Here is a 115,343-nt window from a genome sequence, read left to right as displayed (position 1 = left end):
TATTAACTAAACTGATAACATTAAAGTAGGCACTTACAATGGTAGTGCTCAACAACTCCCCATAAACAACAACCTGATCGTAAACAAAGTCATAATCGGGAGATTTATTTCGCTTTAGAAAGTCGGTAAGCTCATTAAAGAGCAGGTTTAGTTCTTTAAAAACAGAGTGCGAGGTGTTTTCAAAAAGATCTTTTGCGATATTGAGGTGAAAACTAATCAAAGGTTCAAGCGCATCGGTAATACGGTCTTCACGGCTAAAATAGGCATCAACCAACTCTTCAAAAGCATTGGTCATTTTACCCATCGCACTAACCACAACAACCGCATCAGTTGCACCGGTCTCCCGAATTACGTGTGCTACATTGCGCACTCCTTCGGCATCTTTAACCGAGGCACCTCCAAATTTATAGACTTTAAAACCCATAGACTAGACCAGGCCTTTTTGAGCGAGAAAGGCTTTCATCGCCGCAGCATCCATCTGTACCGTGTTCCATTCGGTCATTACATGAGCTCCCGAAGCCTCGTAAAAATCAACAGCAGATTTGTTCCAGTCAAGCACCACCCATTCCAGTCTTTTAAGACCTAACTCGTGTGTGTATTTGATCACTTCGGTATACAGAGCCATCCCAAGACCCTGACCGCGGTATTGCTGGCGTACAATAAGATCTTCCAGATGAATGGTACGCCCTTTCCAGGTAGAAAAGCGGTAATACACCAGAGCAATACCCAGGATTTCCCCGTCACGATCAGCTACAAAACAGGTAAACTGGGCGTCATCACCGGTTCCGTAAGCGATTAGATCATCTACAGTAACCTCAACCGCATCGGGCTCCTTTTCATAAACAGCCAGTTCTTTGATAAGGCGTAAAACCTGAGCCATATCATTGGCATCGGCCTTTCGTATTGTTGCATCCATAAAAACGTATTTTCAAAGCTAAATATACAGTTTTCAAAATGCATGCCCTGCATCCCAAAAACAAAAAACCCACTGCCGCAGCAATGGGTTGATTTATATTTATTTGGCTTTTTACTTCTTGTTCAAAAGATACACATAATCTTCAAAGTCAACGCCACCCTGAAAAATCTGAATGGAACGCTCTATCAACTTTTTAGACTGCTCGGCACTAAAACCAAGACCTATCGCATATTTTTCGATTAAAAAACGCTCGTGATCATCAATCTCATGATCAATGAAAATCATTTTAAAAAGATCGTGCAAACGCTCCAGACGTTTTTCTGAAGTATTTGGCGGATTGATGGGGTATTTGCGTGCATTTTCAACGATATCAACGTACTCATCCTGATCGATATCCAGTTTAACTGCAAAACGTTTTAAAAGTTTGATTTCTTCGGCATTCAATTCACCATCTACGGTGGCCATATTTGCGATAGCTGCGAAGTGCCCAAGGTTGCGTCTGTGCTCGCCGCTATCAAATAAATCTGTAAAAGACATGGTTGTAATTTTAAGTTGTCAAAGATACTATTTCCCAAATCTTAACAAAAAAGAATAACAATAATTTGGGGGATTGCCCGAGCGGCAACAAGGCCGCACGGGCACCGGGCTATCCGCGCTACATGGTAGCCTGCTCCTATCCCTATCCCGTTTATCAGTAAGCAGTGGCAGTTGTTAGTTAGCAGTAATACTAATTAGTGGGCAGTGGCAGTTTTCAGTAAAGAGTAGGTTTTTTGTTTTCCGTTTACGGTTTGCCGGGGAAGCGTGGAAGCGGGGAAGCGTGGAAGCGTGGAAGCGTGGAAGCGTGGAAGCGTGGAAGCGTTTAAGAAAAAAGAAATTCTCCCTATCACTTCCAAACTTTAAGTTTTCAACATTGAATCTCAAATTCGGAGGACTGCCCACTGAGACTACTTACTTCCAAAAGGTAGCTGAGTGATTTTTTGACTCTGCCAAAAAATTGTACCGAAGCTAATATTTTCTTAATCACCCAACCACATTCTATCACCCTTTGTAATTTTAAGCATAATCAATAGGTCATAAGCAAAAGGTCTTCTCTGAAATTTTCAATTTGGAAAAGTCCTAAATCTGTTAAATCTCGATTATCGAGGAAAACGCTACAATCATCAGAGAACCACTTTTACAATTTAACGACAAGGGTATTTATTGTGCCGCTGCAGACGTGTATCTCGATCCGTGGAGGCCGGTAGATAAAGCCATCATTTCGCACGGTCACGCAGATCACAGCCGTTGGGGACACAAGGCCTATATAACCCATCATACCAATATCCCCATCATCAGGCACCGTCTGGGCGATATCAACGTTACCGGCAAAGCATGGGGCGAGACGTTTGTAATCAATAACGTCAAATTCAGCCTGCATCCCGCCGGGCATATTATTGGCAGTTCGCAGATACGCGTGGAGCACAAAGGCGAAGTCTGGGTGTTTACAGGAGACTATAAAACCGAAGATGATGGCATCGCCGTACCCTACGAACCCGTAAAATGCCACACCTTTATTACGGAGTGTACTTTTGGACTTCCGGCTTTTAAATGGCGGCCGCAAAGCGAAGTATTTACCGATATCAACAACTGGTGGGCAGAAAATAAAGCCGAGGGAAAAACCTCGGTGATTTTTGGCTATTCTCTGGGCAAAGCCCAGCGCCTGCTGCGCTATCTCGATACCGATATTGGTAAGATTTACACCCATGGCGCCATCGAAAATATGACCGAAGTCATCAGACCACTTACCCCAATGCCCGAAACTACCCGGGTAACCCGGGAAACCAAAAAAGAAGAACTAAAAGGCAACATCGTTGTTGCGCCGCCCAGCGCCCACGGCAGCACCTGGATTCGCAAAATGGTGCCGTACGTTACCGCTTCGGCCAGCGGCTGGATGACCTTTCGCGGAGCGCGCAGAAGACGTGCCATAGACAAAGGTTTTGTACTGAGCGACCACTGCGATTGGCAGGGACTTTTAGAAAGCATCAAAGCCACCGGCGCCGAAAAAATCATCAGCACCCACGGCTACACCGATATTTTTACCCGCTTTTTACTGGAGCAAGGCTATGACGCCCGCACCGAAGCCACCCAATACGAGGGCGAACCCGGCGAAGAAAACAAAAAAGAAGAAGTAAGTGAAAACGAATAAGCCCCCTAACCCCCGAAGGGGGCATAGAAGTGGAATACGATAAAAATACGAGTATTAATGAACACCGTTGATCAAACTTCAGATAAGCAAACTAAAACCCCCTTTGGGGGTATGGGGGATTTTGCAGAACTGATACGAAAAATAGACAGTACCAACAAGACCAACATCAAGGTTGATGCGCTTACGCAATACTTTCGCGAAGCGCCACCTAAAGACAAGGTCTGGACGATTGCGATTTTGTCGCACCGCCGTCCTCCCCGGCCGGTCAATACCACCTTATTAAGAACCTGGGCTACCGAACTGGCTCAGATTCCGTTATGGCTGTTTGAAGAAAGCTATCACATTGTAGGCGACCTGGCCGAGACCATTGCGCTGATCATTCCCGCTTCCGAAGAACGTACCGATAAAAGCCTCACGCAGTTTTGTGAAGAAATCATCGCCCTCAAAAAAAAGCCCGAAGACGAAAAACGTGAATACCTGCACGAAAACTGGACGCGCCTCAATTATTACGAGCGCTTTGTGTTCAGTAAACTCATCACCGGTAGTTTTCGTATTGGCGTAAGTCAGAAATTGATGACCCGTGCCCTGGCAAAGGCTACAGATATTGATGTTGACGTACTGGCCTATAAACTGATGGGCGATTGGGATCCCAAAACGATCAGTTTCCAAAAGCTCATTTTAGAAGAAAACAAAGCTGATTTTCTAAGCAAACCCTATCCCTTTTATCTGGCCTATGCCATTGAAGACACTCCGGCAGATCTGGGCGATGTAAACGAATGGTTTGCCGAGCATAAGTGGGACGGCATCCGCTCGCAGGTCATCATTCGCGAAGACGAACTGTTTGTCTGGAGCCGCGGAGAAGAACTGGTGACTGACAAGTACCCCGAGTTTGAAGCCTTCGTAGAGGCTATCCCCAACGGGACGGTGCTCGATGGTGAAATCCTTCCGTTTAAAAAAGGAGTGATCGGCACCTTTAACGATCTACAAACCCGCATTGGGCGTAAAAATATTACCAAAGCCCAACTCAAAAAAACACCTGTGATTCTCAAAGCCTACGATATTCTGGAGTGGGAAGGCAAAGACATTCGGGATCTGGCTTTCGCCGAAAGGCGAAAACTATTAGAAAAATTATTCACTCAGGTTAAGACTGAAGCATTACCGCTCCACCTTTCTGAAACTATCGCGTTTTCAAATTGGGAAGAAGCTGCCGCAGAACGGGAACGCAGCCGCGAGGTGATGTCTGAAGGTTTGATGTTAAAGCGGAAAGACTCGCCCTATCTCGTGGGTCGTAAAAAAGGCGACTGGTGGAAATGGAAGGTTGACCCGCTCACTATTGACGCGGTGCTTACCTACGCGATGCGCGGTCACGGCCGCCGTAGCAATCTGTTTACCGATTATACTTTTGGACTTTGGGATGAAAACAAGGAAGAGCTCGTCACTTTCGCCAAAGCCTACTCCGGCCTTACCGATGCCGAGTTTCGCAGTCTGGACGCCTGGATCAAGAAGAATACATTGGAGCGCTTTGGCCCTGTGCGCAGCGTAACTCCGCATCACGTTTTTGAAATTGCCTTTGAGGGGATCGCCATCAGCAAACGCCACAAAAGCGGTGTCGCCACCCGTTTCCCGCGTATGCTGCGTTGGCGTAAAGACAAAAAGATTGAAGATGCCAACACCTTAGAAGATCTTAAGCAATTGATTCCGAAGCCTGAGAAGTTATAATGACAAAAAACCAACTCCATAAACTCGCGCAATCCTGGTTTAAAAATCAGGGATGGAAACCTTTTGCGTTTCAGGAAGAGACCTGGGGGGCTTTTTTGGAAGGTAAAAACGGTCTTCTCAACGCGCCTACAGGAAGCGGAAAAACCTATGCCCTTTGGGTAGCATTTGTTTTAGATTACATCAAAAACAATCCTGATTATAAAACCAAACACAAACCGGGACTTAAAGCGATCTGGATTACGCCTTTGCGGGCACTTTCGGTGGAAATTGCGCAGGCGGCAGCGCGTTTTGCAGATGGTTTGGAAACCCAACTAACCGTAGGCATACGCACCGGTGACACGCCTCAGGCGGAACGGGCAAAGCAAAAACGCAAAATGCCCGATCTGCTCATCACCACGCCCGAAAGTCTTCAGCTTTTGCTGACGAGCAAAGACTATAAGAAGGTCTTTAAGAATTGCACGGCTATAGTGATTGACGAATGGCACGAACTCCTGGGCAGCAAACGCGGGGTACAAACCGAACTCGGACTCTCCCGGCTTAAAGCCATTGCCCCAAAACTGCGTATCTGGGGAATTTCAGCAACCATAGGCAATCTCGATCAGGCACGCGAAGTACTACTGGGACCCGATTCTAAAGCCTTTAAAAATTCGGTTTTAGTCAAAGCAAATCTGGGAAAAACCTACAAGGTTGAAAGCATCATCCCTGAAACTATGGAGAAATTTCCATGGCGCGGACATATGGGATTGCACCTGTTGGAAGAAGTCGTACCTATTATCAACAACAGCAAAACCACGCTATTGTTTACCAATACACGGGCGCAGTGCGAACTTTGGTTTCAGAAAATGATGTACAAGCACCCGGAGTATGCCGGTGAACTCGCTATGCATCATGGCAGTATCAATAAAGAAACCCGGCTCTGGGTAGAGCAGGCCATAAGAAACGAAAGCCTGAAAGCTGTGATTTGCACCTCAAGTCTCGATCTGGGGGTTGATTTTGCGCCGGTAGAGAGCATCATCCAAATTGGTGGTCCCAAAGGCGTTGCCCGTTTTTTACAACGTGCCGGCCGCAGCGGGCACCAGCCCGGGAAAGAAAGTGTGATCTACTTTTTACCCACGCACGCTATCGAATTGATCGAAGCTTCGGCGCTGGGGAAGGCAGCGATCAATCAGGTGGTTGAAGACCGCATTCCATATTTATTGAGCTTTGACGTCTTAATTCAATATTTAACAACACTTGCAGTCGCAGACGGTTTTTACCCGGCTGAAATCTGGAAGGAAGTAAAACAAACTTTCTGCTTTCATGCGATGAGCGAAGAGCAATGGCGATGGATTCTGAATTTTATCACCAAAGGCAGTCAGTCGCTGCAAGCCTACGACGAGTATAAAAAGATTGAAATTGAAGAAGACGGCAAGTTTAAGGTAAATAGTAAAGCCGTCGCGATGCGCCATCGGTTACAGATCGGTACCATTGTAGGCGATGCCGCACTGCAGGTAAAATATTTAAAAGGCGGCTACATTGGCACCGTTGAAGAATGGTTTATCTCTAAACTTTCGCCCGGCGATGTGTTTACGTTTGCCGGCAAAAACCTCGAACTCTACCGCATCAAAGGCATGCAGGTTTTGGTGAAAAAGGCTAAAACCAAAAAGCAGGCAAAAGTGGTGAGTTGGATGGGCGGTCGGTTGACGCTTTCGGCACAAATGAGCGAGTTGCTGCGCGAAGAATTGTATTCGGCTAATTTGCCTTTTGAGCAACAAACCCGGGAGCTTCAGGCGTTAAAAGACATCTTCGACCGGCAGCGTTTGGAATCAATCGTTCCCAATAACGATCAGTTTTTGATTGAAACTTTCAAAAGTCGGGAGGGTTTTCACCATATATTTTACCCCTTTGAAGGCCGCTTTGTACACGAGGCTTTAGGAAGTTTACTAGCCTACCGAATCAGTTTACTTTCGCCCATAACCTTCAGCATCGCATTTAACGATTACGGTTTTGAGATACTTTCAGACCAAAAAATCGATATGCAACAGGTGCTCGACAACGACTTATTTACGGCTCGTTTTTTAGTAGAAGACCTTCAAAAAAGCCTGAACAGCACCGAAATGGCCCGGCGGAAATTCCGCGATATTGCCGTCATCAGCGGGATGGTATTTACTGGCTTTCCGGGGAAAATCGTCAAAAACAAGCATCTGCAAAGCAACAGTCAGTTATTGTTTGAAGTTTTCAGAGATTACGAACCCGAAAACCTGCTTTTTCAGCAGGCATACCGGGAGACTTTTGAACATCAGCTCGAAGAAGGCCGCTTGCGACTGGCTTTGGAGCGTATAGAAAAACAGGAAATTGTGATCAAAGCCTGCGAAAAAGCCACGCCCTTCTCCTTCCCTATTATTACAGACCGACTTCGGGAAAAACTGAGCAGCGAAAAGCTGGAAGACCGCATAAAAAATATGCTGCGCTATCTGGATAAGATTTAGCTTTCTGCAGATAAAACAGCTGAAGCTCCTCCCTTTAAACTGACTATTTTTTTTTGAGGAAATTGTTTTATAAGTGCTTTCACTGCCGCAGCACTACGTTTTCCGGAAGCGCAGTATATTAAAATATTATCCTGCTCCGCCAGCAAATAAGGATCTGCCATCAGTTTTTTTAGGGAAATGTGCATTCCACCTAAACTGAAAAGCTCCCGCTCTTCCCGCTCCCGCACGTCTACTAAAAAATAGATTTCTTTATTTTCTGTGTATGCGGAATATTCCATTTCAGGGGTTGAATCTACTCCGCAACTCAAATTTAGATCAATAAGTTCTGTAATTGTAATCGCCTCATTTTTTGCAAACGGAAGAAGTATTTGAGAAGCTTCAAGGCTATTGTAAATAAGTAGTTTCCCGGAAAGCACACTGCCCAAATTTAAAATGATCTTAAGCACTTCATTTGCCTGAAACATTCCTATAATGCCAGGTAAAACTCCTAATACGCCCACTTCGCTACAAGTAGGCATATCTGCTTCTGAAACCGGCTTTGGATAGAGGCAGCGATATGTAGGTCCGTTTTTATAATTAAACACAGAAACCTGCCCTTCAAACTTAAAAACAGATCCAAAAACCAGCGGTTTTCCGGCTAGTACTGCAGCATCATTTGCAAGATATTTAGTACTGAAACTATCACTCCCTTCAACAATGACATCGTATTTATCAAATAAGTCGAGTGCATTATCCGCAGATAAGCGAATGGGGTAAATCTCAATATCCAGTTGTGAATTAAGCCTATTTAAAGCCTCTTTTGCGGCTTCTACTTTCAACTTCCCGACTTGATTTTCAGCAAATAAAATCTGTCTCTGCAGATTGCTAAAATCCACACAGTCATCATCTACAATTCCCAATTTCCCTACTCCGGCAGCAGCTAAATACTGTAAAGCAGGACAGCCTAGACCGCCACATCCTATAACAAGTACTTTAGCACTTTTGAGTTTTTGCTGCCCAAATTGTCCTACCTCATCAAGCAGAATATGTCGGGAATACCGCTTTTTTTCATTTGTAGACAACATCATTCAAAAGTTTTGATCCCAATCTTTCCATACCGGTTCGCGACCACTATCACGTAACATTTGTGCAATGGCTTCGATACTGCGCTCGTCTGAAATCTCAAATTGCTCCAAAGACTGTGGTTCTACCACATAACCTCCGGGATTTGTTTTTGATTCTGCACTCATCGAAGTGATTCCTAAATGCACAATATGATCTCTAAATTTTTCCTGCTCCCGTGTAGAAATTGAAAGTTCTACATCTTCATCAAAAATACGATAGGCACAAATTAACTGCAGCAAATCGGGATCTGTCATTTCTACTTTGGGTTCGAGGCCGCCACTAAAAGGACGCAGCCTTGGGAACGAGATAGAATACTTTGTTTTCCAATACGTTTTTTGCAAATATTTAAGATGCAAAGCTGTAAAAAAACTATCTGCGCGCCAGTCTTCAAGGCCAAATAAAGCGCCTAAACCTATTTTATGAATACCTGCCTTACCTAATCTATCTGGAGTTTCTAAGCGATAATCAAAGTTTGACTTTTTGCCTTTGGGATGGTGTGTTTTATACGTTGCTTCGTGATAGGTTTCCTGATACACCAGTGTGGCATATAAACCTTCTTTAATTAAAAGCTCGTACTCATCCTGATCTAATGGCTGTATTTCTATTGAAATGTTTGCAAAATGCGGTTTTAATAAACGTATGGCATTAGCGATATATGAGACGCCTACTGCCTGATTAGCTTCCCCGGTAACCAACAAAATATGTTGAAAACCTTTATCTTTCAAAAATTGAGCTTCTTTAAGAATTTCAGCATCATTCAGCGTTTTTCTGGGTATTTTATTAGTTAGACTAAAACCACAATAGGTACAGATATTCTGACACTCATTACTCAAATACAAGGGTGCATACATTTGCATAATATTCCCAAATCGCTTCTGTGTGATCGCCTTGCTTTTTGCCGCCATGTGCTCCAAAAATGGTTTTGCCGCTGGTGAAATCAATGCTTTAAAATCCTCAAGATTGGGTTTGGGACTGGCCAGCGCCTGCCGAACATCCTGTTCTGTTTTAAACAAAATAGATTCTAAAACCGTTTCCCAGGAATAGGCTTTTAAATGCTCTTTAAAATTAGTCATATAAAAATTGAGTTAACGGGCTGCTCGCCTCTGCATGTGTAGATTGAGGTGCAAATCGAGCAGTATATGCCAGTCTACCAGCTTCTACAGCAAGTTTAAAGGCCTTTGCGATGGTCACAGGATCTGGAGAAACAGCAATTGCTGTATTTACTAAAACAGCATCGGCTCCCAGCTCCATTGCATCTGCAGCGTGAGATGGTCTTCCAATACCTGCATCTATAATAACCGGTACGTTGCTTTGCTCAATAATAATTTCTAAAAAATCCCGCGTTTTAAGTCCGTTGTTACTGCCTATTGGTGAACCCAGAGGCATCACACATTGCGCACCTACTTCTTCAAGGCGCTTGCATAATACGGGATCAGCCTGTATGTAAGGCATCACTACGAAGCCCAATTTTACGAGTTCTTCACAGGCTTTAAGTGTTTCAATAGCATCTGGCAACAAATATTTAGGATCTGGGTGAATCTCAATTTTAATCCAGTTTGTTTCTAAAGCTTCACGAGCCATTTGAGCAGCAAAAACAGCTTCTTTTGCTGTGCGCACTCCAGATGTGTTAGGAAGAAGGTGCAAAGCTTCATGAGCGAGATTACTTATCATATCATCTTCTTCATTTCCTGCCTCTATGCGCTTTAAAGCAACTGTTACAAGCTCACTTCCTGAAACTAAAATTGACTCACGCATGAGAATCGAACTACTAAATTTTCCGGTTCCTGTAAACAGTCTTGAACTGAAGGTCTTATCTGCTATTCTTAATTTTTCCATCTGTATTGTTTAAAAGTTTTGCCAAAGATTGGATGCCTGCTTAATAGGTTCTTCCGGATTATGGGACTGAGTAAGTAATCCTGAGACAGCAGTGCCGTGAAGTCCGCAATTTTTTAAAGGTTCAAAATCTGCTGAAGTGATTCCACCTATCGCAATTACCGGTACTGTGTTTTGACTTTTTAGATATTGCCGAAGCAGTTGCGAATAGCCAGTAATTCCTAATATCGGACTCAATTTTTCTTTAGTTGAAGTAAAACGCAAAGGCCCCAAACCTATATAATCAACGCCATTTTTTAAGTGAGCCAAACATTGTTCCAACGTGTTTGCAGTACCGCCAATAATTTTAGAATCGCCTAAAATCGTGCGTGCTTCTGCGGTTGACATATCGTGCTGACCCAGATGAACACCTGCGGCTTGTACTTCTTGTACCACACGCACATCATCATTTATTATAAGTTTTGCATCGAATTGATCGCATAATTCTTTTGCTCTATAAGCAGTTTCAAGGACCTCTTCATAACACGTGTTTTTCATACGTAACTGCACCCAATTACACCCCGCGTTCAAAACCCGTTCTATATGTTCTAAATGGGTTTTACCATCTGCTCCTTGAGAGATATAGTGTAAATGGGATATTTGCTTTTTTACCGACGTATCATTTAAATGTATTTTCATAATCACGTTTAATTTTAGTGAATGCATCTATGGGCTTTTCAGAAAGCCAGATCGCACCCAAAACAGCGACTCCGCTAAATCCTCGTTGATGTACTTTTGCTATTTTTTCTGAAGTGATTCCACCCAAAGCGATTATTTTTTGCGAAATATCATGTACTTCAAATAGTTTTCCTTCATATCCTGTTTTTGAAATTGATTTAAAAACAGGACTTAAAAAACAGTAATCAAAAAGTGCTGCGTGAAACTTGAGTTCGTTTATCTCATGAAAAGACGTACTCACCTGAAACCCTTTATTTTTTAGGATCTTTACTTTCGATTTGAAAGTATGAGCCTGTACATTGCGCTGTTTTTCTTTGAAATGCATTCCCTTACAGCAGAATTCTTCAACTAGCGTATGATGCTGATGCAACATCATTGCTGCTAAATATTGGGGCTCAAACTCCTGAAACCAGCTTTTTAATTCAGAATAAGAAGCCTTCGGCTTGCGTATGTGAACTGTTTTTAAACCCAAATCAATCAATTGTTTGATTTGGAATATTTCATCAGTAAAAAACACTTCAGCGGTAATAACAACCAGCATCTTTAATGATTTACAGATATACTTCGTTTCCGTGTTTTTTAAACTCTTCCGATTTTGCTTTCATACCTTGCTCAAGAGCCTCTTCAGTTTCTAAGCCATTTTCTTTAGCGTAATTGCGCACATCCTGACTAATTTTCATAGAGCAGAAATTAGGACCGCACATCGAACAAAAGTGAGCTATTTTGGCATTTTCAGAAGGTAGGGTCTCATCGTGAAATTCACGAGCCGTATCAGGATCAAGCGCCAGGTTAAACTGGTCTTCCCATCTAAATTCAAACCGCGCTTTACTCATCGCATCGTCTCTATGTTGTGCTCCCGGATGGCCTTTAGCTAGGTCTGCAGCATGCGCTGCAATTTTATAGGTAATCACACCCGTTTTCACATCTTCTTTATTAGGCAAGCCCAAGTGCTCTTTAGGTGTCACGTAACACAACATCGCACAACCATACCAGCCTATCATTGCAGCTCCTATACCGCTGGTAATATGATCATAACCCGGTGCAATATCTGTTGTAAGAGGGCCCAATGTGTAAAACGGAGCTTCCCCACACACTTCAAGTTGCTTATCCATATTTTCTTTTATCATATGCATTGGGATGTGACCCGGTCCTTCTATGATACATTGCACATCGTGTTTCCATGCGATTTTTGTGAGTTCGCCTAAAGTTTCCAACTCGGCAAACTGTGCATAATCATTTGCATCTGCGATACTCCCAGGACGCAGACCATCTCCTAAAGAGAACGACACGTCATAGGCTTTCATAATCTCACAGATATCTTCAAAATGTTCATATAAGAAACTTTCTTTGTGGTGCGACAGACACCATTTTGCCATTATAGAGCCTCCACGAGAAACAATACCAGTAAGACGTTTTGCCGTATGCGGTATATACTTAAGGCGAACACCGGCGTGAATCGTAAAATAATCAACACCCTGCTCGGCTTGCTCAATAAGTGTATCTCTAAAAATCTCCCAGGTTAAATCTTCGGCTTTGCCATTAACTTTTTCTAAGGCCTGATAAATAGGTACCGTCCCTATGGGAACCGGGGAGTTGCGTAAAATCCATTCCCGGGTTTCATGAATATTTTTACCCGTAGAAAGATCCATTATTGTATCTGCACCCCAGCGACAGGCCCATACTGCTTTTTCTACCTCTTCTTCAATTGACGAAGTCACAGCAGAGTTGCCGATATTGGCGTTTATTTTTACCAGAAAATTACGCCCTATAATCATAGGCTCTGCCTCAGGATGGTTGATGTTTGCCGGTATTATCGCCCTACCACGGGCAACCTCATCACGTACAAACTCAGGTGTGATCACTTTAGGAATACTCGCACCATAACTATTGCCGGGATGCTGTGGGGTAATGTGTTGTATTTCGGTAAGTCTTTGATTTTCACGAATTGCTATATATTCCATTTCAGGGGTAATTATTCCCCGGCGCGCGTAATGCATCTGAGTTACATTCTTGCCTGCTTCAGCTTTTAAAGGGTTTGTATTGCGTACAAAACGCAAATGATCCAGCGCCGGGTTTTCTTCCTGTTTACGACCGTATGCAGAAGAAAGTCCTGATAATTGCTCAGTGTCTTTTCGGTCTAAAATCCAATTTCTGCGTATAGGATCCAGTCCTTTTTTTACATCTATTTTGACATTAGGATCAGTATACGGGCCGCTGGTATCGTACACCAGAACCGGTGCGTTTTTTTCAATCTTACCATTAAATTTATCTACCGTATCTGCCAGGGTAATCTGACGCATAGGCACGTTAAGGTCTGGATACAGGGTCCCGCTTACAAATACCTTTTGAGAATTAGGAAAGGGTGCGCGGCTAATCGTTTGTTGCTTTGGGATTTTTTCAGTTTTCATAATGGGTAGTTTTTTAGAATTGCACGTGTCAAAAATCAAAAAATCTATCCTCCTTGCGTGGCTTTAATTACTAGAACCAGCGCATCATTTTTCAGCATAAAATCATCCCACGCGGCCCGCGTAATAATAGTATTATTAACAGCCACAGCAATACCTTTTTGCACAATGTTAAGATGGCTTAAAAGCTCTGAAATCGAAAGTTCTTTAGAGAAAGAATGTAATTGATTGTTGACGTTTACAGTGATCATTTAAAATGGTTTAACTGTAAACTGAAGGGGGCATAGGCCAAAAAGCAACAATCCTTAAGAATTGAATCTGTTTTAAGATTCAATTAATTGTAGAGAGTTTTTACTTTTCCCTTCGCTGGTACTAACCAGATCAGGTTCAAAGGGTACTATCTCAGCCGATATCACTATCAGCGCCCCTAAAGTTTACAATGTAAAGCTAAACATAAATTCGAGGAGCACTATACTTATAAATCAAAAAATTTAGAATTGCATCGGCTTACTTAACATTATTTAGCCTTTGATTAAGAACAATATAACACCTCACAGCAGAATTGATGAGGGTTGAGGCCGTATCTTTAAGAGAACTAAAAAATCAAAAATTATGACAACTGTAAAACCATATTTAACATTTAGAGGAGAATGCCAGGAAGCGCTGAATTTTTATCAGGATTGCTTTGGTGGTGATATCATTAATAAAGAGACTTATGAAGGGAAAGAAATAGATATTCCCGGAAATTATCGCAATAAACTGCAACACGCAGAACTGAAAGGGAAAGGAATTCACCTGATGGCCTACGATGCTTCCCCAGATACTCCGGTGCAACAGGGTAACACAGTACAATTGGGCGTGGATCTGGACAGCAAGGAAGAAGTAAGTGAACTGTTTAAAAAGCTTTCTGCTGAAGGGCAAAGCCTGGCAGACCCGCAAGAAACCAGCTGGAATGCCTATTACGCCCGCGTACGCGATAAGTACGGAATAAGCTGGATGCTGAATGCCGACTTAAACTAATCAGTTGCTATCGAAATAGATTAAAATGCCGAAGTTAATGCTTCGGCATTTTTTTGTTACAGCGTTGACTAGCCCGCTAAAATGACTGAAATTTGCAGTGCTATGAATCAGTCGCTTTCCATTTTAGACCAAAATTTTGTCTTGCATCCTTCGGGTGGGATTTTTTGGGTCGAAAAGTCAACCTTGCTCATTGCCGATGTGCATTTGGGGAAAGTTTCGCATTTTAGAAAACACGGAAGCGCTGTTCCGTTTAAGGCCGTGGCCGAAAATTTTAAGCAGCTGACCCGTATCGCAGATGCTTTTAAGGCCAACAGCATTTGTTTTCTGGGCGATTTGTTCCACAGCAGTTTAAATACGGAATGGCAACTCTTTGAAAATTGGGTTAAATCGCGGAAGGAAAAGGTGATTTTGGTTGCCGGTAACCACGACATCATCAATCCGTTGAAGTATGAAAAGCTGGGTATCGCAATCTATTCTGAAATCATAACCGAAAGTTTTTTACTTACCCATCATCCGGAAGAACGGGAAGGTCTTTTTAACTTTTGCGGGCATATTCATCCGGGAATTCGAATGGGCGGATTAGGCCGACAGGTATTAAAACTTTCGTGTTTCTTTAAGACTGAAAATCAGTTGATTTTACCTGCATTTGGTACATTTACGGGAAATTATTATTTGGAACCCAAATCAGGCGATCAGGTATTTGCCGTGACCAGGAATGAGGTGATCCGGGTTTGTTAAGGTATTCCCTTTCTCCATAAATCTCTTTACACGTGTGAAATAAACTGAAAAAACACGTACTTTTAAAGTAAACTTCTTTTGAATATTTGGCTATGAATACAAAACTCACTTTAACTATTGAAAAAGAGGTAATTGATCAGGCAAAAAAATATGCTCGAGAAAAAAACCGAAGCTTGTCTGACATCATTGAAAACTATCTTAAAACACTTACGGAACGAAAAGAAAAGCGACCTGAAAATGAATTCAATCCTCTTGTCAAATCGCTGAAAGGCTCATTCAAAATGCCCGAAAATTTGGATTATCGCGACGAATTACAGAAAAGGTTAGAGCAAAAATACCTGTAGATGGACAAAGTTCTAATCGACACGGATGTACTCCTGGACTTTTTCTTCGACAGAAAACCCTATTCAGATCCTGCGAGCCAACTTTTAAATCTTTGTGCCGAAAGAAAAATTGAAGGCTATACCACGCCGGTTATTATTTGTAATGTCTATTACCTTCTACGGAAAACAGCAAAACATATTCTGGTTGTCGAAAGACTGAAGCAACTTTTGACGTTTATAACAATCATTAAAATGGATCAAAGAGCTGTATTGGATGCCCTTGATTCGGAGTTTAAGGATTTTGAAGACGCTCTACAGAATTTTGCAGCCATTAGGCAGAAAGAAATCAATATCATACTCACCCGCAACATAAAAGATTTTAGGAAGACTAAACTCGCGGTGATGTCACCGGAAACCTATTTGAGAGGAAAATAAAATAAGGCAACAATCCCTGTTTATAGATTCCTCAAAAATGAAATTAAATACTATGAAAAAGAAACTTGCCATCCTCAACCTGCTTTCAGTTGTACTGGTGCTTACCGTAAACGGACTTTCACAGGCACAGCGCTGGAATGACACCACTATTGGCGAAATGAGCGCGCGTTACGACAATCTGTTTACTCCTGCCGGTTATGCTTTTTCGATCTGGGGAGTGATCTTTTTGGGACTGGTGGGTTATGCACTTTTCGGTATCAGACGGGCATTTTTCAGTAAAAAGGAAACTCCGCATTTGGAGCAAACCGGTTATTGGTTTGCCATTGCCAATGTACTCAATGCCGGTTGGGTACTTGCTTTTATTTACGACCAGATTTGGCTTTCAGTCCTGATTATGCTGGGAATACTGGTTTCGCTTCTAAAAATCGTTCTCAAAACCAATATGGAACGCTGGGATGCACCCATTGAGATCATTGCATTCGTCTGGTGGCCCATTTGCTTTTACAGTGGTTGGATTGCAGTTGCTACCATCGCCAATATTTCCGCTTTTCTAATAAGTCTCGGGGTTGAACTTTCACAACTTACGCAAATAATACTAACGATGGTACTTATAACCATCGCCGTCTACATCAACAATCTGATGATCAATTTGCGCAATATGCGGGAATTTGCAATGGTAGGTGCCTGGGCGCTTTTTGCCATTTTCACCAGACATAATGGGACAATCCCGGCAATTGCCTATTATGCACTGGCGGGAGCAATTGTACTTAGCGTCGCCGCAGGATTACACGGCTATCGCAATCGGGCGACTAATCCTGTTGAGAAGTGTAAACAGCGTTTTAGTAATTAAGCTGAAAGGGAACATCTTCTTCACTAACCAATCTGATTTTTTCTAAAAACTCCGGGTGAAAAGGATTGATCAGTAAATTATATTCTTTCGGAAATCGGCTTAACGGAAGTCGTGCAGAAGGCACAGCCAAAGCCAATGATTGTCTTTGTAGAGCCCAGCGGCTTCCAATTTCCTGAGTGCTTCGGGGATGTGGGCGAAAATCCCAATCTCCTGGCAAATCAGTAACATTAACAAAATGAGGAGTAACGTCGAGTTCAAGTGTGGCGAGTTTCCAGTTCAATTTTGATACGGAAGCCCCTCGTATAGAAAGATGCTCAAGCATAGATAAAGAAACCTGACTGCTGGCATAGATTACCGGAGTAAACGCTTTGTTCCAGCGAGCTCCTGCCGGTCCGTAACCCAGCGCAGTGTAGCCTTCCTTATCTATGTAAATTCGATAAATCTGCATTAAACTACAGCTCCCCAGGCCAGGGCATCTAAAGCTTCATCAACGTACTCCATCCCATTGGGATCCTGAATCATTTCTTTAGGGGTGACATTACCTAAAGCATGATTAGGGGTTTCTAGCCAGTCTAAAAACAGGCGCTCTTCCCCAAAAATAGAAATCCCCTTTTTAATGAGCTCGTTTACATCGTAAACCATTTTTGAACTTAACTTACTCAACTTGCCGTTAGAGGATTTCCAACGGGAAATGGTAGAAGGATTAACGTCTAAAAAATGAGCACTTTCTTCCTGATTAAAATCTAAAAAATCAAGAACAGGCTTTGCTTTTTGGTAGGGTAAACTTTCTTGCCTCCAGTAAGCAACCGCAGCTTCGTTGATCTGAGCAGCGACAAGGGTCTCCTCAATAGATTTATATGACTTCATAACAACATCCTTTAATTGCAAATGCAATATACAAAATAATTAAATGCAATTTAAAGCAAGATCTATCTTTTAAATCATTGATTTAATGTCACTTGCCCAACTGGGATAGGTAAATACCATGCCCTTCAAGGTGTTCACATCAAGCCTACCGCACATCGCCATCACAAACATGTTGATGGTTTCTGCCGCGTCCCAACTGAGAATGTGCGCTCCCAGAATATAACCCGTTTCTTTATCAACCAGCGTTTTATAGGCATAGCAGTTTTGATTCATCCGCTTGGAGTTATACCAGTCCGGTACATTTTGCTCATTTACCACAAAATCATAACCTGCTTCGCGGGCCTGCTTTTCATTCATACCAACCATAGCTAATTGAGGCTGGGTAAAGACCACGGATGGCGTAGGTGGCACGTCGAGTTTCATATAATTCTCGCCTTTCAGAATATTTTTAGCTGTAATGCGCGCCTCCTGATGAGCGATGGGTGTAAGCGGTAATTCTCCGGTATTGGCCACATCCCCGCAGGCATAAACATTGGGGTTGGTAGTGCTTTGGGTATATTCATTTACCGTAACTCCTTTAGGCGTGTAAGACACGTTGCCTTTCTCCAAATCCAGATCAGCCACAGCAGGTACCCTTCCGGCTGTATTGAATACCAACTCGGCCTTGATCTCCTGTTCTTTGCCATCAACCTGAAGGGTAACACGGTGATTTTTGCGAAGCTTTTCAACCCCCACGGCTCGTGCATTAAAAATAAATTTGATGCCCAGCTGCTCCGAATTTTCCTGAAGATACAGCGCGAGCCCTTCATCAAAATTGGATAAAATGCGTTCGTTTACATCAACTAAAGTTACGTCTACCCCACACCGGGCAGCGATGTGGGCAAACTCCATCCCAATGTAGCCGGCGCCGATAAAAATCATACTCTCCGGCAGTTCTTCAAGCTCCAGAAAATCATCGCTGATGAGCAAATGCTCTCTCCCGGGAATTTTCAGTTCAAGCGGAATGTTTCCGGTAGCGATAACGATCTTGTCTGCCGTTACCGTTTTTCCTTCTACAGACAAGGTGTTTTCGCCCAAAAACTTAGGCGATTGATGATACAGTTTGATGCCTAAATCTTCCAGTTTTCGCTCGGTGGTAAAAGGAACGGCTTCTGTAAAGGTTTTTTTAAAGGCCATAAGATCTTTCCAGTCTATCCTGGGCAAATCACAAACGCCCTTACCCTGCATATCGATGCTGCGTTCTAAGACTTCTGTGATCCCCACCAGAACTTTTTTGGGGTCACAACCGCGATTGGCGCAGGTACCGCCGTACTCGCGATTGTCTGCAATGGCAACCCGCAAACCGGCATCGACCGCATCGTAAGCCACGTGCTTTCCGGCATTTCCGGTTCCTATTATAAAAAGATCGTAATGTTCAATTCCCATAATTTCTAGATGATTTTAACACAGCCGCCGTCTACACGCAGGCTGGCGCCGTTAGTTGCGGCAGATTTAGGACTCGCCACATAAGCAACCATATTGGCCACTTCCTGAGGTTCTGCAAAACGCTGAATGAGCGAAGTAGGCCGTTCTGTGGTGAAAAATTCTTTTTCCACTTCTTCGCGGGAGGCGTCTTCCCCAATGTTTGCAAATTCGCGTACCCCTTCAGACAAAGTAGGACCGGGCAACACACTGTTTACGGTTACGCTGGTTCCTTTAGTAGTCTCAGCGATTCCCCGCGAAATAGCCAGTTGCGCGGTTTTGGTCATCCCGTAATGCACCATTTCTACCGGAATATTCAATCCGCTTTCACTCGAAATAAAAATGATACGCCCCCAGTTTTTTTCCAGCATTGCAGGAAGCAACGCCCGTGACAACCGCACGCCGCTCATCACGTTGATATCGTAAAAACGCTGCCAATCCCCATCAGGAATTTCCAGAAAGTCTTTCGGTTCAAAAACGCCTACGTTATTTACGAGAATATCTACGTTTCCCAATTGCTTTAGCAGTACATCTATCTCTTCAGGCTTGGCAAAATCGCAAGGGATTCCGCTAATTTTAGCCTGTGGCACTTCAGCCTTAATAGTTCTGATCGCTTCATCAATAGAATCCTGAGATCTGCCGTTGATGATAACCTCTGCTCCTTCTTCCGCCAGGGTTTTAGCAATCGCGCGTCCTATTCCTTTAGTGGAGCCCGAAATAAAGGCTCGTTTTAAGTTGAGTTGTAAATCCATAGTAGTTTTTAGTGGAAAATTAATGAAGGTGGCCTGTTTCGGCTTTTCTCAAAAATAGGAAAGCCTTTGCCCGTCTTGTGTTACAGAAATGATAAATCCCTTACCGCCATTGTGAAAGAAAGCCTTAAGCCCTTATCTTTGCGCTCCGAAAATGCTTCGTTCTGCAATTGCAGATTAACTGATACTAACGGGACTTAGATCCCGCATTAATCGATACGATTGAGTAGTTCTAAAATTACCAAACCCTTTTCACAGGCTCTGCAACTGCAGAATCTGCAAAACGCTATTGCCGGTTCTCAAAACCGCATCAACCTGAATGGCCTTATAGGCTCTTCGCTTTCTCTGGTTATTGCCGAAAGTTTTAAGGAAGCTACAAAACCTTTTCTGGTCATTTTAAATGACAAGGAAGAGGCGGCGTACGTGTTGAATGACCTGGAACAACTGGTTAAGGAAAGCAATGTGCTCTTTTATCCCGGAAGCTACCGCAGACCCTATCAAATCGAAGAGACAGACAATGCCAATGTATTGTTGCGCGCCGAGGTGCTTAACCGCATCAACAGCCGCAAAAAACCGGCACTCATTGTCACCTACCCTGATGCGCTTTTTGAAAAAGTGGTCACGCGTAAAGAACTCGACAAAAGCACGCTTAAGGTAAAACTGAACGATAAGCTTTCGCTCGATTTTGTAAACGAAATGCTTTTTGAATACAAGTTCAAGCGTGTGGATTTTGTGACCGAACCGGGAGAATTTTCGGTACGCGGCGGGATTATCGATGTATTCTCGTTTTCCCACGACGAGCCGTATCGCATTGAGTTTTTTGGCGATGAGGTAGACAGCATCCGCACCTTTGATGTGGAGACGCAGCTTTCGGTCAACAAAGTGAACAAAATAAGCCTGATGCCCAATGTGGAGCATAAAATGCTCCAGGAAAAACGCGAGAGTTTCTTTAAATACATTTCGGCAGACACGGTGGTTTTTGCGCAGAATCTGGAGCAACTTTCGGCACGTATAGATACCAATTTTGAAAAAGCTCAGGAAGCTTATAACAAGCTGGACAGCGAAATCAAACGCACCGATCCGGGCGAACTTTTTTGCGATTCGGCACTGATACGTAAGCAACTGCTCGATTTTCAGCTGGTGCGCGTCAACGACACCACCGCAAGCGAATCGTCAGGCGTTACGATTACCTTCAATCAGCAGCCGCAACCGGCTTTTAATAAGCAATTCAACCTGCTTATTGAAAACCTGAATGAAAATTACGAGGCCGGTTACACCAACTATATTTGCTGCGCCAGCGAGCAACAGGCCAAACGTTTTCAGGATATTTTTGACGATGCAGACCTCAACGTCAAGCAGTACGAAACCATCATTATGTCGCTGTACCGTGGCTTTATTGATGAAGATTTAAAGATTGTTTGCTATACCGATCATCAGATTTTTGAACGCTATCACAAGTTTAAGCTGAAAGACGGCTACGCCAAAAAGCAGGCGATTACACTAAAAGAGCTGACCAGTCTCCAAATAGGCGATTATGTGACGCATATTGATCACGGGATCGGGAAATTTGGCGGACTCCAGAAAATTGAAGTTGAAGGAAAGCGTCAGGAAGCCATCAAACTGATTTATGGCGAGCGCGATGTCCTGTACCTCAGCATTCACTCGCTGCACAAGGTCACTAAATACAACGGCAAAGACGGCAAACCACCGCAAATTTATAAGTTGGGCAGCGCCGCCTGGAAGAAACTGAAGCAAAAGACCAAAACCAAGGTCAAGGAGATCGCTTTTAACCTCATAAAACTGTATGCAAAACGCAGGCTTGAAAAAGGTTTTGCTTTTGGGCCCGACACCTATTTGCAAAACGAACTCGAAGCCAGTTTTATCTACGAAGACACGCCCGATCAAAGCACGGCCACCGAAGCTGTAAAAGCCGATATGGAAAGTACCCGCCCCATGGATCGCCTGGTTTGTGGCGATGTGGGCTTCGGTAAGACCGAGGTTGCCATTCGCGCAGCCTTCAAGGCTGTTGATAATGGTAAACAGGTGGCAGTGCTGGTGCCTACTACGATTTTGGCCTTTCAGCATCATAAAACCTTTAGCGAGCGGCTTAAAGATTTACCGGTGACGGTAGATTATCTGAACCGTTTTCGCACAGCGAAAGAAAAACGGGAAACCCTGGAGCGACTTGCTAACGGAAGGGTAGACATCATCATTGGCACACACCAGCTTACCAGTAAAAACGTAAAGTTTAAAGATCTGGGATTGCTCATTGTTGACGAGGAGCAAAAGTTTGGCGTAGCCGTAAAAGACAAGCTTAAGACCATCAAAGAGAACGTAGATACGCTCACGCTAACCGCTACACCTATACCGCGTACGCTGCAGTTTAGCCTGATGGCCGCGCGCGATTTGAGCACGATTACCACGCCACCGCCCAACCGTTATCCCATTGAGACGCATATCGTTCGCCTTTCTGAGGAAGTGATACGCGATGCGATTTCTTATGAAATACAACGCGGCGGACAGGTTTTTTTCATTCACAACCGCCTGCAAAACATCAAGGAAGTTGCAGGAATGATACAGCGTCTGGTTCCTGATGCCAAGGTAGGAATTGGTCATGGCCAGATGGACGGCAAAAAGCTGGAAGAGCTGATGCTGAAATTTATGGACGGGGAGTTTGACGTTTTGGTCTCTACCACGATTGTGGAAAGTGGTCTTGATGTGCCGAATGCCAATACGATTTTCATCAATAACGCCAATAATTTCGGGCTTTCAGACCTGCACCAGATGCGGGGTCGTGTGGGCCGAAGCAACAAGAAAGCCTTCTGCTATTTTATTACGCCGCCACTTTCGGCAATGACCGAAGACGCTCGGAAGCGTATGACCGCTTTAGAGCAATTCTCAAGTCTGGGCAGCGGTTTTAACATTGCGATGAAAGACCTGGAGATTCGTGGCGCCGGAGATTTATTAGGCGGAGAGCAAAGCGGCTTTATCAACGAAATAGGTTTTGATACCTATCAAAAAATCCTCAACGAGGCCATTGAAGAGCTTAAAGAAAACGAGTTCGCCGATCTGTATGCCGATCAAAATGCGGATGATGAAAACAAAGAATACGTCAAGGATACCGTGATTGATTCTGACTTCTCGTTGCTTTTTCCCGATGATTATATCAATAACATCACCGAGCGTTTAAACCTGTACACCGAACTCAACAGTCTCAAGACCGAAGAAGAACTTGCAGCTTTTGAAGCCCGCCTGATTGACCGTTTTGGTGAATTACCCTCACAAGCCGAAGACTTACTGAATTCGGTACGCATCAAGTGGGTCGCCACCCATTACGGACTCGAAAAAGTGGTGATGAAAAACAAAAAGCTTATCGGCTTTTTTATTGCAGACCAGCAATCCAAATTCTACCAGAGCGCTGCGTTCTCAAGAATGCTTCAGTTTGTGCAAACCCACGCAAACCGCGTTACGCTTAAAGAAAAGAAAACTTCAAAAGGATTACGATTACTGCTTACCGCTCCCGGTATTTCCTCAGTGAACAAAGCTGTAGAGTTGTTGAAGCCTTTGATGCCGAAGAAAGTTGAGGCTGTTGAAAAGTAATTATTTTAAAAGTTTTTCAAGAAAAAATCGGCAAGTAACCCTAATTCTGTTACAAAATATAACGAAGTCTCTTCATCTAAGATAAGACAGGTTGTGTGTTCATTCCCTTAAAAATGATAAAACGCATTCTCAAAATGCTCAAGTGATTGCTGTTTTGAATTTTTTAAAACAGCAATCACATCAAAGCGGGTTTCGATATCCAGATCGTTTGAAATGATGTATTCGTTTGCAGCTTTGACCAGGAGTTTTATTTTGGAAGGCTTTACAAATTCCTGCGGATCTCCAAAAAAGTCAGAGTTTCGGGTTTTGACCTCAACGATAACGAGCTGTTCTCCGTGCCTGGCGATGATGTCTATTTCGGCTTTATTAAAAAACCAGTTGCGCTCAAGGATTTCGTAGCCATTTCGCAACAAATAATCTGCTGCATACTGCTCTCCCCAAATGCCCAACTCGTTATGGTTCATAGTTTACCGTGTCTAGCTTTCGGCCGCCTCAAAATAGATTTTAGCGCCACGTTCATTGACTTCAAAAGAAGTGTCGCGGCCAAAAATCAGGGCCCGGTTATCGTCCAGATGACCCGCCGGAAAATCAAAACACACCGGATATTCGTATTCGGCCACTGCATCCAGTACGATTTCCTGTGCAGTCTTTCCAAAAGGAATCGAGTTGTCGTGCATTTTGGTGAGTCCGCCCACGATAAGTCCTCTAATATTGCGCAGCATCCCGTTACGCTTCAGGTTTACCATCATACGGTCAACGTGGTAGAGGTATTCGTCAAGATCTTCTAAAAAGAGGATCTTATTATCGGTATCTATAGAACTCGCGCTTCCGCAAAGGGAGTACAAAATAGATATATTTCCGCCCACCAGTTCACCCCTTCCCTGCCCCAGACGGTTAAGCGGCGATGCCGGGATGTGATAGTGCAAGGGCTTACCAAACCAGGCATTCTCAAGCGTTTGTTTCGACAAAGCGGTATTCTTTGCGATTCCTACCGGCATCACCGCGTGAATGGTCTCAAAACCCAATTTATGAATCTGAGAATGCAACACCGTTATATCGCTATACCCAATAATCCACTTCGGGTATTTAACAAATTTATAGAAGTTGATGGCATCTATGATACGTACCGTACCATAACCGCCCCGTGCACACCACACTGCGCGTATTTCTTCATCATCAAGCATATTTTGCAAGTCCTGGGCACGCAAGGCATCATCACCCCCAAACTGATCATCTTTCGCTCCAATAGTCTTACCCAAAACCGGGACCAAACCACAACTTTTAAGCATTGCAATACCATCTTCGAGTTCGTCACGATCAATTTTACGGGCGGTACACACAATACCTACTTTATCTCCGGCTTTTAAAAAGGGTGGGGTCAACATACATTTCAGTTTTAATAGAATCAAAAATAAAGATTCCCGTCAAAACACTAATATACGCACTTTGTATTTGTAGCTGTAGCGGTTAGTAGGTTTAATCGCATAATGGTATCTTTGCCGCACAAAATTTTGAACCTTATGGATCCTAAGAGATATACCATCACTGCTGCTTTGCCCTACACAAACGGCCCTATACATATAGGCCATTTGGCAGGTGTTTATGTACCCGCCGATATCTATGCACGCTATTTGCGTGGACTTGATAAAGATGTCGCCTATATCTGCGGAAGCGACGAGCACGGGGTGGCCATAAGCATCAAAGCAAAAAAAGAGGGCATTTCTCCGCAGGAAGTGGTAGATAAATACCATAAAATCATCAAAGATTCTTTTCAGGAATTTGGGATTTCGTTTGACAATTATTCCCGTACCTCAGCACAGGTACATCACGATACGGCTTCAGACTTTTTTAAGACCCTTTATGAAAAAGGAGACTTTATTGAAGAAGTGACCGAGCAACTCTACGACCCGGAAGCCAATCAATATCTGGCAGACCGGTTTGTGACCGGCACCTGCCCAAAATGTGGCCACGAGGAAGCCTACGGCGATCAGTGCGAAAATTGCGGTTCGTCGCTTAACGCGACCGATTTGATCAATCCCAAATCAACTATTTCAGGCGCTAAGCCGGTTTTAAAGGAAACCCGACACTGGTTTTTACCTTTAGAACGCTATGAAGATTTTCTGAAGCAATGGATTCTTGAAGACCATAAAAAAGACTGGAAATCGAATGTTTACGGCCAGTGTAAATCGTGGATCGACGATGGCCTTCGCCCACGTGCGGTGACCCGCGATCTGGATTGGGGAATTCCCGTACCGGTTGAAGGCGCAGAAGGCAAAGTACTTTACGTGTGGTTTGATGCACCTATTGGTTATATTTCTTCAACTAAAGAATGGGCCGCGCGCGAAGGCAAAAACTGGGAAGACTACTGGAAGGCCGATGACACCAAACTGGTACACTTTATCGGGAAAGACAACATCGTTTTTCACTGCATCATTTTCCCAAGTATGCTTAAGGCGGAAGGCAGTTACATTTTGCCCGATAACGTGCCTGCAAACGAATTTCTAAACCTGGAAGGCAATAAGCTTTCGACCTCCAAAAACTGGGCGGTATGGCTGCACGAGTACCTTCAGGATTTCCCGGGACAGCAAGACGTGTTACGCTATACACTCACCGCAAATGCACCCGAGACTAAGGATAACGACTTTACGTGGAATGACTTTCAGGCGCGTAACAACAACGAACTCGTGGCGATTTTTGGGAATTTCATCAACCGCGTGGTGGTATTGACCAATAAATATTACGAAGGGAAAATTCCACAGGCTTCAAACTTTACCGAAGAAGACGATCAGGCGCTGGCCGAAATGAAAGCTTATCCCGCGGTTATCGCGAGTTCGATAGAGCGGTACCGTTTCCGCGAAGCGCAAAACGAACTGATGAATGTTGCGCGTTTAGGAAACAAGTATCTCGCTGACGCAGAGCCCTGGAAAACTGTAAAAACCGATGCAGAACGCACCCAGACCGTGATGTACGTTGCCCTGCAAATCGCAGCGACACTGGCGGTTTTAAGCGAACCCTTCCTGCCTCATACAGCAAAAACGCTGAAAGATATGCTCAATATCGAAAGTGAAAATCCGTTGATGCGTCTGCCAAAGCCTTTAAGCTGGAAGTGTCTTGGCGAAAAAATAGACCTGCTTCCGGTAGGTCATACCATTAATGCCGCCGCCCTCTTGTTTAGCAAGATTGAAGACGAACAAATACAAAAACAACTCGATAAACTCGAAGCCACCAAAATGAGCAATCAAGCCGAAAATACAGCGGTAACACCGCAAAAAGACACCATTCAGTTTGATGATTTCACCAAGCTCGATCTGCGTGTAGGTACTATTTTGGAAGCCGAAAAAATGCCGAAAACCAAGAAATTACTGGTTCTAAAAGTTGACACCGGTATTGATGTACGGACTATAGTTTCAGGCATAGCCGAAAGCTTTAAACCGGAAGATATTATCGGGAAACAGGTAACTGTTTTGGTAAATCTTGCCCCTCGCGCTTTACGCGGTGTAGAAAGTCAGGGTATGATCCTCATGACCGAAGATGCTGAAGGTAAATTGGTATTTATGAACCCAGATACTGCCGGGGTTAAGAATGGTGGGGTGATTAGTTAGATTTAAAATGCTCCCCTCCTTAAAAAGGAGGGGAAAATTTCAGCTTTGCTGAAAGAGGGGTGGTCCTCTACGCCACAGTGAGCGCCACCAATAAATAATATCACACAACATGCCCACCATCCTCTCCTACCTAAAATCTGTAACCAACTTACCCGAAGCAGGTATTAAAAACACCCTTCAACTGCTGGAAGAAGGCGCTACCATTCCTTTTATTTCGCGCTATCGGAAGGAGCGCACGGGAAATCTGGATGAGGTACAGTTGGGCGAAATCGTCAAGTTTAAAGAACAGTTTGAAGCTTTAGAAAAGCGGAAAACTTCCATCTTAAAAGCCCTAGAAGAACAGGATGTATTAACGCCCGAACTTCAAAAACAAATCGAGAACACCACGGATGCTACGGTTTTAGAAGACTTATACCTTCCGTATAAAAAAACACGAAAAACCAAAGCCGATACCGCACGCGAAAACGGACTCGAACCGCTTGCCAAAATCATTATGGCCCAGAACGCCCGTGATCTGGAGAGCACCGCGCATAATTATCGTAGTGAAGCTGTAAATTCGGTTGAAGAAGCATTGGAGGGTGCACGCCACATCATCTCAGAATGGATTAACGAGCGCACAGATATTCGTAATTATCTACGCAATCAAATAGAACGCCACGCCCAGATTATTACCAAGGTGGTCAAGTCTAAAAAAGACGAGGAGCAGGCGCTGAAATACAAAGATTATTTCGACTGGGATGAATCATTGTCCCGCATACCCTCACACCGCTTTCTGGCACTCACCCGGGCGGCCAATGAAGGTTTTATTCGCTTAAAACTGGAGATTGATGACGAGCGTGCGTTACAAAACATAAGCAGTCGAATTGTTAAATCAAAGGGCGCCTGTGCAGAGCAAATCGAACTCGCCGCAGCTGATGCCTACAAACGTTTACTGTTTCCGGCGCTGAGTAATGAGGCTTTAGGTCTTGCTAAGGAAAAAGCAGATGCCGAGGCGATTTCCGTTTTTGCCAAAAACCTCCGCCAACTCTTGCTGGGTTCGCCTTTGGGCGAAAAACGCATCCTGGCAATAGATCCCGGTTTTAGAACCGGTTGTAAAGTGGTGTGTCTGGATGAAAATGGCGGACTTCAGCATAACGAAACCATCTACCCGCACCCACCTAAAAACGACACTAAAGGCGCGATGCGTAAAATCAGTTTTTTGGTAGATGCACACAAGATAGAAGCCATTGCTATTGGTAACGGAACCGCTAGTCGGGAAACCGAACAGTTTATTAAACGCATGCAATTTAATCGGGACCTCGAGGTTTTTGTAGTGAGCGAGGCCGGAGCCAGTATTTATTCGGCTTCAAAAATCGCCCGCGACGAGTTTCCCAATTATGATGTGACCGTGCGGGGTGCGGTATCTATTGGTCGTAGGCTTGCAGATCCACTCGCCGAATTGGTGAAAATAGACGCAAAGTCCATTGGTGTGGGGCAATACCAGCACGATATGGATCAAACCAAATTAAAAAGCGAACTCGACCGCGTGGTAGAAAGCTGTGTGAATACGGTAGGTGTTAACCTCAACACCGCCAGTGTGCCGCTGCTCAGTTACGTTTCGGGCATTGGGCCTAAACTCGCCGAAAATATTGTGAGCTATCGGGATGAAAACGGGGCTTTCGCTTCGCGAAATCAAATCCTCGATGTTCCCCGATTGGGCGCAAAAGCCTTTGAGCAGGCCGCCGGTTTTTTGCGCGTTAAACAGGCTGAAAATCCACTCGACGACTCCGCCGTACATCCCGAGCGTTACGAAGTGGTAGAAGATATGGCATCTAAACTGAAGGTTTCCGTGAGTGAACTCATTGGCAATACGGCTTTATTGAAAAAAATCAACCTCAACGATTTTGTGACCGATGAAGTGGGGCTGCCTACGCTGAAAGATATTCTTGACGAACTCGAAAAACCGGGTCTCGATCCGCGCGAACCGGCAAAAGCCTTTACCTTTAATCAAAACATTCGCAAAATTGAAGATCTCGAGATAGGACAACTGCTTCCGGGAATTGTGAATAACATTACCAATTTTGGGGCTTTTGTAGATATCGGCATCAAAGAAAGCGGGTTAATCCACATCTCCAATCTGGCTGACGGCTTTGTAAGCGATGTCAACGCCCACGTGAGTCTTCAGGAACAGGTAGTAGTTAAAGTGCTTGAGGTTGACATCAAGCGGAAACGGATTCAGCTTAAATTGCATAAATTGAATGCTTAAAATCGCCTACCATCCCATCTACCGCCATCCGTTACCCGAAGGGCACCGCTTCCCGATGGAAAAGTATGAACTGCTCCCCAGGCAGCTCCTGCACGAAGGCACCTGTACGCAGGACAACTTTTACGAGCCGGGTTTTCCCGAAGAACGCTACATCACGGCCGTTCACACACAAGAATATGTGACCAATCTAAAAGCCCTGAATCTGGACAGGCGCGCAGCGCGAAAAATTGGTTTTCCCTTGTCTCAGGAGTTGGTAGATCGTGAGCAAATTATTGCACAGGGCACCATTTTGGGTTGTGAGTTTGCCTTAGAACACGGCATCAGTTTCAATATTGCCGGCGGCACCCACCACGCCTACAGCGATCACGGTGAAGCTTTTTGTTTGCTAAACGATCAGGCGATTGGAGCGCGCTATCTGCAGTCAAACGGACTAGCCAAGCAAATCCTTATTGTAGATCTTGATGTACATCAGGGCAATGGCACGGCAGAGATTTTTCAAAACTACGCTTCAGTCTTTACCTTTAGTATGCACGGCGCGGGCAACTATCCGTTTAAAAAAGAGGTTTCAGATTTAGACATCGCTATTCCCGATAAAAAAGGCGACGACTATTATTTAGCAAAGCTGAAAGAAACCCTGCCTGGCTTGATTGAGCAGGTAAAGCCCGATTTTATTTTCTACCTCAGTGGTGTTGACATTCTGGAAACCGATAAACTCGGAAGGCTGTCTTGCACCCCCGAAGGTTGCAGGGAACGTGATCGATTTGCATTGAGTTGTTTTCGCGAAAGCGAAATCCCGGTACAGGTGAGTATGGGCGGCGGCTACTCTCCCGATATTAAAATCATCATCGAGGCCCACGCGAATACCTATCGAATGGCTAAGGAGATTTACTTTTAATTAAGATTACTTTGATTTTGGAGGTTTAGGCACTTTTTTTAAAGGAGCTATTGGTTCAATTAAAAATTCTTTTGGAAGATATTGCTCACTGAATTTATCTTGAACTTGATTAAACCACGTCACCTTGAATAAAATAGTAGGGACTATTCTTTTAGGTAGCCCATCCTTTTCATAGAAAGCGTTTTTCTCCTCCTCTTCTTTTAATCCAGTAATTACAAGTTCAGGACATCTGAAAGTTGGATACTTAAAAGAATTTTGAAAATTCTTTCTATGTTCTAGTTTAGCAGTTTTGAATTGAACAACTTTCCCAAATTTATAATCGGCAGTTTTATAATTTTCAACTTCTTTAATTAAGGTTTTATAGTCTGAAGGTTTATTATCGTCCCTCTTTTTAAAGAACAAATCAGTAAAATGCACTAAAAAATTTTGATAAAGAACAACTTCAATGAAATCGCTCTTATGCTCGTTAAAATAAACGCATTTGTATTTAACTCTTGAGGCTATTTGTGCACCTTGAACAGATGAACTAAAAATCTTTTTTTGATCGTTTTCTATAGTTACATCCTTGACCAACATTAGAGGCGGATATTGATCGCTAAAGGATTCATACTTTTGTGGCGATATTGGATTTGCCAAATTATGAGAATTTAAAGTAACAATATCCCCAACTGTAAATTTATTCAAAGTCTTAGTGTTTAGATAGTTTCTATAAATATAGAAACATTAAATTTGATGACGTAAGGAAGTTGGCTGAAATAGAACATTTGGCTGAACCGTAGATATTAATTATCACTTAATCCAACCTTCGGGGATAAATAAAATAAGGAGATTAGGAAACCTGTTATTGTTTCTAGTTCCATCCAGCTGGATGCAACAACAAACAAGACTAGATTATTGCAACAATCGCGCCATTTAAGTTTCAACCTGACAAATCTGTCAATTAATTGAATTGCGATGTTGGCTACTAATTCTAAGAGCATTTGAGAAATCATAGGGCTTAACGAGTTAATTATATACGTAAAAGTTAGCGGGAATCGAGAATTCGGTTAGTGGTTCAATCTCTTTGAGATGTTACGTTCTGTTTTTGGTGAGATCCGCCTAGAGAATCAGCTTCCTTACTTTTTTATATGACAACAAATTCAAACAAAAAAGACTGGTTTAAAGATCGAGGTTATCTTCATTTTACTAATAGAACTCCTATTAATAAAAGACCTCAGATTGAGAAGTATGTCTCCAATCCGAGAAAGGTTCAGAATCATTCATTTGCCCCGTTAATTCAGAAACACATTACTCAAAGACGTTACAAAGCTTCTTTAATTAATGGCATGAGTAGAAGATCTCATAAGGAAGTAGATGGAGGGGTCTTTATTCCTAGTAAAAAAATAAGAGACATTTTATACGCTACTCATATAGATGCTCATATTTACTCTTATTACACCCAAAAAATATTAGCGCCACTATATGAGGAAGTTTTGAATTCTAATTTCAAATTAAACGAATGCGTTACAGCTTACCGTCAAATGCTAACCGATGATGGAGGCAAGTTTAAGAACAATGTTCATTTTGCTAAAGATGCTTTTGATGAGATAAAAAGGAGGAAAGAATGTGTTGCACTAACATTTGATATAAAAAATTTCTTTCCAAGCCTAAACCACGCGCTATTAAAAAAAATATGGTGCGAATTATTAGAAACAAAATCACTCCCTAAGGATCATTATAATATATATAAGGCAGTTACTAAATTTTCTTATGTAAATCAAAAAGATCTTAGAACAGTCAAAGGTCATTTTGATGAGAAAGAAATAGCTAAAAACAAGAAAATAAAAAAATATTCCTTTTTCAGAAGCATCAAAGATTTATTAGAATCGGATATTCAAATTTATAAAAATGAAAACCGTGTCAATAACAAAATTGCAGGGATTCCGCAAGGTTTACCCATAAGTGCTATTCTAGCAAACCTTTATATGCTGCCGTTTGATAAAGGATTGGTTAACGATCTTGTCTTAAAAAGAAATGTTTTTTACAGGCGTTATTCTGATGACATAATTGTCATTTGTGATAAAGGCCAAGAGAAAGAAGTTGAAAACATAGTCTATAAAAAAATAGCAAAAATCAATCTGATTATAGCTCCCGAAAAGACTGAAAAGTTCGTATATACTCAAGAATTAGATAAACTTATGAGTTATAAATTTTCTAATGAGGGGTTGCTCAGAAATGTTCCTTTGAACTATTTGGGCTTTGAATTTTATGGTTATCAAACTTTGATTAAATCTAAAAATCTTGCCTTCTTTTACCGTGAAATGAAAGAAACAATTAGAAGAAAATCTAATCGTGTAAATTCTATCAAAGAAAAAAAACTAATAGATTACGCCCCGTTGTTTAAAAGAAAAATATATCGACTATATAGCTATCAAGGAATTAAAAAAAGAAAAATCTACAAAAAGAATGAAACCAGAATTTATAGAGGTAACTATATAAAGTATGCTTATCGGGCTTCTGAAGAACTAAACGCTCCTGAAATTAAGAAGCAACTTAATAATCATTGGAAAGTTCTCCAACGAACTCTGAAAAAATATGACTTTTCAAATGTGAAGGACCAAGATACGAGGAAATGAAATTTAGCTTACTTCTTTCGCGAAAGCGAAATCCCGGTACAGGTGAGTATGGGCGGCGGCTACTCTCCCGATATTAAAATCATCATCGAGGCCCACGCGAATACCTATCGTCTCGCGCAGGAAATCTATTTCTAAAAATGCAATAAATACCTGATTTTAAACAGACAACCTTAAAAATGCGGTGATTTTTCCCCTTTTTTAGTGTAGTGCTTGTACAATAAAATGGATGCGCTATTTTTGTTAACGAATTTAACAACCCAAATGTATTATGAAAACCTTAAAAACCTTTTTTGCCCTTAGCCTATTCGCCTTGACACTTAACTCGTGTGATGCCATTGAAGATGCTGCACCAGATATAACTGTTGAAGATGATTTTAAAACCTCTATAGCAATAGATACTCAGGGTGAAAACTCTATTGACACCAACTTTAATATTGATGCTTCCGGTAATGCAGATTTTCAGAAGTATAAGAGTAAAATCAAATCTGTAGACATTACCGGTTTTACTTACGAAATAACTGCAGTCACAAGCGGTGAAGGTTCTGTTTTAAATGGTGCTTTGACATCTGACGGTAAAACAGCTGCGATTAGCAATTTAACTATTGCTGTTGGTGAAGGGGGTACGATTACCCAGGCGCAATCTGATTTTTTCAATGCTTTGGCACAAGATCTTAAAGCAGATGGCAAGGCATCTGTAGCCGTAAGCGGATCTCTAAATAATGAAACTGGTGCAAAATTTACATTGCTTATCACACCAACAGTTAAGTTTATCTTTTCTGTTTTATAAGCATCCTCATTGTCAAAAAAATCAACCTGTTAGTTTTTCTAGCAGGTTTTTTTATGCCTTGTTTTTTCTTAAAACGGGTAAGTGCGGTTAGCACACTTATAATTAATGAATTATATTAGTAAAAAATTAACAATAATCCTATTATGGCCATTCCTGAAAATGCCCGAAAATACTGGCGTGCCAATCTCAAGTATTTAGCTGTCTTACTCGTCATTTGGTTTGCAGTTTCCTTTGGCTGCGGCATCCTTTTTAAAGATTTTCTCAATCGATATAGTTTAGGAGGTTTTAAACTGGGCTTCTGGTTTGCGCAGCAAGGCAGCATTTATGTTTTTGTCATTCTCATTTTCGTTTACGTCTGGCTGATGAACAGTCTTGATAAAAAACACGGGTACAACGAAAAATAAGCCTGTTTTTCAAACCTATCCAATATCAATTCCGCTTTGCGGATCAAAAACAACCCAATTATGAGCGTTCAACTCTGGACCTGGATTTTAGTAGGAATCACTTTTGCCCTGTATTTTGGGATCGCCATCTGGGCACGTGCCGGGTCTACCAAAGAATTTTACGTTGCCGGTGGCGGGGTTTCCCCGCTGGCTAACGGGATGGCCACCGCTGCCGACTGGATGAGCGCCGCTTCTTTCATCTCCATGGCAGGTATTATCTCCTTTGCGGGTTACGATGGTTCGGTGTATCTGATGGGATGGACGGGCGGCTACGTCTTGCTGGCGCTTTTACTGGCGCCCTACCTGCGAAAATTTGGCAAGTTCACCGTACCCGATTTTATAGGTGACCGCTATTACTCAAATACCGCGCGTACCGTTGCGGTAATTTGTGCACTCATCGTTTCGTTTACTTACGTGGCCGGGCAGATGCGCGGCGTGGGTATTGTTTTTTCGCAGTTTCTTCAGGTTGAGATAACCACCGGTGTAGTTATAGGAATGGCGGTGGTTTTGGTTTTTGCTTTTTTAGGCGGAATGAAAGGCATCACCTACACGCAGGTTGCACAATATTGCGTGCTGATTTTCGCATTCATGGTACCGGCGATTTTTATTTCCATCCAAATGACAGGTAATATTATACCTCAGATCGGGATGGGCGGTCGCGTGGAAGACGGCACCTATCTGCTCGAAAAACTAGACAGCCTACACACCCAATTAGGCTTTAAAGAATATACCGAAGGCACCAAATCTACCTGGGATGTTTTTGCCATTACACTGGCTTTAATGGCCGGGACGGCGGGTCTTCCACACGTAATCGTACGGTTTTTTACCGTGCCTAAAGTAAAAGACGCCCGTAAATCTGCCGGTCTTGCGCTTTTGCTGATCGCCATTTTATACACCACCGCTCCTGCTGTTTCGGTTTTTGCCCGTACTAATTTAATCGAAACCGTGAGCAATAAGGAATATACTGCTTTGCCGCAATGGTTTAAAAACTGGGAAGACACCGGTCTTATCGCCTGGAGCGATAAAAACGGGGACGGAAAAATTCAATATGTAAACGGGGAAGCCACCACCGGAAAACCTGAATTTACCGAGGCGCGCGGTGCCAGCGGAGAACGTCTTATCGCAAATGCTTCAGCCGAAACCAATGAACTTTATGTAGACCGGGATATTATGGTATTGGCCAATCCGGAAATTGCACAATTGCCTGCCTGGGTGATTGCTTTGGTTGCTGCCGGCGGGCTGGCCGCTGCGCTTTCTACCGCAGCCGGACTTTTATTGGTTATTTCAACTTCAGTCTCTCACGATCTGATCAAAAAACAATTGAAACCCAATATTTCTGAAAAAGGGGAATTGATGGCCGCCCGAATCAGCATTTTTGTTGCCATTATCGTTGCAGGCTTATTTGGGATTTATCCGCCGGGATTTGTGGCCGCGGTTGTGGCCCTGGCTTTTGGGCTTGCGGCCGCATCATTTTTCCCTGCAATCGTTCTGGGTATTTTTGACAAACGCATGAACAAACAAGGCGCCATTAGTGGGATGGTTGTAGGTATCATCCTGATGCTGTTTTATATGATACGATTCAAAACCGGCCTCATCGGCGTTATGGAACCGCTTCCGGCTTCAGAATGGTGGTTTGATACTTCGCCAGAAGGTTTTGGGACTGTAGCTATGACGGTTAATGTGATCATCTCAGTAATCGTTTCTAGACTCACACCGGCACCACCCGAGAGCGTTCAGGAAATTGTGGAGCACATTCGTATTCCCAGCGGTGCGGGAGAAGCGCAGAGTCATTAGTTTTCAATAAGAATCCCTAATCTAGTGTCAAAGTTTACCTTCAATCATATCGCCCTTTCCGTAAAGGATGTTGATACTGCTGTCTCCTTTTATCAGCAGGTATTTCAGTTTCCCGAAATTGAAAATACGGCTTCCAAATCAAAGACACGCTGGTTAGCCCTGGACGAAGACAGACAATTGCATCTGATACCCAGACCTGATGCAGAAATTAAAACCAACAAAGCTGTTCATTTTGCTTTGACAACTCCGCGTTTAGACAAATTCATAGCCCACTTAGAAGCGCTGGGCATTGCCTATTCAGATTGGAAAGACACTCCTCAAAAAAATTACATCCGTAACGATGGAATTCGGCAGGTGTATTTTCAGGATCCTGATGGGTATTGGATCGAGGTGAATGAGGCTGTTTAGTTTTAAAATCGCACGAATTTTTAGATATTTTTATCAAAAAATTAAGCAATTACAGGACTTCTAAGCAGAATTGTTCAAAGGGATTCGATATCGATTTAGTAATTTTAATGCTGAAAACTAAAACTACTAAGCCTTTTAAATACCAATTAAGACTACAACCATGAGTAATTACCATATCAAACATTTAGAAGAATATTTTCAAGTCTATCGCAAATCGGTGCGCAATCCTGAAAATTACTGGGAAGAAATCGCCGAAGAGCATTTTATGTGGCACAAACGCTGGGATAATGTGTTGAGCTACGACTTTGAAAAACCCGAATTTAAATGGTTTGAAGGTGCCCAACTCAACATCACCGAAAACTGCATCGACCGGCATTTACGCACGCGAGGGGATCAAACGGCTATTTTGTTTGAACCCAATAATCCGGACGAAGAAGCGCTGCACATAACCTACAACGAACTGCACGACCGGGTGTGTAAAATGGCTAATGTTTTAAAGGCTGAAGGCATTGAAAAAGGCGATCGCGTTTGTATTTACTTGCCAATGATCCCCGAACTCGCGGTTGCGGTACTGGCCTGCGCGCGTATAGGTGCTATACATTCGGTGGTGTTTGCAGGTTTTTCTTCAACCGCGCTTGCCACACGTATTAATGATTCCAATTGTAAAATGGTAATTACCAGCGACGGATCTTTTCGCGGTAGCAAAACAATCGATTTAAAAGGAATCGTTGACGAAGGATTGAAAAAATGCGATAGTGTAGAAACGGTTTTGGTTGTTAACCGAATTGATTCCGGAGTAGAGATGAAAGAAGGCCGCGACAAATGGTTGCAACCCCTTCTCGATAAAGCCGAAGCCATTTGCGAACCCGAAATAATGGATGCCGAAGACCCGCTGTTTATTCTCTACACTTCAGGCTCAACCGGAACGCCCAAAGGTATGGTGCACACCACGGCCGGCTACATGGTTTATACCGCTTTTACGTTTAAAAATGTGTTTCAATACCGCGATGGCGATGTGTACTGGTGTACGGCAGACATCGGCTGGATCACCGGTCACAGCTATATTGTCTACGGTCCGCTGGCCAATGGCGCCACCACGGTAATGTTTGAAGGCGTACCCAGTTATCCCGATTACGGGCGTTTTTGGGAAATCGTAGACAAGCATAAAGTAACGCAGTTTTATACTGCGCCTACCGCAATACGCGCTCTGGCCAAAGAAAATCTGGAACACGTGGAGAAATTCGATTTGTCTTCGCTGAAGGTTTTGGGCACCGTGGGCGAACCCATTAATGAGGAAGCCTGGCACTGGTATGATGAAAATATCGGGAAGAAAAAATGCCCCATTGTTGACACCTGGTGGCAGACGGAAACCGGCGGTATTATGATCTCGCCCATTCCCTACTCCACTCCCGCGATCCCAACCTTTGCGACCTTGCCGTTGCCGGGAATTCAGCCCACGCTTATGGATGAAGAAGGAAAAGAGATTAAGGGCAATCAGGTTGACGGTAGATTGTGTATCAAATTCCCCTGGCCGTCTATGGCGCGCACCATTTGGGGGAATCACCAGCGGTATAAAGACACCTATTTTTCGGCATTTAAAAACATGTATTTTACCGGTGACGGTGCCTTACGCGATAGCGTAGGCTATTATCGTATTACCGGTCGGGTAGATGATGTGGTGATCGTAAGCGGTCACAATCTGGGAACCGCGCCCATTGAAGATGCGATTAACGAACACCCCGCAGTGGCCGAAAGTGCCATCGTGGGCTACCCGCACGAGGTAAAAGGAAACGCGCTTTACGGGTATGTGATTCTGAAAGAAACCGGAGAAACCCGAAATCAGGACAATCTGAGAAAGGAAATCAATCAGTTGATTTCAGACCGTATTGGCCCAATTGCAAAACTGGATAAAATTCAGTTTACCAGCGGCCTCCCCAAAACCCGAAGCGGAAAAATCATGCGTCGTATTTTGCGTAAAATCGCTTCAAACGACACCTCAAACCTGGGCGACACCAGCACCCTGTTAAACCCTGAAGTGGTTCAGGAAGTAATGGATAATGTGATTAAGTAAATGCCCGTGCTTCGATACAAATGCCACAAGGGCATTCACTCAGCAACCGGCATTTATTTCTCGAAAGAAAAAAATCACTCAGTTATCCCTAATGGTAACTGAGTGATTTTAATATTGGAAATTATTGAAGAGAATTCGGGGATTCGACAAAATCACGATAAATTGGTTTATATACAAATGCCCGTTGGGCATTTACTCAGTAACCGGCATTTATTTCAGAAAAAATATCACTTAGCTCCAAGTAAAAAGGTAGCTGAGTGATTTTTAGCGATTGCAAATCGTTAAAAATTGTATCGAAGCTACAGTGGTTTACTAAAATCCTTCTTTGCAAGTAAAACAAGATCAGTTGTTTGATTAGAAATTAAAGCCTCTTTCTTTTTACGACTCCAGCCCTGTATTTGTTTTTCTCTGTAAAAAGCGACGTCAATACGACTATGGCTCTCGTGATATACGAGTTTAACCGGAAGATGTTTGGCGGTAAATCGAGCTCCTTTTCCTTCCTGATGTTGTTTCAAACGCAACTCCAGATTTTTAGTACTTCCTGTATAATAAGAGCCGTTTGCGCATTCTAAAATGTAGGTGTATCCTGCCATAAAATTTGTATCTTAAAAGAACTACTTGATTTTTAGCTTGAACTATTTCTGAAATTCTTTAGCATAAATCCCGGTGCTTCGATACAAATGCCTGGGCATTCACTCAGTAACCGGCATTTATTTCAGAAAAAATATCACTTAGTCCTAAGTAAAAAGGTAGCTGAGTGATTTTTAGCGATTGCAAATCGTTAAAAATTGTATCGAAGCTACAGTGGTTCACTAAAATCCTTCTTTGCAAGTAAAACAAGATCAGTTGTTTGATTAGAAATTAAAGCCTCTTTCTTTTTGCGACTCCAGCCCTGTATTTGTTTTTCTCTGTAAAAAGCGACGTCAATACGACTATGGCACTCGTGATATACGAGTTTAACCGGAAGATGTTTGGCGGTAAACCGAGCTCCTTTTCCTTCCTGATGTTGTTTCAAACGCACCTCCAGATTTTTAGTACTTCCTGTATAATAAGAGCCGTTTGCGCATTCTAAAATGTAGGTGTATCCCGCCATAAAATTTGGATTTTAAAAAATACTTGATTTTTAGTATAAACTATGTCTGAAATTCTTTAGCATAAATCCCGGTGCTTCGATACAAATGCCCGTTGGGCATTCACTCAGCAACCGGCATTTATTTCAGGAAGTAAAAAACAAAATCACTCAACTACACGAAAAAGGCAGCTGAGTGATTTTTGACGCTTAAAAGTCAATTAAAATTGTATCGAAACTATTTACTTAATAGCAACAATTCGTCGCATACGATCTCGGTGATGTAACGCTTCTCGCCTTGTTTAGTCTCGTAAGAACGCGACGTCAGTTTACCTTCTATGGCAACCTCTTTTCCTTTGGTAGCGTAGTTTTCGATAATTTCCGCGGTTTTACCCCAGGCAACTACATTATGCCATTGTGTATCTGTGACCCGCTCGCCCTTGGTGTTTTTGTAGGTTTCATTGGTCGCAATGCTAAATTTCGCCAGCTTTTTGCCTGACTCCAGATTTACGATTTCAGGATCATTTCCTAAGTTTCCGATCAACTGTACTTTGTTTCTTAATGTGCTCATGATTTTTGTTTTTACGTTAAACAGTTAATATATTTTTTCCGCGAAGGCGGAAATCTCATTTGTCCTCACTACAGATCGTTTGCTGTAACTGATTGACGATGCAAAGATTAGACAGCCGCCAAAAAACAGCCGGTAGTTAAGCGGTTACTTTCGTTTATAGTCGTTTGTAAGCATTTGCAAACGGATAAATATTCCGCCCAACATCAGTTAATACGGCATTTGCCCTATGTTTTGGTCTAAAAAAGCAAACCACCTTTGAAAAGTTATTCTGCACGCGTTTTTGTGTAGAACCCCTTTGTTAAAAGGGAAAATAACCCCTTGACTGTATTCCAAATAAATTTCAAATTGGCACCCACTAACAGACTATTTCAAAATCAATACGCATGCTGGCCTCCCTATTTAAACGAAAATCTACCGCACTCCAAACGACTGAGCTCCAGGACGAGTCATTCTTCAACAGCTTACGCAAAGCGGAATACAGCCGCCTTGACGATCACAACCACGTCTATCTGGATTACACCGGCGGCAACTTATACGCGGCAAGTCAGCTTGATGCGCATCACAAAATCCTCAAAGAGCACACCTTTGGGAATCCGCATTCTACAAATCCCACATCTACTCACGCCACCCGGCTGGTTGAGGCTGCACGCCAGCGCGTGTTGGACTTCTTTAATGCACAGGACTACTTCTGCATTTTTACCCAGAATGCTTCCGGTGCGCTAAAAATTGTGGGGGAATGCTATCCGTTTCAGCCCGGCTCTGAATATTTGTTGTTTGCAGACAATCACAACTCGGTTAACGGAATTCGGGAATACTGTAAAAGCAAGGGAGGCAATTACCGCTATGTGCCTATGCAAATTGAGGATCTTCGCGTTGAAAGGCAATTTCTTGAAGAAGCCTTATCTATACCGCATACCGGTTCTAACCGTCTTTTTGCCTACCCGGCACAGTCCAATGTTTCGGGCGTACAGCACGATTTAGGATGGATGGCAAAAGCCCAGCAAAAAGGCTGGGATGTTTTGCTTGATGCGGCTGCTTTCGTACCGAGTTCTAGACTTGATTTACAGGAGGTTAAACCCGATTTTGTGTCCATTTCGTTCTATAAAATTTTTGGATATCCCACCGGTTTGGGTTGTCTTTTGGTCAAAAAAACCAAGTTCAACAAACTCTGTAAGCCCTGGTTTGCCGGAGGAACTGTGACACTGGCCAGTGTAAAGTCGCCGCATCATTTTTTGGCCGGCAATCATGAGCGTTTTGAAAACGGCACCCTCAATTACCTGGATATCCCCGCACTTAAAATAGGTCTTGATCACATTGATGCGATTGGCATTGAGCGCATCAACGCCCGGGTTAATTCGCTTACACGCTATTTGTTTACGCATCTAAGAGCTTTAAAACATCCCGACGGAAGTCCTAAGGTGCGCATTTTTGGTCCTGCAGACCGCGAGCAAACCGGAGGCACGCTTATCATGAATTTTTACGATGCCCGCGGCAGAACACTTCCGTTTGAAGAGGTTGAAGAAAAAGCCAATGCCTGCAACATCTCACTCCGTACCGGCTGTTTCTGCAATCCCGGGATAGACGAGATCAACAACGACCTTTCTTCTGAAGAACTGGGTGAATTTTTCAGCAGCAATCTGCACGGCGGCTATCGTGAGATTATCAATGCGCTTCAAAAAATGCGAGGGGCCATACGTATCTCGGTAGGAATTGCAACAACTAAGGCCGATCTGGATTATTTTATCGCTTTCGCGGAAAAATTAAGCTGAAAGCAAGGGCTTGCGCAGGCAAAAATGGTTAATTTCAGACTATATAACGAAACCAACGATGTCTGATATTGAACATTTAAAATACCCTATTGGCAATTTTCAAAAGCCGGAAGTTATAACCGCAACCCACCTTACCGGCTGGATCGAGACCATTCAACACTTTCCTGAAAACGTGAGCCAGCTCTTAGCCGATGCTACAAAAGAAACCTGGTCCAAGACCTACCGTCCCGAGGGCTGGACTATCCTGCAACTGGTGCACCATTGTGCAGACAGTCATATGAACGCCTTCATTCGTTTTAAGCTTGCCCTTACCGAAGAGTCCCCAAAAATAAAACCCTATCATGAAGACCGCTGGGCGCTGTTGCCCGATGTGACTTCGGTAGATGCGCAGGTCTCGATAAATCTGCTTGAAAGCCTGCACGCCCGCTGGGTTGTACTGCTTCGGTCCCTGCACAGCGATGACCTGGCACACGAATACATTCATCCTGAGCACGGCAAGCGATTCAATCTCGCCGAAGCTGTAGGCATGTATGACTGGCATTGCCGGCATCATTTGGAACACATGAAAATCGCGCTTAAATCCTAGAAAATCATTATTTTAGAATGAATTACAACGATTATGAGCAAGACCTGCCCCGAATGTGGTGATAAGATCATTGGCCGCGCCGATAAAAAATACTGCAGCGACGCCTGTCGCAACGCGGCCAACAACAAGCTGAATAGTGATCAGCACAATCTGATACGCAATACTAACAATCAGTTACGCAAAAATTACCGCATTCTCGAAGAGCTCAATCCCGAAGACAAAACCAAAACCACCCGAGACAAGCTCGCCATATTGGGTTTTGATTTTAACCTCTTTACCAGCATTTACACCACAAAAGCCGGTACCGTTTATTATTTTGTGTATGATCAGGGCTATTTGCCGCTTGAAGGCGATTATTATGCGCTGGTGAAACGGAAGTGATAATTACTTCTTTATAACCTATCTTTGCAGCAGAAGAGCACCGGTGTAGTTTGGCGCTCAAAAACCTTTCTTAAAAGGTTTAGTTCTTATTTGCATGCATAATCCCGATTCTGTTTTTTCGCTTGAAGACAATCAGGCGCTTATTCTGGCCGTTGGCGAAATCATCACTCCAAAAATCAAACAACGCGATCAGTTTGAACACCTCAACCCGGCAGAACAAACCTTTATTTATCTTGACGTATTTGAAGCTGCCTTACATACCGGCAGTTTGGAGTCCTTTTTTGTGAATTCCGGGCAATTTACACACGAGATCATTGAAGCCTATTCCAACATCAAAGCTTATAAAACCGTGCGCCTGCTGGAACAGGCCGTTAGCGTTTTTCCGGATAAAAAAGTGCCCAAAAATAAGGCCGAACGTCTTTCAATTATCAAAGGTTTGCACGCAAGCACCCGCAAACACTGGGAAAATCTATTTACACAACTGTTCGAAAGTGGAGAGCCGGTAGCCGATTTATTAGCGACCTACATTCGTGAGAATCAGGAGCAGTTTATACCTTCCTCTAATCTGTAGCGCGATGTCTAAACTCCCACCACAATACGCATTTACAGATCTTTCCGATTACGGAAGAACTGCAGGAAGATCTATCGCCGAACGCTTTAAAGAAACCTCGTGCACACCCATTCATCTTACTTCAGCTTTTGTTGTCGCGGGACTTTCGGCTGTGATTTGCATCAGCTACGGGTATTACCTAAGCGCGGCATTGTTGCTTATTTTAAAATCGATACTCGACGCGTCTGATGGCGAACTCGCACGTCTTAAAAATACGCCCTCCTATACCGGGCGCTATTACGATTCGGTGGCAGATATCGTGCTCAACTTTATCCTGCTTACCACTCTGGCGCTTATTACCGAAACACCTCTTTGGCTGGCTTTTCTGGCATTTTTAGGCTTGCAACTGCAAGGCACCCTTTACAATTATTATTATGTGATTTTGCGTAATCGTCATAATGGGGACACCACCAGCCGCATTTTTGAAGACTCCAGACCGCTTGCCCTCGCCGGCGAGAGTCAGGTCGCGGTAAATGCGATGTATTTTCTCTACACCCTGCTCTACAGCAGTTTTGATAAAATCATTTACAGGCTAGATCCCTGTGCGGTAAAAAGCAGTAAACTGCCCGGCTGGTTTATGACCCTGGTGTCGGTATTTGGTTTAGGGTTTCAATTGCTGCTAATCAGTATTTTGCTGGCCACAGGATTGGAGGAATTTGTTATCCCGGTATTTTTGGGAATGACGTTGTTGATTCCTGTTTTTATTGGGGTAAGGAAGGTGATTTGAAATTTCTCCTTAATCACCTATTGCATTTCAGTTTGAATAAGCCAATAATAGAAAATTGCAAGAATTAGGATCATTATGAATTCTTTCAATCTGATATAGGGATAGGAGAAGTTTGTGAATGGGGTTTGTTGATTTTTATCTTTTTTAGGTTGAGCCAAAATATCTAATTCAGAAATTTCAATACAGGTTGGACCAATGTCTGAAGATTTTGTCGCTTTGTATTTTTTAAAAAAATGTAATTTTAGAAATACCAGAAACAAGACTACGATCGCCAAATAGATCCCAGGTAGATCAATTGCAGATAAATGACCTTGAATCTCTACTGGTCTGGGTACTTCTCCTAATAATCGCAGTGCTATCATAGTATCAATCTTTCCAAATTCCAAACTGATTTCTTAGAAGGGAGATCATTTCACAAACATACATAAGCTCATCTACTTCGGGATAAATTTTGAGATAGCTTTCCGGGTTTGAATAGTGAAATGTATTCGTTTTATTTAAATCTTTAAACTGGAATGTATAACTGGTACCATCCAAAATGGATGTTATAGTTTTCACATAGCTGTATTCAGAATAAACTTTACCTCTAACCTGATTCTCAATTAATTTAACAGGATTTCGCTTTGCGAATTTCCAATTAATTTTGTCATCACTCGGGATATTCTGAATATTACTACGTAATAAATTTTGGAATACATATTCGAAATCAGTTTCCGGTTTTAATTTTCGCTTTTCCACCCTCAAACCAGAATGATTAGGTACAGCAGCAAAATGTTCACAAAACTCAGCTTTCCAGCTATCCGATTCGTTTTTGAACATTCTAAATACAGATGTATAATTTGTTATCCCAAAACCTTGATAGACCCTAATTTCTACAGAATTGGTCAAAGAGTCTGATAAGCCTAAATTCGTATTTATTCTGGTCAATTCTTGAGTAAATCCATTGAAAGAATAAAGAAAAAGTAAAAAAAGTAAAAAGTTTTTCATCATAAATTACCATATACCTATTCCCACTCTTCAATGAGTTTTTCAGATTAAAACATTTTCGTTTTAAGATTTCCGTTTTGTTGTTAAATAGATAATTGGCCCAAAAAATGGAAAGAAAATTGAAATAATGGCGTGAAGAATTTTCTCTGTATGCTCTATTTCAGATTTAATTATTTTCCTGAGAGCAATCCACAGTAGAATAATATGAGCAGGAATTATAAGCGGCAAAAATAGTAAGGACATCAAAACATCCAAGATAATACTTGTTTCAGGAGCAAGGTATTTGACCAAAACCGCTCCATTCTTCGATCTTATTTCATCTACTAAATCATCTAAAGAGTGTGATGATAAATCACTAATCACGTAATACTTATTCTCATTGGTGTATATGTGTATTTTCTCTTTATTTTCTATTTCCAAACTGGTTATTTTTTGATCTTGAAGAACAGTATTTACAAATTCAGATTTAGAAATTTCTTCATAATCCTCATTGCAGGAGGTGAATAAGATTGAGATTAAGAAAGGTATAATTAAAAATACTATTCTGGGCATATCATAAGTTTTACAGTTAAAAATAAAACAAAACAAAAAGACTAACTTACGGTTTTCCTTAAAATCCGTAAAAAAAGCGATTGGCCTCCCAATCGCTTATCTGTTTCCTGTTTTAATTTTATTTATTTCCACGTGTTTCCTTTCAATTGTAAGGCGGCTTTAATCACATCCATCTGGCTGATCTGACCTACCAGTTTACCGTTCTCCACGATTGGAAAACGCCGGTGCTTTCGTTCTATAAAAAAACGGGCGGCATCAAAAACATTCATATTCCCATCTATGGTTTCTACATCAATCGCCATATTTTGACCCACGGTGGCATTGTCCATAGGCAAATTGTGATACCGGCTGTCTGAAATATGCTTGATGCAATCCCCTTCTGAAATCACGCCCAGCAGTTCATAATTCTCGTTGACCACCGGCGCACCGGAGATACGGTGTTTGATCAGCTTCTGCATTACATCCATAATCGACTGGTCTGGCGTAAAGGTGATCAGCTTGGTAGACATATAATCCGACACTTTAATGTTTACTTCTTCGGCAACGGCTTTAGACCGCTTACCCATAAAACTCTTGATTCCCATATAGTTAGATTTTAGACTCTTTAAATTAGGCATTTTATTTGAATTCTCGAAAACGTTTTCATTAACCTAGCGTCAAATTTGCCCGTATCTTGTTTAAAAGCGAAAGAGCCACTACCTTTAAACCCATACTATTTCCAGGAAAGCCTAAAATGGGTGTCTCATAAATAGTCAATACCTACAGGTGCAAGCAAACAGGGATTATCTGTAGATTATAAAACTTTAACCAGATGAAAACCAACTACGCTGCGATACTCTCCTTTTTGCTCCTGATGGGGCTTACCTATTTCAGTTTTTACACCCACAAACCCCAAAGCGTATCAGGTCCTGACACCCCGCTTACCGAATTCTCAACCGCCCGTGCGATGGTCTATGTTGATTCATTGGCTCAAAAACCCCACGCTGTAGGAATGCCGGCACACGGAGAGGTGCAGAACTATATCGTACAAACGCTTGAAGAAATGGGACTTGAGGTTGAAGTGCAAAGCGATTTTGCCTACAAACCGGGCTGGGGTGCCTTAAGCCGGGCTGAAAATATCATCGCCCGCATCCCCGGGAGTGTGGGCGAACAGACCCTCCTGCTGATGTCACATTACGACAGCGCACCGCATACCGCTTCTCACGGAGCCAGCGACGCCGGCAGCGGAGTTGCTGCAGTTCTGGAAAGCATAAGAGCTTTTCTTGCACAGGATGCACCTGCTAAAAACAACATCATCATTCTTTTTACCGATGCCGAAGAACTGGGTCTTAACGGCGCTTCGGTTTTTGTAAATCAACATCCCTGGGCGAAAGAAGTAAATCTGGCGTTAAACTTTGAAGCCCGCGGAAGCGGTGGCCCTTCGAACATGATTGTAGAAACCAATGGCGGCAATGGCGGCCTTATCAAGGCTTTTGCCCAAGCCAACCCCTCGCATCCCTACGCAAACTCCCTAATGTACAGCGTTTACAAGCTTTTGCCTAATGATACCGATTCTACTGTACTGCGTGAAAACGGAGATATTGACGGGTTTTTCTTTGCCTTTATTGGTGATCACTTTGACTATCATACGGCCAATGACATCGCCTCGCGCCTCGATCGGGAATCGCTGGAGCATCAGGGGCGTTATCTTACCGCCCTGCTCGATTATTTTAAAGATGCAAACCTCAATTTAAAGGCCGATCAGGATTATGTGTATTTTAATGTACCCCTCCTGAAAATGGTTTATTATCCATTTAGCTGGATTACCCCTATGCTCATCCTCGCCTGGATTTTATTTTTTGTGGTGCTCATTTACGGCCTGCGGAAACAACAACTACGCATTATGGGAGTGCTTCGCGGCTTTTTACCCTTACTCATTTCCCTAATTTTGGCCTACGGAATCAGCTGGGGATGGAAAGCCATTCTGGCTCTCGATCCAGCACAGTCTGATATTTTACAGGGCTTTCCATACAACGGCTACGAACTACTCGCCGGGTTTGTTGCAATTACACTTGCCGTAACCTTTTATGTTTACAAACTCTTTTACCGGCCTAATGATGCGGCAAGCCTCAGTTTTGCTCCTGTCTTTTTCTGGCTGCTTATCGCTACCGGGGTGGGAGTCTATCTGGAAGGCGCCTCGTTTTTTGTAATCCCGGTTTATTTTGCGCTTTTGGCCGTATTTCTCATTTTACGCAGCAACAAACCGAATTTGTTTCTACTCACGCTGCTTTGTGCTCCGGCTTTGTTTATCGTGGCGCATTATATCAAAGAATTTCCTGTGGGATTAGGTTTAAAAATGTTGGTTGCCGCCACTGCTTTAAGTGTGTTGCTATTTGGATTATTGCTTCCGGTAATGGGCTATTACAGTATGAAAGGCCGCCTCGCCACCTTGTTCCTCCTGGTAAGTATCGGCGCATTTATTTCGGCTTATGCCAAAAGCGACTTTACCGAAGAACGCCGCTTTCCGTCCAGCATCAATTATGTACACGATTTGACCAGTAACAAGGCATTTTACGCGACTTATAACACGCATATCGACTCCTGGCTTGCTGAAATTTTGGGCGAAAACCCAAAGCCAGCGTCCGAAATTTTTGACAGTCCGGGATCGGGTAAATACGGCAGTCGCTTTAGCTATGCTAAGGAAACCGAAATCCAATTTGTAGCGCCTTCTCAGGTTTATACTGAAACTGATACGGTAATCAACGGTGAGCGCAACCTGCGTTTTACGGTATTTCCGCAACGAAATGTGGGCGATATGATCCTCCTAAGCCCGAAAGAAACCCGGTTTATAAAACTGAATTTCAACGGCCAGGAAGTTGAAGCCCGTGAGGGCGAAGAAGCTCCGTTGGCTGATCGCAACTCAGACTATTTATTGAGCTACCGTCTGAGCAACAGGGAGCCGCTTGAGGTAAGTCTCACCATTGCCGAAGCCGATTCGCTACGCTTTACGCTGCTTGATTTCAGTTATGATCTTTTAGAAAATCCCGACTTTGGCCTAACTTCGCGCCCCGCAAACAGCATGCCGATGCCCTTTGTAAACACCGATGCTCTGATTACCATTCAGGATATTCAGTTTTAAAAGGTTTATTTCGGTAAAAAGAAAAGATTATGAGCACAATTGCCATCGCCGGTATGGGCTGGCTGGGCTTGCCATTGGCCGCCCGCTTGCAGGAACTGGGACATCAGATAAAAGGATCGGTCACCTCGCAGTCCAAACAAGAGGAATTAAAAAGCTACGGTTTTGACATTTACCGAGTTGAGATCGCGGAGGACGAAATCCGCGGAGAGATTCAGGGTTTTTTGGCGCAAAGCGAAATCCTGATCATTCTCATTCCGCCCGGTCTGCGTCGCAACACCGGTCACAATCATGCCCTGCGGATGGCTCAATTGCTTGATGCGGTCGAAAAATCAGACGTTAAAAAAGTAATTCTCATCAGCAGCACCGGGGTTTATGATGATGCTCAGGGCAAAGTCACCGAAGCAGATGCTCCGAAACCTCAGGATGATAAAGGCAAACAGCTTGTGGAAGTCGAACAGTTGTTCTTTAGTTCACCCGCAGTTAAAACCAGTATCATTCGTTTTGGCGGACTCGTAGGCGGTACCCGCAATCCGGTGAAATACCTGGCCGGCCGCAGTGGACTCAGCAATGGCGCAGCGCCGGTAAACCTGATTCATCGCGAAGACTGTATCGGGATTATTCTGGCGGTAATCTACAAAAATGCTTTTGGGCACATCATCAATGCCGTTCACCCCGAGCATCCTACCAAAGAAGATTATTACACACAACAGGCAAAAGCACTCAATCTGGAGCCTCCGCAATACGACAGCGAAGAGGAAGAAACCTTTAAGCAGGTAGATTCGGTTAATTTAAAGTCGGTGCTGGGATACAGCTTTCAGGTACAGCCTTAAGTCTTCCTGGGTTAAGGCTGAAGCGTCTGTGAAAAAGGAATATTTCAGTATTAAGGCTAACTGATAAAAAATAACCGTGTGTGTATTTTAGCCTTTGGCGCAGCCAATAAAAAAACCCGGCAAGCACACACCGGGTTTTTCATGTTAATCTCCTGGTTGGTCAGAAGAAAGGCTAACACTAACTAACAAAAGTTTAAGCTATTGCTCCCTGTAACTGGAACAATTGCGCGTTTAAATACCGCAAGGCATTAATTTTCTCCCGCGTAGGTACTAACAACGAGATATTATTATTACTACCACCATACGCAATCATACGCACGGGGATTGAATTCAATATTCCAAAAGCTTTATACGACTCCTGATCGGCGATCAGGTTTTCACCCACGATACAGATAATACTGTGATCTTCTTCAACCGTAACTTCAGCGATTACCGAAAGTTCGTTTTTAATAGCATGCAGGTTTGTGGTATCGTCTATCGTAAGCGAGATCGCAACCTCAGAAGTGGTAATCATATCAATAGAGGTTTCGTGACGGTCAAACACTTCAAAAATGGTGCGCAGGAAACCGTGTGCACCCAGCATTCGGTTAGAGCGGATTTTGATTGCGGTAATACCATCTTTAGCCGAAATAGCTTTCAGACCACGATTGTGATACTCATTGGAGATTTTAGTCCCTGCTGCTGAAGGCTCAAAGGTATTTTTCAACCACACCGGAATATCACGGTCAATAACCGGAGCCACGGTTTGCGGGTGTAATATTTTGGCCCCAAAATAAGCCAGCTCAGCCGCCTCATTATAGGTTAAATGTTCAATAGGATTGGTTTCTTCCACATAACGCGGATCGTTATTGTGCAATCCGTCAATGTCTGTCCAGATTTGTACACCTTCCGCATTAACAGCAGCAGCGATGATCGTCGCGCTAAAATCACTTCCACCACGCTTTAAAGTGGCCAGAGACCCACGGTCATCACGACAAACAAAGCCCTGAGTAATATAAATCTGTGAAGGGTTTTGCTCCAGTTGAGGGACTAAAGCTTTAGAAACTGCTTCAATATCCGGGTTTTCAACAGTACCTACGTTCATAAAGCTGCTTGCATCAAGCAATACGTTAGAAACGCCTTCCTGAGTTAAATAGCGCGAAAAAATCCAGGTAAGTATGGTCTCACCGTAAGTAACCAATTCTGCATAGGTGGTAAGCGTGCGACCCGAGGTAGCAATTTGCTCAATATTGGCCAAAAAACTATCTATTTGCGCCTGCGCTTCAGACTGATTTTCTGCCGAAAATAAATCGGCAATCGCTTCATAATGTTTGGTTTTTAATTGCGCCAAAACCTCCTGTATCGCTGCAGTATTTTTATCGATACTGGCCTGGTTAAGGCTAACCAACATATTGGTAACGCCAGACATTGCTGAAAGCACCACGATTTTTGGGTTGTCAGTAACTCCAAGTATTTCTACTACTTTTCTAATATTTTGAGCACTTCCTACAGAGGTGCCTCCAAATTTTAAAACGTTCATCATCTTCATTTTAGTGGTGCATAGATACAGCCAATAAAATGAAGCTTAAAAAAATTCAACAATTTTATATAAATTTGTACAAATTGTTAAATATATAACATTGAAAACCATAACCTCTGTGGTTGAGCAGCTTATCAAGCATCAACCGTATACCGAAGACGCTTTGATGCGTAAAATCATTAATTACAGTGCCCTGGCCGAAGATTTTCAACCCCGTATTGAAAAAGAACTGGGCAAGCCTGTTAACGTGGGTTCTATTGTGATGGCTTTGCGCCGGTATTATCCCCAGAAACGCCTTGATGAGCGTATGATGCGCGATCTGGGTGATATTGTGGTGCGCAGCGGGATTACCGATTTTACCTTTCTCAACTCCAACACGATTTTGGAGAGTCAGTCACGGTTACTGGAGGAAACTAAGAGCATCCCTAAAGCCTATTTGACCTATTCAAGTACCTTTCACGAGAGTAATATTTTGGTCTCCAATGACCTTACCGATATTGTAGAGCACTGTTTTGCAACTGAAACCTGCGTGATGGTCAAGCACGATTTATCTTCGCTTTCCATTGCGCTTCCGGTCAATAACTCAAAGACGGTAGGTCTTTACTTTTATATCTTTAAGCTCTTGGCGTATGAGGGCATTCCTATTTTTGAAGCGATTTCTACTTCTAACTATTTTACATTGTTTCTCGAAAAAGAATATGTAAACCAGGCCTTCGCATTGGTTAATGAGATAAAAGGCTAGTAAACTGCTATCCGGCAAGAGAACGAAGGTATTCAAAATCCAATTTTGACTTTTGCCGCAAGCCTCGAAGCTATTAAACCTGGAGGCAGTGCCAACAAAAAACCCGAGAGCAAAAGCTTTCGGGTTTTCAATTTTAAAAAAATACTATCGAATTACCAGATGCGTACCCGGTCTTCTTTTGGAACAAACATAGCATCCCCTTCTTTGATATTGAAAGCTTCGTAAAAGGCATCAATATTCTGAAGCGGTACGTAAGCACGATACATTCCCGGAGAATGCGGATCGGTTTTGATACGCGTGCGTAAGGCATCATCGCGCATTTTGGTACGCCAGATGGTTGCCCAGCTGATAAAGAAACGCTGCTCCGGGGTAAAACCATCTATTTCGCCCGGCTTTCCGTTTTTCTCATAGAACTTCTGCAAACCGCTGTAAGCAGCAAGTAAACCACCCAGATCACCAATATTTTCACCTAAAGTGAACTTACCGTTAATATACAGGCTGTCTGCCACTTCAATAGCGCTGTATTGATCTGCCAGTGCTCCACTACGTTCGGTAAAAGCTTCCAGATCGGCATCGCTCCACCAGTTCTTCAGGTTACCATCACCGTCGTAACGCGAACCGCTGTCATCAAAGGCGTGAGAAATCTCGTGGCCGATTACTGCACCTATTCCTCCATAATTTACGGCTTCATCAGCCTGATAATTGTAAAACGGAGGCTGTAAAATCGCAGCTGGGAATACGATCTCGTTAAATGAAGGGTTGAAATACGCATTTACCGTCTGTGGAGACATCCCCCATTTGGTTTTATCAACCGGCTCCTTGTAATCGGCATTGTTTTCTTCAATTGCCCAGGCTCCGACAGCTAGCTTGTTTTCAAAAAAGTTTTTATCTGCTGAAATTTCAAGCTCCGAATAATCTTCCCACTTATCAGGATACCCAATCTTTACGGTAAACTTATTCAGTTTATCTATTGCGCGCATTTTCGTAGAATCGGTCATCCATTCAAGGTTGTTAATACGATCTCTGAAAGCTTCCTTAATATTGGCAATCATAGCTTCCGCTTTTTCTTTCGCCTCCGGCGGAAACATTTTATCTACATACAGCTTACCTAAAGCTTCTCCTAAAGCACCATCAACGGTTGCAAGAGCACGCTCATCGGCAGGTTTTTGCTTTGGCGTACCGTTCAGGGTTTTGCTGTAAAATTCCCAGTTTGCATATTCCATTTCGGTGGTTAATGCATCTGCCCAACCGTTTAAGGTTGCCCAGCGCATTAAAAGTTTTAAATCGTCAATCGGAGTTTGAGCTAACACCTTTTGTAAAGCTGCCATGTATTTTGGCTGAAGCACAATAACCGTATCTACCTCTTTAGTAAGCCCCTGATTTTCAAAAAAGGCTTTCCAATCAACGGCCGGAGTCATTTTTTGAAGCTGCGCTACACTACGAGGGTTGTTCATATTACGGGCATCACGACGCTCTACCTTATCTAGCTGCTGCTCTGCAAGTTTGGTCTCTAAAGCCAAAATACGGGTGGCTTCCTCTTTTGCAGTAGCTTCATCATCACCGGCATACTGAAGCACCCAGCTGATGTAATCTTTATACTGCTCGCGAATCTCTTTAGACTTGGCGTCCTGCTCCAGATAATAATCACGATCGGGCAAACCTAATCTTCCCGTAGTAATGTAACCGGCGTTCATATTGCTGTTTGAAAAATCTGAAAACACGCGGAAGTTAAAAAACGGAGTACCTGTACCGTTATGCAATTGCCCTACCCGCTGAATATCGCTTAGACTGGTGATCGCTGCAATACTGTCTAAAGCAGGTTGCAAGGGCTTAAGGCCGGCTTCGTTACGAGCAAGCGTGTCGAGTTCGCTCTCAAAAAGCGCAAGAGCTTTCGCCTGATCAGAATCTGGAGCGTAGTCATTAGACTTACGGGCTTCTTCGATAATTGCCAATACATCTTCACGCGTTTTTTTACGCAACACGCTAAAACCACCCCAAACCGATTCTTCCTCAGGAATCTCAGTGGTTTTCATCCAGTTTCCGTTTACGTAATTGTAAAAATCGTCCTGAGGCCGCACCAACGTATCCATATTGGTAAGGTCTAAAGCCGGAATTTTCATTTCGGCAACAGCCTCATCATTTTTTGGCTCGTCTTTGCAAGCTGTAAGGCTTAAAATCCCGATTGAAACCGGAATCATTGTTTTAAAAAGTGATTTCATAAATGAATATAAGGGGGTTGTAAATTTTCTTAATTAGATCGCATCTGCTTAATCAGTGCGCTGTCGTGCTCGTTTTTAAGTTCCGTTAATTCAGACACGTTTTCATTAGGAACAGCTATTGAAAGTACATAATGCTGCACCTTCCATTCTTTACCGTCGAGACGCATCACGCCTGAGCCTCTGCAAATACCCATCTGCGTTTCTAAAAGCTCATCAAACCATGCGATCTTTGATTTCTTCGGATGATAAATGGTGCGCTCCAGGGTTTTAAAAGTCCAGGCCTTGCCCGCATCAAAATAGGGTTTTGAATAGGCCTTAAAATCATCCAGCTGCCAGTTTTCTTCTGCATCGGTACCTATAAACACGCCGTCTTTAGTCATCAAATCAAAATACGCGTCAAAATCTGCGTCTGCGGCAGCTTTATGCCAATTTTCAAGTTGGGTGTTAATCGCCATCTCTGTTGCATCGCGATCCTGCGCCTGTAATCCAAAAACAACGAGAAGCAGCAGTAAGCTTATTTTAAATTTCATATCTGTAATTTTAATTTTCAATAGGATTTAATGTGCCTCTTTGTGCCCTTCCGCTTATTAACGTGTCACGGGCAGTAGATAGGGAATCGGCTTCAATATCATATTCTTCCAGAATTTCTTCAATAGATTTCTGGTACTTAAGATTGAGTTGAAGTTTAAGATTTTGAAAGGCATTGTACAATTCGGTACCCTCCTGAGAAACGGCCAGGGTATCAACCCGAATCTTTGAAGCTTCCTGTATGGTGGTATTCATTTTAGAATAGACTACCAAAAGCCTCGCACGAATCGCATTGTTTATTAACGAATCTGGTGATTTGGTTACCAAAGCAGCAGCATTATCTAAGTACTTTTTAGAATTCAATCTTAGATATTGCAGCCTCACGGTATCGAGGCTTCGTATGTTGGCAGTTAAATCGGATAACTCATCCCAACCTGCGATCGCATCCCGAGTGGGCGGGGTAAGAATGATTTCGGGTTTTTTAAAGTCTAAAAAAGAAATCTGCAGCGTGTCTGTAAGGTCACGGGGATCTTGAAGTTGCTTTTGCTCTTCTTTACAGGCAAAAAGCATGAGGCTCGTAAGCAAAAAAAGGAGTATTCGCATGCCGTAAAAATAAGCAATGCTTTTGATTAAAGTTTTAAGATTTTGGGAAGCTGAACTTAAATGTTGGTCGCGGTATTCTTAAAAGCTGCGATTAAGCTCTTTATTTAAGGTGTCAAAAGCTTTGACCAGCGTCTCAATATGCTGCTCAACAACCCATTCGCGGGTTTCGCTACGGTTGACATTTGCGTAGAAGTCATTTATTTCGGTATCAATACGCTTTACCTTTTTCAGAATTGAGGGAGTAGCCAATGTTTCGGGAATGCCTATAGCCATCTGATTGCTGTTTAAAGCCAGATCATCAAGCATATCTATCGCATTGAGGGCATTGGTATTTGTAATTAAGGCCAAATCTTTCTCCAATTCTTTATACCCTATCCAATTTTTTACAGCCCTCGAGGCTCCCCGATCTAAAGAAACCACCGGAACTTTTAAATCGAGATTGGACACATCTGACTCGTCTTCGTTTTTACACGAAGTGAGGACAATTAGAAAAGCCAGTATGCAGGTGAAATAAAGTTTCAATCTTTGGGGTTCTTAATTGGGTAAAATTAAGAAGATTAGGCAGTTCTGAACCCGCGAGGTATGATAAGCTTTCCTTAAAAAATATCATATTCTCTAAAAAAAGCTATAAAATTTCGCTTTGCTCAAAAAAAAATCCTGCCACAGGGACAGGATTTTAAGAATCAAATGATTCAATTATTGATTGTCATCTAATAGACTTACGCCTTTTTTTGAAGCAGTTTCCTGAAGTTCTTCATTTAAATCATCGTAAGCTTCGATCAACTCCTCAACCTGGTTACCAATTTTCTTCTCATCGGTACCGTATTTTTTTAGGACCATTCTTAAGTCTGCGACTTCTTCACGAATGTCTTTAATGTCTTCCTGAACTTCTTCGGTCATCACCGATGCAGGAATGGTATTTTGAAGATTATTTGCTTCCTGCTCAAGACGCGTCATATAATCTGTTATTTCTTCCTGAGGAACTTCTTTAAGGCCTAAAGATTTCACAGAAGCTGAAAAGGTGTTGTAATCATTCCAACCCTCGATATCGGCACGCATTTTAGGATCTGATTCTACAGCATCCCAATCTATTTCATAATTCTGAGGAAGTCTGGGTCTTTCGAGTCCTGTATCTGTATTTTCGGCATAACGCAGTCTTTCTAAATCTGCAGAATCCTTTTCAACCTGTTGTTCTGTCTCGTTACGCTCTTCAACCTGAGCTTCTTTTTGGTCATTTTTACAGGAAATCAATGCGCCGGCAAGCAACACCGTTCCGAAAGCAAATTTTATCGTTCTCATAATTTGATTTTAAGTTTAATACAGCACTGATTTTTAAAACTAAACCAGTGCTTTAAGTAAACAAAATTAACGGTCTTTTAAATTATCACGTATAGCGGTCACGATAAATAAATCATAAACTTTAAGACTGATTACAAAGAATTTACTCCCTTGTGTTAAAGCCGGGATTTAAACGTTAAGTTTTTACAAATGCGGGCGTTACATTTCTGTTTTACAAAACAAGGTTATAAACTTGCAATAAAGATAAAGCTATGAGTACCAATCCCTATTCTGAACGTTTTACCGAGCGTGAATTAGATCGTATTATTGAAATGGCGTGGGAAGACCGCACTACGTTTGATGCGATAGAATTTCAGTTTGGATTAAAAGAACAGGAAGTTATTGAATTAATGCGCAGGCAAATGAAGCCTTCAAGCTTTAGGATGTGGCGCGAACGTGTACAGGGCCGTGCTACCAAACATGCAGCTCTGCGTAATTTTGAAAAAGGAACCTTTAAGAGTTCACGACAAAAACAAATCACGCACAATAAAATTAGCAAACGCTAATACCGGTTTAAAATGAAAATGCCTGTTGAAAAATCAACAGGCATTTGTTTTTTTGATTTGTTTCCTGATTCAGGACTTGCTTACTCATTGCTTACTACACGCTCACCTTCAATCTTCCAGGTATTAACACTGGTAATTCTTGATTGACTGTAATCTACTTCGCGTAAAGTGTCATTTTCCCAGAAAAACCATTTCCCGGTTTTCTTTCCTTCTGTGTAATTAGCTACTGCAGTTTTCTTTCCATCTGCATCATAGCTAACCCACTCTCCGTGCAATTTACCATCTGCTGTGTAGTAACCCTCTTGATTTACTTGTCCATTATCATAAAACAAAGTAGCCTTAATCAAATTACCTTCTTTCACGTACGTATTCTTTTTTTCTTGTGCAGAAACAAAGCTTACAGCACCTACAAGGGCAACGATAACAAGTAACTTTTTCATAATAATAGGTATTTAGGGTTAAACTTTACTTTACAAATATACATGATATTTAAATGTAAATTTACGTTTAGGTAACATTTAGTTAACATTAAAAATGTAAAACACTAATATACAATGCTTTATGTTTTAAATTTAACATTATTAAACACTCATTTTAAGCCAATTATGCCCAAAATAGGCCCTAATTACCCCTTACTTATAACTTTTGCGTAACATTAGACCGTAAAATAAATATCAAATTTGCACATTTAAAGATTCCCTATTTTATGGATAATATATACCTGATAATGCTAATCGCTCTGGCCATTCTCGCCATTGCAGATCTGGTAGTAGGAGTAAGTAACGACGCTGTTAATTTCCTCAATTCGGCTATTGGTTCAAAGGCTGTAAGCTTTAAAACCATTATGATCGTTGCCAGCGTGGGTATAGCCTTTGGCGCCCTCTCCTCAAGCGGAATGATGGAAGTGGCCCGTAAAGGTATTTTTGTTCCTGAAAAATTCTATTTTGACGAGATCATGGTCATTTTCATGGCCGTCATGCTCACCGATATTTTACTCCTTGACTTTTTCAATACGCTGGGTCTGCCTACTTCTACCACGGTTTCTATAGTTTTTGAATTACTCGGTGCTGCTTTTTGTATGACCTTCATTAAACTTTCAGGGAACTCCGATACACTTTTACACCTGGGAGAATACATCAATTCAGACAAAGCGATCGAAATTATAACGGGTATTCTGCTCTCGGTCGTCATAGCCTTTACAATTGGAGCACTGGTGCAGTTTTTAACGCGCCTGTTGCTCACCTTCAACTTTTCTAAACGCCCTACCTGGTATGCTGCGGTTTTTAGCGGTATTTCTACGGCAGCCATTGGCTATTTCATCATTATTAAAGGTTTAAAGAGTGCAGATTTTGTTCAGGGTGCTTTTATTGACTGGGCTAACAACAACTTATGGCCATTTCTCGGCATTAGTTTTATTGTTTGGTTTATAGTGTCTTATATACTTATCAAGGCTTTTAAACTCAACGTCTACGTGATGATTATCGTTCTGGGAACTTTTGCCCTGGCGATGGCCTTTGCGGGTAATGACCTGGTGAACTTTATCGGCGTGCCTATGGCCGCTTACAACTCTTATGACATCTGGCTTGCCAGTGGCGAACCTGCCAGTTCGTTTACAATGGAATCTTTGGCTGAAAAAGTACCCACACAGCCGTTGCTGTTACTCGTTGCCGGTCTGGTTATGATTTTAACCCTTTGGTTTTCCAAGAAGGCACGTCGGGTTGTTAAAACCTCAGTTGATCTTGCCCGCCAGGACGAAGGACACGAGCGATTTAAAGCCAATGCCATATCGCGCTCACTGGTACGCGGAGCCATGAAGCTCAACGCTGCCTTTATGACCATTTTACCACAACGTTCTAAAGATTATATCGAAGTCCGCTTTGCCAAAATAACACCGGCGACCCGAGTGGCCCGTATAGATATGCCGGCTTTTGACCTCGTGCGTGCCGCGGTAAACCTTATGGTTGCCAGTGTGCTGATCTCAATGGCTACTTCACTCAAATTACCTTTGAGTACTACCTATGTTACTTTCATGGTGGCAATGGGTAGTTCACTTGCCGACCGTGCCTGGGGAAGTGAAAGCGCCGTTTACCGGGTTGCGGGTGTGCTTAACGTAATTGGCGGCTGGTTTATGACCGCAATAAGTGCCTTTACCGCTGCGGGTGTCATGGCTTTCGTATTGTATAAAGGCGGAAGCGTTGCCCTTTTCCTTTTATTTGCCGCTGCTATCGCGATTCTCGTACGTAATTATATGAATCACCGCAAGCGTTCTGAAGCCGAAGCTGAAGAAGGCCGTTTACTACGTGCGGTGAGCAGTTCTATTCAGGGGATTATCAATGAGAGTACGACCAACGTTGCTTCTGCCTTTAAACGCGGAAACAAGGTTTATGTAGGTACCATTGAAGGTCTGGCCAAAGTAGATCTGGGCAAACTGCGTAAGAGCAAAAAAGGGATTACCAAGCTTAACGACGAGGTCGAAGAATTGCGTAATAACCTGTATTATTTCATCAAAAATCTGGATGAAAGCCATGTACAGGCCAGTAGGTTTTACATTGATGTTTTAGGTTATCTGCAAGACGTGACCCAGTCTATCGAGTTTGTCACTACCGCAAGTTACGATCACCTCAACAACAATCATAAAGGCTTAAAGTTTACACAGCTCAAAGACCTTAAAGAGATCGAAACCAAACTCAACAAAGTCTTCTCAAAGATTGAAGATACCTTTAAGGCTAAGAATTTTGAGGAGATCGTCTCGATTCTTGAAGAAAAGCAAAGCCTGCTCGAAAGTATTTCGGTGAAGATTGAAAAGCAGGTAGAACGCACCCGTAACAGCGACTCAAGTCCTAAAAATACCATGCTGTATTTCAGTATCCTTCAGGAGACGGAAGATCTGGTTAAAGCTACTATGAACCTGCTGGAGCATTATTACATCGAGAATAAAAAGCACAGGGTAGGCAAGTAAAAACCGGGTAGGTCATTTTATTTTAAAGTATTTAAATCAGACTGTTTTGCCGTCGTTTTTGATAATAGCTAAAGAGCAAGCCTATCACCAAAAGTTGGATAATAACGGCCAGTATAGAGCCCTCAAAGCCAAAATTACCGCCGTTTAAAATATTTGCTTCGGGCAATTCAAATTTGAAGATTGAATAGAAATCCTGGCCGCTTACGTTGAAGCCAAAATAAGACTGAAAGAGATTCCAGCTTAAGTGCAAGGCAATCGGAAACCAGAGGTTTTTGGTGAATATATAAGACGTTCCCAGAAGTATTCCCGCTAAAAACAGGTTAAGCAACCCCAATACGTCTAAATTGGGATTTAAGCCGTGCAATGCTGCAAATAACAAAGAGGAAAGCGCGAGTGCACTATATTTATTGAAACTCAGCATCAAATTGCGCAACACATAACCCCGTAAAAGCACTTCTTCTCCTACAGCTACCGCCGTAAATAGAAGTATGGAAGCCAGAGCACCGCTAGCGTCAAAATCTACCGTCGTAAAAATCAGTTCGCGGGTTAACAGCAGGAAAGCAAACGCAAACCCCATTATAACTGCCCCTAGTACGATTCCCGCTAAAAATTCCCGACTTCTGCCTTTCCACGAAAATCCCAAATCTACAAACGGACGTTTATCAACATAGTTCATAAATATCCATAAGACGAGAAACATACCTACAAGCTCAAACAGCTTCAGAAAAAACCGATCAAAATACGTTTTATCTTCAGACTGAAAATCTATTCCCATAAGGTACGCCCCCAATAATTGCACCCCACCCGCTATAAAAATATAGGGCAATACGAAAAGTAAAATGCGCAACCAACCTCGTTTCGCTTCTTCCATAGTTTTCTACAAAAAATTGCTTTTCAGCTTTAAAATAATACCGAATCAATAAAAAAGCCCCAACCAAAAATGGTCAGAGCTTTTTAAGATTCACTTACTTAAATCGTTCTATGATCCGCACATCAGGCAGTCGTCATCGCCTTCTGCGGCTTTAGCCTGTGCGATGATTGCCCGCATTTCTTCGGCAGTCATCGGCTGGGTATCTACCTGTTTTGCAGCTGCTGCAACCTGTACTTTAACCTCCTGCCCTTCATAAGGCTCTGCACGCTCTTCAACAGAATCTGGACGGTGCACAGGTGTCTTAGCCTTTAAGGTTTCGGCAGCCCGCTGTGCAACCTGACGCTCTGCTACCGGTTCGCTTTTCGTTTCCTTGCTTAGGGTAAACTTAATCGCATCAACGGCAGATTTGGTACGCAGATAATACATTCCTGTTTTTAAGCCGCTCTTCCACGCATAAAAATGCATTGAAGTAAGTTTTGCAAAATTTGCATTCTCCATAAACAGGTTAAGCGACTGCGACTGGTCTATAAAATACCCGCGATGGCGAGACATATCTATGATGTCTTTCATACTCAGCTCCCAAACGGTCTTGTACAATTCTTTCAAATCTTCTGGAATACCATCTATGTGCTGAATAGAACCATTGGCACGCATAATAGCCTGCTTCAATTCTTCATCCCATAAATCAAGAGCAACCAGATCTTCAAGCAGGTGTTTGTTTACCACGATAAATTCACCCGAAAGCACGCGTCTGGTGTAAATGTTTGAAGTATAGGGCTCAAAAGCCTCGTTATTTCCTAAAATCTGAGAAGTTGATGCTGTGGGCATTGGCGCTACCAACAGGGAGTTACGCACCCCGTGCTCCATCACTTCCTTACGCAATTTTGCCCAGTCCCAACGACCGCTTAATTCTTCGTCTTTTATACCCCACAGGTTGTGCTGAAACTCTCCTTTTGAAATAGGCGATCCTTTAAAGGTTGAATAGGGACCTTCTTCAATAGCCATTTCTTTGGAAGCTGTAACTGCAGCAAAATAAAGGGTTTCAAAGATTTCCTGATTCAGTTTTTTAGCCTCGTCTGAAGTAAACGGGAGCCTTAATTTAATGAACGTATCAGCAAGCCCCTGCACGCCAAGACCAATAGGTCTGTGACGCATATTGCTGTTTTCGGCCTCTTTTACCGGATAGTAATTGCGGTCGATCACCCGGTTTAGGTTGCGGGTAACACGCTTGGTGATTTTAAATAATTCTTTGTGATCAAACTGCCCGTCTTTGATAAACATAGGCAGCGCGATAGACGCCAGGTTACATACCGCAACTTCGTCGGGGCTGGTATATTCTAAAATCTCGGTACACAGGTTTGAAGAACGAATGGTTCCTAAGTTCTGCTGATTAGACTTACGGTTTGCTGCATCTTTATACAGCATATACGGCGTACCGGTCTCGATTTGTGATTCGAGAATTTTCTCCCAAAGCTCCCGGGCTTTGATGGTTTTACGGCCACGACCTTCAGACTCGTACTGTAAATACAGCTTTTCAAATTCCTCGCTGTGTACATTGAACAGATTGGGGCACTCATTAGGACACATCAGGGTCCACTCCTCGTTGTTTTGTACACGCTCCATAAACAAATCGGGAATCCACATGGCGTAGAATAAATCACGTGCACGCATCTCTTCTTTCCCGTGGTTTTTCTTCAGGTCGAGGAAGTCAAAAATATCGGCATGCCAAGGTTCGATGTACATTGCAAACGAACCTTTACGCTTACCGCCACCCTGGTCTACATAACGCGCAGTGTCGTTGTACACACGCAACATTGGCACAATACCGTTAGAAGTGCCATTAGTACCGCCAATGTAAGAACCGGTTGCACGCACGTTGTGAATAGAAAGACCTATACCGCCGGCGCTTTGTGAAATCTTCGCGGTTTGCTTCAGCGTATCGTAAATACCATCTATACTGTCGTCCTGCATCGCGAGTAAGAAACACGAAGACATTTGAGGTTTAGGCGTACCCGAATTGAATAAAGTAGGTGTTGCGTGCGTAAAGTACTTTTTCGACATCAACTCATAGGTCTCTTTTACAGACTCCAGATCATCGAGGTGAATACCTACGGCCACACGCATCAACATATGTTGCGGACGCTCGGCAATTTTACCGTCTAGCTTGAGTAAATACGAGCGCTCCAGAGTTTTAAAACCAAAGTAATCATAACCAAAATCCCTGCTGTAGATAATTGAAGAATCAAGCTCTTCTTTATGTTTCATAATCACCTCATACACATCATCTGCGATAAGCGGTGCCTTTTGTCCGGTACGCGGGTTGATGTACTCATACAGGTCTGTTACAACTTCACTGAAGGATTTTTTGGTGTTTTTATGCAGGTTTGAGACCGAAACACGTGCCGCCAGTTTTGCATAATCAGGATGCGAGGTGGTCATCGTTGCCGAAACCTCTGCTGCAAGATTATCGAGTTCACTGGTAGTTACCCCGTCATAAAGCCCTTCGATTACGCGAAGCGAAATTTTCACAGGATCTACGAGTGGGTTTAAACCATAGCACAGCTTTCTGATGCGTGCTGTGATTTTGTCAAACATTACGGGTTCTTTGCGGCCGTCTCTTTTTACTACATACATAGGTCTTTGGTTTTTAAGGCATTTCTATAACGATCTCGCTTTCGTTTTTAGAAAATAAAGGTTACCGGCGACAGTTTCACAACTGTTGCCCTGTTCAGGATAAAAGGTATTTGATATTGGCTTACGCCAAATTGAAATTATTCGATTTAAAAGTCGGCGTCAAAACTGATTTTTGAGCCTTCTTTTCCGCCGCTGCCGCTGGCCACACCCGCTTTCTGGTATTCTCCCACTCGCTTTTCAAAGAAATTGGTTTTCCCCTGAAGCGAGATCATATCCATAAAATCAAACGGATTAGTCACATTGTACTCCTTCTCGCAATCCAGCTCAACCAGAAGGCGATCGGTAACAAACTCCAGATATTGGGTCATAAGCTTGGCATTCATACCTATCAAACTTGCAGGAAGTGATTCGGTAATAAACTCACGCTCGATATTGAGTGCATCGATGATGATCTCTTTGATGCGCTCTTTAGAAACTTTATTAATCAGGTGGTGGTTGTGCAGGTGTACCGCAAAGTCGCAATGTACGCCTTCGTCACGGGAAATCAATTCGTTAGAAAAGGTAAGACCCGGCATAAGTCCGCGTTTTTTCAACCAGAAAATCGAACAAAACGCACCGGAGAAGAAGATACCTTCAACAGCTGCAAAAGCGATCAAACGCTCAGCGAATGAAGGGCTTTCAATCCACTTCAATGCCCAGTCTGCTTTTTTCTTGATAGCCGGAAAGTTTTCGATCGCATTAAACAGCATATCTTTTTCTTTCTCGTCTTTCACGTAGGTGTCAATAAGCAGTGAGTACGTTTCCGAGTGGATGTTTTCCATCATAATTTGGAAACCATAGAAAAACTTGGCTTCAGAATATTGCACTTCATTTACGAAATTTTCTGCAAGATTTTCATTTACAATACCGTCTGATGCAGCAAAAAAAGCAAGAATATGCTTGATGAAATAACGCTCATCGTCATTGAGCTTTGAAGACCAGTCTGTAAGATCCTGGTGCAGGTCGATTTCTTCAGCGGTCCAGAAACTGGCTTCCGATTTCTTATACCATTCCCAGATGTCTGGATGTTGAATAGGAAAAATGACAAATCGGTTACTGTTTTCCTGTAAAATCGGCTCTACTGCATTACTCATTTTCGGTAAATTTTTTGGTTAACTTTTCTAATCACTAGGGACTAACAAATTTGGAAAAAAAATGAAGAGCAGACCCCAAAAAACACATTGCTTTTTCAACAAAGTTGTCAACATGGTTGATTTGGAAAGCCGTCCTGAAGCTTTAACTTTTTTAATTTAAAAATCTAAAAATCAATTAGTTGTATAAATAATTATTTTAAATTATGAAGCTGGTTCAGAAGTCTTCACGCCTTTATACACAGGCGTTAATGCGATTTTAAAAATGAAAATTAAGAAGCCTTGAAAAACACAAAAGTTGTCAACTTTTGTAAACTTTTTGAAATTTTGGCCGGAAAAAGTTGTCAAAAAAAGCAGTGAAAATTAGATTTTCTGACTTTGAAAAAATGAGGATGTCTAAGTTAGGACAAACTTACTTAACACCTTCCCATTCGGCGTAAAATTGTTCTAAAAAACCTTCCATATATCTATGACGGTCTGCAGCGATTTCTTTTGCAGTCGCGGTATGCATCTGGTCTTTAAGAAGCAGCAATTTTTCGTAGAAATGATTAATCGTTGGGGCCTCAGACTTTTTATAATCTTCGGCAGTCATTTCGAGATCGGGTTTTATAGTGGGGTCGTAGAGTTTCCGGTTTTTAAAACCGCCGTAATTAAACGTACGGGCGATACCTATGGCACCAATGGCATCCAGGCGGTCTGCATCCTGCACAATTTGCAATTCGAGGCTGGTATAGTCACTTTTCTTATGTCCGCCCCGGTAAGAAACGTTTTCAATAATTTTTACAACCGCTTCAAGTCGCACTTCATCTACGTGATTTTTTGCAAGAAAAGCCCTGGCCATTTTTGGCCCCTTCTCCTCATCACCGTTGTGAAATTTAGAATCGGCGATGTCGTGCAGCAGGGCAGCCAGTGCCAGGGTGAGCACGTCTGCGCCAGACTCTCCCTTGGCAATGTGGAGTGCATTTTTATACACCCGCAAAATATGAAACCAATCGTGACCGCCTTCGGCATTTGCCAAAGTCTCTTTTACAAAATCGCGGGTACGCTCTATAAGCTTTAAGTCATCGGGATGCAGGGATACGGTCTCGTTCATGGTTTACTTTGCTGGAATTATTGATTTGGGCTGGTGCTTGCGTACGCTGGGAAATGCTCCCAAAACCACATCCTGCAGCTGTTTTACCAGGGCCTCAGGATCTGCCCCCGCAACCGGGATAGGCTCGTGCACCGTATGTTTTACGTGAACGCCAATATCCTGCGGAAAACCACCCCAGCGCATCAGTTTATACGAGTTCTCAATGGTTACCGGCAATACGATTGCTGTGGGCATAGCTTTAAAGAGTGTGATGAGTCCGCCCGTTGCAAATTCTTTAGGCACCCCATCTTTACTGCGGGTTCCTTCCGGGAAAATCACCACAGATCTGTTGGTCGCATTAAGCGTACGGGTCAAATCGCGTATCGCAAGAATAGACTGGCGCTTGTCTTTTCGGTCTATAAGAGCCGAACCGCCTTTTCGCAGGTTGTACGAGATACTGGGAATGCCCTTGCCCAACTCAATCTTGCTGATAAACTTGGGATGAATTCGGCGCAAATACCAAATGAGCGGCGGGATATCCCACTGTCCCTGATGATTGGCCACTATAATGATAGGCTGATCGCGCTTAAGCGTGTACGCATTGGTGAACGTAAAACGCGTCCCCAGCAAATTGAGGCAGCGCATAATGCTGAAGTTGAGGTAATCAACACTCTTTTTATGAGCCTGATAGCCAAACCAATTATAGCAAACCCATTGTATAGGGTGAAAAATGCAAATGGTAAGACCAAAAGCCAGATAAAACAACACGCTTAGCGGATAGGCAAAAATCTTTCTCATGCTATTCTAAAAAATACAAAGTAACGCATTCGCAGGCTATCGTACCAATTTAAACCGCAGGTAGTTTTAAGACAAAAATTGGTTTTTGGGGGAAATCCCCCTTACCCTGCTGAAGCTATACCCCTACATTTGTCAAAACGCTTTCGGTATGAGAAACACATTATGCATCCGCCTGGCCCTGATTTTGATAGGCCTGAACAGCGTCGCCTTTATGGTGAACTGCTGCGGAATTTCTCCCCGATTTGATTTTCAAAAAAATCACAACTGTTTTGAATTTTTTTTACTGACCGATACCTCCCAAGAGTCTCCTGCTCTTACTGAAGTTGGGCACCATGAGCAGGAACTTGACGGGTTTTGGCCATTTGAGAATTTCTATGTAGAAATTCCGGCAGAGAATGCACCGGCTACCCACAGATTCAGAGGTTTGTTTGCGGGCTTTGAAGTTGGTGAATTTGTTTTTTACAGCCTGATGATCGCCGCTGTGTTTGTGTTTTTAAAACTGTGGTAGGCTAGTTGTTACGCTTCCGTTTACTCCACCACACGTAAAACCCAAAGATTACCAGACTTACCAGAGAACCCCAGAGCATCCCGTTTTTAAGGCCGTCTGTGCTTTCGCCCATAATAGCGATAAAAAGGGTAAGCGGTGCAATGCCCGCCAGCGTAGCACCTATAAATTTGAAGTAATTCATTTTTAAAATTCCGCCTACAAAACTGATGGCGTCATTAGATAAAAAGGGATTGAGACGCGTGATCGCTATGGCCCAAAAGCCAAAATCGTCAATAAAATCCTCCAGTTTTTTTTCGGTTTTAGAACCCACCAGATTGCTGATGAGGCCTGCGCCGAAGACCTTTCCTAATAAATAACCGATGCTGGAGGCCGAAAAAATACTGACCAGCACCAGCAAACTTCCCCAAACGGGGCCATAAGCCAAAATACAAACCACCATAAGCGCCACCGAAGGAATCACGATCAAAAACATCTGCGCGATCATTGCGGCAATCAATATCAAAGGGCCGGCCCAGCCAAAGCCGGAAACCCATTCTTCAATGCGCTTCTCGTCTCCACTCGTCAAAACAGTCCAGGCTTCATTAAAAAATTCTTTGGCCTCCGGAATAAAAAAATACGACAACACCAAACCCACCACCAGTAAAGCCGAAAGGATTTTAGGAAGCAGGCTTAGTATGTTTTTTTGCATGGTGCTTGGTCTTACTCAGCCTCGTAGTGAAATAACTCCTCGATGCTGCATTTAAAAACAGCCGCCAGGCGAAATGCCGTGGGCAGACTGGGATCAAATTTACCCTTTTCAATCGCATTAATAGTCTGGCGTGAGACGTTTATGGTTTGAGCCAAATCTTCCTGCGTCATTGTGAAGCGGGAACGGTAGTCTTTAATCGTATTCTTCAAGTGCGAAATTTTAAGTTATAGCCCGGTTCCAACTGATTTGAATTTTTACTCCGGTCATTTACTGAATTTTTGAGCTGTTCCCGGGGAACGAGTCTTCGACAGGCTCAGACTTACCATTTAATACGGAACCCTTTTTGAATTAGTGCTTAGGAATACTTACGGGAATTGAAGAATACACACAAAATGTAGGTAATCCCCATAAACAAAATAAGAGAGGCGATCTCGGCATCCTGCTTGATCAGGTTTGTGGTGTCTAGCTGGGAGTAAGCGATACCGCATACCACCGAAAGCCCCAGGGTTAAGCCCATAGACTCCAGCTGTATTTTGCGCTGCAGCTCGTCACCGGCATTGACAAAATCGCGGTTGGCCAGGACCATCCCGATACCTACAGCCAGGCTTAACAGGATTGCAAGAATGCTGATCCACCAGGTTTCCCATAAAAACTGGGAACCAAAAGTGACTAAGGCCGTGGTTAAAACCCAGGCGATTGACCATTTGGCCAATTTGTTACGTGAGGAAATTACTTGAGTATTCATACTGATTGATTTTTGATTAATGTAAAGTGTACTTGACAAAAATACTCAAAAATAAATGTAAAGCAAGCTTTACATTTAGAATTTTCAGAATTACCTCCCGGTTTTAGTTTTTGGAAAGCTGCTCTGCAACCCGGTCATAAGCTTCGCGGGTTAAGACTTCAGTCCAGACGGTGGGTTGCTCGCCGTAAATCGCGAGATAGGTCACATCGTGATGCTTTGAATACGTGTGCCAGTGCTCGGTATCTTTTGCACACTGAATCACATCACCGGCTTTCATAAGTATGGGATCTTTATGTGGTAAACTTAAATTACTCAGAAAAAATCTCTTTCATTTGACCTTATGAACATTATCAAAATCAAATTTTTGCAAATATTTTTTTAGAATAATAAAATGCCTTCTTAACTGTCTTTTAATTTCTGGTGCTTCCATAATCTCAGAGGCACGGTAAGCATATTTGATAAAGTTACCTCTATAACGACGGGTAAATTTTTTATTTACCAATTTACCTTGTTTGTAAACTACCTTATTGGCAGGCAAATCTCTGGATTGAATACCTTTAAAACTATACAAACGATAAAGTTTGCGTTTATATATGATAGCGTCTTGTCTAAGGTATTTTTTCTGTACTGCTTCTACTCTTTTAGATTTCATTCTGATGCTTTCTTTCATCTCTCTATAAAATCTTGAGACATTCGCAGACTTGATCAAAACTTTATCTCCGTAGAAATCAAAACCTAAGTATTGCAAATAAGCATTTGGCACTATCTTATCCTTATGTAGCTTGTGACACTTAAGCGTATCATTAACTCGTTTAAATAAAAACTTTTCTGTCTTAGCGGGTGAAATAGTCAGTTTAATTTTAGCAATTGCTTGATTAACAAAAGCCTCTACCTCATCTATTTCTTCAGTATTGCATACTACTACCAAATCATCTGAGTATCTTCTGTAATAGCAGTTTCTTTTTTGGACTAAATTTTCAACTATACTTTCATCGAATGGTAGCATGTACAAGTTTGCAAGCATAGCACTTATCGGTAATCCTTGAGGAATGCCCGCTATATGACCTTCTTGAATTGCCTGGTTTTTATATACTTGAATACCTGAGTCTTTAAAGTCATTGTAATCCTCGAAAAATTGAAATTTGCCCTCATTTTTCAATTTGGCTATTTTTTTCTCATCTAAATGTCCTTTTCTTCTTTTACGTAAATCATCATAATAGAAGTAACTGTAATTGGTTATAGATTTATAAATGGCATAATGATCTTTTGGAAGACTTTTAGTGCCTACTATAAAACCCCATATCTTCTTTAGCTGTTTGTGATTAAGTGTTGGAAAGAAGTTCTTAATATCGAAGGCTAATACAGCGCAGTTATCTCGACTTTTAATCTCGTCAAAAACATCTTTTGCAAAATCAACGTTATACTTATAACGAATGCCATCATCACTAGGAATTTGCCTATAAGCTGTCACGCTTTGATCTAAGACTTCATTCTTTTTTAGATAGGCTTCATAAGCCGGTTGAATCTTTTTGTGGGAGTAATAAGAGTATATATGAGCATCGATATGCGTTGCATACATAATAGGTCTCACTTTTGCATTTGAAATAATATTTCCTTTATCATCTACAGCTTTATGGGAGCGACGTTCTAATTCATCTGAATATTTAAATCTTCGAGTAGTAGTTTGCTTTAATATAAATGGAGAAAATCTGTGTCTTTGAATGAGTTTAGGATTAGACACGTAAAGTTCTACCTTCAGTCTATCCTTGACTTTAATTTGATTAGAAAGGTGCAGATAACCGCGATCTTTAAACCAATCTTTAGTTTTCAGAGAAGTTTTATTCATTATAAAAACAGGAAGCTCTTAAAGCTAGTTAATTAAAAGTGCTTAACACTAAATGGTTAGTTGTACCATTAACCAAATTCTCGGTTCACTTTTTATTTTTACGGCTCTAGAAAGGTCTGAACAAATAAACTATTCAAATACAATAAATATGAGGAAAATCATCAAACAAACTGTTAGGTTTCTGACTTTAATTCGTCTAATATTGCAACTTATTCTAGCAAGCAGTCCTGAAAACTGGGCATTCCAATTGGAAGGGTCAGTTTTCAAATCTACGATATAATCAATCTACGTATGACTTATCCCTCTAATGAAAGAGGTCTGATTGATTGGAATGTTACTTCACCGTGGTACAATAGATGTCACTTTTACATGTAAAGAGCTTCCTGTGATTTTAAAATTACTTAATCTACAAGTAAATATTCTCATCATCAACAAAGAAATCTTTGGGAAAATATTCCTGTGAGAATTTCTCTTGATAAGCATTGTACCATAAAACCTTATAGAGTGTTTTAGCAGTCTTTTTTTTCAATCTACCCGTTTTAGTATCATAGACGCTTTTACTATCATTAGGCTTTACTCCATCTAAAATAAATGCAGGGGATGTGTGTGTTAAATTACTTTTGCTTTTATACTGAGCCTCGCTTGCTTCACTCGAGGATGAGTCATTTGAATGTTTTTGAATATACTTTTTAAATTTTTTTCGTCGTTCAAGCTTAAACGTCTTAAAAAATACACGTTTACCGAAATCATATTCGGCTATATCATATCCATTGGTTTCTTCTATCAAGGTCATATAATCATCACTTTTTTCATTTGCTCTGTTAAACGTCATATCGTCAACTGACAACAACATTTCGTGATAAACAAATTTTTCCTCGAAAATCATTCTCTGCTGGTTAAAATATACACATAGATATTTTAAATTATCTGCTATTTGTTTATTATGAGATTCATCGCTGAACTTCTTTTTATTTCTTTCAATGTGAATCTCTTTTACGCACATAAATGGAGGAATTTGATTGATATAAACATCCATTTCTCCATTTGGCTGAAAAGCTAATGGGTGGGATTTTAAAGTTACTATGCTACCTATTTTAAATTTCTTCCTAGACATAATTGTATTTTTGGTTAGTTGATTTTTTGCTTTTCAATCTCTTCTTTAAATTCCTCCAAAAACCACTCTAAGGTTTTACCGTTTTTGCCAAGTTCCCTGTTTAAGGAATTTTTGAGCTGCGATATATTGTGATTCTTCGCGTTCAGCTTCTTTGTAATCGCGTCCCACGCTTTTTGCTCCCAATACATTTTTAAGTTCTCTGGGTAGCTTTTCGGAGGTGTCTCTGACTTCCCTATTAACTTCTTCACGTATTGCTCTTTTAAGCCCTGCTTCTTCTTCAATAATTCTTGCTGTCTCTGCAGTAGATCTCGCTCGTTCTTGTTCTTCAAGTTTTGCAAATTCTCTTCGTAAGGAATTTGTCTCTTCTTGTAATCTTCTGATTGCCTCCTCTTCCTCTCCAATACGTTTTGTAATTCTACTTTCTTTTTCTCTATATTGCTCTCTAAGTCTTTCTTCAGCTTCAAATTTTCTGAAATTAAAGCTACTTCGTTCTTCTTTCTCAAGTTGTCCAAAGAACTCTTGAAGCCCTCCCTCTTTGTGTTGTAAAAGCTTAATAGCTCCTTCTCTTTCTTCTTTAATTTGTTTATTTTCTCTGATAACTTTAGACTCTCTTTCTGTAAATTCTTCAACTTGGTTTGATTTTTCTCCAAGTTCTCCATCTTTATTAAAATATCTTCTTTCCAAATCCGCTTGTTCTGCTGAAAATTCCCTTTCTTCTGCTCTAAGTTTGTCTCCTCGTTCTTGTAATTCTTTGTATGCACCTTCAAATTCTCTATAAACTTCTCCCTCAAGTCGTTCTTCCATGCTGTCCAGTCCCGCTCTCTCTGCTTCTGTAGCTCTCTTAACTCGTGATAGCTCTCGTTCAAAGAGTTGTTCAGCTCGCTTGTACGATTCTGATTCCAAAGTGTTTCTAACTGTTCGTATAAGATTACCAATTTGGATTTTTCGGCATCGGTAAGATTCTTCAAAAAGCTTTCTTTGGTCGTCATCAATTTCCCATACTCCTCTATCAGATGCGCCGGAAACGTATATATATTCGGTGTTGGCTTCGATTTCATTATAAACCCATTTTATGCTTCTACTTGTTTTAAATACCTGTTCTATTTCCCCTTCAGATTTCCTGGGTAGAATAACTTGAACGGTACTAATTCCTAAACGCTGTAATTTGCTTTTTTTCTCGACATCAATTTTATGTGTGACAACAAATTCTATAAAAAGTATGGGTTTCTCACTTGTATCAAAGAAGGTTATGTCTGGTCGTATCGACATAAAGCGTTCATCAATATCTGGATTACTCCCATATTGTATCACACAATTTTCGTCTTCATAAAAAGTAAGTTCAGATTTAACCTTTGCTGCCTGAATCCATCTTGAAGGTACTAATTTGTTGGGTAGACCATCTACTCCTCTTGGAGGGTATTTATATACAGGAGGCACTTTAATGCTTTTTAATCGCTGCAGAATATCTCTTGCTACACGTTCACGATATTCCTTATTTGCTATCACACACTCGGTATCGTCTCGCCTTACATCTTTAGCGTGATGTCGAAAGTAATGCTCTCTGATCTGACCCTTAACTGCTTGTAATTCTTTTTTACATCCTAAACAATAATATCCATTTAGCCCACTTTTTGCCTGAGATATATGAATGGTATCCATAAAAGAATTTGTATAAGCCCAGTCCGTATTGAAAGTCTCAATACTTTTACTCATAATGTAGTTTATTTGGGATAATTTAATTTCGAGCTTTTACCGTTAGACTCGAGTAAAATAAATTATGGTAGTATCAAGCGATACTTAATCTGATTTAAAAAATCGTAAATAATGAAAGCGATGTTCTCGATGTAGGGAAGAAGAATATTGCGATTCCTTTTTAACAAAAATAAACAAATATCATTTAGGTCTATCTTAGAGTAATTTTATTTATCACGTTCTCAGCCTCTAGATGGCAAAATCAAATACTGACAAAGGTTTTAATCCATTTCAGATTTATAAGAATATTATAAGTGTATATAGAGTAAGATAGATGAATTACACCCGTGACATAAAACAAAAAAGCCTCAACTACAAGTAGTTAAGGCTTAATTTTGCTCCCCCTTGCTTCGACTTCGATCAGCACAGGCTTGGGCTTCCCTCGACTTAGCTCGGGATAAACTTTCTCAGTGAAATTTTAGTAAAAACAAAAAACCCAACCTAAATGAATAGATTGGGTTGTAATGCTCCCCCTCTTGGGCTCGAACCAAGGACCCTTTGATTAACAGTCAAATGCTCTAACCAACTGAGCTAAGGAGGAATTTAAAATTATACGATCCTTTTTTCAGGATCATTCCACTTACCGGAAGCACTTTAAATGCTAAAGCTCAGAACTGAGCCCTGCCTATCGGCAGGCAGGTAAGGAGGAATTTAAATTTTCTATGTTTAAAACTTTGGGCGTATCGCAATACTGCCGTTTGTAAAGTTTTAAAGAACGTACCGCTTATTTGCTGAAAGCGGATGCAAATATACACAACTATTCAAACCTGCAAAACAAAATTTAAAAAATTATTAGGCTTGTTTTTTTACTGCGGTGCTACTCAAAAAAGTAGCGGTAAATATCATTTCCGTTTGCGTATAAAACCAGAGCGATGAGCAGGAAGAAGCCTATCATCTGCGCGTATTCTAAAAACTTATCGCTGGGCTTTCTGCCGGTGATCATCTCATACAACAGGAACATCACGTGACCACCATCAAGCGCCGGTATGGGCAGTATGTTCATAAAAGCCAAAATAATCGATATAAAGGCCGTTGTTTGCCAAAACGACAACCAGTCCCACTGATCAGGAAACAGGCCGGCAATCGCGCCAAAACCACCTACCTGCGAGGCACCTTTAGAGGTAAACACGTATTTAAACTGCACCGCATAATCTACCAGCTGATCTACACCGTAGTTGATACCGCGGCCTATACTTTCGGCAATACCATACTCGCGCTTGTTGCGCCTGGGCATCACATAATCTTTATCTTCAAAATCAAAACCTACACCTACCATCTTATCATCACCTATAGCCACCTCAAATTGACGCGCCACGCCGTCACGCATCACAGTCACCGTCGCAATGCTGTCCCGGTTTTTCTGCAAGGCATAAGTAGCATCGGTTTTAAACTCAATGGGCACATCGTTGATGCTTATTAATTCATCGGTTCCCAGAATTCCCGCTTTTTCAGCACCGCTAAATACCGAATCAAGCTTTACCGGCGTACGCGGAGCATTAACGCCCGGCATTTCACCCGATTTAAAGAGTTTCATCCCAATATCTTCGGGAAGGCTAAGCACTTCGGTGCTGCCATCGGCATGTTCCACCTTTACCTGAGACACATCGCGCATCATCACCATATGTGGAAAATCCATCTGGTCTAAAAGCGCCTCTCCATTTACTTCTAGAATTTTATCGCCCTGCTCAAAACCGTAGGTTTCCATTATAGGCGAAAAACCAAAACCGTACTTCAGATCGTCTGCCGTGGTGTATTCTTCCCCATAATTGGCAATGATCATGATGTAGATAAAAAAGCCCAAAATAATATTGACCGTCACCCCGCCAATCATCACAATAAGACGCTGCCAGGCCGGCTTGGAACGAAATTCCCATGGCTTAGGCTCCTGCGCCATCGCTTCCTTGTCCATACTTTCGTCAATCATTCCGGAAATTTTGACGTAACCTCCCAGCGGAAGCCAGCCAATACCGTAAACGGTCTCGCCTATCTTTTTCTTAAACAGGGCAAATTTGACATCAAAAAAGAGGAAGAATTTCTCTACCCGTATTTTAAACAACCGGGCCGGAATAAAATGCCCAAACTCGTGAAGTACAATTAGTATTGAAAGGCTCAAGAACAGCTGAGCACCTTTTACAAAAAATGGATCCATAAATATTTTCTAAAAAGCGACATCATCTGCCGCCGGTATCTATCTTAAATCTGATAAGGCAATCGCCCCGCGATCGCGATTAAAAAGTGCACAAAAGTAACCTTTTAGTCGCGTAATCAAAATTTTGAAACAGGCCCGTTTCGCCAAATAGGCGGAATAAGCGCTTTCCGGCTTTGTCAGGAGCTTGCTGCATCGTAATTTTGCACTAAAATTGCCCGCTATGCTTCAGTTTTTTGCCAAATACAAAAAGTTTGCCATCGTGATGGCGATACTTTCCGCAGGGATTCTGTATACCTTCTACACCCTGATGAAGCCTGCGCCCAGCCTGCCCATCTATCAACCCGATATGGTAGACCGCTCTTTGGTTGACAGCACGGTGCAATTCGTTAAAAAATACCACAAGATTGCAAACTTTAAACTGGTAAACCAAAACGGCGACACCATTACACAAGCCGATTATCCCGGGATTTATGTAGCCGATTTTTTCTTTACCACCTGCCAGACCATTTGCCCCAAAATGACCGATCATATGCTGCACATTCAGGAAAAACTGAAAGATGATCCTTCGGTCAAATTACTCTCGCACACCGTAATTCCGGCGACAGATACCGTTGCCCAACTCAAACGCTATGCGGTTGAAAAAGGCGTTGATGACAAAAAATGGAATCTGGTCACCGGACCTAAAAAGCAGATTTATGAGCTGGCGCGAAAAAGCTATCTGGCGGTAAAAACTCAGGGTAACGGCGATAAGTACGATATGATTCATACCGAAAACTTTATGCTTATCGATTCTAAAAAACGCATCCGCGGGTTCTACGACGGTACAGATCCCGAAGCCATCGAGCAGCTGCTTGAAGACATCGCGATTTTAAAGGAGATTGAAGGACGCAGGGATGAGTGAAGAGTGATGAGTGCTGAGTTCAGGTTATTTGAAATTGTCCTGAAAATCCACTACATCCATCCCCGAACCTTCCTTCAAAGGAAGGGAGAAAACCTCCCGGCTACGAAAAGCAAAAGTCTCCCTTTGAAGGGAGATTTAGAGGGATGTTTCTCAAGCTTCATCTAAAATCTCCACGTCAATTTCCTCATTCTGAATTCATAATTCAAAATATTGAAGCACGCAGTGAAGAGTGAAGAATGATGAGTGCTGAGTTCAGGTTATTTGAAATTGTACTGAAAATCCACTACATCCATCCCCGACCCTTCCTTCAAAGGAAGGGAGAAAACCTCCCGGCTACGAAAAGCAAAAGTCTCCCTTTGAAGGGAGATTTAGAGGGATGTTTCTCAAGCTTCATCTAAAATCTCCACGTCAATTTCCTCATTCTGAATTCATAATTCATAATATTGAAGCACGCAGGGAAGAGTGCTGAGTGCTGAGTTCAGGTTAAGGGAAGAGTGAAGAATGCTGAGTGCTGAGTTCAGGTTATTTGAAATTGTCCTGAAAATCCACTACATCCATCCCCGAACCTTCCTTCAAAGGAAGGGAGAAAACCTCCCGGCTACGAAAAGCAAAAGCCTCCCTTTGAAGGGAGATTTAGAGGGATGTTTCTCCAGCTTCATCTAAAATCTCCACGTTAATTTCCTCATTCTGAATTCAGAATTCAAAATATTGAAGCACGCAGTGAAGAGTGAAGAATGCTGAGTGCTGAGTTCAGGATATTTGAAATTGTCCTGAACATCCACTACATCCATCCCCGACCCTTCCTTCAAAGGAAGGGAGAAAACGTCCCGGCTATGAAAAGCAAAAGTCTCCCCTTGAAGGGAGATTTAGAGGGATGTTTCTCAAGCTATCTTTTAAAACCCAACTCTGAACTCAGAATTCCGCATTTCGTATTTCGTATTTCTAATTTTCAACTTTCTGCTTTCTGCTTTGCCTTCGATACAAATTTTGCGCACAACTACGCAAAATTCACTCAGTCATCGCCACTGCCATTGAATGCGTTCGCAAGAACTCAAAACTCTGCACTCTGAATTCTACATTCCTATTTCGTATTTCTAATTTTCAACTTTCTGCTTTGCCTTCGATACAAATTTGCGACATACATTCGCCGCTGCCATTGAATGCGTTCGCAAGAACTCAAAACGCTGCACTCTGAATTCTACATTACTATTTCCGATTTCCAATTTTCAACTTTCTGCCTCCTGAAACTGCCTGCTGTCAACTTAAAGCCTTTTCCTTGCCACTGAAGTCCCAATTCCTGACTAAAATCTTTTCTTATGAAGTGTATTTCCGTTACTTTTGCCTTGTTTAAATTCAATCTAAATAAATCTTGATCACTTCATTAGACACCTTAAAACGCGGTCAAAAGGCCATCATCGTAGAATTTACGCTTGATCAGGTGCCGCTTAAGCTTTTGGAAATGGGCTGTTTGCCCGGTAATGAAGTAGAGCTGGTACAGATCGCTCCTTTTAAAGATCCTATGTACCTCAATATAAACGGCAGTCACCTGGCCATACGCAGAGAAACGGCCTGCCACATCACCGTAGAAACGCTTTCTGATGAGTAAACAGCTTAATGTAGCACTTATAGGAAACCCGAACACCGGGAAGACCTCGGTCTTTAATCAGCTTACCGGTTTAAAACAGCAGGTAGGTAATTATCCGGGAATCACGGTCGAGAAAAAAGAAGGCGTTTGCAAACTGCCCCGTGGCGTTAAAGCGCATATTCTGGATCTTCCGGGAACCTACAGTCTCAATGCGAGTTCGCTTGACGAAAACGTGGTGATCGAGTTGCTCCTCAATAAAAACGACAAGGATTATCCCGATGTGGCGGTGGTGATTTCAGATGTCGAAAACCTGAAGCGCAATCTGCTATTGTTTACCCAGATTAAAGATTTAAAAATCCCGACGATTCTGGTTATCAATATGGCCGACCGTATGGAGCGCAAAGCCATCACGCTTGACGTCGAAAAGCTGGAAGAGCGGCTGGAGACCAAAATCGCTCTGGTAAGCTCCCGCAAAAACACGGGTTTTGAGCACCTTAAAGAACTTATTGCCAATTATAAAAGCCTGTCTGTTGAACCTTGCGTCAATGCTTCGGTAATTGCACCCGAGTATTTTGACCGCCTGCGCAAGGCTTTCCCCAAACAGGATTTATACAAACTCTGGCTGGTTATCACTCAGGATGTAAACTTTGGTAAGCTTGACCGTAACGAGATGCAGGGCATTTCGAGCTTTAAGACCGAAAGCAAGTCAAATTTAAAGCGGCTGCAGCAAAAAGAAACTATTGTACGCTATCAGTTTATCAATGGCGTGCTGAAAGAAACTCTGAGTATAGACCATCTGGCAGCAAAAGATTTACGCAGCCGTCTTGATCGGGTGCTTACGCATAAAGTCTGGGGTTATGTGATTTTCCTGGCGATATTGCTGCTTATTTTTCAGGCGATTTACGACTGGTCATCCTACCCGATGGATCTTATAGACGAGGCCTTTGCGGCCGCCGGTGAGTGGGTGCGTAACACCATGCCGCCGGGAGCCTTTACCAGTCTTATTGCCGAAGGTATACTTCCCGGTCTGGGCGGAATCGTCATTTTTATCCCGCAGATCGCGTTTTTGTTTCTCTTTATCTCCATTCTCGAAGAAAGCGGCTATATGAGTCGGGTGGTATTCCTGATGGATCGCATTATGAGACGCTTCGGTTTAAGCGGAAAAAGCGTGGTGCCACTGGTTTCGGGTACAGCCTGCGCCATCCCGGCGATTATGGCTACGCGAAATATCGAAAGCTGGAAAGAGCGCCTCATCACCATTCTGGTCACTCCGTTTACAACCTGTAGCGCCAGGCTTCCGGTGTATCTCATCATCATTTCGCTGGTGATTCCAGATCAGAAAGTGCTGTATATTTTTAGCCTGCAAAGTCTGGTGCTGATGCTGTTGTACCTCATCGGTTTTGGTACCGCGATTCTTTCGGCCTGGGTGCTCGACCGCATTTTAAAAATTAAAAAACGCACCTTTTTTGTTATCGAAATGCCCAATTACAAACTGCCACTCTTTAAAAATGTGGCCTATAATGTGATTGAAAAAACCAAATCCTTTGTTTTTGGAGCCGGAAAAATCATTTTGGCGATTTCAATTGTACTTTGGGTACTGGCGTCAAATGGTCCGGGCGAAAACTTTACGAATGCCGAAGCTAACGTGACAGCCCGAATGGAAGCGGGTGCATTTCCGCAGGATGAACTAGACAAACATATCTCAGCTGAAAAACTGGAATACAGCTATATTGGTTATATGGGTAAATCCATTGAACCGGTGGTGCGACCTTTGGGTTACGACTGGAAGATTGGCATCGCCATCGTGAGCTCGTTTGCCGCCCGTGAAGTGTTTGTAGGTACCCTGGCCACCATTTACAGTGTGGGGAACGATGAAGAAGAAACCATCAAAAACCGGATGGCCGGAGAAATCAATCCCATTTTGGGCGGACCTTTGTTTAATCTCGCCAGCGGAATTTCGCTCCTGCTGTTTTATGCCTTTGCCATGCAGTGTATGAGTACCCTGGCGATTGTAAAACGCGAGACCAATACCTGGAAATGGCCGGTGCTCCAGCTTGTGATTATGAGTGGTTTTGCTTACGTTGTAGCTTTAGTGGCATACCAATTATTGATTTAGGTAGGCTATTTCGCATTCGCGAAAACACGCAGACCTTAAAAAAGAAATGTTATGATACAGAATGTTTTAGTACTCCTTATTTTTCTGATAGCCGTAGGCTATTTGGTTACCAAATACGTCTGGAAGCCTGCATTTTTAGGCGGAAAGTCAAACGATAAATCCTGCGGCAGCGACAATTGCGGCTGTCATTAATCTTCTTCGGTAAGCTGTTGCCATACTAAATTGATCACATAATCTTCCTGTGGAATCTTCCCGAGTGCAGTTTTAGGATAGGGTAACACAGAATAGGCTTTTAGTCGTTGCGCAGCCGAGTCAAATAACATACGATCATTTTGATCACTGCCGATGGTTATTCTGCGGGTGTCCACATATTTTCCATCTTCATACATCTCGAAGTCTAAAATCACATTACCTGCCCAGATGCAGTTCACATTACTTGGGCACCTGGAATCGGTCACCTTTATGATTTTAATGCTCTTATCGCCAAAGCTTGTTAGTTTTCCAAAAGGCACCTTTACGACGATTTGTGGTACCTGCACGGGCTGATCTACCTCAACACTGTCTGAAACTTTCAATTCCTGAGCATAACCCAGACCCGAAACCAGTAATCCTAAAATAAAAAATAGCTTTTTCATAATGTTAGTTTTCTTAACGCTCTGGTGTCACCTCGAGGGTGGTTGCTGAGGTCAATCAATCTCATGTCTTAAATCGGGTCTCGACTGCGCTCGACCTGACATTCCAATTAGCGGGCCGGGATTTCTTTAAAGACATAGCAAAAGTCCTAAAGTTGCAGGCTAACCTAACCCTACGTCCAGCGTCATCATCAGGATAAACCCGCCAATGAATCCCATCGTGGCAATATCGGTATGGTTACCCTGTTGCGACTCGGGCACCACCTCCTCTACCACTACAAATATCATCGCTCCGGCAGCAAAAGCCAGTGCATAAGGCAAAATAGGCTGAAAAGTCATCACTGCATAAGCGCCCAGAACAGCTGCCAGAGGTTCTACAATTGCCGAAAGCTGCCCGTAATTAAAGCTCTTCCATCGGCTAAATCCCTGCCTGCGCAAGGGCATCGCCACCGCAAAACCTTCGGGAAAATTCTGAAGCCCAATCCCGATCGCGAGTGCCACGGCACCCCCAATAGTCGCCCCGTCAAACCCTGCTGCCACACCTCCAAACAAAACCCCTACCGCAAGACCTTCGGGGATGTTGTGCAGCGTAATCGCCAGGGTCAATAAAACCGATTTATGCCAGGGACTGCGCACACCTTCTTTGTCTTCCTCCTTAAAATTGACGTGTAAATGCGGCAAAACTTTATCAAGCCCAAACAAAAAGCCGGCCCCCAGAGCAAAACCTATCGCGGCAGGAATCACTTTCACAAAACCTTCTCCCGGGCTCATCTCAATCCCGGGTGCAAGCAAACTCCAAAAACTGGCTGCAACCATCACGCCACCGGCAAAACCCAGCATCGCGTCAAAAACCTTTCGGTTCATCGCCTTGAAAAAAAACACCAATGAGGCTCCCAATGCGGTCACGCCCCAGGTAAACAGCGTGGCCAGAAAAGCGCCCTTAACAGCACTTAAGCTTTCAAAATAGTCAATAATCTCGTTCATCATAATCTATAGGGTTTCAGCTGAATTTTCAGACTAAAATTTTACGTAAATATTTTCGGTAGCTATTTGCGAAAGCAGGAGTTCACGCCCGTCAATGCGCACCGTCATACTTTTGTCAAAGTCCTGCAAATGCATAATTTCGATCACAGTGCCCAGCTTGATCTGCTGCTGGTCTAAAAACTGAAGAAACGAAGACGAGGTATCGTTAACGCCCACACAGGTTCCGGTATCACCGGGTACCAATTGGGAAACCTGCTTTTTTTCGACCTTGATCACATTACCCTGCTCATCGGGAATGGGATCCCCGTGCGGATCGTGGGTAGGAAAGCCTAAAAACCGATCCAGCTCTTTGATGAGCTTGTCTGATTTAATATGCTCCAATTGCTCGGCCACATCGTGTATCTCATCCCAACTGAAATCGAGTTTTTTTGCTAAAAATGTCTCCCAAAGCCGGTGCTTGCGTATCACTTTAAGCGCGACCAGTTCGCCATCTTTATTGAGTAAAACCCCCTGATAGGGTTGGTAAAGCACCAGACCTTTTTCGTCCAGTTTTTTAATCATTTCGGTTACCGAAGCCGGCTTAGACTCCAGATACTGAGCCAGAATGGTGGTACTTACGCCCTTAGGACTGTCTTTTTGAAGCGAATAGATCGATTTGAGATAGTTTTCTTCAGAAAAAGTCATAATCATTTTTAATATTACCACAATAATACGCCAAATTATTTAAATATATTTTTTAGGTTTGCCTAAACTTATTTTTAAATACATCCACTTTTATGCGTATTTCGCTGATCCTATTCTTTTTACTCAACCTGTTTAGCGGGTGGGCGCAGCAAAACCGAAGCCTTTCCGGCACCATTTACACCGATGGTGAGCCCCTACCCTTTGCCAATGTGTATGTAACCGACAGCAATACCGGCACCTCGGCAGATGCAAACGGATTCTACAAACTCGAAGTTCCCGACAACGCATCCCGCCTGAGCGTAAGCGCTGTGGGTTTTAAAACGCATTACCACCTCCTGAGTCCTGCAGATTTTGAAAAGGAACACCTGAATTTTACACTCATACCCGATTTACTCGGTCTTGAAGAAGTCGTCGTAAGCGCTACCCGCAACCGACTTTCAAAAAAGGAGGCTCCCGTAATCGTTCAGGTGATGAGTCCGAAATTATTCAGGGCCACCCAGTCGCTTTCGCTGGCAGACGGTCTCAATTACCAGCCCGGGGTAAGGGTGGAAACCAATTGCCAAAACTGCGGATTTACTCAGGTAAGACTCAACGGCCTGGACGGGCAATACACCCAGGTTTTGCTCAACAGCCGGCCGGTATTCAGCGCTTTAAACGGCGTTTACGGGCTGGAGCAAATTCCGGTAAGTATGATTGATCGCGTTGAAGTGGTGCGCAGTGGCGGTTCTGCCCTCTACGGCTCAAGTGCCATTGCCGGAACCGTTAACATCATCACCAAAGATCCCGTAAACAACAGCTGGGAAGTGAGCACCAATCTGGGTTTGATCGACGGCACTGCTGCAGATCGCAACCTCAATCTGAATACCTCGCTGGTAAGCGAAGACCTCAGCAACGGAATCACCCTTTATGGTATTTACCGCAACCGGGACGCTTATGACGCCAATGACGATGGTTTTAGCGAAATCACCGAACTCACCAATTATTCGGTAGGCGCCAAAGCCTTTTACCGGCCTAACGACAACAGCAAAATTGGCCTGGATCTTACAGCTATTCGGGAATACCGCCGCGGTGGTGACCGACTTGATCTGGCTCCGCAGTTTACAGACATTACCGAAGAACTGGATCACAACACCTTTTTTGGCGGCAGCGATTATGAGTGTTACAACGATGACCGCAGTACGGTATTTGAAGGCTATGTTTCCGTGCAGCATACCAACCGGGACAGTTACTACGGCGGTCTCGGCGGTGAGCGCACTGTGGCAGATTCCACATTAGCAACTAATGCATTTGGGTCTACTCAGGATCTGGCACTGGTTACCGGCGCCCAACTTACCCGAAAATTCACTACAAAATCTACCCTGACCAGCGGCCTGGAATACCGGCTTAACGATACTGAAGATGCGATTCCGGGCTATCAGCGACTGGTCGATCAGCGTGTGCACAATCTGGGCGCCTACAGCCAATGGGAATACAAGGCATTCCAAGATTTTACCGCCCTTCTGGGAGCCCGCCTCGACCACGTGAACGTAAAAGGCCGTTATGCCATCGCACAGATTTCCCGAAATGCCGATGTTTCTGAAACCGTGCTCAGTCCGCGATTGACCCTTCTGTATAACATCAGCGAATCGCTGCAGTTTCGTGGAGGTTACGCACGTGGCTTTAGAGCCCCGCAAGCTTTTAATGAAGATTTACACATCAGCTCAGTGGGTGGGGAACAGCGTTTTGCAATACTTTCAGACGATCTGGAAAGCGAATTCTCGAATGCCTATACCGCTTCTTTCAATTTTGACCGAAGTTTCAACAAGCTACAAACCAGCCTGCTGATCGAAGGTTTTTACACCACGCTGGAAAATCCGTTTACGCTGGTTAGCACCGGTGCCACTTTACCCAACGGTTCTATTTTGGAAGAATCCCGCAACGGTAGCGGCGCAAGCGTTGCCGGTACCAATGTTGAATTTAATCTCTCTCCGGGAGAAGAATTTCTGTTTCAGGCGGGGATAACCTGGCAGCGTTCGGTTTACGATATGGCTCAGGTGCTTTTTGAGTCTGATGACAATTCCCCCGCTGAACCCGACGTGGTCATTCGCGATTTTATGCGTTCGCCTAATCTGTACGGCTTTTTCAATGCCAACTGGAGACCGAATGAGGCTTTTAAAATCGACCTTTCCGGCAGTTTTACCGGCCCTATGCTGGCTCCGCACGTGATCAGCAGCAGTGGTTTTATAAAAATCGAAAAGACTCCCGCATTCCTGGACCTGACGCCTAAACTCACCTGGCATTTCGACCTGCAAAAATACCTGCACCTCGAACTGAGCGGCGGCGTACAAAACCTGTTGAACAGCTATCAAACCGACTTTGACCGCGGCCCCCTGCGCGACTCGAATTATATTTACGGACCCAACCGCCCCCGAAGCTTTTTCATCGGTCTCCGCTTCGGCGACTTCTAGTGCGGGCCGCACAGGCAAAAAGTGCGTGCATCGCAGGCAAAAGTGCGGGCCGCACGGGCAAAAATGAAAACTATGAAAAAAATACTCCTGTTTCTCTTTCTTACTTGCGGAAGCCTTGCAGCTCAGGACCGGGCGCAGATCAACTGGCTGAGCTGGGAAGAACTCGATAGCGCTTGGGTCACTAAACCCAAAAAGACGCTGGTGTTTTTTCACGCCGACTGGTGTGCCTACTGCAAAAAAATTGACCGGGTAGTGTTTACCAAAGCCGAAGTCATTCAGAAATTAAACACAGACTATTACGCAGTGCGAATGGATGTGGAAACCACAGACAGCATCCATTTTGACGGCGAAACCTTTACCAATACACAGGCGCTTACCCGTCGCAACGGAGTTCACGATCTGGCCCTGCTATTGGGTACCCGTCCTCAAAAATCCTTTTCCCTGCCGGTCACGTTGATACTCAATGAAGATTTTACGATTAAAAAGCGCATTTTTAATTACTATACCGCTGCCCTGTTGCTGGGTTTTTTAGAGTACTAGACTTAAAAAAATCCTTTTACGATCGCTTTATTAGTTCTAGCTTTAGACCGCTATGCAAAACACCTCTACAGACTACGATTACCTTATTTTGGGTGCCGGCCTTTCGGGTTTGATGCTGGCTCAGGCATTAGTTAGTGATCCGTACTTTAAGGATAAACGCACTTTGCTGCTTGATAAGAGCGAAAAAAATACTAATGATCGTACCTGGTGTTTCTGGAGCGAAAATACCCGGGATTGGGATGCGGTCATTTCTAAAAAATGGGAGCGTATCGCTTTTAAGGGCGAAAACTTTTCGGCGGAAACCCCCTTAGAGTCGTATAGCTACAACAAAATAGAAGGCATTGATTTTTATGAGTCGGTTTGCAGAAAGCTTCGGGCTTCTAACCAGCTTACGTTTAAAACCGAAGCCTTCCTGAACCTTACCGAAACAGCTGAATATGTTGAAGTCACCACTTCAGCCACTACCTATACTGCAGGCAAGGTATTCAGCAGTATCCTTCCGCCGGAACGGCTAAAAAATCAAACTAAGTATCCGGTTTTACAACAGCATTTCATCGGTTGGGAAGTGCGCACTCAGGAACCTGTTTTTGATCCGGAGGTCGCGACATTTATGGATTTTACCATCCCGCAGCGCGGAAACACCCGCTTTATGTACCTGCTGCCAACAGCGCCCAATAAGGCTTTGGTAGAATACACCTTGTTCTCAGAACACTTGCTTCCCGACGAAGAATATGAAGCTGCGATTGAAGATTATATGGAAGCACTGGGGGCTTCGCAATACGAACTTGTATCAACCGAAAAAGGCAGCATCCCGATGACGGCTTATCCTTTTGAGAAACACAACACCCGGCGGTTGCTGCACATAGGCACGGCCGGCGGCTGGACGCGCGGGAGCACCGGCTACACCTTTACCTATACGCTTAAACGCACCGCAGAACTGGTCGCTTTTTTAAAGAAGGAAACCAATCTCAACACCTTTAAAATCGCAGATCGCTATCGCTGGTATGATAAGCTCCTGCTAGATGTTTTATACCGTAAAAACGAACTGGGCGCTTCACTTTTTACTCAAATGTTTCAGAAAAATGAAATCTCCAAAATCTTTCGGTTTCTGGACGGCACCAGCAGCCTCAAAGACGATCTGCAAATCATCTGGAGCCTGCCCAAAAAAGAGTTTATAAAATCGTTTTTTGGATTAAACTAAAAAACCTCACAGGTTTTGAAAACTTGTGAGGTTTAAGGTTTAAAGCCTCTCAAAATTACTCCTGAATCAGTTCAAAAGCGCCTTTACTCAAGTATTGCGCGTCTTTAGTCAGCTCTGCCGCATTCAAAATTTCAGTCATCCCGTCCTGGGTTTTTCCGGGTTTAATTTCAACCTGATTAAACAGATAGCTTCCGTCTTTTTGCTCCTGGAGTTGCAGGGCATAATAGCTTTCGCCCAGATTCACCACCGCCGTTTCGGGCAGGGCTAAAGCTTCGGTTTCTCCCGTGTTGATTCGGGCTTCAATAAACATACCCACGGCAAAATGCGGGGTGCCCCGCTCGTTATCAATATGCCCGTGAACGGTCACGGTTCGGCCTTCCATATCCAGCGAATTTCCAATGAGGTGCACCGTACCGTCATAATAGTCGGGCGAAGATTCCGGGATTTTAAATGCAATCGCCTGATCTTTTTTCACCTTCAGCATATCTTTTTCAAAAACCTTAAGCTCCAGATGAATGTGTTCAATATCTACAATTTCCATAAGCGGGTCTGCGGGCGACACATAACTGCCCTTGCTCACAAACGTGCGCGCAATAGTGCCGTTTATAGGCGCGTAAATACGGGCCAAACTGCTGTAATTGCCCTGCATCGCCTGCGTTGTGCTGATGTTGAGCAACTGCAACTGCTTTTGGAGTCCGTTATAGGTGGCCAGGCTGCGTTTGTATTCGCTTTCCGCTTTTAAAAAATTCTTTTTAGACGTGATATTCTCGGCCGCCAGAGTCTGCTGACGCTCGTACTCAGACTTGAGGTATTCCAGTTGTTCGCCCAGCTCCTGAAACTGCTGCTGCAGGCTCACAAATTCAGGATTCTCAAGCGTGATCAGGGGCTGGCCTTTTTTGACCGCATCGCCAATAAGCAACGGATTATCGCGTACATAGCCGCCCAAATACGGGGTGATCACTGCGCGGTTTTCCGGCGGAACGTCTATCATTCCGCTGGCTTCCACCCATTCCGGGAAAACAGCTTCGGTAAGGCCCGCAAGCTGCATCGAGGCATTTTTAAATTGGGCTTCGGTCACCTCCACATCAGCAACGGGAGCAGACTCCTGCGGGTTAGTTTCAGTATTATTTCCGCAGGCCAGACACAGGGTCAGAACCAGAGCGAAGGGAAGTTTTATAAATAGATTTTTCATATTCTTATGTATAGATAGTGTGTTGCCTGAGTTTATAAAATCAAGTAGTTGAGTTTAATAACTGCCTGATTGTAGTTGTTGACGCTTTCGAGGTAACTGAGTTTGATCTCGTAGGCCTGCTGCAGAATCTGGATGTACTCAAAAAAGCTGACCTCCCCGTTTTTGTAGCTGGAAATCGCGGTTTTCTCGAGTTCGCCCGCAAGCGCAAGACCCTCGGTATCGTAATACACGAGACTTTCAGCGTATTTGTTTAGCTCGCTGCGCAATTCGCTTTCCCGGCTTTGCAGACGTATTTTATAATTGAGCGCTTCCTGCTCTGCCGCCTCCGCCGCAATCCTGGCCGTTTTAATCTGGCTAGTGTTGCCGCTAAAAAACAGCGGAATTTTCACCCCAAACTGATAGCCGATCAGGTTTTTGTTGAGTCCGTCGTTGGAGCCCTGAAAATAATTAAGCGTAAGATCGGGCAGCAATTGCTGACTGCTGAATTTACGCTGGGCTTCGGCCAGTTTTACACGCGAATCGTAGAAGGCATTGGCGGTGAGCGCTACGTTTTGATTGCCGTCAGGAATCAGGCGCTCCAAAGGCTGTATGGCTACTACAAGCGTATCGGTCTGCACGAGCCTGCTTAATTGCAGGTTTGCCGCTTTGAGGTCTTCCTGCATTTGCTTCAGGCGGGTTTCAATCTCTTTTTGTTTGGCCTGCGCCGAAATTTTCTCGAGGTAGTTGCTTTCGCCCAACTCAAAACGGCGTTTGGCGGCGTAGGCGAAATTTTGATAAATACTGTCCAGGTTTTGGTACAACCGAAGCTTTTCAGACACAAACTGAAGCCGGTAATAGGCTTCCGCAAGGTTTTGTTCGAGCTCAATTTTTGTGAGTTCGGCACGGGTTGCAACCAGATTATAATTGGCGCGGTTTACTTTGGCCTGCGCAAAATACACCGTAGGAAACGCAAAGGTCTGACTCACGCCAAATACCTCAATAGGCCTGTTGTTTTGGGCCAAATTGTTTTCGTCAAAATGATAATAAATTTCAGTCTTGTCAAAGCTGAAAGCGCTGCCAATGGCTGCATTAGCCTCGTCGCTGCGCAGGCCTGCCGCTTTTAAACCCGCATTGTTTTTGTAAGCGAGTTCGCGCACCTGCTCAAAACTGGAAACTTCCTGAGCCTGCATCAGACCGCCCATCAATATAAAAATGAGCAGCAGCCCGGCGCTTTTAGATTTCACATTCATGGCACTCTTATTTTTCAATTCCTTATCAAACCAGGAAACCAAAACCGGCAAAACCACCAGCGTAAGCAGGGTTGCTGAGATGAGACCGCCAATAACCACCGTAGCCAGTGGTCGTTGCACTTCGGCACCGGCATTGGTAGAAACCGCCATGGGTAAAAAGCCCAACGCCGCAGCCGTTGCGGTAAGCAAGACGGCCCGAAGCCGGTCTGAAGCGCCCTGTGTGATAAGCTTGCGCATATCGGTAATTCCTTTGGTCTTTAATTCTTTAAAATGCTCCAGCATCACGATGCCGTTGAGCACAGCGATCCCAAACAAAGCGATAAAGCCCACTCCCGCCGAAATGCTAAAGGGCATACCGCGCAACCAGAGTAAAAAGATCCCTCCCACCGCTGCCAGCGGGATCGCGCTAAAAATAAGCAGGGCTTCCTTAACCGATTTAAACGCGAAATACAGCATAATAAAAATGAGCAGAAGCGCGACGGGAACGGCAATCTGTAAGCGGGAAGTCGCACTTTGCAGATTTTCAAACTGGCCGCCGTAGGTAATGCTGTAGCCCGCGGGTAATTTGACGTTTGAGGATACAATTTGCTGAATCTCCTCAACTACCGACTCGAGATCACGATTCCGCACGTTGACGCCTACCACAATGCGGCGCCGGGTTTCGTCCCGGGAAATTTTGGCCGCGCCTTTGGTATAGCTGATATCAGCGAGTTCGCTAAGGCGCACCTTGTCGCCCAGAGGCGTGTCTACATAAAGATTCCTGAGGTTATCGATGTCCTGCCGCTGGTTTTGCTCGAGTCTCACGACCAGGTCAAAGCGTTTTTCACCTTCAAAAATGTTGCCTACAGCTTCCCCGGCAAAGCCCATTTTGACCAGGTCATTTAGATCTGAAATATTAAGGCCGTAGCGCGCGATTTTTGCCCGGTTGTATTTCACACTCATCTGGGGCAGACCGGTTACTTTTTCCACCGAAATATCTGCGGCTCCTTCCACATTTTCAATCAAATCCCGGATCTCATTGCCTTTTTTGTTGAGAATATCGAGGTCTTCGCCAAAGACTTTAATCGCGATATCGGCCCGCACGCCGGTGATGAGTTCGTTAAAACGCATCTCAATAGGCTGGGTAAATTCAAGATCCATCCCGGGAATGATGCTCAGGGCTTCCTTAAAACGAGCGGCCAGCTCATCTTTAGAGTCTGCAGACACCCACTCGCTCTTATCTTTTAGCGTAATGATGACATCGCTGTCTTCCATCGACATCGGGTCTGTGGGCACTTCTGCCGCGCCAATGCGGCTTACTACCTGTTTTACTTCCGGAAAACTATCGAGCAGAATTTTTTCGATCTGTGTGGTACGGGCAATGGTTCCTTCAAGGGAAGTTCCGGTTTTAAGTATGGGCTGAATTACAAAATCGCCTTCATCAAGCTGGGGAACAAACTCGCCACCCATGGTTGTAAACAGATACACGGCCACGGCAAAAAGACCTACCGCAAGGCCGATCACCAGTCTTCGGGCGTCAAGCGCACGATCAAGCAAACGCTCGTAATGCCGTCTCAGAAAGCGCATCAGGCGTACCGAAATGTTTTTGTCAGATGGCGCTTCAGCCTTTAAAAACAGGGAAGAAACCACCGGCACATAGGTAAAACAAAGCAGCATTGCGCCAATTACCGCAAAGCTGAAAACCAGCGCCATCGGGATAAACATTTTGCCTTCAACTCCGCTTAACGACAGGATGGGAATAAAAACAATGAGAATGATGAGTTGGCCAAAAACCGCCGAGTTCATCATCGTTGAGGCTGCTTCTTCAGTTATCTGATCTTTAAGTTTGCAAGTTTCTGAAGCATTCAGATTTTTTATGCTGTCCTGCTTTTGAGCCATTTTGTAGGCGACAAACTCCACTATAATTACCGCACCGTCGATGATGATTCCAAAATCTATGGCCCCGAGGCTGAGCAGGTTTGCATCCACATCAAAAATATGCATCAGCGAGATCGCAAAAAGCAGACACAGGGGAATAACCGATGCCACGACCAGCCCGCTGCGCCAGTTACCCAGCAGTAAAACCACCACAAAAATCACGATCAAAAATCCCAAAACCAGATTTTCGGTAATGGTGAAGGTGGTTTTTGCGATGAGTTCACTTCGGTCTAAAAAGGCATTGATGTAAACTCCTTCCGGCAGGGTTGAGCTTATTTCTTCGACCCGCTGTTTAACCGCGTCTATCACCTGCTTGGAGTTGGCGTCTTTAAGCATCATCACCTGTCCCAGCACTTTTTCGCCCTCGCCATTACCGGTAATGGCGCCAAAACGGGTCGCGTGACCAAAGCCCACGCTTGCCACATCCCTGATGTAAATGGGAATACCGTTATCGTTTTTAACCACCATCTGCTCAATATCCTCGAGCGAGGAAGCCAGACCTTCGCCGCGAATAAAATAGGCCTGATTTTCTTTCTCAATATAGCCACCGCCCGCAATGCTGTTGTTGTTTTCAAGCGCTGCAAAAACTTCTGCGGCAGTGATGTTCATCGCGTGCAGTTTTTGAGTGTTGAGCGCGACCTCGTACTGCTTAAGATAGCCGCCCCAGGTATTGATTTCTACCACTCCGGGAATGCCCGAAAGCTGGCGCTTTACAATCCAGTCCTGAATGCTGCGCAGATCGGTAGGCGAGTATTTGCCTTCATAACCCGGTTTGACATCGAGAATGTATTGGTAAATCTCCCCCAGACCGGTGGTGATGGGACCCATTTGCGGAGTTCCAAAACTGGCGGGAATTTGCTCAGAGGCCGATTTGATTTTTTCGGCCAAAAGCTGACGCGGCAGATAGGTACCCATATCATCTTCAAAAACCACGGTAACTACCGAAAGTCCGAATTTTGACACCGACCGAATCTCTTTAACACCGGGCAGATTGGCCATTTCAAGCTCAACCGGATAGGTTATAAATTGCTCCATATCTACGGTCGACAGGTTTTGCGAAGTCGTAATGACCTGCACCTGATTGTTTGTGACATCGGGCACTGCGCCTACCGATATTTGGGTAAGTGAATACAGGCCGTAAGCGATTAAGCCAAAAGTAAACAGCAGGACAATTAGTTTATTCCTGATGCTGAAATGAATGATTGCAGAAAGCATAGTTGAATTGTAAAACGTGAAAAACACAGGTTCTAAAACCCTGTTTAGAAGGTTTCAATACCTGAATCGAAAAAATAACGCCAGGGTGTTACACGTTTTTGGGAGGCTGAAAGATGCCTGAAACTGCTGCGAAGTGGTAATTATCCCGGTAAAAGTAATTAGCCGAGGTCTGATCTGCCGGAATGCTTTTATGCTCTGGTGTAAGTTGTGTGGTACTCAAAAAAACCACTGCGGTGTGCGCACAGGAATGCTGATGCCCCGAAGGAAGCTTATCGTGCCCCTCGTGTTCCTGCCGGTGTTCTTCCTTGAGTTCGCCGTAATGCTTCTCAATAAAACTAAGCAGGTCATCGCCAAAATTTTCCTGATGGTACTCGTAATGCGTCACCAGATCGGGGATATGCAAAAAGTCGGCAAGGCTCACGCTAAAGCTCTGAGCCAAAACAAGCATAGAAAGAATTGCCGAAATTAAATTTTGCATACTTCAAAGTTAGTCAAGATTGCGGTATATGCTTTGGGTTTCGGGTATTTTAGAATTGAACTAAATAGCATCCTTCTGCCTACCGCTTCAATGTAAAATGGGATTTGAAAACAACAGGGCGTTCTTCATAAATAAATTCCACATTAAACCAGTAGTCATCTGAGGGCAGGTTGCGCCCGTTGTAGGTGCCGTCCCAGCCCGGGGCGTTGGGTTGTAAGCTCTTGATGAGTTTTCCAAAACGGTTGAAGATAAAAATTTGTGTTTCGGGATAATCCTGCAGGGAGCTGATGTTCCAGGTATCGTGAAAACCGTCATTATTCGGCGTAAAATACTTTGGAAAATCAATCACAACCACCTCGATGACCGCCGCGCCACAGGTTCCGTTTACACCACGAACGGTCACCGTATGCACGCCGGGTTGCACGTTTTCAAAACGCGGATTCTCCTGGAAAAATCCGTCATCCAGCTGATATTCATAAGTCCCGTAACCCTGTGTTACGCTTACCTCAATGACCGAAGTTTCTGCAAAAGGCTGACTCACTTCGGCATCCAGAACCGGTACTGCCGACTCAAAAACCTCAACTGTTGTAGGGTTGTAGTTGCAATTGGCTCCAACTTCAGGATTTAATTTTTCGGTAGAAACGGTGTAAACACCGGCCTGGGAGGCAACAAAATCCGGTCCCTGACCCACGACCGTTCCGTTTAAAGACCAGCTCACTAAAAATTCCGCAGGACTCAGGCCTGATTCCAGCAGCGTGGTACTGATCACATCTCCGGTAACGGCATCGCGGCAAACAGTACCACCTTCCACCGTAAAATCAAGCAAAGGATAAACTGTTACCTCAAATACATCTTCGTCAAAACAGTTGGGGTTATCTGCTGCTTCAGCATATTTGTAAATCGTATAACTGCCCGGAGCCAGCGTATAATCTGCAGGATTAATAGGGTTTTGTTTATTTGGCCCCAAATAATACGCCTGTACAAACTGATCCTGAGGTAAATCGGGCAAGGTATAACTGCCACACTGCTCCACATCAGGTTCGGGAGTCAATACCGGAGTTGAGGATACGGTGATGGTAAAGCTGCTTTCGTCTTCACAAAAGAAGCGCGTACCGTTGCGGGCATAAATAAAAAGTTCCTGCGTTTGGGTAATTACATCGCCCGGTGCAAGCTGAGTCCCCTGGCCTCCAGTTTCGGTAAAATAACCGCCTTCATCAAGAGGTGGAAGCGTATAATTGTCACAAGCAGCAACATCTTCAAAAACCGGTACGGTAACTGAAAGAATATTAATTTCAAAAGCATTTTCCGAATAACATTCGGGGAAATCATCGTAACCGTTGTAAATGTAAATCGTGGTCGTCGCATCTATGACGGTGCCGGGGTCAATGCGCGTGCCCTGTCCCTGCGACTCGGTAAAATAGCTTCCGTCAATTAAATCGGGAAGCACATAAGGCTCGCACGAATACACAAAAGTAAGGTTGTCAATAGGTAAAGCGGGGCGTACTTCAATCTCAAAACTCGTTTCGTCTGAACAACCGTTTACTTCATTGTTGATGTACAAAATGATGCTTTCGCTGATTTCGGTACCCGGGGCGTATTGGTTTCCCTGCCTGTTGGGCTGATCAAAATAATCCCCGTTGGCAAGTACGGGCAGTTCATATACATCGCCTTCACACAGCAACTGGTCATCTAAGGAATCTACCGGAGGTATCGCAATCACAGTAACTTCAAACGAGTAATCGGAAGTACAATTGGTGCCTGAATTGGTTTCTACGAAATAGTAAACCTCTTGTGAGGTCGTGATGTCACTGCCCGGACTTAGGACTGTACCTCCACCATTGGGTTGCGTATAAAAACTACCCTGTTCTACATTGGGAAGCGTGTAGGAACCACAGCGGGTAACATCGGTAAACTGGGGTACAATAAAGATGCGCCAGGCATATTCATTAGTACAGCGATTGTCGTCATTAAAAATATAGACGGTTTGGGTATTGCTTATAACCTGGCCTGCATTGAGCTGAGTACCTCCACCATCGGGCTGGGTATAGTAGTTTCCATTTGTAAGCGATGGCAAGGTATAACTGGTGCAGGCAATGATGCCTTCGGGCTGATCTACCGGAGGTAACGGAAAAACCGTGATCGCAAAAGCATCATCACGACATACAGTACCGTTTTCTTCAAAGTAAAAATAAATAGTTTGCGAAGAGGTGAGCTCTGTACCGGGCGGAAGGCGGTTTCCGGATCCATTAGGGCCACCCGGTTGGGTGTAGAAATCACCGGCCAGCGTACTCGGAATTTCAAATACCCCACAGGCCTCCCGCTCTGCCAGGTCGTAATCAGAAACGATGTTTACGCTAAAAACAGACTGACTGCTGCAACCATTAGCATCAGGACCGTTATAAATAAAAATCTCGGTGTCTTCGGTGATGATTTCACCGGCATTTAAACGCTGCCCGGTGCCGTTTGCCCCCAGAAAATACGATCCATTGGTAAGCGTTGGCAGTTCGTACGAAGTACAGGTAAACACATCCGAAAGACTGTCTACCGGCGGCGGATTGTTGATCAGGATTTCGAAAGATACAACCTCAAAACAACCTGCTTCGGTAGCATAAGCCACTCGAGCCCAAAGTGTACGGCTACTTGTACCTGAAGGTAGGATGTAAGGCGATGCAACCTCGGCAGTCGCATTTTGGGCATCAGCCTCAGACTCGTAATAGGTTATATTGAAATTTGCCGGGTTTTGTCCGTTTAAAATGCGGTTGTTGATTTGGTTAAGGTTAAAAGAAGTGTCTGTAGTCCCGGAAGCACAGCGCTCTAATGGCTGGGGCTGACTGATCTGAATTTCCGGCAAAACGCTAAGCCTGAAATCATAAACCGCATCACAAAAATTCCCGGTATTGCCATTACGCAGTGTAATGAAGATGGTTTGATTACCGGAGCTCTGGTAATTGGTGATTTCGCTTTGCGGAATAGCCTGCCCGGCATTCAGATTTGCCTGAGAAGCATAGTACACCACTTCAAACTGGTTGTTTTGCAGACCCAGTGTCGAAGCATTATTTCGGGTAAGGTCAAATGACGCCGGCTGGCCACCGTTGAAGCAGGCCTGTAAATCTTCGGGTTCCCGTACCGAAAGTTCGTTAACTACCACCTCATCGGTTATTAGGCATCCGTTGTTCGTAACCCGAACGGTATAGGTGCCGCTTTGGTTTATGTTGATGCTGTTGCCCGTCTGACCCGTAATTACCGTACCATTATAGAGCCAGCGATGTTGATAAACCGAAGCATCAAGATCTGTTGTGAGTGTGGCACTATCCCCGCTGCACAGGGTAAAATCGGGCCCCAGGTTTACGCTGGTATTGAAACTACCTCCCTGCAGAAATATGGCTGAGTCAAAATCGGCATCATTGGCATCTGCGATTGCGATGCGTATGCGATAGGTATTACCCGGAGTGAGGCTTGAAGAGGCATTAAGCATCTGGGTATAGCCTCTCATATTGATGGTTGACTGTGGATTGTTTACTTCGTATGTGTTGAACAAATTTGAATTGATCCCATTACATGCAGGATTATTGCGCTGATCCCTGATGTTACGCACAGCAACCGGCTCCCCTGCCGGAGTAACAGCCAGGTTTTGAGACTGCCCGCTTCCCAGATCGGTAAGCACGATGGCCATAATATCCTGAGAAGAACATTGCCATTCGCCGTATTCGTTAGAAGCGAAAATAAAATTGAAACTAAAATTACTGGCGAGGGGTACGAAGTCAAACTCCAGGAAACTGGTTTCTGAAATGGCTCCGGTGTTTCCGGATGCTGCGTTTAAATCCTGTAAATACGGGTCACCGTTTGAATTGAGTCTGCTGCTGAGATCGGCATCATTACCTGTGTATGAACCGGCACTCAAACTGGCGACACCGGTACGTAAAATCACGCCGTCAGCTAGCGGAAATCCACCACCATTATTATTGAAATAACCCGCTGCCTGTGTTGAAGAGATCGAAACATTAGAAATCTCGGCGCAGGAGTCATCAAAAAGGATGTTGACTAAATCTTCGGCAGGTCTGGGACTATCAACCGTAACGGTTTGGGCTTTGGTAAAAAAGCAAATGAAAAGAAAAGCGCTACAAAGTAAAATTCTTTGAGACATAACAGAAAGGGGGCTCTGGTTAGGGTTAAATTTAGGGTACTAACGCATTGGCAGCTGTATTTAGTGCCTGAATGGACTTTGGCATCCTAAATTTCCCTGATTTAAAAATAACCTAAAAGCCCTGAAGTAAGAACTTAGCTATCAGGTATTTTCAAATAATTTTGCGCAAACGATTGATCAATACGCCTTATAAACCAAACCGAAAACCCGAAATAGCAATTCTGCGGCTCTCAGGTTTTACATCCCCCGCTCTTTCTGAATGGTTTCATAGGCGTTTTGCACATTGCGGAATTTCTCTTCGGCACCGGCGCGGTAGGCTTCATCCATATGTTGTAATTTATCAGGATGGTATTTTTTGGCCATCTCGCGGTAGGCCTTTTTAACTTCGGCGTCTGTGGCCGACTTGTCGATCTCCAAAATTTTGTACGCGCTGTCTGCGTTTTTAAAGAACATAGCTTTTAAGCCCTCAAACTCATTACGGCTGAGGCCTAAATAACCTGCAATTTCAGAGATTTTATTAACCTCTGAAGCCGAAACGGTGCCGTCTGCCTGAGCGATCCCAAATAAAAAATGCACGATTTGCAGTCGTACTTCCCGCCGGGTGCGCTGAGAGAGGTAAGCGCAAATACGCTGGGCATTGATTTCGCGCTTTTTAACCACCTCATTAAAGGTTCTAAAGGTCGCGTTAGCACGCTCTTTCCCGTAAGCCTGTACAAAATACTGCTGCACATAGTCCATCTCCCGCTGACTCACCTGCCCGTCTGCCTTGATTACCAGAGAGCAAAGCGAAAGCAAGTTGAGTTCAAAATCGCCGGGAGTAACCGTTGTTTGTTGCCCTCCAAACGGACTGCGCCCTGAGGCCGGACCTGTTTTTTGTTTGCTGAAAAATAAATTATCTATAAGCATGCCTATTACGTAGCCTGCCACCGCGCCTAGAAATCCGCGGTAGGCAAAACCAATAATAGCTCCTATCCATCGTATCATGTATTCCTGTTTTGCCGGTACGTTGTTACCCTACCGGAATTTTAAAAAATCCTTGCAAAAATAAACTACCTCGGGGCAAGCCCAAGAGGCATTGACTAAAAATAAATTTTTACTTTCAAGTCATCCCGATAACTATCGGGACGGTGTATTACACACATGGCGTCGCCAATAAAGTCTTTGCAAAAGGTAAGTCTGTGAAATGTTGAAAATGTTACCGGCTATCGAATGCGGAAAGGATTGAGGCTTTTTAATGTAAAGTTGGAGAAACTGAAAAATTGAATTCCAATTGGCCTGAGTTTGATTTGCAAGCAGCATGTAAAACCTCCAAAGCCCTATTCGGTTTTCTACTGATAAACCAATACTTTATTCTAAAGGTTTTTGTCTGGTTCCTCTGAAATTGATGATCTCGATACGCTCCTCTTTGGGGTTAAATTTGTAAATGATATAGTTGTTTTTATCAACCAGTCCTTTGTGAACGTGCTTGTATTTTGAAGTAACGGGACAGCTCTTTGGGTACTTGGCAATTTGATTTAATAATTCATTTAAATTCTGCTCCAGATTCAAAATTTCATTAGAAGTCCATTCTTCTTCTAAATATTCCAGAACCTTAACCAAACCGCTCTCGGCCTGTGGCGTCCAGACGATTTTCAGTGCCATTTATCAAAGTGTTTCCTCACTTCGGCATTGGGAATTAAGTCGCCGGTATCAGCCTGATTAATACCTATTATGATTTCTTCCCGTTCTTCTTCAGAAATCTTATTCCACCAATCGGTTTCTTCCTCCTCAAAAACTTTCTTGAGTTTGGACAGCACACGCTCTTCCTGCGTTTGCAACAAGAGATTCATCAACTCTAACTTCTTGGCCTCTATACTCATATTCGTTGCTTTTCCTCACAAATTTAATTCAATGAATTCATTGCCAGCTCTTGAATTTAAAATTTCTGACATCCTAATTATCTTTTTGAAGCGGTATAACCTCTAAGGGCTGCATAAAGGACTGAGGCCCTGTGAAGCTCCTTTTACCCGAGCGGGACCTCGATTCAATTTTCTTCTAAGTACAATCACTCGGTAACCGCAGGGGTAAAAAAGCGACGACCGAAAGCCTACCTATCGGTAAAGGCAGGCCTGACTTTGCCGATAGGTAGGCCTGACTTTGCACCTTTGGCTAAGATACGCCCAAATAAAAATCCCATTCCTTACGTAGGGTTTGACTCCACTGCCCGACTATTATTTTATATCTTTGTAACCAAAATAAAAAACAGAACTTATGTATCCAGCAGAATTAGTAAAACCTATGCGTGAAGATCTTACTTCAGTAGGTTTCACAGAATTACATACTACAGAAGATGTGCAGGCAGCTATGAAAAAAGAAGGTACTACACTGGTTGTGGTCAATTCGGTTTGTGGTTGTGCTGCTGCAAATGCCAGACCCGGTGCGCGTATGGCTTTACAAAATGCCAAAACTCCTGATAACTTATTTACCGTTTTTGCCGGTGTAGACCGTGAGGCTACCGAACTGGCGCGTAATTTTATGGTACCTTTTCCTCCTTCTTCGCCTTCAATGGCCTTATTTAAGGATGGTGAACTGGTACACATGCTTGAGCGTCATCATATAGAAGGCCGTCCTGCAGAGCTTATCGCAGACAATCTTATTGATGCCTTCAACGAATATTGCTAGGTTTATAATCTAGATTTCATCAAATCCCCGGTTTAAAAAACCCGGGGATTTTTTTTGAAAATAAGTATCTAAAGTTACCTTGCGTATCGAGTTGAGCCGTTACTTTTGAAGCTTTAAAAAGAACCACCATGCCCGGTAAAAAACCGCTTCTTCACCGCTTTCACGCCTGGCGTTATAAGCATATTTCAAAGACTACCTTTGTCTATCTTTTAAGTGCAATGACGGGGCTGCTCGCCGGTCTGGGCGCTGTGCTGATCAAAAATATCACGCACGTCATTCAAAACCTGCTCGAAGGAGGCCTGGTTGAAAATTACCGTTACGGTTTTTATTTTCTGTTTCCCATTATTGGTCTGGCCATAACGGTACTCATTGTAAAATTTGTGATACGCAACCCTATGAGTCATGGGGTGCCCGCAACCTTACGCGCAATTTCTAAAAGGAAAGGACTGTTGCGCAATTACCAGGCTTATGCCTCACTCATAACCGCACCTATAACCGTAGGTTTTGGGGGTTCGGTAGGTTTGGAGAGTCCCACAGTGGTAACCGGTGCCGGGATGAGTTCATACCTCTCCCGTATTTTTCATATGGACCAGGCGCATCGTACCCTTCTTTTAGGTTGTGCCGCTGCCGGGGCGATGTCCTGCATCTTTAAAGCTCCCATCGCCGCCATTATTTTTGCTGTGGAAGTTTTTAGCCTTGACCTGACCTTATTATCACTTATGCCGCTTTTGCTGGCCTCCCTTTCGGCGATTCTTACTTCGTATTTCTTTTTTGGTTCTGACACGATTTTGCCTTTTACGTTAAAAGATGCTTTCAGTATTGAAGATTTCCCCTATTATATAATTCTGGGCATTGTTGCCGGTTTGGTTTCGGTGTATTTCAGCAAGGCGTATTTTCAAACTCAAAAATTTTACACAAGGTGGAAATCGGCCACCGTCAGGCTCCTTATAGCCGGGGGAAGCCTGGGGGTTTTACTGTTTTTCATTCCACCGCTGTACGGGGAAGGTTTTGATATGATTAACCAGTTGCTTGAAGGCAAAGCCGTGCCGGCACTGGGATCTACTTTTTTTAATGATTATCTCGACAACATCTGGGTCGTGATTGGTTTGCTTGCGGGTCTGGTCTTTTTTAAAGTGATTGCCGCAGCCATTACTTTTGCCGGTGGCGGGATAGGCGGAATTTTCGCTCCGGTGCTTTTTATGGGCAGTGTTATGGGTAATTGCCTGGCCAAAGTCGTCAACAATCTGGGCATACAGGGCATTCACGTCTCTGAAAGTAATTTTACTCTGGTAGGAATGACCGGCTTGCTGGCCGGGGTGCTTCACGCCCCGCTTACCGCGATCTTCCTCATTGCCGAAATTACCGGTGGTTATGGTCTTTTTATCCCCCTTATGACCACCGCTGCCCTTGCTTATGGTATAAACCGGTATTTTCTGCCGCATTCGGTTTATGGGATGGAGCTGGGTCTTAAAGGCGAACTCATCACCCACGATAAAGATCAGGCGGTACTTACCCTGCTTAATGTGGAAAGCGTGATCGAATCGAATTTCATTCGTGTACGTCCCGATATGACTTTGGGCGAAATGGTTACAAATGCCGTGGCCAAATCGGCCCGTAACCTGTTTCCTGTGGTTAATGAAGAGGACGAACTCGTAGGCGTCATTACGCTTGACGACATACGCGAAATTATGTTTGACAGCAGCTTATACGAAACGACTGAAGTACGCAGCCTGATGCACGCCGCGCCCGAATATATTTATCTGGAATCTGATTCGGCCAAAGCTGTGATGCGAAAATTTCAGGAAAGCGGGGCATGGAATTTACCCGTAATTAAAAACGGAAAGTACCATGGCTTTATCTCAAAATCTAAATTGTTGACCGCTTACCGTCGTATGCTGGTGAGTTTTTCTAGGAAATAGTTTTTCAATTCAGAATGAGGAATTCTGAATTCTGAATGATTTATTTGAAAGTAATTGATTGTTGAGTTAGTCAAAATGTTGATGATTATTATCGACAACCAACCTTTAACCCAAATTGGAAAGAATTAACCTTGAATTTTAAGCCTTAAATCTGAAATCGAAACAAGTTCTTTTGTATTGAATTCGTTGAACTAACAAAAAACCCTGAACTTTGCACTTTGAATTTTTAAATCCCCCATCCCCCCAAGGGGGCTTAGCAGGCATTGAGATTCTAAAATATTCATTATGCAGATAGTTAGCTGCAATAGGTGAAATTTGAACTGAAAAAGTTATTCATCATTGGGTTAGTTGAACAGTCGAAAAACCCTGAACTTTGCACTTTGAATTTCAGACTTTAAACCTTGAATTAAAAAATGCGTAACCTCATCATCATCCTTTTTTGCATACTCTGTCTCACGCTGGGCTACGGCTTTTACCTGCGGTATTTTACCGCAGATACGCTGACCGGTGACCGCTTTTTAGGGCTCACGATTCTGGCAGTCGCTTTTATCCTGATGCCCATGTTTCTGTACCACCGCTGGAAAGACCGTAAGGTTAAAGATTACATGCTTGATAAGGATAACATTATGAAAATGAAAGAATATCAGCAACAGCAGGAACGCCGCAAACGGGCAAAACCAAAATCAGAGAAGCGCGCAGAATAATAATTGCCTGACAATGAGGTTAAATTTCAATTTGCAGGTATCCGCGCTCCAAAAAATCTGACAATCAGCAACTTTTAAAAATAAATTTACATTTATCTAACGCTCGTGCCGATTAAACACGTAGCTTTGTGGCAATATTAATTTTTACAATTTTATAATGAAAGGTACAGTTAAATTTTTCAATGAATCAAAAGGTTACGGATTCATTACTAACGATGACACAGGCAAAGACATCTTTGTACACGCCACCGGACTTAACGGTGAAGTATTAGAAGAAGGTGATCAGGTTGAGTACATCGAAGAAGAAGGAAGAAAAGGTATGGTAGCTGCGCAGGTTCGCGTTCTACACGACTAAGATATATAATAGTATATTTAAGATTCCAACCCTGCTTAGTTTAAGCAGGGTTTTTTTATGACTTCATTTTTTATTTTGGGCGTTACCCGCTCCCTGCCGGTCGCGGGTCAGGCCTGCCTGCCGGCAAAGGCAGGCTTTCCGTTTCAATTCCTCCGGCGAAAAAAGCGCCGTGCGGGATTTTCACTACAATCCTTAACGCGAGGGAGAAAATCGCTATTGGAGATTTCATTTTCGTATTTTTGCACCTTATGAAAGAGAACCTTCACATCGCCGCCATACAAGCCCATCTCGCCTGGGAAAACCCCGCCGAAAACCGCAACTATTTTGACCGGAAAATCAGCGAACTCGACCATAAGGTAGACCTCATCGTCCTTCCCGAAATGTTTGCTACCGGCTTCAGTATGAGTCCGCAGGGTCGTGCTGATAAAGGGGAAATGCTCGGCTGGATGAAAACCAAAGCTTTAGAAACCGGAGCTGCCCTTGCGGGTAGTCTGATGATTGAAGAGGATGGCAACTATTATAATCGGTTTTACTTTGTCACCCCTGAGGGCAACGTAACCTCCTATGACAAGCGCCATACCTTTACTTTGGCCGGGGAAGATAAAGTTTATAACCGGGGCAAGGAGAAAGTCATCGTCAACTACAAAGGCTGGAACTTGCTTTTACAAATTTGTTACGACCTGCGATTTCCGGCCTTTGCGCGCAATCTGGAAGATTACGACGCGCTTATTTATGTAGCCAACTGGCCCAAAAAACGCGTTTTTGCATGGGACACGCTGCTCAAGGCCCGCGCTATAGAAAATATGAGCTATTGCATTGGCGTAAATCGTGTGGGACTGGACGGCAACGGCTACGAGTATAACGGCTACAGCGGTATTTACGACAGTCTCGGGGCCACTTTAGCTTTCGCGGAAGCTAAAGAGCAAACCATCTACGCCACATTATCTAAAGAGCACCTGGAAGAAACCCGTAACCAACTCAATTTTCTGGCAGACCGGGATCATTTCAGTATTGATCTTTAAACTATTGCGGGGTCAGAATAAAGGTTTCGTTCTGGGAAAAGTTAGACCGGATATCCAGCACATCGGGATAGTAAATCACCTCTTCGGGCTGTTTTTGTTCTAAATAATTTCCGGTATCGAAGCGCCCGTTTGCATTAAGATCTACAATAATGCGGGCGTAATATTTACCGGGCTCAATGCGGTCAAACTCAAACACCGTGACCCCCACTTTGCCTATACGTTCGCGCTTTACCTCTCCTTTTTCGGTCACGAGCTGAACAATATGCTGCACTGGCGCCGCATTTTGCAGGGTGAGACTAAAATCGCCGTAATCTGCATATTCTTTGGTACTAATTCTAAATTGCAACGTATCTGTTTTCGTTCCGTAGAAATCAGTAAGCGCTTCAGGCAACATCATGATTTCATAATTCTCCAGCTCAGCCGTTTTAAAGTCCATCTGCATTTGAAGCGTTTCGGGTAAAAGCCTGATTTTAAAATTCTCTACAAAAGTCGAATCCTTTTTACGTATGCTTATTTTAGAAGTGTCTACTGCAACCAGAGGTACGGTAGAATTGAAAAAAAGCGGCTCTTCAAGAATGAGTGTACTCGTGGCCTGCTGTACCTGCAGGGAATCTATCTTCAGACCGCGGCGCAGGCGCACGTAACCCGTGTCTATCTCCCTTGATTTAAATTGAAAGATCAGCGAATCGGTCTCGACCTGAGGTTTATACCAGTACTGCAGAGAATCTTGCGTGGTCACATTGCTGATAAAGCGCTCAAAACTTTCCGGCTTTTGACTGATTAGGTTCACACTAATGCTATCGGGATTGCCAATATACGGGATTGCCACCCGCTGGGCAGCAGCCTGTTTAGGCCGGCCTGCTTCAGCCGGTAATTCTTCATTAAACAGACGCAATACATAAACCGAATCTGTAGGCACATCGATAAAACCGTCGTAAAAAGCTACCTTATCCTTATCGGGCTGAAAGGTATAATTACTGGCTTCATCTTTTAAAGCTGCCAGTTTATAGCGACCGGCCTTGACGTTGGTCAATTCAAAGACCACACTACTGTCAAGCGTATTGGTCACGTAACGCGGCACCTCTTTATAAATCAATGAATCAGTATAGGTAGAATCTGCTTCGTACAGCATCACCGTAACGTAATTATCGGGCTTACTGAGCAGGGCATCGCGTATCACTCCGGTAACGGTTAATGAATCGATATAATCACCCGTTGAAAACACGTATTTAAAAAACGAAAACGGATTGCCTTCATTGTTATCGACCACACTTTCGCCAAAATTGAACACATAGGTTGTGTTGGGCAACAGGGTATCCATAATCTCAATGTCTATGTATTTTGAAGCCCCACCCATCGGAGTGATAGTAGCCGGGGTTTTCATAGGTGGCGAGACAATGAGGTTTTTATTCAGGTCTTTGAGTTTGATGTACTCGTCAAAGTAGATACGTATTTCCTTACTGTTGAAGTTGGTGGTATAGTTAGGCGGTTCTGCACGCACAAGAACCGGAGGGGTTTCATCTTTGGGTCCACCGGTAGGTGTTCCCTTTTTTGCGCATTGCACAACAAGCAGCAGCAAAGCCAATGCGATAAATACCTGTAAGCCTTTTCTAAACATAGCGGCAAAAATAACAATTAATTTAATGGGAATACCCCTGCTAAAACGCCTTAATCAGTTGGCTATTGCCATTACCGCTACACTGATTTTGATTCCTTCAATCCCATTCAAGGCGAGCGCGCATCCTTCGAGCGTGCCTCCGGTGGTAATGAGATCATCTACCAAAAGGATGTGTTTGTTTTTAAGGCTTTGATCTTCGGTTATGCCAAAGGAATCGATTACCTCGGTACTTCTTCCCCCGCGGTTTGTAAACACCTGAGTCTTGGTTGCCTTTTTTCGATATAAAACCCCGTCGTTATAGTCAATCTGTAAAGCTTTCGCGATGCGCTCACCAAAACCTGCAACCTGATTGTACCCGCGCTCCTTTAACCGGCTGGCGTGCAGGGGTACTGGCACTACAACATCCAGAGCTTCATAAGCTTCCACCTGCGCCAATTCGGCACCCAGCCAATCTCCTAAAAATGCACTGATCTGTTCCTGATTGCGGTATTTGAGGTTGTGTATCAGCTGCTGTACGCCGCTTTTCTTATCAAAATAAAACAAACTGGTTGCCAGTTCTAAACTTACCCGGCCGTACAATACTTTTTTGATGGGGTTGTACGTTGTATGGTGCAAATGATTTACAGGCAGGTTGTGTCTGCAGGCGGTGCAAAGCAGGGTTTCACCACGGCTCAAAAGTGCGTCACAGGCCTGGCACTGGTCCGGAAAAAAGAGTTTAAGCAAAGACCGCACTGCGCTTTTGATTAAAAATTATAACTTTCGCACTAAGATATCAAAATAGGCTTAATGAGTACCACTCGCAATAACAACGCTTTAAAGATTCTTATCGGCATTCTCTTTTTGCTGCTTCTGGGTTTAGGAGCCTATACTTATAAATTTTATAACGAACTCACCGCAAACAAAACAGCGCTATCCGAAGAAAAAGCGATTCTACGCGACGAACTCAATGATTTGCTCGTAAACTATAACGCCGAACTACAAACCAATAAGGTACTTACGTCTGAGCTACGCGAAGCGCGCAACCGCATTCAAAATCTGCTCCTGCGCCTGGAAACCGCCGAAAATTCCCAGGCTACCCTGCAGACCTACCGTCGCGAACTCAGTCTTCTAAGGCAGCAACGTGATGCCTTACGCAAAAAAACAGACAGCCTGATGCTCGAAAATGCGTTGCTGGTCTCTCAAAAATCGGATGTGAAAGCTGCGTTTGATCAAACCGTGGTGCAGCGCGACTCACTCGAACAACAAAACAAAGCCCTGCAGGATGATTTAGCCAAAGGCTCCCAACTCACCGTAAGTAAGTTTAAAGCTGAAGGTGTGATTATGCGTCGAAGTGGTAAAACCGTGCCCAATGACCGGGTGTCTCGTATCGATAAACTGGAAATTTGCTATACGGTAAATGCCAATGCGCTGGGTAAACCGGGCAATCATGACTTTTACATTCAGGTGATTGACCCGCGCAACAACGTTATTGGCGAGCATGTTTCGCTCGAATTTGGTGAAAACATCCTCATTTACAGCGCCTATCAGGAGATTAACTACCGCAATGAAGAGATCAACTCGTGTGTTTACATCAACCCGGCGCGTGAAGAATTCTTACCGGGAATCTACCGGGTAAACCTGTTTGAAAACGACCGCCTATTGAGCAACAGCGTTCTGGAACTGGAGTAGTTTTCTGTTCTCTGTTTTCTGTTTTCTTAACCTATAAAAAAGTGGAATTGTTTTCTCCTCCTTCTCACCTTCTACCACTCACCTCTTACTTCTCACCCTTTGATTCTCTGTTCTCTGTTCTCTGTTCTCTGTTTTCTGTTTGCTGTTTGCTGTTTGCTGTTTGCTGTTTGCTGTTTTCTTAACCTATAAAAAAGTGGAATTGTAAAATTGCTTTCTCCTCCTTTTCACCTTTTACCACTCACCTCTTACTTCTCACCCTTTAGTTCTCTGTTCTCTGTTCTCTGTTCTCTGTTCTTAAATAACGTATTTCGTATTTCGTATTTCGTATTTCGTATTTCGTATTTCGTATTTTCTCAACAAATCCCGTCATATCGGCATCGTTGACGCTTATTTTTTTATTTTTACGCCCTTGTTTCTGCACCGGTTAAGTCGTGCAGAATCCGTTTTAAACAGCAAACCGAGAATTCAACGCAAATGGCACAGGAAGATCACTTTAAAAAGGTATTATCACACGCAAAAGAATACGGCTATATTTTTGGCAGTAGCGAAATATATGAAGGCCTGAGCGCCGTTTACGACTACGGTCAGAACGGGGCCGAACTCAAGAAAAACATACGCGAATACTGGTGGAAAAGTATGGTGCAAATGCACGAAAATATCGTGGGACTTGATGCCGCGATTTTTATGCATCCCACAACGTGGAAGGCTTCCGGACACGTAGATGCCTTTAATGATCCGCTTATTGACAATAAAGATTCTAAAAAACGTTACCGCGCCGATGTGCTTATAGAAGATTATGCCGAAAAGCTGAATCAGAAAGCACAAAAGGAAATCGATAAGGCCAAAAAACGCTTTGGTGATAAATTTAATGAAGAAGAATTTGTAACCACAAACGAGCGCGTAATCCGCTATCGTGAGGAGCAAAACCGTGTGCTGAAGCGTATGGCCCGCTCGCTGGAAGCCGAAGATCTGGCCGATGTAAAAGCCCTGATTGAAGAACTCGAAATCGCAGATCCAGATACCGGCTCAAAAAATTGGACCGATGTACGCCAGTTTAACCTTATGTTTGGTACTAAACTGGGCGCTTCGGCAGATACCGCAACAGATTTGTATCTGAGACCGGAAACGGCTCAGGGAATTTTTGTGAATTTCCTGAACGTTCAAAAAACCGGAAGGATGAAAATTCCTTTTGGTATCGCGCAAACCGGAAAGGCCTTTAGAAACGAGATCGTGGCCCGCCAGTTTATCTTTAGAATGCGGGAGTTTGAGCAGATGGAAATGCAATTTTTTGTTCGTCCCGGCGAAGAGCTTCAATGGTACGAGCACTGGAAAGAAACCCGTCTTAAATGGCATCTGTCTTTGGGCTTGGGTGAAGAAAATTACCGTTTCCACGATCACGAGAAATTGGCACACTATGCCAATGCCGCGGCAGATATTGAGTTCAACTTCCCGTTTGGGTTTAAAGAACTTGAAGGTATTCACAGCCGTACCGATTTTGACCTTAAGGCGCACGAAAAGTTCTCCGGCAAAAAACTGCAGTTTTTCGATCCTGAATTGAACGAAAGCTACGTGCCTTATGTGGTAGAAACCTCGATAGGTCTTGACCGTATGTTCCTGGCTGTCTTCTCCAAAGCATTGGAAGAGGAAGAGCTGGAAAACGGATCAACCCGTACCGTGCTTAAGCTTCCGGCGATACTTGCACCCGTTAAGGCCGCGATTTTACCTTTGGTTAAAAAAGACGGCCTGCCTGAAGTTGCAGAGCGCATCATCAATGAGCTGAAGTGGGATTTCAACGTGGTTTATGACGAAAAAGATGCCGTGGGACGCCGCTACCGCCGTCAGGATGCAGCCGGAACTCCATTTTGTATCACCGTTGATCACGATACACTCGAAGACGATACGGTAACCATTCGCGACCGCGATACGATGGAACAAAAACGGGTAAAAATCGCTGAACTTGCGGGTATTTTACACCAAAAAGTAGACTTTAAACACTGGTATAAAGACTAGTAACACGCATAAATTGAATTCTAAAAAGCTCCTTCACGGAGCTTTTTTTAATCCATAATGTGTAATAAATCGTACATTTAAGAACCCTAATTTGAATCTGATGTTCTGTATTTCCCTAAACAAGGTTTTTAAAATCAGGTCTTATTCCATTCTGGTTTTAAGCCTGTTATTTTCTTTTACGTCTCAAAGCTATGCTCAGGAAAAGCTCGCACCTACCACTGTGGGGAAAATGGAGTTTGTGCGTGAAGTACCCTCGCTGGCTTCTCAGATTAGAAACGGAACCTTTATAAAAGCCGAAAAACTTTCGGAAGTTGAAGAAATAAACCCCAAGCGGCGCAGTGCCAATCAGGTGGTTCCCGGCAAAGGTCTGCCCAAAGACGGAGATCCTTTGATTCAAACTCAAACCACAAAATCGAAAGGCACCCAAAAAACCTACGAGCCTGAGCCTATTCGGGTTTTTGAGGCCAATACCGCAACTTTTACTCCATCAGATCCTACGGGTGCGGCCGGCCCCAATCATTATATCGCCGGTTGGAATTCAGGTTTTAAGATTTACGATAAACAAGGGAATCTTCTGGTTCAAGAAGCTTCGCTGGGAACACTCTTTGACGGCAACACCGCGGGTGATCCTATCATTCTGTATGATGCGGCTGCAGATCGTTTTGTAATAACCGAATTTGAAGAAGAGAATGAAGAAGATGGCTTCGAAAACGGGTTTAATATAGCCATTTGTCAGGGTTCAGATCCTGTAAATGACGGCTGGTACGTGTATACCATGGGTTTTGAAACCAGCACGTTCCCAGATTATCCTAAATACGGCATTTGGCACGATGGATATTACATTACCTCAAACATTAATATTACCGGCGGGCAGACCAATCCCAGCGACGCGGTTTTTGTGATGGAACGTTCTAAAATGCTTACCGGGCAGACCAATGTGGGGTTTCAGGGATTTCCACTGCCTACCTTGCGCACTAATGGCTTTTTTAGTCCGCAATTTTTGAGCGTTGCAGACGGTAATTTACCTGCAAGCGGGCCTGCAACGGTGGTGTTTTTTCAGGATGATTCGTGGAGAAATGTCAATGACGATCATCTTAAACTCTGGTCTCTTTCGGTAGACTGGGTAAATCCTGCAAACTCCAGTATTTCGCAGCCTGCTATCATTCCCACGGCAGATTTTAACAGTGTGTTTGACGGTGGAGACTTTTCAAACCTACCTCAACCCGCAGGTGATAATATCGATGCTATGCAGGGCACAGTGATGCAACAGGCGCAGTACCGCAAATTTGCCGGTTATAACTCAGCGATCTTCAATTTTGTAGTCAATGTAGCTCCTGCGGGTGGTAAAAAGGCCGGCATACGCTGGTATGAATTGCGGCAGACGGCAGACGGTCAACCCTGGGAAATTTATCAGGAAGGTACTTATGTTTCCCCTACAGGCCATAATGCCTTTGGTGCCAGTATGAGTTTTGATGCCGATGGAAGCATTGGGATGGGTTACTCTACAGTAAGTGAAGATTTACCGGTAACCATCAATTTTACCGGGCGTTATGCAAACGATCCTTTAGGCGTCATGTCTGTGCCTGAAACGGTCTTAGCCACCAGCACCGGTTTTAGCTTTGTACCTCGTTATGCAGATTATACCCACCTGACCACAGACCCGGCAGACGGCAGAACTTTCTGGTATATATCCGAATATTTCAGGCCACAACGTAAAGATGTGGTAGGTGTTTTTAAACTTGCGCCAGACCTCACTAATGACGTACAAACGGTAGCGCTTGTAAATCCGCAAGACGGCGCATTAACAGCTACAGAACCCATTACCGTCAAAATCAGAAATGCCGGTACCGCTACCCAAACCAGTTTCCCGGTAAGCTATCGTGTAGATGGTGGCGCTACGGTAACCGAAACCTTTACCGGCTCGCTGGGATTTAACGAAACAGCAGATTTTACGTTCTCGCAGACCGCAAATCTTTCCACGACCGGTCAAATCTATGCCATTACAGTTACAACGCGTCTTGGCAACGATCAGGACACCTCAAACGACGCCCTTACTGTAAACGTACAGAATTTATGGCGCGAGGATGTGGGTGTAACGTCTATAGATAATCCGCAGTCGGGATCAGGTCTGGGTTCTGCGGTGCCTGTGACTGTAACGATCACCAACTTTGGTGTTGAGGCTCAAAGTAATTTTCCGGTGTTTTACAGTATCAATTCGGGTAATCAGGTAACCGAAACCTTTACCGGAACCGTACCCGCCCAAGGTACCGCATCGCACACATTTAACCGAAATGAGGATTTCTCAGATCTTGGGACCTATCGCATTACCGCAGGCACCGATCTGCCTAATGATAAAAATCAAACCAATGATATGATCGCAGTTGATGTGGTGAATGCTTATTGCACGCCCTTCTCGGACTGCTCCTCGTTTGGAGACGGGATTACCCAAATCAATCTCGAAGGCACCACTATAACCACGGCCTGCTCATCTGACGGCTTTGAGGCAGATCTCGATACCGTTTTTGATCTGGATATCCAAAACAGTCCCTACACCGGGACTTTACAGGCAGGATTTGACGGTACTGCTTATGCTATTTTTATTGATTTCAACAAAAATGGCGGTTTTGAAGCCTCTGAACGCGTTTCAGACGGCCTGGTTGCCAGTGCAGCCACCGACACTGATTTTACCCTGACGCTTCCGGCAGGGGTAAATCTCGACACCTATCGCATGCGGGTACGCGGCCTTGACAGCGCCTTTAGCGGTGATGCTCAGGATCCCTGTGGGACGATGCAATACGGCCGTACCAACGATTATAGCGTGCGCATTTTTAACAGCCTTTCGGTGGAAGAAAACATATTCCCCGATAGCGAATTGGTGGTCATAGAAACGGCTCGCGATCAATTTCAGATTTCATTGAGCACCAATCAAACCACCGAAAAAATGGCGGTAACGGTTTACAATCTTTTAGGCCAAAAACTCGCAAACAACTGGATTGAAAACGAGTATGGCAGCTACAAATACGACCTGGATATGTCCTATGCGTCCAGTGGCGTTTACATTGTACGTCTGGGGAATAGTGACGGCGGTCAGTCTAAGAAAATTATTGTGCGCTAATCTAAAAGAAGGCTCGCAATTGCACACTTCCGGTGTGTATGGTGCGGGTGTTTTCGCTGCTGCGTCCCTGATACGACAGGTTCAAATCGAGAAATTGCGTAATACGCTTTTGTGCCAAAACATTCCAGGTAAAATTGGTGCCGGGTTGTAAACCTTCAAGCATTTGATAGGCCACAGGCGAAAACGCCGAACCTTCAAAGCTGTTTTTAATATACTTCACACCGGCATTCAGCGAAAATTTATCAGCATTGCTGAAGCTTCCTGTAAAACCGAAATTCTGCTGATTCAGATTCTCAAAGCCTTCGGTTTGATTGGCTTTTTCCACAAAATTATAAAAAGCCGAAACCCTCGAATTATCGCTGAACAGATAAGAAACTTCAGGATTGAAGCTAAAGGTATTCAGCCGATAATTGCGCTGCTCAAAATTTTCAGAATTACTGCTGTTGGTTCCGATTTCCGAATTAAAATTCAACACGTATTGCTCTTTAACTTTGTGTAAAAAATTGAGCTGATGACTTTTTAGTTCATTGGTTTGCAGGCCTAAAGCGATAAGGTTTCGGGTCGTGTTAGCGAGATAGGTGTAACTGGTGGTGTAGCGCTGCTTTCCGCGATTGAAAAACAGGGTGTTGCGCAGGTTGAGATTAAGCCCCAGCGTATTGGCATCCTTAAACGGATTGAGGTCAAAGGCGCTGCCGTCCCGAAGCACTTTACGGTCAATCAGGTAACTGGTCTGGTTGTAAAAATGCGAAAGCACTTTTTGCAATCCGGTTTTCCCGCTCCATTGCGAGAAATTGAGCGTCACGATCTGGCTGAGTCGGTTTTGATGGGTTTTTACAAAAACACGGTTGGGCAACAGAATCCTTATAAAGTCGGCCTGATCGCTAAACTGCGCCACTTCAAACTCCTGCAACTGCTGAATACCGTCGTTATTGTAGTCAATCCAAGTATATACCCCCTGGCCTTCATCAACTTTCACATACGTAAATTCCTGTTGTGGCAGGGTACCACTCGCAGTCTCAAAAAGCGTGTTGAGCCTGATCAGGTTTTTGGCCAGTTTTTGGTCAAAAAGCAAGCGGGAATTCAACGAGCGCTCGGTCGCTGAAGCCTGATTTTCAAATTGCAGTTCGCGGTAGTTGACAAAAAGCCCCAATGCTGTTTTTTCGTTTTTAATCAATTGGGATTTTAGAAACCAGGTGTTGCTGTGGTTTACACGCTCTAAATTGTTGTCCCTCAAACTGTCGTTTACGCGATAGCGGTAGCCCACTTCCACAAAAACCGAAGTACTGTCGCCGCGTCCCACAAAACCTTCGAGCATTTGAAAACGCTGACTTAAAGGATCTAGCCTGCCGGTTACGGGATTATTACTCTCATTATTTTCGGTTCGGTATTTTGCACCAAGCCAGTTTTTCTGAAAGCCATATACTGCATTCGTATTCAGGCGAAAAAAGGAAGTGGTGGCGGTATCTGCTTCGGTTTTGAGGTAGCTTCCGTTAAAGTAGGTTTGTAGTTTGTTATGTCGAAGGCTTCCCAGAATACTATTCCGACTACCCCGGTAATTTTCCGCAAAGCGCAACTGCTCAAAGCGATAATCTACAAAACCCAAAGCGCTATCAGCAAACTGAAGCCCCGAAGAAATAAGCGTCTGATCGCCCTGAGGTCGCAAAGGCACATTCCAGTCGCGGCTAAACTCAATTGCGTATGTACGCTCGATATTTCTAAAATCATCCTGAATGTAATCGAGATTGGCAAAGGCCTCAAGCACCTGTTTTTCGGGATTGCCGTACACGCGTTGTCGCGCCTGAATGCGCCCGGCAAAACCGTCGTTATTGGCATCGTCCAGATCAGAAAACAGGTTTAAATCCTGACGGCTTCCGGCACCTTCAAAACTGATGCTGGTTTTCTCCGAAGGCTTATAATCGCCCTGTACCACCGCCATTTGGAGTTGCGTGGGTGCAAAAAGCCGCACCAACGGCGCAAAATTACCTTGCGGAACCCCGTCTACGGGAGGCACATACTCGTAAATGCGCGTGATGGCTGCCTCGCTGCTGAGGATGTAATCACCCTGATTGGGGCCCACCTGCGTAAAACGCACGTTAAACAATTCGGCTTCGGAGTCGGTTGAAAAAACAAAAATTTCCCGACCGTCGCGTTGCTCTTTTCGGTATAAAATCTTGTTTTCGTTATAGGTGTCGGGGTTGGCACTGAGCGCCGTCATAAGCGAACTATCATCACCGGCAGTTTCTAAAACACCCACCTGTTCCCGGTTGAGATTTTGAACAAGGGGCTGGTTTTTAAGGTCACTCTCCGTATAGACGTGAGCCCTCAGGCTGAGTTTTTCAGATTGATGGCCGCCACCGCCGTAGCCGATGATTCGGGTATAATTTTGCTCGCTGTACTGGTACTCGACTGAGATGCGCATCTCGCTGGTAATGGGAAAAGTAGGATTAAAACGCAGTTCGCCGGCATTGTAATCTATCACATAATCTGCCGTCTCGCCCCGCTCGAGCAGGACTCCGTTGACGTAGACACGCTCGCTCCCGCTCACGATGAGCACATAGAGTTCGCCATTAGGACCCGTGAGTTTATACGGACCCTGATTGCCTTCCTGACCGGTAAACCGGCTTTGGGCAAACACTCCGCGCACCAAAGCGCCGGTGGCAAAAAAGTCTGAAGTGGTCTGCTCCCCTTCCAGGATTCCGCTTAGCGAAAGTCCCTGTACTTTTTTCGCGAATCGCCCAAAATAAGAAGTGGTATTAGCCAGATTGATGTCTCCTGCTCTGATGTTCCAGGTATCGCTGTAGAGCTCAATAAAAATCTGGTCAAATTCATCCAAACGCTGCGAATAGCCCCCGTTTTGCTGGGGAATATTGGCATCCTGAAGCGAGGCCCGCAAAGAAACCTTTTCGCTCAGCTTGCCGCTGATTTGCAGGTCGAGTTCGCTGGTAAAGGTGCTGTTTTGGTTATTGCCCGAAGTGACACCCCGCACCAGACTACCCGTGGTGGTAAGACCTTCAAAAGGGATGAATTCCGGTTTGGAAGTTTCGTGTTTTAGTGCATACACACGGCTCAAATTGCCGTTATTGCTCACGATCTTATCAGCATCGTAGGCAAAATAACGACGGGTGAGAAAATCAGGGAACACGCGGTAATCGAAGGTGAGGCTGTCCGGTGGATTTGCAGTGCTTTTCAACTTAAAAACCGCTGTGGGATAATCTATACTGTACAAAGCGGAATCTAAAATCGCTCCGTCAGCACTGCGCACCTCAAACCGCACCGGATTAAGACTTACCGTATCGAGCACCACGCTGTCGCGTACGACTAGTGTTTTGAGGCGGTCTTCTGCAAAGCGCAGCTCCTGCGAAAACGCCGCCGCCGTCATCAAAAAAACCACTACAGTAAAAAGGTTACGCATACGGCATAAAGCTAAGATTTATTGTTAGTATTATTTTTATTGCCGGCATCTAAAAACCGCCTCATCCCTAACCCTTCCTTCGATACGATGCTCCGTAGGTCGCAGCACTCAGGAAACCCTTCAAAGGAAGAGAGCTTGCTAATCAATTAAAAATTAAAGTCTCCCTCCGACTTTAAGGAAGGAGTCCGGGAGATTTAGAAGGATGTTTTTTGAAATTCTCATCTGATGCGTAAATTAATTAGTAGAGTAAATTTCTATTTTCCGATTTTGTATTTCGTATTTGAACTGCAAACTGCGACTGAAAACTGCCTACTGAATATTACTCTTCCCATTTTCATCTATAGCTCAGGAACACTAACTTCGCGACACACCAAAAATTTACTATGAAAATAATCACCTATAACGTAAACGGAATTCGTGCGG

Annotated in this window: 103 protein-coding genes, 1 tRNA gene, 1 pseudogene and 1 riboswitch (2 of these 106 cut by a window edge); of the genes and pseudogenes, 46 read left to right on the top strand and 59 right to left on the bottom strand. The window is 43.5% G+C overall.

Annotated elements, in window-relative coordinates; all coding sequences use genetic code 11:
* From ACSSS3_RS08720 to ACSSS3_RS08710, 3 genes are all read right to left on the bottom strand, one after another.
* On the bottom strand, positions 1-424 hold the start of the coding sequence (locus ACSSS3_RS08720; protein WP_442847243.1) for an aspartate kinase. Its footprint begins 833 nt before the window's first position; the window shows 424 of its 1,257 coding nt (coding positions 1-424); its start codon is at positions 422-424; its stop codon lies off the left edge, out of view.
* A gap of 3 nt (positions 425-427) precedes the next feature.
* Positions 428-916 carry a GNAT family N-acetyltransferase gene (locus ACSSS3_RS08715; RefSeq protein WP_228228566.1) on the bottom strand — a complete coding sequence of 163 codons (489 nt, stop codon included), beginning with the start codon at positions 914-916 and terminating at the stop codon, positions 428-430.
* A gap of 111 nt (positions 917-1,027) precedes the next feature.
* Positions 1,028-1,453 carry a TerB family tellurite resistance protein gene (locus ACSSS3_RS08710; RefSeq protein WP_228228565.1) on the bottom strand — a complete coding sequence of 142 codons (426 nt, stop codon included), beginning with the start codon at positions 1,451-1,453 and terminating at the stop codon, positions 1,028-1,030.
* Between the two features lie 622 nt (positions 1,454-2,075).
* Here ACSSS3_RS08710 and ACSSS3_RS08705 point away from each other — a divergent pair.
* The 3 genes from ACSSS3_RS08705 to ACSSS3_RS08695 all read left to right on the top strand — a co-directional run bounded on the left by ACSSS3_RS08705 (position 2,076) and on the right by ACSSS3_RS08695 (position 7,288).
* The gene (locus ACSSS3_RS08705; RefSeq protein WP_442847419.1) at positions 2,076-3,101 is read left to right on the top strand and encodes a ligase-associated DNA damage response exonuclease; all 1,026 of its coding nucleotides are present in this window, start codon (positions 2,076-2,078) and stop codon (positions 3,099-3,101) included.
* A 111-nt stretch (positions 3,102-3,212) separates the two neighbouring features.
* Positions 3,213-4,820: an ATP-dependent DNA ligase gene (locus ACSSS3_RS08700; RefSeq protein WP_442847418.1), complete on the top strand. Its 1,608-nt coding sequence runs from the start codon at positions 3,213-3,215 to the stop codon at positions 4,818-4,820.
* Positions 4,820-7,288: a ligase-associated DNA damage response DEXH box helicase gene (locus tag ACSSS3_RS08695; protein ID WP_442847242.1), complete on the top strand. Its 2,469-nt coding sequence runs from the start codon at positions 4,820-4,822 to the stop codon at positions 7,286-7,288. The genes ACSSS3_RS08700 and ACSSS3_RS08695 overlap by 1 nt, the downstream gene beginning before the upstream one ends.
* Here ACSSS3_RS08695 and moeB read toward each other — a convergent pair.
* Genes moeB through thiS form a run of 7 tightly spaced genes read right to left on the bottom strand, consistent with a single transcriptional unit; the run spans position 7,285 to position 13,598 of the window.
* Complete coding sequence (moeB, locus tag ACSSS3_RS08690) at positions 7,285-8,355, bottom strand: molybdopterin-synthase adenylyltransferase MoeB (RefSeq protein WP_442847241.1); 1,071 nt, start codon at positions 8,353-8,355, stop codon at positions 7,285-7,287. The two genes, ACSSS3_RS08695 and moeB, sit on opposite strands and share 4 nt — an antisense overlap.
* Positions 8,356-9,465: a 2-iminoacetate synthase ThiH gene (thiH, locus tag ACSSS3_RS08685; protein WP_442847240.1), complete on the bottom strand. Its 1,110-nt coding sequence runs from the start codon at positions 9,463-9,465 to the stop codon at positions 8,356-8,358.
* Positions 9,458-10,228 carry a thiazole synthase gene (locus ACSSS3_RS08680; protein ID WP_442847239.1) on the bottom strand — a complete coding sequence of 257 codons (771 nt, stop codon included), beginning with the start codon at positions 10,226-10,228 and terminating at the stop codon, positions 9,458-9,460. The genes thiH and ACSSS3_RS08680 overlap by 8 nt, the downstream gene beginning before the upstream one ends.
* A gap of 9 nt (positions 10,229-10,237) precedes the next feature.
* Positions 10,238-10,903, bottom strand: coding sequence for a thiamine phosphate synthase (locus ACSSS3_RS08675; RefSeq protein WP_442847238.1), 666 nt, complete (start codon positions 10,901-10,903; stop codon positions 10,238-10,240).
* Positions 10,884-11,483, bottom strand: coding sequence for a thiamine phosphate synthase (locus tag ACSSS3_RS08670; RefSeq protein WP_442847237.1), 600 nt, complete (start codon positions 11,481-11,483; stop codon positions 10,884-10,886). Before ACSSS3_RS08670 ends, ACSSS3_RS08675 begins: the two co-directional genes overlap by 20 nt.
* A 10-nt stretch (positions 11,484-11,493) precedes the next feature.
* A complete protein-coding gene (gene thiC, locus ACSSS3_RS08665; protein ID WP_442847236.1) occupies positions 11,494-13,350 on the bottom strand; it encodes a phosphomethylpyrimidine synthase ThiC in 1,857 nt (618 codons plus the stop codon).
* A 44-nt stretch (positions 13,351-13,394) separates the two neighbouring features.
* Complete coding sequence (gene thiS, locus ACSSS3_RS08660) at positions 13,395-13,598, bottom strand: sulfur carrier protein ThiS (RefSeq protein ID WP_442847235.1); 204 nt, start codon at positions 13,596-13,598, stop codon at positions 13,395-13,397.
* A gap of 90 nt (positions 13,599-13,688) precedes the next feature.
* Positions 13,689-13,786, bottom strand: a riboswitch (TPP riboswitch).
* Positions 13,787-13,959: 173 nt separating this feature from the next.
* Here thiS and ACSSS3_RS08655 point away from each other — a divergent pair.
* The 5 genes from ACSSS3_RS08655 (at position 13,960) to ACSSS3_RS08635 (ending at position 16,713) form a co-directional block, all read left to right on the top strand.
* The gene (locus ACSSS3_RS08655; RefSeq protein WP_228228562.1) at positions 13,960-14,367 is read left to right on the top strand and encodes a VOC family protein; all 408 of its coding nucleotides are present in this window, start codon (positions 13,960-13,962) and stop codon (positions 14,365-14,367) included.
* A gap of 102 nt (positions 14,368-14,469) precedes the next feature.
* On the top strand, positions 14,470-15,105 hold the full coding sequence (gene pdeM / locus ACSSS3_RS08650) for a ligase-associated DNA damage response endonuclease PdeM (protein ID WP_442847417.1): 636 nt from the start codon (positions 14,470-14,472) through the stop codon (positions 15,103-15,105).
* Positions 15,106-15,197: 92 nt separating this feature from the next.
* Positions 15,198-15,449, top strand: a complete 252-nt coding sequence (locus tag ACSSS3_RS08645) for a DUF6364 family protein (protein WP_442847234.1) — start codon at positions 15,198-15,200, stop codon at positions 15,447-15,449.
* Positions 15,450-15,863, top strand: coding sequence for a type II toxin-antitoxin system VapC family toxin (locus tag ACSSS3_RS08640; protein WP_442847233.1), 414 nt, complete (start codon positions 15,450-15,452; stop codon positions 15,861-15,863).
* A gap of 52 nt (positions 15,864-15,915) precedes the next feature.
* Complete coding sequence (locus ACSSS3_RS08635; RefSeq protein ID WP_442847232.1) at positions 15,916-16,713, top strand: tryptophan-rich sensory protein; 798 nt, start codon at positions 15,916-15,918, stop codon at positions 16,711-16,713.
* Here the strand turns inward: ACSSS3_RS08635 and ACSSS3_RS08630 are convergent.
* The 4 genes from ACSSS3_RS08630 to ACSSS3_RS08615 all read right to left on the bottom strand — a co-directional run bounded on the left by ACSSS3_RS08630 (position 16,703) and on the right by ACSSS3_RS08615 (position 19,793).
* A complete protein-coding gene (locus ACSSS3_RS08630; RefSeq protein ID WP_228228559.1) occupies positions 16,703-17,161 on the bottom strand; it encodes an RES family NAD+ phosphorylase in 459 nt (152 codons plus the stop codon). The two genes, ACSSS3_RS08635 and ACSSS3_RS08630, sit on opposite strands and share 11 nt — an antisense overlap.
* Positions 17,161-17,580: an antitoxin Xre/MbcA/ParS toxin-binding domain-containing protein gene (locus tag ACSSS3_RS08625; protein ID WP_442847231.1), complete on the bottom strand. Its 420-nt coding sequence runs from the start codon at positions 17,578-17,580 to the stop codon at positions 17,161-17,163. The genes ACSSS3_RS08630 and ACSSS3_RS08625 overlap by 1 nt, the downstream gene beginning before the upstream one ends.
* 69 nt (positions 17,581-17,649) lie before the next feature.
* A complete protein-coding gene (locus ACSSS3_RS08620) occupies positions 17,650-19,005 on the bottom strand; it encodes a dihydrolipoyl dehydrogenase family protein (protein ID WP_442847230.1) in 1,356 nt (451 codons plus the stop codon).
* A gap of 5 nt (positions 19,006-19,010) precedes the next feature.
* A complete protein-coding gene (locus tag ACSSS3_RS08615; RefSeq protein ID WP_442847229.1) occupies positions 19,011-19,793 on the bottom strand; it encodes an SDR family NAD(P)-dependent oxidoreductase in 783 nt (260 codons plus the stop codon).
* A 219-nt stretch (positions 19,794-20,012) separates the two neighbouring features.
* Here ACSSS3_RS08615 and mfd point away from each other — a divergent pair, with 219 nt between their 5' ends.
* Positions 20,013-23,390 carry a transcription-repair coupling factor gene (gene mfd, locus ACSSS3_RS08610; protein ID WP_442847228.1) on the top strand — a complete coding sequence of 1,126 codons (3,378 nt, stop codon included), beginning with the start codon at positions 20,013-20,015 and terminating at the stop codon, positions 23,388-23,390.
* Positions 23,391-23,497: 107 nt separating this feature from the next.
* On the opposite strand, the gene ACSSS3_RS08605 is transcribed toward mfd, so the two are convergent.
* Both ACSSS3_RS08605 and ACSSS3_RS08600 read right to left on the bottom strand, forming a co-directional pair.
* Positions 23,498-23,854 carry a YraN family protein gene (locus tag ACSSS3_RS08605; RefSeq protein ID WP_442847227.1) on the bottom strand — a complete coding sequence of 119 codons (357 nt, stop codon included), beginning with the start codon at positions 23,852-23,854 and terminating at the stop codon, positions 23,498-23,500.
* A 12-nt stretch (positions 23,855-23,866) separates the two neighbouring features.
* The gene (locus ACSSS3_RS08600) at positions 23,867-24,775 is read right to left on the bottom strand and encodes a S66 peptidase family protein (RefSeq protein ID WP_442847226.1); all 909 of its coding nucleotides are present in this window, start codon (positions 24,773-24,775) and stop codon (positions 23,867-23,869) included.
* Positions 24,776-24,910: 135 nt separating this feature from the next.
* Here ACSSS3_RS08600 and metG point away from each other — a divergent pair, with 135 nt between their 5' ends.
* The 3 genes from metG to ACSSS3_RS08585 all read left to right on the top strand — a co-directional run bounded on the left by metG (position 24,911) and on the right by ACSSS3_RS08585 (position 30,132).
* Positions 24,911-26,992 (top strand): methionine--tRNA ligase, encoded by a 2,082-nt coding sequence (gene metG, locus ACSSS3_RS08595; RefSeq protein ID WP_442847225.1) that lies wholly within the window; start codon positions 24,911-24,913, stop codon positions 26,990-26,992.
* 109 nt (positions 26,993-27,101) lie between these two features.
* The gene (locus ACSSS3_RS08590; protein ID WP_442847224.1) at positions 27,102-29,237 is read left to right on the top strand and encodes a Tex family protein; all 2,136 of its coding nucleotides are present in this window, start codon (positions 27,102-27,104) and stop codon (positions 29,235-29,237) included.
* Positions 29,230-30,132, top strand: a complete 903-nt coding sequence (locus tag ACSSS3_RS08585; protein WP_442847223.1) for a histone deacetylase family protein — start codon at positions 29,230-29,232, stop codon at positions 30,130-30,132. The genes ACSSS3_RS08590 and ACSSS3_RS08585 overlap by 8 nt, the downstream gene beginning before the upstream one ends.
* Before the next feature lie 6 nt (positions 30,133-30,138).
* On the opposite strand, the gene ACSSS3_RS08580 is transcribed toward ACSSS3_RS08585, so the two are convergent.
* Positions 30,139-30,816, bottom strand: coding sequence for a hypothetical protein (locus tag ACSSS3_RS08580; RefSeq protein WP_442847222.1), 678 nt, complete (start codon positions 30,814-30,816; stop codon positions 30,139-30,141).
* A 443-nt stretch (positions 30,817-31,259) separates the two neighbouring features.
* Between ACSSS3_RS08580 and ACSSS3_RS08575 the strand changes: the two genes are divergently transcribed.
* The 7 genes and pseudogenes from ACSSS3_RS08575 (at position 31,260) to acs (ending at position 38,250) form a co-directional block, all read left to right on the top strand.
* Entirely contained in the window at positions 31,260-32,747 is a 1,488-nt protein-coding gene (locus ACSSS3_RS08575) for a reverse transcriptase domain-containing protein (RefSeq protein ID WP_442847221.1), read from the top strand.
* A gap of 21 nt (positions 32,748-32,768) precedes the next feature.
* A pseudogene (locus ACSSS3_RS08570) lies at positions 32,769-32,882 on the top strand (histone deacetylase); the annotation flags it as partial.
* Between the two features lie 133 nt (positions 32,883-33,015).
* Positions 33,016-33,534: a hypothetical protein gene (locus ACSSS3_RS08565; protein WP_228228549.1), complete on the top strand. Its 519-nt coding sequence runs from the start codon at positions 33,016-33,018 to the stop codon at positions 33,532-33,534.
* 143 nt (positions 33,535-33,677) lie between these two features.
* Positions 33,678-33,938: a DUF4212 domain-containing protein gene (locus tag ACSSS3_RS08560; RefSeq protein WP_442847220.1), complete on the top strand. Its 261-nt coding sequence runs from the start codon at positions 33,678-33,680 to the stop codon at positions 33,936-33,938.
* Positions 33,939-33,998: 60 nt separating this feature from the next.
* Positions 33,999-35,771, top strand: coding sequence for a sodium:solute symporter family protein (locus ACSSS3_RS08555; RefSeq protein WP_442847219.1), 1,773 nt, complete (start codon positions 33,999-34,001; stop codon positions 35,769-35,771).
* A 24-nt stretch (positions 35,772-35,795) separates the two neighbouring features.
* On the top strand, positions 35,796-36,179 hold the full coding sequence (locus ACSSS3_RS08550) for a VOC family protein (RefSeq protein WP_442847218.1): 384 nt from the start codon (positions 35,796-35,798) through the stop codon (positions 36,177-36,179).
* A 160-nt stretch (positions 36,180-36,339) separates the two neighbouring features.
* Positions 36,340-38,250, top strand: a complete 1,911-nt coding sequence (acs, locus tag ACSSS3_RS08545; protein ID WP_442847217.1) for an acetate--CoA ligase — start codon at positions 36,340-36,342, stop codon at positions 38,248-38,250.
* Between the two features lie 299 nt (positions 38,251-38,549).
* On the opposite strand, the gene ACSSS3_RS08540 is transcribed toward acs, so the two are convergent.
* From ACSSS3_RS08540 to ACSSS3_RS08530, 3 genes are all read right to left on the bottom strand, one after another.
* Positions 38,550-38,843 carry a GIY-YIG nuclease family protein gene (locus ACSSS3_RS08540; protein ID WP_442847216.1) on the bottom strand — a complete coding sequence of 98 codons (294 nt, stop codon included), beginning with the start codon at positions 38,841-38,843 and terminating at the stop codon, positions 38,550-38,552.
* Between the two features lie 206 nt (positions 38,844-39,049).
* Positions 39,050-39,343: a GIY-YIG nuclease family protein gene (locus ACSSS3_RS08535; protein ID WP_442847215.1), complete on the bottom strand. Its 294-nt coding sequence runs from the start codon at positions 39,341-39,343 to the stop codon at positions 39,050-39,052.
* A 214-nt stretch (positions 39,344-39,557) separates the two neighbouring features.
* Positions 39,558-39,890, bottom strand: coding sequence for a single-stranded DNA-binding protein (locus ACSSS3_RS08530; RefSeq protein ID WP_228228543.1), 333 nt, complete (start codon positions 39,888-39,890; stop codon positions 39,558-39,560).
* A gap of 383 nt (positions 39,891-40,273) precedes the next feature.
* Between ACSSS3_RS08530 and ACSSS3_RS08525 the strand changes: the two genes are divergently transcribed.
* The 5 genes from ACSSS3_RS08525 to ACSSS3_RS08505 all read left to right on the top strand — a co-directional run bounded on the left by ACSSS3_RS08525 (position 40,274) and on the right by ACSSS3_RS08505 (position 43,963).
* A complete protein-coding gene (locus ACSSS3_RS08525) occupies positions 40,274-41,659 on the top strand; it encodes an aminotransferase class V-fold PLP-dependent enzyme (protein WP_442847214.1) in 1,386 nt (461 codons plus the stop codon).
* Between the two features lie 58 nt (positions 41,660-41,717).
* Positions 41,718-42,245 (top strand): YfiT family bacillithiol transferase, encoded by a 528-nt coding sequence (locus ACSSS3_RS08520; protein WP_442847213.1) that lies wholly within the window; start codon positions 41,718-41,720, stop codon positions 42,243-42,245.
* Positions 42,246-42,278: 33 nt separating this feature from the next.
* Complete coding sequence (locus ACSSS3_RS08515; RefSeq protein WP_228228540.1) at positions 42,279-42,626, top strand: hypothetical protein; 348 nt, start codon at positions 42,279-42,281, stop codon at positions 42,624-42,626.
* Between the two features lie 94 nt (positions 42,627-42,720).
* On the top strand, positions 42,721-43,197 hold the full coding sequence (locus tag ACSSS3_RS08510) for a DMP19 family protein (protein ID WP_442847212.1): 477 nt from the start codon (positions 42,721-42,723) through the stop codon (positions 43,195-43,197).
* A gap of 4 nt (positions 43,198-43,201) precedes the next feature.
* Positions 43,202-43,963: a CDP-alcohol phosphatidyltransferase family protein gene (locus ACSSS3_RS08505; RefSeq protein ID WP_442847211.1), complete on the top strand. Its 762-nt coding sequence runs from the start codon at positions 43,202-43,204 to the stop codon at positions 43,961-43,963.
* A 17-nt stretch (positions 43,964-43,980) separates the two neighbouring features.
* Here the strand turns inward: ACSSS3_RS08505 and ACSSS3_RS08500 are convergent, their stop codons facing one another.
* The 4 genes from ACSSS3_RS08500 to ACSSS3_RS08485 form a co-directional block, all read right to left on the bottom strand.
* On the bottom strand, positions 43,981-44,325 hold the full coding sequence (locus ACSSS3_RS08500) for a hypothetical protein (RefSeq protein ID WP_442847210.1): 345 nt from the start codon (positions 44,323-44,325) through the stop codon (positions 43,981-43,983).
* Between the two features lie 4 nt (positions 44,326-44,329).
* Positions 44,330-44,953 (bottom strand): hypothetical protein, encoded by a 624-nt coding sequence (locus ACSSS3_RS08495; RefSeq protein ID WP_442847209.1) that lies wholly within the window; start codon positions 44,951-44,953, stop codon positions 44,330-44,332.
* A 60-nt stretch (positions 44,954-45,013) separates the two neighbouring features.
* Positions 45,014-45,502: a PLD nuclease N-terminal domain-containing protein gene (locus tag ACSSS3_RS08490; RefSeq protein ID WP_442847208.1), complete on the bottom strand. Its 489-nt coding sequence runs from the start codon at positions 45,500-45,502 to the stop codon at positions 45,014-45,016.
* Positions 45,503-45,624: 122 nt separating this feature from the next.
* Positions 45,625-46,086: a CBS domain-containing protein gene (locus ACSSS3_RS08485; RefSeq protein WP_228228534.1), complete on the bottom strand. Its 462-nt coding sequence runs from the start codon at positions 46,084-46,086 to the stop codon at positions 45,625-45,627.
* A gap of 227 nt (positions 46,087-46,313) precedes the next feature.
* On the opposite strand from ACSSS3_RS08485, the gene ACSSS3_RS08480 reads away from it, so the two are divergent.
* Both ACSSS3_RS08480 and ACSSS3_RS08475 read left to right on the top strand, forming a co-directional pair.
* Positions 46,314-48,620 (top strand): M20/M25/M40 family metallo-hydrolase, encoded by a 2,307-nt coding sequence (locus ACSSS3_RS08480; RefSeq protein ID WP_442847207.1) that lies wholly within the window; start codon positions 46,314-46,316, stop codon positions 48,618-48,620.
* A gap of 29 nt (positions 48,621-48,649) precedes the next feature.
* Positions 48,650-49,450 (top strand): SDR family oxidoreductase, encoded by an 801-nt coding sequence (locus ACSSS3_RS08475; RefSeq protein WP_442847206.1) that lies wholly within the window; start codon positions 48,650-48,652, stop codon positions 49,448-49,450.
* Between the two features lie 193 nt (positions 49,451-49,643).
* On the opposite strand, the gene ACSSS3_RS08470 is transcribed toward ACSSS3_RS08475, so the two are convergent.
* Entirely contained in the window at positions 49,644-50,972 is a 1,329-nt protein-coding gene (locus tag ACSSS3_RS08470; RefSeq protein WP_442847205.1) for an aspartate kinase, read from the bottom strand.
* Between the two features lie 97 nt (positions 50,973-51,069).
* Here ACSSS3_RS08470 and ACSSS3_RS08465 point away from each other — a divergent pair, with 97 nt between their 5' ends.
* Positions 51,070-51,711: a hypothetical protein gene (locus ACSSS3_RS08465; protein WP_442847204.1), complete on the top strand. Its 642-nt coding sequence runs from the start codon at positions 51,070-51,072 to the stop codon at positions 51,709-51,711.
* 152 nt (positions 51,712-51,863) lie between these two features.
* Here the strand turns inward: ACSSS3_RS08465 and ACSSS3_RS08460 are convergent, their stop codons facing one another.
* The 5 genes from ACSSS3_RS08460 to ACSSS3_RS08440 form a co-directional block, all read right to left on the bottom strand.
* Positions 51,864-53,930, bottom strand: a complete 2,067-nt coding sequence (locus ACSSS3_RS08460) for a M13 family metallopeptidase (RefSeq protein ID WP_442847203.1) — start codon at positions 53,928-53,930, stop codon at positions 51,864-51,866.
* A 29-nt stretch (positions 53,931-53,959) separates the two neighbouring features.
* Entirely contained in the window at positions 53,960-54,460 is a 501-nt protein-coding gene (locus ACSSS3_RS08455; protein WP_228228529.1) for a nuclear transport factor 2 family protein, read from the bottom strand.
* A gap of 10 nt (positions 54,461-54,470) precedes the next feature.
* Complete coding sequence (locus ACSSS3_RS08450; RefSeq protein ID WP_442847202.1) at positions 54,471-55,061, bottom strand: hypothetical protein; 591 nt, start codon at positions 55,059-55,061, stop codon at positions 54,471-54,473.
* A gap of 78 nt (positions 55,062-55,139) precedes the next feature.
* Positions 55,140-55,583: a hypothetical protein gene (locus tag ACSSS3_RS08445; RefSeq protein ID WP_442847201.1), complete on the bottom strand. Its 444-nt coding sequence runs from the start codon at positions 55,581-55,583 to the stop codon at positions 55,140-55,142.
* Between the two features lie 174 nt (positions 55,584-55,757).
* The gene (locus ACSSS3_RS08440) at positions 55,758-56,360 is read right to left on the bottom strand and encodes a hypothetical protein (RefSeq protein WP_442847200.1); all 603 of its coding nucleotides are present in this window, start codon (positions 56,358-56,360) and stop codon (positions 55,758-55,760) included.
* A gap of 251 nt (positions 56,361-56,611) precedes the next feature.
* Between ACSSS3_RS08440 and ACSSS3_RS08435 the strand changes: the two genes are divergently transcribed.
* Positions 56,612-56,905, top strand: a complete 294-nt coding sequence (locus ACSSS3_RS08435; protein ID WP_442847199.1) for a TIGR03643 family protein — start codon at positions 56,612-56,614, stop codon at positions 56,903-56,905.
* Between the two features lie 80 nt (positions 56,906-56,985).
* On the opposite strand, the gene ACSSS3_RS08430 is transcribed toward ACSSS3_RS08435, so the two are convergent.
* On the bottom strand, positions 56,986-57,345 hold the full coding sequence (locus tag ACSSS3_RS08430; protein ID WP_442847198.1) for a toxin-antitoxin system YwqK family antitoxin: 360 nt from the start codon (positions 57,343-57,345) through the stop codon (positions 56,986-56,988).
* Positions 57,346-57,611: 266 nt separating this feature from the next.
* Here ACSSS3_RS08430 and ACSSS3_RS08425 point away from each other — a divergent pair, with 266 nt between their 5' ends.
* On the top strand, positions 57,612-59,864 hold the full coding sequence (locus tag ACSSS3_RS08425; protein WP_228228523.1) for an inorganic phosphate transporter: 2,253 nt from the start codon (positions 57,612-57,614) through the stop codon (positions 59,862-59,864).
* A gap of 31 nt (positions 59,865-59,895) precedes the next feature.
* Here the strand turns inward: ACSSS3_RS08425 and ACSSS3_RS08420 are convergent, their stop codons facing one another.
* From ACSSS3_RS08420 to ACSSS3_RS08400, 5 genes are all read right to left on the bottom strand, one after another.
* Positions 59,896-60,735: a CPBP family intramembrane glutamic endopeptidase gene (locus ACSSS3_RS08420; protein WP_442847197.1), complete on the bottom strand. Its 840-nt coding sequence runs from the start codon at positions 60,733-60,735 to the stop codon at positions 59,896-59,898.
* Positions 60,736-60,843: 108 nt separating this feature from the next.
* Positions 60,844-63,369: a ribonucleoside-diphosphate reductase subunit alpha gene (locus tag ACSSS3_RS08415; RefSeq protein WP_442847196.1), complete on the bottom strand. Its 2,526-nt coding sequence runs from the start codon at positions 63,367-63,369 to the stop codon at positions 60,844-60,846.
* Positions 63,370-63,515: 146 nt separating this feature from the next.
* Positions 63,516-64,502, bottom strand: a complete 987-nt coding sequence (locus tag ACSSS3_RS08410) for a ribonucleotide-diphosphate reductase subunit beta (RefSeq protein ID WP_228228520.1) — start codon at positions 64,500-64,502, stop codon at positions 63,516-63,518.
* 409 nt (positions 64,503-64,911) lie between these two features.
* Positions 64,912-65,592, bottom strand: a complete 681-nt coding sequence (locus tag ACSSS3_RS08405; RefSeq protein ID WP_442847195.1) for an HD domain-containing protein — start codon at positions 65,590-65,592, stop codon at positions 64,912-64,914.
* Between the two features lie 3 nt (positions 65,593-65,595).
* The gene (locus tag ACSSS3_RS08400; RefSeq protein WP_442847194.1) at positions 65,596-66,369 is read right to left on the bottom strand and encodes a lysophospholipid acyltransferase family protein; all 774 of its coding nucleotides are present in this window, start codon (positions 66,367-66,369) and stop codon (positions 65,596-65,598) included.
* A gap of 148 nt (positions 66,370-66,517) precedes the next feature.
* Here ACSSS3_RS08400 and ACSSS3_RS08395 point away from each other — a divergent pair, with 148 nt between their 5' ends.
* Positions 66,518-66,877 (top strand): hypothetical protein, encoded by a 360-nt coding sequence (locus ACSSS3_RS08395; protein WP_442847193.1) that lies wholly within the window; start codon positions 66,518-66,520, stop codon positions 66,875-66,877.
* Position 66,878: 1 nt separating this feature from the next.
* On the opposite strand, the gene ACSSS3_RS08390 is transcribed toward ACSSS3_RS08395, so the two are convergent.
* The 9 genes from ACSSS3_RS08390 to rseP all read right to left on the bottom strand — a co-directional run bounded on the left by ACSSS3_RS08390 (position 66,879) and on the right by rseP (position 75,171).
* Entirely contained in the window at positions 66,879-67,565 is a 687-nt protein-coding gene (locus ACSSS3_RS08390) for a TVP38/TMEM64 family protein (RefSeq protein ID WP_442847192.1), read from the bottom strand.
* Positions 67,566-67,576: 11 nt separating this feature from the next.
* Positions 67,577-67,774 carry a helix-turn-helix transcriptional regulator gene (locus ACSSS3_RS08385; protein WP_442847191.1) on the bottom strand — a complete coding sequence of 66 codons (198 nt, stop codon included), beginning with the start codon at positions 67,772-67,774 and terminating at the stop codon, positions 67,577-67,579.
* Positions 67,775-67,920: 146 nt separating this feature from the next.
* A complete protein-coding gene (locus ACSSS3_RS08380; RefSeq protein ID WP_442847190.1) occupies positions 67,921-68,310 on the bottom strand; it encodes a hypothetical protein in 390 nt (129 codons plus the stop codon).
* Positions 68,311-68,413: 103 nt separating this feature from the next.
* A complete protein-coding gene (locus ACSSS3_RS08375; protein WP_442847189.1) occupies positions 68,414-68,587 on the bottom strand; it encodes a hypothetical protein in 174 nt (57 codons plus the stop codon).
* Between the two features lie 51 nt (positions 68,588-68,638).
* Positions 68,639-70,156 carry a reverse transcriptase domain-containing protein gene (locus tag ACSSS3_RS08370; protein ID WP_442847188.1) on the bottom strand — a complete coding sequence of 506 codons (1,518 nt, stop codon included), beginning with the start codon at positions 70,154-70,156 and terminating at the stop codon, positions 68,639-68,641.
* 406 nt (positions 70,157-70,562) lie between these two features.
* Positions 70,563-71,270, bottom strand: coding sequence for a hypothetical protein (locus ACSSS3_RS08365; protein WP_442847187.1), 708 nt, complete (start codon positions 71,268-71,270; stop codon positions 70,563-70,565).
* A gap of 75 nt (positions 71,271-71,345) precedes the next feature.
* Positions 71,346-72,983: a hypothetical protein gene (locus ACSSS3_RS08360; protein WP_442847186.1), complete on the bottom strand. Its 1,638-nt coding sequence runs from the start codon at positions 72,981-72,983 to the stop codon at positions 71,346-71,348.
* 506 nt (positions 72,984-73,489) lie between these two features.
* Positions 73,490-73,563 (bottom strand) — tRNA-Asn (locus tag ACSSS3_RS08355).
* A gap of 276 nt (positions 73,564-73,839) precedes the next feature.
* Positions 73,840-75,171, bottom strand: a complete 1,332-nt coding sequence (gene rseP / locus ACSSS3_RS08350) for an RIP metalloprotease RseP (RefSeq protein WP_442847185.1) — start codon at positions 75,169-75,171, stop codon at positions 73,840-73,842.
* Positions 75,172-75,391: 220 nt separating this feature from the next.
* On the opposite strand from rseP, the gene ACSSS3_RS08345 reads away from it, so the two are divergent.
* The 4 genes from ACSSS3_RS08345 (at position 75,392) to ACSSS3_RS08330 (ending at position 79,965) form a co-directional block, all read left to right on the top strand.
* Positions 75,392-76,072 carry an SCO family protein gene (locus ACSSS3_RS08345; RefSeq protein ID WP_442847184.1) on the top strand — a complete coding sequence of 227 codons (681 nt, stop codon included), beginning with the start codon at positions 75,392-75,394 and terminating at the stop codon, positions 76,070-76,072.
* Positions 76,073-77,441: 1,369 nt separating this feature from the next.
* Entirely contained in the window at positions 77,442-77,678 is a 237-nt protein-coding gene (locus ACSSS3_RS08340; RefSeq protein ID WP_442847183.1) for a FeoA family protein, read from the top strand.
* Positions 77,671-79,773 (top strand): ferrous iron transport protein B, encoded by a 2,103-nt coding sequence (gene feoB / locus ACSSS3_RS08335; RefSeq protein ID WP_442847182.1) that lies wholly within the window; start codon positions 77,671-77,673, stop codon positions 79,771-79,773. Before ACSSS3_RS08340 ends, feoB begins: the two co-directional genes overlap by 8 nt.
* 51 nt (positions 79,774-79,824) lie before the next feature.
* Complete coding sequence (locus ACSSS3_RS08330; RefSeq protein WP_442847181.1) at positions 79,825-79,965, top strand: hypothetical protein; 141 nt, start codon at positions 79,825-79,827, stop codon at positions 79,963-79,965.
* On the opposite strand, the gene ACSSS3_RS08325 is transcribed toward ACSSS3_RS08330, so the two are convergent.
* The 3 genes from ACSSS3_RS08325 to ACSSS3_RS08315 all read right to left on the bottom strand — a co-directional run bounded on the left by ACSSS3_RS08325 (position 79,962) and on the right by ACSSS3_RS08315 (position 82,073).
* Positions 79,962-80,408, bottom strand: coding sequence for a hypothetical protein (locus ACSSS3_RS08325; protein ID WP_442847180.1), 447 nt, complete (start codon positions 80,406-80,408; stop codon positions 79,962-79,964). The genes ACSSS3_RS08330 and ACSSS3_RS08325 overlap by 4 nt on opposite strands.
* Before the next feature lie 159 nt (positions 80,409-80,567).
* Entirely contained in the window at positions 80,568-81,389 is an 822-nt protein-coding gene (locus tag ACSSS3_RS08320) for a ZIP family metal transporter (RefSeq protein WP_228228720.1), read from the bottom strand.
* A 33-nt stretch (positions 81,390-81,422) separates the two neighbouring features.
* Positions 81,423-82,073 carry a metal-dependent transcriptional regulator gene (locus ACSSS3_RS08315; RefSeq protein ID WP_442847179.1) on the bottom strand — a complete coding sequence of 217 codons (651 nt, stop codon included), beginning with the start codon at positions 82,071-82,073 and terminating at the stop codon, positions 81,423-81,425.
* Between the two features lie 92 nt (positions 82,074-82,165).
* Between ACSSS3_RS08315 and ACSSS3_RS08310 the strand changes: the two genes are divergently transcribed.
* The 3 genes from ACSSS3_RS08310 (at position 82,166) to ACSSS3_RS08300 (ending at position 86,261) form a co-directional block, all read left to right on the top strand.
* Entirely contained in the window at positions 82,166-84,520 is a 2,355-nt protein-coding gene (locus tag ACSSS3_RS08310) for a TonB-dependent receptor (protein WP_442847178.1), read from the top strand.
* Between the two features lie 72 nt (positions 84,521-84,592).
* Positions 84,593-85,060: a thioredoxin family protein gene (locus ACSSS3_RS08305; protein ID WP_442847177.1), complete on the top strand. Its 468-nt coding sequence runs from the start codon at positions 84,593-84,595 to the stop codon at positions 85,058-85,060.
* Positions 85,061-85,112: 52 nt separating this feature from the next.
* A complete protein-coding gene (locus tag ACSSS3_RS08300) occupies positions 85,113-86,261 on the top strand; it encodes a lycopene cyclase family protein (RefSeq protein WP_442847176.1) in 1,149 nt (382 codons plus the stop codon).
* A gap of 55 nt (positions 86,262-86,316) precedes the next feature.
* Here ACSSS3_RS08300 and ACSSS3_RS08295 read toward each other — a convergent pair whose 3' ends face one another.
* The 7 genes from ACSSS3_RS08295 to ACSSS3_RS08265 form a co-directional block, all read right to left on the bottom strand.
* Positions 86,317-87,453: an efflux RND transporter periplasmic adaptor subunit gene (locus tag ACSSS3_RS08295; RefSeq protein ID WP_442847175.1), complete on the bottom strand. Its 1,137-nt coding sequence runs from the start codon at positions 87,451-87,453 to the stop codon at positions 86,317-86,319.
* Between the two features lie 32 nt (positions 87,454-87,485).
* Positions 87,486-91,814: a CusA/CzcA family heavy metal efflux RND transporter gene (locus ACSSS3_RS08290; protein WP_442847416.1), complete on the bottom strand. Its 4,329-nt coding sequence runs from the start codon at positions 91,812-91,814 to the stop codon at positions 87,486-87,488.
* Positions 91,815-91,902: 88 nt separating this feature from the next.
* A complete protein-coding gene (locus ACSSS3_RS08285) occupies positions 91,903-92,292 on the bottom strand; it encodes a hypothetical protein (RefSeq protein ID WP_228228437.1) in 390 nt (129 codons plus the stop codon).
* A gap of 79 nt (positions 92,293-92,371) precedes the next feature.
* Positions 92,372-96,436, bottom strand: a complete 4,065-nt coding sequence (locus ACSSS3_RS08280) for a choice-of-anchor L domain-containing protein (RefSeq protein WP_442847174.1) — start codon at positions 96,434-96,436, stop codon at positions 92,372-92,374.
* A gap of 237 nt (positions 96,437-96,673) precedes the next feature.
* Positions 96,674-97,420, bottom strand: coding sequence for a TerB family tellurite resistance protein (locus ACSSS3_RS08275; RefSeq protein WP_228228435.1), 747 nt, complete (start codon positions 97,418-97,420; stop codon positions 96,674-96,676).
* Between the two features lie 363 nt (positions 97,421-97,783).
* Positions 97,784-98,077, bottom strand: a complete 294-nt coding sequence (locus ACSSS3_RS08270) for a type II toxin-antitoxin system RelE/ParE family toxin (RefSeq protein WP_442847173.1) — start codon at positions 98,075-98,077, stop codon at positions 97,784-97,786.
* Positions 98,068-98,295 (bottom strand): hypothetical protein, encoded by a 228-nt coding sequence (locus ACSSS3_RS08265; protein WP_442847172.1) that lies wholly within the window; start codon positions 98,293-98,295, stop codon positions 98,068-98,070. The genes ACSSS3_RS08270 and ACSSS3_RS08265 overlap by 10 nt, the downstream gene beginning before the upstream one ends.
* 391 nt (positions 98,296-98,686) lie before the next feature.
* Here ACSSS3_RS08265 and ACSSS3_RS08260 point away from each other — a divergent pair, with 391 nt between their 5' ends.
* The 4 genes from ACSSS3_RS08260 to ACSSS3_RS08245 all read left to right on the top strand — a co-directional run bounded on the left by ACSSS3_RS08260 (position 98,687) and on the right by ACSSS3_RS08245 (position 102,075).
* Positions 98,687-99,097 carry a BrxA/BrxB family bacilliredoxin gene (locus ACSSS3_RS08260; protein ID WP_228228434.1) on the top strand — a complete coding sequence of 137 codons (411 nt, stop codon included), beginning with the start codon at positions 98,687-98,689 and terminating at the stop codon, positions 99,095-99,097.
* A gap of 128 nt (positions 99,098-99,225) precedes the next feature.
* Positions 99,226-101,016 carry a chloride channel protein gene (locus ACSSS3_RS08255; RefSeq protein ID WP_442847171.1) on the top strand — a complete coding sequence of 597 codons (1,791 nt, stop codon included), beginning with the start codon at positions 99,226-99,228 and terminating at the stop codon, positions 101,014-101,016.
* A gap of 413 nt (positions 101,017-101,429) precedes the next feature.
* Positions 101,430-101,720: a hypothetical protein gene (locus ACSSS3_RS08250; protein ID WP_228228432.1), complete on the top strand. Its 291-nt coding sequence runs from the start codon at positions 101,430-101,432 to the stop codon at positions 101,718-101,720.
* A 157-nt stretch (positions 101,721-101,877) separates the two neighbouring features.
* Positions 101,878-102,075: a cold-shock protein gene (locus ACSSS3_RS08245; protein ID WP_099644402.1), complete on the top strand. Its 198-nt coding sequence runs from the start codon at positions 101,878-101,880 to the stop codon at positions 102,073-102,075.
* An 82-nt stretch (positions 102,076-102,157) separates the two neighbouring features.
* Here ACSSS3_RS08245 and ACSSS3_RS08240 read toward each other — a convergent pair whose 3' ends face one another.
* Complete coding sequence (locus tag ACSSS3_RS08240) at positions 102,158-102,304, bottom strand: hypothetical protein (protein WP_442847170.1); 147 nt, start codon at positions 102,302-102,304, stop codon at positions 102,158-102,160.
* 19 nt (positions 102,305-102,323) lie between these two features.
* Here ACSSS3_RS08240 and ACSSS3_RS08235 point away from each other — a divergent pair, with 19 nt between their 5' ends.
* Entirely contained in the window at positions 102,324-103,097 is a 774-nt protein-coding gene (locus ACSSS3_RS08235) for an amidohydrolase (RefSeq protein ID WP_442847169.1), read from the top strand.
* 1 nt (position 103,098) lies between these two features.
* Here ACSSS3_RS08235 and ACSSS3_RS08230 read toward each other — a convergent pair whose 3' ends face one another.
* Together ACSSS3_RS08230 and ACSSS3_RS08225 are read right to left on the bottom strand one after the other, a co-directional pair.
* Positions 103,099-104,715: an Ig-like domain-containing protein gene (locus ACSSS3_RS08230; protein ID WP_442847168.1), complete on the bottom strand. Its 1,617-nt coding sequence runs from the start codon at positions 104,713-104,715 to the stop codon at positions 103,099-103,101.
* A 54-nt stretch (positions 104,716-104,769) separates the two neighbouring features.
* Positions 104,770-105,447 (bottom strand): ComF family protein, encoded by a 678-nt coding sequence (locus tag ACSSS3_RS08225; RefSeq protein ID WP_442847167.1) that lies wholly within the window; start codon positions 105,445-105,447, stop codon positions 104,770-104,772.
* A gap of 54 nt (positions 105,448-105,501) precedes the next feature.
* On the opposite strand from ACSSS3_RS08225, the gene ACSSS3_RS08220 reads away from it, so the two are divergent.
* The 3 genes from ACSSS3_RS08220 (at position 105,502) to ACSSS3_RS08210 (ending at position 111,508) form a co-directional block, all read left to right on the top strand.
* Positions 105,502-106,383: a hypothetical protein gene (locus tag ACSSS3_RS08220; RefSeq protein ID WP_442847166.1), complete on the top strand. Its 882-nt coding sequence runs from the start codon at positions 105,502-105,504 to the stop codon at positions 106,381-106,383.
* 474 nt (positions 106,384-106,857) lie between these two features.
* On the top strand, positions 106,858-108,393 hold the full coding sequence (locus ACSSS3_RS08215) for a glycine--tRNA ligase (RefSeq protein ID WP_442847165.1): 1,536 nt from the start codon (positions 106,858-106,860) through the stop codon (positions 108,391-108,393).
* Positions 108,394-108,493: 100 nt separating this feature from the next.
* Positions 108,494-111,508: a GEVED domain-containing protein gene (locus tag ACSSS3_RS08210; protein WP_442847164.1), complete on the top strand. Its 3,015-nt coding sequence runs from the start codon at positions 108,494-108,496 to the stop codon at positions 111,506-111,508.
* A gap of 1 nt (position 111,509) precedes the next feature.
* On the opposite strand, the gene ACSSS3_RS08205 is transcribed toward ACSSS3_RS08210, so the two are convergent.
* Positions 111,510-114,920, bottom strand: coding sequence for a hypothetical protein (locus ACSSS3_RS08205; protein ID WP_442847163.1), 3,411 nt, complete (start codon positions 114,918-114,920; stop codon positions 111,510-111,512).
* A gap of 383 nt (positions 114,921-115,303) precedes the next feature.
* On the opposite strand from ACSSS3_RS08205, the gene ACSSS3_RS08200 reads away from it, so the two are divergent.
* Positions 115,304-115,343, top strand: partial view of an exodeoxyribonuclease III gene (locus ACSSS3_RS08200; protein WP_442847162.1) — the 5' end (the start) only. Its footprint extends 728 nt past the window's final position; 40 of the gene's 768 nt are visible here — the first part of the coding sequence; its start codon is at positions 115,304-115,306; its stop codon lies beyond the right edge, outside the window.

It is taken from the genome of Leeuwenhoekiella sp. H156, from assembly GCF_052218455.1.
In the GTDB taxonomy this organism is placed as follows: domain Bacteria; phylum Bacteroidota; class Bacteroidia; order Flavobacteriales; family Flavobacteriaceae; genus Leeuwenhoekiella; species Leeuwenhoekiella parthenopeia.
Note: the sequence above shows the minus strand (reverse complement) of the source record. Positions and strands in the feature narration are given on the sequence as shown.

Excerpts from the sequence above, each read along its gene's own strand:
- ACSSS3_RS08305 (WP_442847177.1), top strand. The coding sequence starts at position 84,593 with ATGAAAAAAATACTCCTGTTTCTCTTTCTTACTTGCGGAAGCCTTGCA.
- ACSSS3_RS08480 (WP_442847207.1), top strand. The coding sequence starts at position 46,314 with ATGAAAACCAACTACGCTGCGATACTCTCCTTTTTGCTCCTGATGGGG.
- ACSSS3_RS08520 (WP_442847213.1), top strand. The coding sequence starts at position 41,718 with ATGTCTGATATTGAACATTTAAAATACCCTATTGGCAATTTTCAAAAG.
- ACSSS3_RS08320 (WP_228228720.1), bottom strand. The coding sequence starts at position 81,389 with ATGAACGAGATTATTGACTATTTTGAAAGCTTAAGTGCTGTTAAGGGC.
- ACSSS3_RS08450 (WP_442847202.1), bottom strand. The coding sequence starts at position 55,061 with ATGCGAATACTCCTTTTTTTGCTTACGAGCCTCATGCTTTTTGCCTGT.
- ACSSS3_RS08325 (WP_442847180.1), bottom strand. The coding sequence starts at position 80,408 with ATGAAAAAGCTATTTTTTATTTTAGGATTACTGGTTTCGGGTCTGGGT.
- ACSSS3_RS08275 (WP_228228435.1), bottom strand. The coding sequence starts at position 97,420 with ATGATACGATGGATAGGAGCTATTATTGGTTTTGCCTACCGCGGATTT.
- ACSSS3_RS08530 (WP_228228543.1), bottom strand. The coding sequence starts at position 39,890 with ATGAGCACATTAAGAAACAAAGTACAGTTGATCGGAAACTTAGGAAAT.
- ACSSS3_RS08700 (WP_442847418.1), top strand. The coding sequence starts at position 3,213 with ATGGGGGATTTTGCAGAACTGATACGAAAAATAGACAGTACCAACAAG.
- ACSSS3_RS08555 (WP_442847219.1), top strand. The coding sequence starts at position 33,999 with ATGAGCGTTCAACTCTGGACCTGGATTTTAGTAGGAATCACTTTTGCC.
- ACSSS3_RS08265 (WP_442847172.1), bottom strand. The coding sequence starts at position 98,295 with ATGAGTATAGAGGCCAAGAAGTTAGAGTTGATGAATCTCTTGTTGCAA.
- ACSSS3_RS08625 (WP_442847231.1), bottom strand. The coding sequence starts at position 17,580 with ATGAAGTCATATAAATCTATTGAGGAGACCCTTGTCGCTGCTCAGATC.
- ACSSS3_RS08590 (WP_442847224.1), top strand. The coding sequence starts at position 27,102 with ATGCCCACCATCCTCTCCTACCTAAAATCTGTAACCAACTTACCCGAA.
- ACSSS3_RS08585 (WP_442847223.1), top strand. The coding sequence starts at position 29,230 with ATGCTTAAAATCGCCTACCATCCCATCTACCGCCATCCGTTACCCGAA.
- ACSSS3_RS08250 (WP_228228432.1), top strand. The coding sequence starts at position 101,430 with ATGCGTAACCTCATCATCATCCTTTTTTGCATACTCTGTCTCACGCTG.
- ACSSS3_RS08715 (WP_228228566.1), bottom strand. The coding sequence starts at position 916 with ATGGATGCAACAATACGAAAGGCCGATGCCAATGATATGGCTCAGGTT.
- ACSSS3_RS08415 (WP_442847196.1), bottom strand. The coding sequence starts at position 63,369 with ATGTATGTAGTAAAAAGAGACGGCCGCAAAGAACCCGTAATGTTTGAC.
- thiS (WP_442847235.1), bottom strand. The coding sequence starts at position 13,598 with ATGATCACTGTAAACGTCAACAATCAATTACATTCTTTCTCTAAAGAA.
- thiC (WP_442847236.1), bottom strand. The coding sequence starts at position 13,350 with ATGAAAACTGAAAAAATCCCAAAGCAACAAACGATTAGCCGCGCACCC.
- ACSSS3_RS08365 (WP_442847187.1), bottom strand. The coding sequence starts at position 71,270 with ATGTCTAGGAAGAAATTTAAAATAGGTAGCATAGTAACTTTAAAATCC.
- ACSSS3_RS08420 (WP_442847197.1), bottom strand. The coding sequence starts at position 60,735 with ATGGAAGAAGCGAAACGAGGTTGGTTGCGCATTTTACTTTTCGTATTG.
- ACSSS3_RS08635 (WP_442847232.1), top strand. The coding sequence starts at position 15,916 with ATGAAAAAGAAACTTGCCATCCTCAACCTGCTTTCAGTTGTACTGGTG.
- ACSSS3_RS08510 (WP_442847212.1), top strand. The coding sequence starts at position 42,721 with ATGCATAATCCCGATTCTGTTTTTTCGCTTGAAGACAATCAGGCGCTT.
- ACSSS3_RS08315 (WP_442847179.1), bottom strand. The coding sequence starts at position 82,073 with ATGACTTTTTCTGAAGAAAACTATCTCAAATCGATCTATTCGCTTCAA.
- ACSSS3_RS08535 (WP_442847215.1), bottom strand. The coding sequence starts at position 39,343 with ATGGCGGGATACACCTACATTTTAGAATGCGCAAACGGCTCTTATTAT.
- ACSSS3_RS08540 (WP_442847216.1), bottom strand. The coding sequence starts at position 38,843 with ATGGCAGGATACACCTACATTTTAGAATGCGCAAACGGCTCTTATTAT.
- ACSSS3_RS08490 (WP_442847208.1), bottom strand. The coding sequence starts at position 45,502 with ATGCCCAGAATAGTATTTTTAATTATACCTTTCTTAATCTCAATCTTA.
- ACSSS3_RS08640 (WP_442847233.1), top strand. The coding sequence starts at position 15,450 with ATGGACAAAGTTCTAATCGACACGGATGTACTCCTGGACTTTTTCTTC.
- ACSSS3_RS08235 (WP_442847169.1), top strand. The coding sequence starts at position 102,324 with ATGAAAGAGAACCTTCACATCGCCGCCATACAAGCCCATCTCGCCTGG.
- ACSSS3_RS08330 (WP_442847181.1), top strand. The coding sequence starts at position 79,825 with ATGATACAGAATGTTTTAGTACTCCTTATTTTTCTGATAGCCGTAGGC.
- ACSSS3_RS08400 (WP_442847194.1), bottom strand. The coding sequence starts at position 66,369 with ATGAGAAAGATTTTTGCCTATCCGCTAAGCGTGTTGTTTTATCTGGCT.
- ACSSS3_RS08245 (WP_099644402.1), top strand. The coding sequence starts at position 101,878 with ATGAAAGGTACAGTTAAATTTTTCAATGAATCAAAAGGTTACGGATTC.
- ACSSS3_RS08525 (WP_442847214.1), top strand. The coding sequence starts at position 40,274 with ATGCTGGCCTCCCTATTTAAACGAAAATCTACCGCACTCCAAACGACT.
- ACSSS3_RS08600 (WP_442847226.1), bottom strand. The coding sequence starts at position 24,775 with ATGTTGACCCCACCCTTTTTAAAAGCCGGAGATAAAGTAGGTATTGTG.
- ACSSS3_RS08240 (WP_442847170.1), bottom strand. The coding sequence starts at position 102,304 with ATGAAATCTCCAATAGCGATTTTCTCCCTCGCGTTAAGGATTGTAGTG.
- moeB (WP_442847241.1), bottom strand. The coding sequence starts at position 8,355 with ATGATGTTGTCTACAAATGAAAAAAAGCGGTATTCCCGACATATTCTG.
- ACSSS3_RS08515 (WP_228228540.1), top strand. The coding sequence starts at position 42,279 with ATGAGCAAGACCTGCCCCGAATGTGGTGATAAGATCATTGGCCGCGCC.
- ACSSS3_RS08370 (WP_442847188.1), bottom strand. The coding sequence starts at position 70,156 with ATGAATAAAACTTCTCTGAAAACTAAAGATTGGTTTAAAGATCGCGGT.
- ACSSS3_RS08280 (WP_442847174.1), bottom strand. The coding sequence starts at position 96,436 with ATGTCTCAAAGAATTTTACTTTGTAGCGCTTTTCTTTTCATTTGCTTT.
- ACSSS3_RS08615 (WP_442847229.1), bottom strand. The coding sequence starts at position 19,793 with ATGGATTTACAACTCAACTTAAAACGAGCCTTTATTTCGGGCTCCACT.
- ACSSS3_RS08205 (WP_442847163.1), bottom strand. The coding sequence starts at position 114,920 with ATGCGTAACCTTTTTACTGTAGTGGTTTTTTTGATGACGGCGGCGGCG.
- ACSSS3_RS08210 (WP_442847164.1), top strand. The coding sequence starts at position 108,494 with ATGTTCTGTATTTCCCTAAACAAGGTTTTTAAAATCAGGTCTTATTCC.
- thiH (WP_442847240.1), bottom strand. The coding sequence starts at position 9,465 with ATGACTAATTTTAAAGAGCATTTAAAAGCCTATTCCTGGGAAACGGTT.
- ACSSS3_RS08220 (WP_442847166.1), top strand. The coding sequence starts at position 105,502 with ATGAGTACCACTCGCAATAACAACGCTTTAAAGATTCTTATCGGCATT.
- ACSSS3_RS08375 (WP_442847189.1), bottom strand. The coding sequence starts at position 68,587 with ATGAAAGCCGGTGATGTGATTCAGTGTGCAAAAGATACCGAGCACTGG.
- ACSSS3_RS08630 (WP_228228559.1), bottom strand. The coding sequence starts at position 17,161 with ATGCAGATTTATCGAATTTACATAGATAAGGAAGGCTACACTGCGCTG.
- ACSSS3_RS08500 (WP_442847210.1), bottom strand. The coding sequence starts at position 44,325 with ATGATAGCACTGCGATTATTAGGAGAAGTACCCAGACCAGTAGAGATT.
- ACSSS3_RS08670 (WP_442847237.1), bottom strand. The coding sequence starts at position 11,483 with ATGCTGGTTGTTATTACCGCTGAAGTGTTTTTTACTGATGAAATATTC.
- acs (WP_442847217.1), top strand. The coding sequence starts at position 36,340 with ATGAGTAATTACCATATCAAACATTTAGAAGAATATTTTCAAGTCTAT.
- ACSSS3_RS08290 (WP_442847416.1), bottom strand. The coding sequence starts at position 91,814 with ATGCTTTCTGCAATCATTCATTTCAGCATCAGGAATAAACTAATTGTC.
- ACSSS3_RS08255 (WP_442847171.1), top strand. The coding sequence starts at position 99,226 with ATGCCCGGTAAAAAACCGCTTCTTCACCGCTTTCACGCCTGGCGTTAT.
- ACSSS3_RS08410 (WP_228228520.1), bottom strand. The coding sequence starts at position 64,502 with ATGAGTAATGCAGTAGAGCCGATTTTACAGGAAAACAGTAACCGATTT.
- ACSSS3_RS08285 (WP_228228437.1), bottom strand. The coding sequence starts at position 92,292 with ATGCAAAATTTAATTTCGGCAATTCTTTCTATGCTTGTTTTGGCTCAG.
- ACSSS3_RS08260 (WP_228228434.1), top strand. The coding sequence starts at position 98,687 with ATGTATCCAGCAGAATTAGTAAAACCTATGCGTGAAGATCTTACTTCA.
- ACSSS3_RS08395 (WP_442847193.1), top strand. The coding sequence starts at position 66,518 with ATGAGAAACACATTATGCATCCGCCTGGCCCTGATTTTGATAGGCCTG.
- ACSSS3_RS08645 (WP_442847234.1), top strand. The coding sequence starts at position 15,198 with ATGAATACAAAACTCACTTTAACTATTGAAAAAGAGGTAATTGATCAG.
- ACSSS3_RS08390 (WP_442847192.1), bottom strand. The coding sequence starts at position 67,565 with ATGCAAAAAAACATACTAAGCCTGCTTCCTAAAATCCTTTCGGCTTTA.
- ACSSS3_RS08300 (WP_442847176.1), top strand. The coding sequence starts at position 85,113 with ATGCAAAACACCTCTACAGACTACGATTACCTTATTTTGGGTGCCGGC.
- feoB (WP_442847182.1), top strand. The coding sequence starts at position 77,671 with ATGAGTAAACAGCTTAATGTAGCACTTATAGGAAACCCGAACACCGGG.
- ACSSS3_RS08435 (WP_442847199.1), top strand. The coding sequence starts at position 56,612 with ATGAGTACCAATCCCTATTCTGAACGTTTTACCGAGCGTGAATTAGAT.
- ACSSS3_RS08215 (WP_442847165.1), top strand. The coding sequence starts at position 106,858 with ATGGCACAGGAAGATCACTTTAAAAAGGTATTATCACACGCAAAAGAA.
- ACSSS3_RS08620 (WP_442847230.1), bottom strand. The coding sequence starts at position 19,005 with ATGGGAATTGAACATTACGATCTTTTTATAATAGGAACCGGAAATGCC.
- ACSSS3_RS08695 (WP_442847242.1), top strand. The coding sequence starts at position 4,820 with ATGACAAAAAACCAACTCCATAAACTCGCGCAATCCTGGTTTAAAAAT.
- ACSSS3_RS08710 (WP_228228565.1), bottom strand. The coding sequence starts at position 1,453 with ATGTCTTTTACAGATTTATTTGATAGCGGCGAGCACAGACGCAACCTT.
- ACSSS3_RS08575 (WP_442847221.1), top strand. The coding sequence starts at position 31,260 with ATGACAACAAATTCAAACAAAAAAGACTGGTTTAAAGATCGAGGTTAT.
- ACSSS3_RS08310 (WP_442847178.1), top strand. The coding sequence starts at position 82,166 with ATGCGTATTTCGCTGATCCTATTCTTTTTACTCAACCTGTTTAGCGGG.
- ACSSS3_RS08360 (WP_442847186.1), bottom strand. The coding sequence starts at position 72,983 with ATGAGTAAAAGTATTGAGACTTTCAATACGGACTGGGCTTATACAAAT.
- ACSSS3_RS08470 (WP_442847205.1), bottom strand. The coding sequence starts at position 50,972 with ATGATGAACGTTTTAAAATTTGGAGGCACCTCTGTAGGAAGTGCTCAA.
- ACSSS3_RS08430 (WP_442847198.1), bottom strand. The coding sequence starts at position 57,345 with ATGAAAAAGTTACTTGTTATCGTTGCCCTTGTAGGTGCTGTAAGCTTT.
- rseP (WP_442847185.1), bottom strand. The coding sequence starts at position 75,171 with ATGGATCCATTTTTTGTAAAAGGTGCTCAGCTGTTCTTGAGCCTTTCA.
- ACSSS3_RS08440 (WP_442847200.1), bottom strand. The coding sequence starts at position 56,360 with ATGAGAACGATAAAATTTGCTTTCGGAACGGTGTTGCTTGCCGGCGCA.
- ACSSS3_RS08565 (WP_228228549.1), top strand. The coding sequence starts at position 33,016 with ATGAAAACCTTAAAAACCTTTTTTGCCCTTAGCCTATTCGCCTTGACA.
- metG (WP_442847225.1), top strand. The coding sequence starts at position 24,911 with ATGGATCCTAAGAGATATACCATCACTGCTGCTTTGCCCTACACAAAC.
- ACSSS3_RS08485 (WP_228228534.1), bottom strand. The coding sequence starts at position 46,086 with ATGGGAATCAAGAGTTTTATGGGTAAGCGGTCTAAAGCCGTTGCCGAA.
- ACSSS3_RS08680 (WP_442847239.1), bottom strand. The coding sequence starts at position 10,228 with ATGGAAAAATTAAGAATAGCAGATAAGACCTTCAGTTCAAGACTGTTT.
- ACSSS3_RS08675 (WP_442847238.1), bottom strand. The coding sequence starts at position 10,903 with ATGAAAATACATTTAAATGATACGTCGGTAAAAAAGCAAATATCCCAT.
- ACSSS3_RS08605 (WP_442847227.1), bottom strand. The coding sequence starts at position 23,854 with ATGAACCATAACGAGTTGGGCATTTGGGGAGAGCAGTATGCAGCAGAT.
- ACSSS3_RS08475 (WP_442847206.1), top strand. The coding sequence starts at position 48,650 with ATGAGCACAATTGCCATCGCCGGTATGGGCTGGCTGGGCTTGCCATTG.
- ACSSS3_RS08295 (WP_442847175.1), bottom strand. The coding sequence starts at position 87,453 with ATGAAAAATCTATTTATAAAACTTCCCTTCGCTCTGGTTCTGACCCTG.
- ACSSS3_RS08345 (WP_442847184.1), top strand. The coding sequence starts at position 75,392 with ATGCTTCAGTTTTTTGCCAAATACAAAAAGTTTGCCATCGTGATGGCG.
- pdeM (WP_442847417.1), top strand. The coding sequence starts at position 14,470 with ATGAATCAGTCGCTTTCCATTTTAGACCAAAATTTTGTCTTGCATCCT.
- ACSSS3_RS08655 (WP_228228562.1), top strand. The coding sequence starts at position 13,960 with ATGACAACTGTAAAACCATATTTAACATTTAGAGGAGAATGCCAGGAA.
- ACSSS3_RS08425 (WP_228228523.1), top strand. The coding sequence starts at position 57,612 with ATGGATAATATATACCTGATAATGCTAATCGCTCTGGCCATTCTCGCC.
- ACSSS3_RS08405 (WP_442847195.1), bottom strand. The coding sequence starts at position 65,592 with ATGAACGAGACCGTATCCCTGCATCCCGATGACTTAAAGCTTATAGAG.
- ACSSS3_RS08560 (WP_442847220.1), top strand. The coding sequence starts at position 33,678 with ATGGCCATTCCTGAAAATGCCCGAAAATACTGGCGTGCCAATCTCAAG.
- ACSSS3_RS08505 (WP_442847211.1), top strand. The coding sequence starts at position 43,202 with ATGTCTAAACTCCCACCACAATACGCATTTACAGATCTTTCCGATTAC.
- ACSSS3_RS08460 (WP_442847203.1), bottom strand. The coding sequence starts at position 53,930 with ATGAAATCACTTTTTAAAACAATGATTCCGGTTTCAATCGGGATTTTA.
- ACSSS3_RS08270 (WP_442847173.1), bottom strand. The coding sequence starts at position 98,077 with ATGGCACTGAAAATCGTCTGGACGCCACAGGCCGAGAGCGGTTTGGTT.
- ACSSS3_RS08380 (WP_442847190.1), bottom strand. The coding sequence starts at position 68,310 with ATGAATACTCAAGTAATTTCCTCACGTAACAAATTGGCCAAATGGTCA.
- ACSSS3_RS08230 (WP_442847168.1), bottom strand. The coding sequence starts at position 104,715 with ATGTTTAGAAAAGGCTTACAGGTATTTATCGCATTGGCTTTGCTGCTG.
- ACSSS3_RS08495 (WP_442847209.1), bottom strand. The coding sequence starts at position 44,953 with ATGATGAAAAACTTTTTACTTTTTTTACTTTTTCTTTATTCTTTCAAT.
- ACSSS3_RS08455 (WP_228228529.1), bottom strand. The coding sequence starts at position 54,460 with ATGAAATTTAAAATAAGCTTACTGCTGCTTCTCGTTGTTTTTGGATTA.